This is a genomic window from Oscillibacter sp. PC13 (assembly GCF_900115635.1).
GTDB lineage: Bacteria > Bacillota > Clostridia > Oscillospirales > Oscillospiraceae > Oscillibacter.
The window spans coordinates 1-113,487 of the sequence record NZ_FOXE01000003.1 but is presented as its reverse complement, the minus strand read 5'-3'; the positions used below and the strand labels follow the sequence as shown (position 1 = coordinate 113,487).

Here is a 113,487-nt window from a genome sequence, read left to right as displayed (position 1 = left end):
AAGGCCGTGGCAATCATATGAACCGAGGCATCCAGTGTCTGAGCAAATTCGTGCCGGGCGGGGAGCGTCCATTCGCCTCCGTCCAGCCCGTAGCGCAGTGCCACGGGGTTATAGTTTCCGGATGCGGCGTCTTTCATCAAATCATCTGCTGCATCCACCAAATATACCCACCGTCCGAGGTGATAAAGCATCTGGGACAATACCCTCCGGCGGATCGGATCCGTCATTTCGTCCGCCGCACTGCGCAGAAGTATCGCAAAGGCATCCGCCGCCAAATCCATGGAGGGGCTGTTCTCCGCCTCCAGGGCAGCAAGTGCCTGCAGCTGGATCTGCGTGTTTTGATCAAATGCCGGCCGGCTTGCAGCCGCTTTTCTGTAGGCGGGTTCCAAAACACGGGAGAGACCCCGGTATTTTAATCCGTGAAGCCAATCGTGATCCGCCACGCCGTCCCGTAACTGCCAGTAAGCCAGAATCACGCTCTCATCCGCCGCCAGCTCCATTGCTGCCGTTGTATTCTGAAAAGGACGCTTTTTCAGCGGGCTGACCAGACAGCGTGCCTCTCCGACGGAAAACTGGTCCGGCTCTGAGAGCAGAATGGCCAGAAAGGTAAAATCATAGTTCAGAATAAATCGGGCCGCCGCTCCGTACCTCCGGCCCAAGGTATGGCACAGGCCGCAGTAAGCTTGGCGGAATCGCTCGGTTTCCTCCGGAGGCAGCCCCTCCAGAGAAGGCCTGACATATCCAAACATACGCGTTTAAAACAGCTTGACGATGGTAAATGACAGCCCGCCCCGCTCCCGCAGGCGGCGATCATAAAAGATGGCAAAGAGAATACCAACAACAAAGCCCAGGCCCGCCAGGGTATACTGCACGCCAACACTGGTTCCCAGCAGTGCCGGAATCAGATAACCCGCCAGGAACAACACGACGGGTATTAAATACACCAGTACCACAATGCGCAGCATCTTTCTGGTGCTGCTCTCCACCACAACCTTCTGTCCGGGTATGGCCCCGATGGGGTTGCTGGCCCTTGCGTGGACGGATGCGCCGGAGACGCCGCATCCGGCACATTCCTCGCAGTCGTGGCCGCAGGCGGATTTCCGCGGTACGGAGATCTCCACATGGCTGTTGTCAATGATTCGTTCTACTGTTGCAATTTGTGTCATAATGCCTCTCCTATTGTGGTGATTCCTCCGGCGCAGGATCTGTCTCCGGCGCAGGATCCGGTGTCTCTGGCTCCTCCTGGTTTTCTCGGATGGTAAGCCGCACCTGATAGCTTCCGGAAATTCCAACACTGCTTCCGGGAATCTCAATTTTGGCAGGAACGGTATAGCTGCCGGCTGCCGCGCTGAGATCCGCCAAGTCCACCCGGATAACAACATTGTCCGCTGTGACGGCGTTGATCGCTGCCTCCGGGCCGAAAACAGTCACAGCCAGCTCTTGGGTCAGGATATCAATGTTCTTCCCTGCCGGAATATTTTCAAGCTGGAAATTGGTGGCTGTCACGGTGGAAGCGGCCATGTCCCGGAAGGCGATATTCAACGTGGCCCGGGTAACACCGCTCAGGTTTTCACAGCCCTCCGGTACGGTGATGGCATACGTGTGGTGATATTGGGTGGTAGAGGTTCCCATGGACAGCAGATTGAAGTCATCCAGTACAATCGTATCGATGTCCTTCAAAAGTGCCGCGTCACCGGAGACTGTGATCGTGGACGGAACAATCTCATAATCCACATTCTGCAGGCGGGCGCCGGCTGACTCAATGAAGTTCATTGTCAGCTGTACCTCTTTCGTGACGTTGACCGGCAACGTCACCTGAATTTGATCCGCTGTGGCATGAATGCCTGTTTTCCCCAGCAACTGGTCATTTTCATCGTAGAACTCATACTCCAGCAGTTCCGAAACCGTTGCCTCAGCATTGTCCAGATTCAAAACCACCTTCGCATAACTGACCGGATCAATCGTCTCTTGCTGTCCGCGGATTTCCAGCGTAGTCGGTGACATCTTCAGCTCACCTGCGGTGTAGCCATCGGCGACCTTTCCTTGGATCTCACAGCGGACATCAACGGTCCGGTTGTACAGCTCTCCGACATTGATAGTGGCCGTAATTGGATCCTGATCCGTAATCGTATACATGTTGTTGAAATTCCGATCCGGATAGATAATTCTATAGGTGACATACTGCTTTCCCACAGACGTCACATTGGCAAGATCTGCTTGGATGCGGATGGTGGACTTGTCCAGCAGCGCAATATTCCAACGGGTGCCAGTCAACTCCAAATCCACAGTGGTGTCTGTTCCTTCTTCCAGAAGCATCAGCCCGCGATCCGCCAGAACGCCATCCTCACCGATATACTCAATGGGAATGTCCCGGACAGTGACTGACGTCGTGCGGCCGTTGCTGACATCCACAAAAATCCAGATGGAAACCGACACTAAAATGGACAGGGCGATAAAAAATGCCTTCCGCTTGCTGATTTTACTCTGCATCGTCCCCGCCTCCGTTCTTCTTAGGCTGCAGAAAACCCGCCAGGGAGAATTTCTGCTTGTCCGATTCAGAGTCCTCCTGCGGAATCAGCTCGTTCCGCAGGAGATTCTCCAAGGTCTCCGGTTTCAAATGGCGCTTCAGCATCCCACCGATGGCCACGGAAATCGATCCGGTTTCCTCCGACACGATGACCACCACGGCATCAGAGTTTTCGCTCATTCCAATACCGGCCCGGTGGCGCATACCCAAATCCCGGGAGAGATTCACGTTTTTGCTCAGTGGCAGCATACAGCCCGCCCCAAGAATTCGGCCGTGACGGACGATGACGGCGCCGTCGTGCATGGGTGCCTTTACAAAAAAGATGTTCTTCAAAAGCTCACTGGAAACAGCCGCATCCAGCACGGTACCGCTACGCACCATGTCATCCAGCAGAATTTCCCTCTCAAATACAATCAGCGCGCCGGTACGGCTCTGGGACATCTCTGTGCAGGCCAAAACGGTCTGCCCGATGGTCTGCTCCATGGTGTTGCCAGCCTCACTGTGGGTGAAGAAGGCAATAAACCGCCTGGAGCCCATCTGCTCCAGAATGCGGCGGATCTCTGGCTGAAACAGAATGATGAGCGCCAGAACGCCCCATTCCACCATTTTGCTCAGAAGATAATAGATGCCGTTAAGATGGAACAAGTAAGACAGCATCAGCGCCGCCAGGAACACAAAAAGTCCCTTCAGCAGGCTTGCCGCCTTTGTACTCTGCACCAAAGTCAGAACCTTGTACAGGACAAAGGCCATGATCGCGATATCCAGAACGTCCGTCAGCTGGACTGTCAGCACATACCGCATGACAACCGCCGGCAGATCCGTGAATGCGAATGTTGCACCCATATTGCCCCCATCATCCCCTTCAGGCCATGAATAGTTTTATTATATTAAATATACCTGTAGAATGCAAGGTGAACGGGGTGAAAATTCACGGTCTGTTCAGAAAATCAGCGTAAAAGCTCTCGCAGAATGGTCAGGAACTGATAGACCTCCTCCCTGGTGTTGAAATCAGAAAAGCTCAGACGTACCGTTCCGCTTTCCAGGGTACCGGCAGTGCGGTGGGCTAAAGGCGCGCAGTGAAGTCCTGCCCGGATGGCCACTCCCCGCTCTCCGAGCGCAGCGGCCAGCGCCTCCACGTCGTGCCCCGCCGCCGTAAAAGAAACCACGCCTGCCTGGGCTGTCAGATCCGGCCTGGCATAGACTTGGATCCCCGGCATGGTCCGCAGACTTTCCGCTGCAAATTGTGCCAGGCGCCGCTCCCGCCCGCAGATGGCTGCCGGATCATGCTGGCGCACGTACCGAATGCCTGCCAGCAAACCGGCAATTCCAGGCATATTGTGGGTGCCGGCCTCTAACCGGTCCGGCAAAAAGTCCGGCATCTCCTGCTGAATGGAAAGGCTGCCGGTTCCGCCCTCCAGCAGCGTTCTCACCGGCGTATCCTGGCCGCATAGCAAAACACCGGTTCCCTGAGGGCCATAGAGACCCTTATGGCCCGGCATGGCAATGAATGCAGCACCCAGCCGCGTCAAATCCAAATTCAGCAGTCCGGCTGATTGCGATGCGTCAATAATCAAGGGGACATTCCTGGTCTGACAAATCTGTGCAATCTCCTCCACCGGCTGGACAAAGCCAAAAACATTGGAAACATGGCAGCAAATTACTGCATCCGTGTCTGGCGTAACCAGATGATCAAATGCCTCTGTGACAGCGGCGCTTTCAAAAAGCGGAGCGGATGCTATGGCAGTTTTCGCTCCCAGTGCGGCCAGGGGCCGGGTCACAGCATTGTGCTCGTATCCGGAGATCACCGCCTTGCCGCCGGGCGGAACCAGACTTTTCACAGCGATGTTCAGTCCGTGTGTGGCGCTGCTGGTGAAAACCACTTGTTCCGGGCTTTGCGCATGGTATAAATCCGCCAGCTCGCTGCGGCAGTCAAAGGCCGTGTCTGCAGCATGCATGGCGGCCGGGTATCCTCCCCGTCCAGGCGAGCTCATGGTGGCCATGGCATCCTGCATTGCAGCGGCAACGGATCGCGGCTTTTGAAACGTGGTTGCCGCGCTGTCGAAGTAAATCACAGATCCACCTCCCGGTAAAACCCTCTCTGGGAAACAAATATCTGAACAGGGTTTAAAGATTCCCTGTAAAGTGACTGCAATGCCGCTGTCAGGTCCATAGACTGGATCCGCACGGCGTAGGCGCATCCCGTTTCGGTCAATTCCCTGGGTGCGCGGAAGATCTGACAGCGGATGCCCGCCCGGTCCAGGGCCCTTTGCATGCGCTGGGCATAGGTCACCGAACGGGCAATGATTAAATAATGCTCCACAGACATTCCTCCTCTCTACACATCCTATGGGCATTGCGGAAAAACGTGCAAAAAAGACGTGCCTGCAGCACGTCTTTTTCAGCTTGTTTTCTTTTCCAGCAGTACCACTGCGTGGGCAGCCATACCGGATCCATCTCCTGTAAAGCCCAGATGCTCCTCCGTGGTGGCCTTTATATTTACCCGATCTGTATCGGCGGACAGGGCGGCGGCAAGATTTTCCGTCATCTGCTGCCGATAGGGTGCCACCTTTGGATCCTGCACGATGATTGTTGCGTCCAGATTCACCAGGAAATAACCGTGTGCCTCCAGAAGATCCGCCACTTTCCGCAGAAGCTTCAGACTGGAAATACCGGCGTAGGCCGGATCCGTGTCCGGAAAAAGCTTTCCGATATCTCCCAGCTTCGCCGCGCCTGCCAGCGCGTCCATCACGGCGTGGGTCAGCACATCGGCGTCGGAGTGTCCCAGCAGTCCCAGGCGGTACGGAATCTCCACTCCGCCCAAAACCAATTTCCGTCCCACCGTCAACCGGTGCACATCGTATCCGTGTCCAATCCGCAAGCTTGTCATCCTTCGATCTCCTCCGCATGGAGCAGCGCCTCTGCCAGAATCAAATCACCCGGCGTGGTAATTTTCAGGTTGGATTCCGCACCCTCCGTCAAATAGACTTCCTTTCCAAGCCGTTCCACTGCGGCGCAGTCATCCGTCACCTCAATCCGTTCCTCCAGCACCGCCTGCAGCGCCGCCTTCAGCAGATCTGCCGTAAACACCTGGGGTGTCTGGACAGCCATCAGGGTGCTGCGGTCCAGAGTCCGATCCACGGTGCCATCTGGCCGAACCACTTTCACCGTATCCTTCACCGGTACAGCTGGAGCCGCCGCACCACAGCGGGCCGCCGCCGCAATCACATCGTCAATCAGTTCCGGTGTTACCAAGGGCCTGGCGCCGTCCTGCACCGCCAGCAGCTCTGTTCCCGCATCCGACTCCAACGCTGCCAGCAACACGGAATGGGTGCGGCTCTCGCCGCCCCGGACCACTTTGGCGCACTTTGTGATACCATATGTATGGCACAGCTGTGAAATGGGAATTAAATCCTCCTCCCGGGTGGCAATAATAATCGCATCCACCCGCTGTGCCCGCTGGAGAGCATCCAGCGTCCGCACCAGTACCGGAATGCCGTCCAGCGGCTCCAGCAGCTTATTCACGCCCCCCATTCGGGAGGAGCTTCCTGCAGCTGCCACAAGGGCTGTGCACCGGGGGCGCTGAGCCTCCCGGAACCTTTTTAAAAAAGGAATCATATTCTGCAAAATCCTCTCGCTGATTTCAGACGGCGGGCGAGCACAGCATCGCTGCATCCACCCGGTCCTCCATATCCTGGTAGGATGTTTTTTGGGACAACACCAATTCAGAGAGCAAAATCTGCTTGGCGCTGTGGAGCATCTTCCGTTCCCCCGTGGAAAGTCCACGAACCTGCTCCCGAAGCATCAGCGCCTTGATTACCCTGGCCACTTCGTACAGGTTCCCGCTTTTCAGCCGATCCATATTTTCACGGTACCGCTTATTCCAGTTGGATGTCTGTTCCAATTCCAAAGAGGGAATGGCGTTCAGCAGCCGTTCTGCCTCCGCGGGTGCAATGATAGTCCGCAGACCGATCGAGTGACTGTTTGCAGTGGGTATCTTCAGCAGCAGCCCTCCTACCGGCATCTTGAAAACATAGTAGTCCTGGGTACTGCCAGCCACTTTTTCCTCTACAATAGCGTTGATTATGCCGGCACCGTGCATAGGATGAACGACCAGATCCCCAACACTGAACATAACAAGTCCTTTCCCTTTCCTCATCCCGCGGGATTCCGCTTCTTTTGTCCCGTTTTCCTCCATCTATATCAATATAAATTTTATTATACGCTGTTTTCCAGTGAAATACAAGTAATTTACCAAAATTTTGCAATTTACGTAAATAAGCGGGCAGCAATCGCTGCCCGCCTGTCCTGATTTCAAATCCTTATTTCTTGTTGGAACGGCGCCAAATATGCATCTTTTCAGCCTCTGCAATCAACTGCTCCCGGAACTGGGGATGGGCAATATTGATCAGTCCCTCGGCCCGTTCCCAAGTGGTCAGACCCTTCACGTTCAGCTTGCCGTACTCCGTTACCAGCCAGTGCAGGTTCGTGCGGGTGGCTGTCACCACAGATCCCTCCACCAGTGTTGGACGAATCCGGGACTTCAGCTCACCGGTCTTCTTGTCCTTTACAGTGGAGGAGACACAGATAAAGCTCTTGCCGCCCTTGGAGAGGTATGCACCCAAAACGAAATCCTGCTGTCCGCCGGCGCCGGAGATATGGTTGATGCCGGAGGACTCGGAGGACACCTGGCCATACAAATCGATGTCCACCGCTCCGTTGATGGAAACAAAGTTGTCAATCTGGGAAATGCGGGCCACATCGTTGGCATAATCAACCGGCACGCATGCACACTCGGGGTTGTTGTTCAGGAAGTCATACAGCTTCTGGCTTCCGGCTGCAAAAGCATAGACCTGGCGGCCACGGTCAAAGGGCTTGCGGGCGCCAGTGATGCGGCCAGCCTCGGACATCTCCACAAAGGCATCTACATACATCTCTGTATGGACACCCAGATCCTTCAGGTCGGACTCTGCGATCATCTTGCCGATGGCACCGGGCATAGAGCCGATACCCAACTGCAGGCAGGCCCCATTGGGAATCTCCGGAACCACCAGGTTTGCAACAGCCAGATCGACTTCGGAAGGCTCTCCTGCCCCGCCCATCAGGCCCATGGGAGGATTTTCACCCTCGACCACCATATCCACATCGTCAATATGGACGCAGTTATCATAACCGCCCCAGCAAATGGGCATGTTCCGGTTCACTTCCACAATCAGCTTCTTGGTATGCTCACAAATCATCTTGATGTGGGAACCGTTGGGGCCAAAGTTAAACCAGCCATGCTCATCCATGGGGGCAACCTGGATCATGGCGACGTCCGGCGCTATATTTCCGCAGCGGTAATAGCTGGGCAGCTCGGAATAGCGGATGGGCAGATAGAAGGCTAAGCCCTCCTTAATCATCTTCCGCTCAATTCCGCTCATATGGACAGAGTTCCAGCTGAAATGCTTAGCAGCGTCCGGTACGTCCGCAATGGCCGGTCGGCGAACCAAAATACCACCGTAGACATTTACGTCCGTCAGCTCCTCTGCCCGCCGGGCCAGCGCCTCATCCAGCGCGACAGGAGTACCGGTACAAAAACCATAGTCCACCCACATGCCAGACTGCACGCATTTCACTGCCTCGTCGGCAGTGGTCAATTTCTGCTTGTATTCTTCCTGAAAACTCATATTGATTCCTCCTATGATCATCTTCCTGTTTTGCAGCCAGTAAAACCCAAATTGCTAAAATTATACCATATTTCAGGTATCATTGCAACAAAAAGCCTTTTTTGTTAAAAAAATAACAACATTCTGTCAAAAAGAAGCAGACCTGCGGGGGCCTGCTTCTTTGCAGTTGGAAATTACTCCTCCACAGGAGCCTCGTCTGCAGTGTCTTCCTCATCGGAAGGGGCCAGCAGAGCGCGGATAGACAGGGAGATCTTCTTCTTCTCTTCGTCAACAGCGGTGATTTTGGCGTCCACAACCTGGCCTTCGGACAACACGTCCTCCGGCTTTTCAATGCGGTGATCCGCAATCTGGGAAATGTGGATCAGGCCGTCCACACCGGGAACAACCTCAGCAAAGGCACCAAAAGTCATCAGCTTCACAATGCGGACAGAGGCCACATCGCCCACGCTGTACTTATCCATGAACACTTCCCAGGGATCAACGCTGCGGTCCTTAACGCCCAAGGAGATCTTGTGCTTTTCAGGATCAAAGGAGATGACATACACATCCATGGTGTCGCCAACCTTGCAGACCTCGGAGGGGGTCTTAATACGGCTCCAGCTCAGCTCGGAGATATGTACCATACCATCCACGCCGCCAATATCCACAAACACACCGTAGGAAGTCATAGACTTCACGGTGCCGGTGTAGTGCTTACCAACCTCAATATTGGCCCAGACCTGTTCCTGTGCAGCCTTGCGCGCTTCATCGCTGACAGAACGGATGGAGCCCACGACACGGCGGCGGGCGCGGTTCACCTCAGTGATACGCAGCTGTACCTTTTGCTTAATCATGGCGGAGAGATCAGCGCCGCGGGGCTGGCCGCTCTGGGATGCGGGCACAAACACGCGCACACCCTTGACAGACACAACAATGCCGCCCTTGTTCTCCTCAGTGACGGTGCCCTCCAGAACTGTCTTGTCCTCTACGGCCTGTTCAATATTCTCCCAGACCTTGACGGCGTCCAGGCGCTTCTTGGACAGCTCTGCATATCCTTCGATGTCATTAACACGGACAATATAAGTCTCGATCTCATCGCCAACCTTGACGATATCCTCAGGCTTGGCAGAGGGATCATCGGTCAACTCGCTCAGTTTGATATAGGCAGCCTGCTTTGCGCCCACGTCAACCTGAATCTCGGTGGGTGTAATGGCCGTGACAATTCCGGTGACCTTCTCGCCGGTATTTAAAGTTTTAAAAGACTGATTCAGTAATTCCTCGAAGGACTCTTCCTTGCCCCCGGCCGCTTTGATTTCTTCGCTCATCGTTGCATATACCTCCTTAATGATGCCCGCAGGCGTGGAAGCACCGGCCGTAAGACCCGCAACAGAGCAACCATTGAAAGAATCCGGCGAGAGCTCGTCCGCATTCTCGATCTGGAAAACGCGGGGACATCTCTTCTTACAAATTTCTGTCAGATGTTTGGTGTTTGCGCTTTTACGGTCTCCAACCACCACCATCACGTCTACCTTGGCGGCAATTTCCTCCGCCTCTGTTTGACGCTTATGCGTAGCATTGCATATTGTATCAAATATTTTTGCGTTTGTACACTCTTTTTTTAGGATTTTCCAAGAACTTTCAAAAAGACTTCGAATACAGGTGGTCTGCGCTACCACTGTGACGGGTGTTTCACGATTTTGGGGATCCGCGTCCAGCCACTTCTGCACTTCGTCCGGTCCCTCGAAGACCAAAGGATGGCGGCACCAACTGGCGATACCGGCCACCTCTGGGTGGTGGGCTTCGCCGATAATCACTGGACGGCGCCCCTCCTGCTCGGCCTGGGCAACCAGCTTTTGAATCCGCACAACATTGGGACAGGTGGCGTTGACACATCGGACGCCCTTTGCTTCCAGCTCATCCAGAACGCTCCTCAGCTCCCCGTGGGAGCGAATCACCACGGTGTCCTCTTTCGTTAGGCCATCGATTTTCTCCGCCTTCCGGATGCCCCGGTGCGCCAGTTCCTCTACCACATGGGCATTATGGATCAAATCCCCCAGCATCCAGCAGCCGCCTGTCTCGTCCGCGGTTTTCCCGGCCAACTCCACGGCGCGCTCCACACCATAGCAAAAGCCGGCGCTCTCTGCCAGAATCACGTTTCGCACAGCGGCTTCCCTCCTACTGCCTGCCCGCCCAGCGCATAGGCGGCGGTCAGAATATCGTCGGCGATTTTCTGCATCTCCTCCGAGGTTCCATGACGGCCGCTGTATACTGGTTCGTATGGATCTCCAAAGACGATACGGCTGCGGCGGAAAGGCTTTTTGGGACCGTCCACAAACACCGGTACCATCACGGCGCCGGTCCGCACACCAATAACTGCCACGCCGCCTTTGGCGTGGGCGGGCAGGCCGTCGTGATATCCAATTCCGTTCCGGATCACAGTTCCCTCTGGAAAAATCAGCAGGTTGTCACCGGATTTAATGGCCTGCATCGCGGTTTTGACGGACTGAATGTCCGAATTTCCCCTGCTGACAGGAAACGCCCCCAAGTGCTGCAAAATCCATGCCAAAATTGGATTTTTAAAGAGATCCGCCTTTGCCATAATATGCAGACGGTAATTGACGGGCAGCCGCAGCGCCACCAGAATCGGATCCCAGTTGCTGGCATGGTTGGGGCACAACAGTACGCCGCTTTTGGGCAGCTTCTCCATTCCCTCCACAGTTGTGGGGTACAAGATGGCCGTCAAAATGCGTCCAATGTAGTAAACAATTGTAAAGAAACGAGTGATTGGCTTCATGCTCCAGTCTTCTCCTTGATAATGGTCAGCAGCGCCTCTTCGCTTTGCTGGAAGTTCAAATCCGTGGTATCCACCAGGACGGCGTCCTCTGCCTGGCGGAGCGGAGCGGCTGTCCGGTGGGAGTCGTTCCAGTCCCGCTCCTGGATTTCCTTTAAAATCTTTTCATACGGCTCCGGCGTCCCCCGCTGTTCCAGCTCCAGCATCCGCCGCTTTGTCCGCGCCTCTGCCGAGGCCGTCAGAAAAATCTTCACATCCGCGTCCGGCAGCACCACGGTTCCGATGTCCCGGCCATCCATAATGACGTGATGGCTCCGGGCCAGCTGGCGCTGCATGTCCAGCAGAAAGGACCGCACGCCGGGGTGGGCGGAAACTGCGGAGGCGTACAGTGAGATCTCAGGCAGGCGGATCTCCCGCGTCACATCCTCCCCGTTCAGCAGCATATGCTGCAGCCCGTCCTCTCCATAGGTCAGCTCGACCTGCACCTTCGGCAGCAGCGCCAGAACCGCAGCCTCCTCCTTTGGGTCCACCCCCTGCTTCCAGGCGTAATAGCCGATGGTGCGATAGATGGCGCCGGTATCCACATATAAATATCCAAGCTTTTTGGCCAGGCTCCGGGCCAAGGTGCTCTTTCCTGCGCCGGAGGGGCCGTCGATTGCAATACTGAAACAGTTCAAATCAGTTCTCGTCTCCTTGGTTACATTCTGCCGCGGCCTGGCCGGCAGCATGGCCGGTAGCCCAGGCGATCTGCAGGTTGAATCCGCCGGTGTAGGCATCCACATCAATCAGTTCACCCGCAAAGTACAATCCCTTTACAATCTTTGATTCCATTGTTGTTGGGTTAATTTCAGACACCTTTACGCCCCCAGAGGTCACAATGGCATCTGTGACAGGGCAGGGACCGGCGATGACAACAGGAAAATGCTTGAGAATCCGTATCAGACCCTGCCGCTGCTCCCGGGTGAGGTCATGGACCTTCTGATGTGGCGGAATTTCAGACCAGGCCACCACCGTTGGAATCAGCTTCTGTGGCAGCAAATCGTTCAGCGCGTTGGCGAAGTCGTGGTTGGCGTACTTGGCAAAGTCCGACAGCAGCCGCTTGTCCAGCTGTCCTTCGTCCAGTGCCGGCTTCAGGTCAATCTCCAGGCGGTACGCCTTTTTGTCGAAGTGGCGCATATGGGCAGAGGCCGACAACACCAGCGGCCCGCTGACGCCAAAGTGCGTAAACAGCAGCTCTCCAAAATCCATATAGATTTTTTTATCGTTTTCAAAAACGGTGAGCGCCACGTTGCGCAGGCTCAGTCCCTGCAAATCCCGGCCTACGCCGAAGTCCCGCAGCGGCACCAAAGATCCTTGCAGCGGTGTCACCGTGTGCCCGGCCTCCCGGGCCAAACGGTGCCCCTCGCCTGTGGATCCGGTGGCTGGATAGGAGACGCCGCCGGTGGCCAGAACAACCGCTCCGGCGGGGTAGCTTCCCTGCTCTCCCCTTACCCCGGTCACCATTCCATCCGCTATGTCCAGCGAGAGGGCCCGGTCCCGCAGCAAGCGGACTTTGAGAGTTTTCAGCCGCCGCTCCAGTGCGGCGCTGACATCAAACGAGCGGTCGCTGACCGGAAACACCCGATTTCCCCGTTCTGTTTTCAGCGGAACGCCCAGCCGCTCAAAAAAAGCCATGGCGTCCCTGCCGTCAAACCGGGAAAACGCACTGTACAAAAACTTTCCATTCTTTGGCACGTTGGCCAGGAGCGTCTGCAAATCTGCGTTGTTGGTGACATTGCACCGGCCCTTGCCGGTAATATTCAGCTTTTTTCCAAGCCGTTCATTTGGCTCCAGCAATGTCACTGCAGCACTCTTTTCCGCAGCAGAGATGGCAGCCATCATGCCTGCGGCCCCGCCGCCCACTATTACAATTTTCTTACTCATCATCCATCTTTCCAAAAACACCGTATTCGTTCCAAATATCCTCCAGCTCCCCAAAAGTTTTGGAAACGTCTGTACCCATCCGGTATCCGACAGCCACCAACAGGGCATTGATCAAAGACAGCGGAGCCACCATGGAGTCCACAAAAGAGAACATCTCGCTGGGGGCCAGCAGTGCAGAGTCCGCCATCTGGTAGACCGGTGAAAGCTCGTTGTCCGTAATGGCAACGATGGTGGCCCCCCGATCCCGGGCGAATTTCACCGTATTCACCGTCACCCGGGAATAGCGCGGAAAGCTGACAGCAATCATCACATCCCCTGGGCCGATGCGGAACAGCTGCTCAAAAATCTCCCCGGCGGCGTTGGACTGAACCAAGGTAACCTTTTCAAACAGCAAATGCATGTAAAAATTCAGATATCCCGCCACAAAGGAAGAAGAGCGCACACCCAGAATATAGAGGTGCCGGGCGCTCATAATCTGATTGACCACCTTGTCAAATTCCAGACGGTCTCCCTCGTCCACCACCATCCGCAGCTTGTCAATATCCGACTGCATGACTGTGGCCAGCACATCCTGTCCGGAGAGCAAATCCCCTGCCTGCTGAATCCGCTGGGTGGAAGTCAGGCGGCTGCGGATCATCTCCTGCAGGGCACGCTGCATACTTGGGTAGCCGTCGTACCCCAACTCCGAGGCAAAGCGCACCACCGTGGATTCGCTGACGCCTACCTTTTTTCCAAGCTTGCTGGCTGTCATAAAGGCAGCCTTGTCATAGTTTTGCAGAATATAATTTCCAATCAGCTTCTGCCCTTTTGAAAAGCCGCTCATACTGCTCTCAATCATATGTAAAATGCTCTTGGCCACGGTTGATTCCTCCGCCTTTCAGCACATGGTTTGTAGATTCTGAACTTGTTTCCTGCGGTATTGTACCACAAATCAGATGCCATTCAAACATATTTTGCAGGAATTTTATGCAAACTTGCAAAAAATTCCGCAAAATTTCAGGCTTTTTCAAAAAAACAGCCGCCTGCGGCGGCCATTCTCCCTGCGCTGCAGGAATATCATGCATTTTTCAAATCTGCAATCTCCCGGCCTGTCAATTGCCTCCATTTGCCTGCAGGCAGATCTCCCAGCTCCAGCGTGTGCTCCCGCACCCGCCGCAGCCGCTTCACCGTCAGTCCGCACTGGGCACACATCCGGCGGATTTGGCGGTTTTTCCCTTCGTGGATGGTGACAGCCAGTTCCGCAGTCTCGCATGTTTGGCGCAGCATTTCCACCCGGGCCGGGCGGATAGCCTCCCCATCCAAATCGGTCACGGCGGACAGCCGTTCCGCAGCCCCGTCAATGTCTCCGTACACAAAGACGTGATAGGTTTTGGAAATCTGATGACTCGGGTGCAGAAGGTGCTGCATGAGCCCCCCGTCGTTGGTCATCAGAAGCAGTCCCTCCGAGTTCAGATCCAGCCGTCCCACCGGATAGACTCTCGCGCCACAGTCCGCCACCAGTTGAGCAACCGTCTTCCGTCCCTTCTCGTCAGACAGCGTGGTTACGTATCCACGTGGCTTATTTAAAAGAATGTAGACCTTCTCCTCCCTCCCTGGCAGCGGCATGCCGTCTACCCGGATGTCATCCCGTTCTGGATCCGCTCGCCGGCCAAGCTCCGCTTTCTCCCCATTGACGATCACCCGGCCTGCCATAATATAGTCTTCCGCCGCCCGGCGGGAGCAAATTCCCGCTGCCGACAGCAGTTTTTGTAATCTTTCTTCCATCACTTTCCTCATTCTCTCCGCTGCTTTTACCCCGGAAGCCCAAGCTTCAGGAGGTGAATGGCAGGCTCTACCCGCGGCATCACATCGGCGCCGCACAGCAGGGCAATCCGCCCTACTTCCTTTCCGTTCACGGAAAAGACCGCCTCTCCCGCCGGCGTCCCGGCGGACACGGGGGCTGTCAAAGGGCCGGAGCGCTCTACCACACAGGTCAGCTTCTCTCCCTCTGCCAGAGGCCATGAAAAACTATCTGCCGCCACCAGTGGCACCGTGCTCTTAACTCCGTCCAGAACATCAGCGCGTTCGACCATCTGTCCGATGGTTGCGCCCCGTTGTGCGGGATAGGCAGAAAAGCCGTACTCATACAGGCTTTGATGATCCGCCCAGTCATTGCCGTCCTGCAGCGTCACAGCTACCAGACGCTGTCCATCCTGCTCTGCACAGCTGACAAGCGTGCGGCCCGCCGCCTTGGTATAACCGGTCTTTAATCCAATGCACCCATCCATATAATGCAGCAGCTTATTATGGTTGCTCATGGTACGCCCGCCGATGGTTACCTGCCGGGTGGAAGCAATTCGTACCAGTGTCTCATTCTCCACCGCGGCGCAGGCGAGTTTTGCCATATCCCGGGCAGTGGAGTAGTGCTGTTCATCGTCCAGCCCATTTGGGTTGGCAAAAGAGGAGCCAGTCATTTCCAGCTCCCGGGCTTTGGCGTTCATCAGCTCCACAAAGCCCTCCTGACTGCCGCCCACTGCGTCCGCAATGGCCACAGCCGCGTCGTTTCCGGAGCACAGCAAAAGGCCATACAGCAGCGTCTCCAGTGTCAGGGTCTCTCCTTCTTTCAAATACATGGAGGATCCCTCGGTATAGGCCGCCTCCCGGCTGACCTTCACAGCGGCGTCCAGATCCCCTTGCTCAATGGCTACCAAGGCCGTCATAATCTTTGTGGTACTGGCAATCAACATTTTGGCGTCGGCATTTTGGGCATACAGCACCCGGCCGCTGTCCACGTCCATCAAAATGGCCGCAGCAGCAGAAGTGCTGATGGCAAAGGCCTGACAAGGAAATACACCAAACAGAAAAACAACCGTTAAGAAGCCGCTGATAAGCTTTTGTGCATACTTTGGCAACTACCATCACCTCGCAAATATGGTGATGGTAGTATACCCCTTTCAGATGGATTCTTTTTCTTCTTTCTTGTCGAAATATTTTTCCACTTTATCCATGATATCGGGAACCATTTCCACAACGCGGTCTACTGTGGACACCGGCGGAACCGCCACCGGAAGAACCCGGGTTGACCCATCCTTGATAATCAAAAACGCCACGGGATCAATTTTGACGCCCGCCGCGCTGCCGCCGCCGAAGTTTTCCTTTGGCGTGGTCTTGCCATAGTCTCCGCCGCCGCTGCCAAATCCAAAGCTGATCTTGGAGATCGGAATTAGCGTCACACCATCCGGCGTGGTAATTGGCTCTCCTACGATGGTATTGGTGTCCACCATCTCGTGGATCTTCTCCATTGTGGAGCGCATCAGGTCATTTAAGGGATGTTTTTTGTCCATCGAGTTGTCCATAAAAATCGTCCTTTCTTATGCAGCCGTATCTGCGGATTGTATCGTTTCCCGCTTTGGATCCGGATCCCGTTTCCGCCGCCTGTAAAAGCGGAGGAACCATCGCAGTGCCGGGAGGCCGATTCCAACCCCCACGGCAATCAGGGTTCCGAGGCGAATGGAAATGCCGAGTTCTCCGGTTACCCTCGTCTCTTCTGCGTCAAAATCAATTCCAATATGAATGTGCGGATCCGGCACCGCCAGCAGCTGCTCCAAAGCCGGCATCACCGTCCAGACTGCCGCATGGGCATATCCGTACAGTTCAGCCGCAGCGGCGGGATCCCTCCCGCCGGCAAGGCACACATCCACCTGGAGAGGATGCAGCCGGATACTCCGCCGTGTGCGCCAAAGTGCCCGTTTGCACTTTGGCGCCAAGGTGCGCCATGCGTCCTTGATATCCTCCAGCGTGGGCTTTGGAATCTTTTTCACCGCTGGAACTCCCGTTTTTTCCGACCTCTTCGGCTTTGCCTTTTTCACAGGGGCAGGCTGCTTTTCTTTTGCGGTCAGTGGAATGCGGAAGGGTCCAACCATCAATTCCGCATCGACGCGCTCCCCATGGGAGGAAAGCCGCAGGCCCAAGCGGATCCGCCAGATGAGCAGGCCAAGAAAAAGAAGAATGCCCAATATCCAACGCCAGAACAAGGCCTGTCATCTCCTTTTTTGCTGGGGCGGTATACCATCACAGCAGAATTCCTCAGAGCTCCGCGGATTTCCCCTCCGACGTGGGGCCGGTCTCTGGCGCGTCACTGCCGGTAAGCTCCGGCATCTGTATGGGATCCACGATCTCCCCATTTTCATTTAAGCGCATCTGTCCCTCACCGCCAAGATCCGGCATCTCCGGCAAATCATCCAGACTGGACAAATGGAAAGCCCGAAGGAACTGCTTTGTGGTGCGGTACAGATGCGGGCGTCCAGGCACCTGCAAACGCCCGCACTCCTCAATCAGCTTCCGCTCCAGAAGCAGTCCCACGGTATAGGCGCTGTCCACGCCGCGGATTTGATCCACATAGGCCCGGGTAGTGGGCTGGTAGTAGGCAATGATTGTTAAAACTTCCATAGCCGGCTGGCTCAGCTTGGCGGGCTTACGGATTTCAAAGGCCTTTCGGATCACATCCGCATAATCGGGAGCCGAGCAGAGCTGCCAGCTGTCCTCCATGTGCAGCAGCCGAATCCCCCTGCGCTCATAGGCATAATAGTCCATCAGCTTCTGCAGCACTTGTTCCGCCGCCGGACGGTCGATCTCCAGGGCCATGCAGATGCGATCCTCCTGTACCGGCTCGCCGGAGGCAAACAAAATGCCCTCAACGGCGGATTCAATCTCTTTCATCTCCATGGACAGCCTCTCCTTACAAGGTCAGATTCTCTGGCAGTTCCCGCTCCTGGCGAACCGTGCAGTCCGTTTCTGAGCCCGCCAAATGCAGAATACGGGCCCGGCACAGCTCCAGCACCGCCAGGAAGGTTGCCACAACCTCGCTGCGGCTGCGATTGCCCCGGAACAGCAGCCGGAAGCTGGTAATGCCATGCTGCTTCAGACGCTGGATAATCTCCCGCGCTTTGTTTTCTACCGGGTACGGCTCATGCTGCACAATGTCTTGAAACGCCGTTTTCGGCGGCGGAAGCGTCCGTTCCGCCCGGTTTTGAATTTCCGCCATGGCCAAAATCAAATCACCTGGGTCCTGAGAATACTCATAAATTTTTCCCCGCTCCACAGGTTCCGGATTTCGCGTCAGGATATTCCGGCCAAATTCCCCCATCGGACTCAGCTTCTCCGCCAGGGACTTCATCCGGGCATAGCTCTCATTCCGCCGTCGCTCCTCCAACGATTGAATTAAGGCGTCCATTTCGCTTTGGGCCTCCGCGTCCTCAATGGAAAGCAGCATGCGGGTTTTGATATAAACCAGATGGGATGCCATTGTCACAAACTCGCTGGCGACATCCAAATCCATTTTCTGCCGCTGTTCCAGCCAGATCATATACTGGTCGCAGATCAAAGAGATGGAGATATCCTGGATCTCCATCTTATTTTTGCCCAAAAGAAACAGAATCAAATCCAACGGCCCCTCAAAATCCTGCATCTCTTCCACAGACTTGGAACGGAGCACTTTTTCCAGCTTAAATACGGGGTTTTCCAATCCAATCACCTCAAATGAAAACCAAGCTGTAAAATCCCGACCACACAGTAAAAACAGCATGTCCAATCAAATTTCCGCCCACGTTCCAAAAAGACAGCAGCAACAGCAGAAAAATGCCGTACCGCTCATAGCGCATCAGCGTCATATACGCCCGGTCCGGCAGCAGCACCGCCAGCACCTTGCTTCCATCCAGCGGCGGAACCGGCAGCAGGTTAAACAAGCCCAATCCCACTGACAAAACCGATGTCTCCATGCAAAAATTGATTGCGGGAGAAGTCCAGGCGCCGTATGGCATATAATAGTAGACAAGCCGGGCAGCCATCAGCGCCAGCACTGCCAGCAGCAGATTGGACATGGGTCCAGCCAGAGCGGTCAGTGCCATTCCCTGCTTGGGCTTTTTGAAATAGCGGGGATCCACAGGAACCGGCTTTGCCCAGCCGAAGCCAGCCGCAAACATCATGAAAAGGCCAAACCAATCGATGTGGCGCAGTGGATTCATGGAAAGGCGGTGCATGGACTTTGCCGTTGGATCGCCCAAGGCCAGCGCCGCCAAACCATGACAGGTTTCATGAATTGTCAAGCATAAAAAGATGGCGGCCATCCGCAGCGCCGCGTCTCCAATCGAACCAAAATCCAACGCATGAACCAATTCTTGCAGATAATGCAGCATGGCACTCTCCAGTCAAAATACCCCAAAATATAGAAGTATTATACCATTCCACGCTACTAAATACAAGGAAAATCCGCCCCGCGGATCGGGGGCGGATTGGAAAGCGGGCCAACGAATGTTGTCAGATCGATAGCTGTCAGATATTTGGCATCTTGGCAGTCGGCATCATCAGCACTTTGCCTGTGCCGCGATAGACATTCACCAATCCCTCACCGGAGGCGGCGGATCCAATCAGGCTCTTGCCGGATCTCTCTACAGTAAAGTCCAGTGTGCCGCTCCAGGCAATTGCATAATTGCCATCAATCTTCAGCACATCGTTTTGCAGAGTAATCTCCACCAATTCCTCCTTTGGGCACTCGGACTCAATGCAGAAAATACCGCTGCCATTGAGGCTGAGATTAAATAAGCCCTCCCTACCGGCCACCGCGGACGAAAAGTTTTCCCGCATCACTGCCTTGTGCTTCAGCCTGGAATCACAGGCCAAAAACAGGCCGTCGTCCAACACAACGCTACCGCCCCAGTCAGCAGCATCCATCAAAATGAGGTGACGGTATGTCGGCTCCAGGACCAGAATGCCGTCGCCGGTATACTCCGGCTTGATAGCAGACTCCCCCGTGGCCTTTCCCCGGACCGCCTTTCCAAACAAATCTCCCACGCCCTTAATACCGGTGGTGGCATTGACATTGCCCAGCATCCACTGCATCGCGCCAGCCTGGATGGTAACCTGTGCATGGCTCAGGTCGCATACCAGCTGCCGCTTTTTCACGTTCATCTGGGAGCAGTAATAGGCTGTCACAGCAGAGCCAGGCGTAACGCTTAAATCACGCTGATATTCAATGACAGAAAAGGGTCCCATCTGAGACAGTGTCTTGACATCATCATTATCGGTAAAATTGGAAATCTGATACATATTTGTCCTCCTCAAAAAATGAATGTCCATCATAACAGGCAGCGACTTCTGTTCTCTATCATAACGCATTCTGCGCCACCCGACAACCAAAATATCTGTAAATCTCAACAGGCCGTTCTGCCAAAGAAATGCGGCGTCTTCTCATGAAGGGGCCAAAAAAGGCAGGCGCTTTCGCGCCTGCCCTTTCACAGCAGTAGTGAAATCAGCCCTTCACCATGGAGGCAATCTCCGCAGCAAAGTTTTCCTGCTTCTTTTCAATGCCCTCGCCCTTTTCAAAGCGGACGGCATCCTTGAAGGTAACCGTACCGCCCAGTGCCTTGGCAGCAGAAGCGATATACTTCTCAATGGACATTGTGTTGTCCTTCACAAACTCCTGCTGCAGCAGGCAGTTTTCCACATAGAACTTGTTCAGCTTACCCATGACAATTTTCTCGCGCACAGCCTCGGGCTTGGATGCCATCTTGGGATCGTTGGCCATCTGGACCATCATGATCTTCTTCTCTTCATCCAGAACGTCCTGGGTAACCTGGCTCTTGTCCCAGAAACGGGGATTCAGAGCGGCAATCTGCATGGCCACGTCCTTGCCAATCTCCTCAACCTTCTCAGCAGGCAGATCCGTATTCAGATTTACCAGAACGCCAATCTTGCCGCCGGCATGGACATAGGGTACAGACACACCGCCCTCAAAACGGGCAAAGCGGCGAACCTTGATGTTTTCGCCGATCACCAGAACCATCTCCTGCTGCTGCTGGGTGACGGTCAGATCCGTCCCATCGTACTTGCACTCCATCAGCGCATCCATGTCCGCAGGGTTTTCCTTGGCCACAGTAGCGGCCACACCTTTGACAAAGTTCACAAACTTCTCATTCTTGCCGACGAAGTCGGTCTCGGCATTCACCTCGACCACAACGCCCACGCCGTTCACGACAGTTGCAAGGGCCATGCCCTCGGCAGCAATACGGCCAGCCTTCTTGGCAGAAGCGGCCATGCCCTTCTCGCGCAGCCATTCGACAGCCTTGTCCATATCGCCGTCAGAAGCGGTCAGTGCCTTCTTGCAGTCCATCATGCCAACGCCGGTCATTTCGCGCAGATTCTTTACATCAGCAGCTGTAAAAGCCATTTTTGTATCCTCCAATATCAGTTGTATCAGAGCGCCTGAGCGCTCCCCATCGGATCTCTAACGATTACTCTGCATTCTCAGCCTTTTCAGCAGCAACGTCCTCCGTCTGCTCACCCTGCTTGCCCTCCAGCACGGCGTTGGCCATGATGGAAGAGATCAGCTTGATGGCGCGGATGGCGTCGTCGTTGCCAGGAATCACATAATCGATCTCATCGGGATCGCAGTTGGTATCAGCAATGGCCACCACGGGAATACCCAGCTTATGGGCCTCAGCGATGGCGTTGCGCTCCTTGCGGGTATCCACAATGAACAGGGCGCCGGGCAGCTTCTTCATGTCCTTCACGCCGCCCAAGTACTTCTCCAGCTTCTCAATCTCGCCCAGATGCTTCATGACTTCCTTCTTGGGCAGCATGTCAAACGTGCCGTCGGCCTGCATGGTTTTCAGCTGGTTCAAACGATCCACACGGGTGCGCATGGTCTTGAAATTGGTCATCATGCCGCCCAGCCACCGGGCGTTGACAAAGTACTGGCCGCAGCGGGTTGCCTCCTCGCGGATGGCCTCCTGCGCCTGCTTCTTGGTTCCCACGAACAGCAGGGATTGGCCGCTCTCGCTGAGCTGACGGACAAAATTATACGCCTCTTCCAGCTTGCGGACGGTCTTCTGCAGATCCACAATATAAATGCCGTTGCGCTCGGTGTAAATATAAGGAGCCATCTTAGGGTTCCAGCGGCGGGTCTGGTGACCGAAGTGGACGCCTGCCTCCAGCAGAGCTTTCATAGATACGACGTTAGAATTTGCCATTGTTTGAGTTCCTCCAAATCAAATTTAGTTTCTGCCTCTAGCTGGTTCATCCCCTCCTGCCAACCCGGTTTGGGCACAGACAGGAAAGTCCGCAGCTATGCGGAATGCTGAAATATAATATCATAGTAATCGCTTTGATGCAAGTATTTTTTCCGAAATATCCGAATATTTCCCCTTTTTATTTTCATATTTACAACACCGCAGACTTTCCTTATACTGGATACTGGAAAGCGATATATTCTTTCTGCACATTTGAAAAGAAGTGATTTTTTTGGATTTTTCCCGCACGGCCGCAGCCATGGAAAAAAAGGGATATACCGTCTCTTGCTTTGCCTGCAAGGAAGATGCTGCCCGCTATGTGGAGGGGCTTTTCTGCGGCGCTTGCATCGGATTCGGTGATTCTGAAACCATTTCTCAAATGCGGCTCTATGAAATTCTCTCCGTAAAGAACACCGTCATCGATCCCAAGCATTTATGCGTTGGAAAAACATTTTGGGAAACCGCCAGGGATGCGCTGACGGCCGAGTACTTTTTTACCTCTGTCAACGCTTTGACGGCGGATGGCATTTTGGTCAACCTGGACGGAACCGGAAACCGTGTGGCAGGATCTCTTTTTGGGCATCAAAAGGTCTTTTATCTGATTGGCCGGAACAAACTGGCTCCGACTCTGGAGCAGGCCGTCTGGCGCGTTAGAAATGTCGCCGCTCCCCAAAACGCCAACCGTTTGAAGCTGAAAACCCCTTGTGCCATGAAGGGGGACCGGTGCTACGATTGCTCCAGCCCGGACCGGATCTGCAACGGGCTCTTGATTCAGCTGCGGAAGATGAACCATATGGAAACGGAAATTCTTTTCATCGACGAGGATCTCGGGTTCTGATTTTTTTCATGAAACAGGCTCACAGCTTTGCTGTGAGCCTGTTTTTTTAGTACTTGCGCCGACGCTTTCTCTCCAGGTTTGGATCCCGGTGCTGGAATGGTTTGTCGATGAGGATGATGTCATCCCCGATTCGCTGAATACAGTCCCAGGGGATATAAAACTCCTCTCCCCTGCCAAACAGTCCAAAAAAGCGACAGGGGCCAAACACCACAATGGCAATCACCTGCCCTTCCGGCACCCGGACATCCACATCTCCCACATAGCCCAAACGGCAGCCGTCACAAATATTGATAACCTCTTTGCACCGCAAATCCTTTATCCTGCACTGCATAGCACTCACCCCTTATCAGCAGGCTATGCAAAAAGAGGGCTGTCCTATACTCCGTCCACCAGAAAAGCAGCGTCAGCATGCCGGAGAGCATCTTGGTATGGTGCTTTGAGCAAGATGGACAGAATGCCCCAGACTTTTCATCGTTTTTCCAATATGCCAGCTTTGGATTTGATGGGCTGGCCGCAAAAGGTTACATCACTGTCCACAAAGCGACAAAAGCTTCCAGTATAGGAAAAATCCCCTCAGGCAATACTGATTCCAGAAGCTACAAGTGGTTGAGGGGGCGGCTTTTATGCAGGGGAAAGTCGAGATCGCAGGAGTCAATACCGCAAAGCTCAAGGTGCTGAAAAATGACGAGACCATGGCTTTGCTGCGCCGCACAAAAGAAGGCGATCAAGAGGCACGCCGCCAACTGATTGAGGGAAATTTGCGGTTAGTACTGTCTGTCATTCAGCGGTTCGCCAGTCGCGGCGAAAATGTAGACGATTTGTTTCAGGTGGGCTGTGTTGGTCTTATCAAGGCCATTGACAATTTTGATATCAACCAGCCGGTCCGTTTTTCAACCTACGGAGTTCCGATGATCATCGGAGAGATCCGGCGCTACCTCCGTGACAACAGCGCTATTCGAGTATCACGCAGCATGCGGGATACAGCCTACCGGGTTCTGCAGGTCCGGGACCGTCTGATTGCAGAAAACCAGCGGGAACCAACTGTGGAGCAGATCGCTAAGGAATTGGACATCCCCCGGGAGGAGGTTGTGTTCGCCATGGACGCCATTGTGGATCCGGTGTCTTTGTACGAGCCGGTATACTCTGACGGCGGCGATGCCATCTGTGTCATGGATCAGGTCCGGGACACCAAGAATACGGATGAGGACTGGACGGACAGAATTGCGCTGAAGGAGGCGCTGAAGCGCTTGGATCCAAGGGAGCGGAAGATTTTATCTCTGCGGTTTTACGAGGGCAAAACGCAGATGGAGGTTTCTGCAGAGGTTGGAATCTCCCAGGCCCAGGTATCCCGGCTGGAAAAAGGCGCAATCAACACCATCAAGAAAAACATTTGAGGGAGCGGTCCTGCCTAAGGACCGCTCCCCTTGCCTGCGGCAGAGCACATATCATAATGGATCCACTCCGCTTCTTTTAGAAAGTCCGCTTCTATTCTCCGAAAAAATTGACGCCTTCTTATTTCTGTGCTACCATGGCTTGGAAACGCAACAAAAGGAGTCTTTTTTGATGGAATACAAAGAACTTACCCATACCCGCAATTCTCAAAACCCCTTCGGCAAGCGGCTTGGAATTCAGGTAGAGGAAATCCGTCCCGGATATGCGCGCGTCACAAAGGCACTTGGGCCGGAGGATCTCAATCCGGTGGGAGTCCCCCACGGCGGCGTGTACTTCTCCGTGGCGGATACGGCTGCTGGTTCTGCCATGGCCTCGCACGGCTACTATGCCGTGACGGTCAATTGCAGCTATAATTTTCTCCGCAGCGCCAAAACCGGTGATCTTCTTACCGCCGAGGCCCGGGAGGTCAAGCCCGGACGCACGCTGGCGGTTTTTGACGTGCGCATCACCAACCAGGAGGATATCCTGATTGGGACAGGAACCTTTACCCTTTATAATCTGGGCAAAAAAATCGAGCTGTAACAGCAGAGCACCAGGCGCGGCTTCCTGCGGATTCTGGCGGTGCAGCCCGATAAACGATGAATATGCGCTAAAAGCACGATGTGTTTCATGCGTAAGGTAAGTCTCCGCTTATTAGGGCGGCAGATGAACACATCAAAATGAAAACTCCCGACAGAGACTGTTTTTGTCTCTGTCGGGAGTTCCTTTTTTGACCAGTCGCAGCAAGCTGCCCTACTTTTTAAAGCTGTCCTTCAGGCTAACGCTGCGGTTGAACACCAGATGGCCGGGTTTTGAGTCTTTGCTGTCCAGGCAAAAGTAGCCTAGGCGCATGAACTGGAAACTGGAAGGCGCAACAGCATTCTGCAGGCCTGCCTCCACCTTGCAGCCGGTGAGTATCTCCAAAGAAGCCGGATTCAGGCAGTCTAAAAAGTTTTTATCAGCAGCGTCAGGTGCTGCGTCGGAGAACAGGTTATCATACAGGCGCACCTCGGCGTCTGCGGCTGTGGCCGCATCCACCCAGTGAATGGTAGCCCCTTTCACCTTCCGCCCGTCAGCGGGATCGCCGCCGCGACTGTCGGGATCGTACTCTGCCAAAATCTCCACCACATTACCGTCGTCATCCTTCGCACATCCCGTGCAGGTAATCAGATAAGCGCCCTTCAGACGGCACTCCGGTCCCCCCGGGTACAAGCGCTTATACTTGGGCACAGGTACCTCCATGAAATCGTCTGCCTCAATATAGAGATGGCGGGAGAACGTCACCTCCCGGATTCCAGCATCCGGATCCAAGGGATTATTTTCCACGCTGACGGTCTCGTGCTTGTCCTCCGGATAATTGGTGATAGTCAGCTTGACAGGCCGCAGAACCGCCATAACACGCTGGGCCGTCTCGTTCAAATCCTCCCGCAGGCAGTGCTCCAAAAAGCCGTACTCCACCACGTTGGTAGACTTTGCAACACCGATGCGGTCGCAGAAGTTGCGTATGGACTTCGGCGTATAGCCGCGCCGGCGCAGGCCGCAGAGCGTCGGCATCCGCGGATCGTCCCAGCCGGATACCTTCCCATCCTCCACCAAGGCCCGAAGCTTCCGCTTGCTCATTACCGTATGGTCAATGCCAAGGCGGGCAAACTCAATCTGTCTGGGCTTGCTGGGCAAATCGCAATGTTCAATCACCCAGTTGTACAGCGGGCGGTGTGCCTCGAACTCCAGAGAACAAAGGCTGTGGGTCACCCCCTCCAGCGCATCTTGGATGGGGTGGGCAAAGTCATACATCGGATAGATACACCACTTGTCCCCCTGGCGGTGATGACGCATGTGGTTGATGCGGTAGATAACCGGATCCCGCATGTTGAAGTTTCCGCTGGCGAGATCGATCTTCGCCCGAAGGGTCATGGCGCCATTCGGGAATTCCCCTGCGCGCATCCGGGCAAAGAGATCCAAACTCTCCTCCATCGGGCGGTCCCGATAAGGAGAGGTAGCCGGCACACCGATGTCGCCCCGGTGGGCCCGGAATTCCTCCGGAGAGAGTTGGCACACATAGGCCAGCCCCTTTTTGATGAGTCCAACCGCTTGGCGATAGTCCTCTTCAAAATAGTCGGAACCGTAGAAAAAGCGGTCGCCCCAGTCAAAGCCCAGCCAGTGGATGTCCTCTTTGATGGCCTCTACGTACTCCTCATCCTCTTTGGTGGGATTGGTGTCGTCCATCCGCAGGTTGCACAGGCCATGATACTTTTCGGCAGTACCAAAGTCAATGGTCAGCGCCTTGCAGTGGCCGATGTGCAGATATCCATTGGGCTCCGGCGGAAACCGGGTGTGAACTGTCATTCCCTCATACTGTCCGCCAGGCGCGATGTCCTCTTCAATAAAAGCATGGATGAAGTTCCGGCTCTCCGGTGCTTCCTCCTGCATCTGTTTCATATCCTCTGCCATGGCTGTCCGTTCCTCCTGTACAACGTATTTCAAAGCAGGCTATTATTATACAAAATCCGCTTCGGATTTGCAAGGGAGAATCCGAAAGTCTGTAGGATCATTCATTTTTTTGAATGGAAGAAACCACTGGAAATGTCTGGTTTTGCCCAGATAGGAATTCCGGAAATTACATCAAAAGCCAGTCCTCCACCACATCCCGCACCGCTATCGGTGTCACACCACCACTGGCCAGCAAAGAAAGCAGCGTTAAAACGGCGTTTTGAGATTCTGTAATTCTCAAAATGCTCTCTGCTTCTTCCCCGCATTCCACGCAAAGGCCGTACTGTCCGACGGAATCCTCCAGCTCCTCTGACAGCAGGTAATAATTTACCTCAGCCTCTTTGCACTTGCTTCTTCCTATGAAGACCTTTTGCAAGCTCATTTCCCCCTTTTCACCTTTTGGCAGTAAACACACATACAGAAGCGTAGCATGTGTATGGGAGAAAGTTTGTCGAATCATGTCGGAAGGCGCAAAATTAACAAAAACTATATGCCATTCCTTCGGTTTTTCTCTCGTTTTTAGTTAAATTGACAATTTATCTGCACATTTCTTGGCAGCTTTACGATTCCTGCCCCTTTTCCTTTCCCATCTCCAAAAAGCTGTTGCGGTCATAGAGCAAATTCAACGCCTCCAGCAGCCCATTTGGTGTCAAATGCTCCGGCAGGTCCAGTTGCCGCAGCAGCGCCCTGCGGCGGCTGGCGCTGTCGGCCGTTCCGGTTAGGCCCAACTCGAAAAGATCTGCCTTGGTAATGAGCTCCTTCTGTCTGTCTTCTGCCGTCTCGTCCTCAAAGGTGGCGCCTGCCCGCCGCAGGGCCTCCAATAGCACATCGGGCCGCATGCCCTCCACGCCCAGCTTTCCCTCCTTGCCCGGGGTACGCTTGCGGCGCTCCTTACCGTATATGTCCGGGATATAGGCCTGTTTCACACGCTCCTTCGGCAGCGCACCCTTGAGATAACTGCGGATGACAAAGCCCGCCCCATCGCTGTCCGTGAGGACAATGAGCCCCCTCTCCTGTGCCAGCCGCCGGAGAAAAGCCAGCTTCTCCTTGTTGTTGAACACGGCGAAGCCCCCCAGGGTAACCACTGTGGCATCCACCACCTGGGCGAGGGTATTCTTATCGTAGCGGCCCTCCACTACGATCACTTCCCGAATCTTTTTCACTTCCGACGCGCCCCCAGCCGTACTAGCAACAGCTTCAGCTCCCCGGCTGCATCAACGCCCTTTTCGCTTTTCATCCGCCGGTCAAGCACCTGACACATCTTCACCGCGTCGGCGCACCAGCCGGCGCTGGTCTGCTGTGCCGCAGAGATCAGGAGCTTGGCAGGATAGTCGGACTTCATATCCCACAGTTCCATCAGCCAGTACTTGTCCTTTCCACTGTCGATGGCCATGCGAGCCGTGTAAATTCTCCGCAGTTGGCTGCCCAGTGCCGCCAGAATCATAATCGGCTCCGTCTGCATCTTCAAAAGGTCTCCCAGAATCCGGGCGGCCTCGTCGTAATTGCCCTTCAGTACCGCGTCGCTGAGCTTGAATACCTCTGCCGAAAGCACCGGGTCTGCCACCGCGTCGATATCCTTCTGGGTAATGGTCTTCCCCTTGGCATAGGTGCCGATTTTGGTGATCTCCGGCACCAGGCCCGTCATCAGTCCCCCGCAGATGAAAATCAGATACTCCGCCGTCTGCCGGTCGATGTCCTTGCCCAAAGCCCGGAAGCGCCGGGCGATCCAGGTGACCAGGTCGCTGTTGTCCGCCGGGCGGAACTCCACCGCCTCCACATGGTCCGCAATCGCCTTACACAGCTTTTTCATGGTCTTGTTGGGTTTATACTCCACTGTGTCGTACACAAACACCACGCAGCAGTAGGGCGGGATGTCTCCCAGGAAAGCGATGAGCTTTTCCCGCTGCTCCTCATTCAGCTTGAAGAGGTCGAAATCCGTCACCACAATCAGCGTCCGCTCCGCCAGCATGGGCATGGCCTCCGCCATTTCAGAAAGGGTTTGAACCGTCAGCTCCTTTCCCTCCATCCGGTGGTAGTTGAATTCCTCAAATCCGGCCGGCACCAGCTTCTTTCGCAGCTCTCCCAGATAATATTCCCGGAGATAGCTCTCCTCTCCATAGAAGAGATAGCCGCACCCAATTGTACTGGCGGAGATATCGTTTTTCAGTTTTTGAAAGGCCTCGTTGGCCTTTGGTGCTTTTTTTGTATATGCCATGACTGTTTCCTCAATTTACGGTGATGGTAATCGTGCCCTGCTTGTCCGTGCGGCAGATAGCCGCCCCGGCCATGGCCAGCCGCCGCAGGGCCTCATCCGCGGGATGGCCGTAGGAATTGCTGCCTACGCTGATAATCGCCGTCTCCGGCTTCACCGCCTCCAGCAGCGCTTTGGAGGAAGAGCTTTTTGACCCATGGTGGCCAACCACCAGCGCCTCAATATCCGGCAGGGCAAATGTCTCCAGCAGCTTTTGTTCCGTAGCGGCGTTCATATCGCCGGTGATCAGCAGATCATAGTCCCCCCGGGTGCAAAGTACCGCCAGTCCCTCCTCATTGTCGCCGCCGCTGCCAAGCGGCGGATAGACCGTCAGGCTGCTTTCCCCTAACGCATAATGAGATTCAGCCCCGCCAATGTATTCCACCGCCGTTCCCCGGCGCTCCGCTGCATACAGTATGGCTTCTCGGATCCCAGCGTCATCCGCCGCTGCGGGGAGCAGCAGCTTTTTTACCGGCAGACGGGCCAGCAGTGTCTCCACGCCGCTGACATGGTCGCTGTCATAATGGGTCAATGCCAGATAGTCCAGGGAACGGCAGCCGCGGGTCAGAAGCTGGTCTGCCGCGGTGCCGCCAGGGTCCTGCCAGCTGTTGCCGCTGCCGCAGTCCACCAAGGCAAACTTGCCGCTGTCCTGCAGCAGTACACTCTCTCCCTGCCCCACGTCCAGAACAGCGATGTTCAGCCCAGCCGCATACCGCGCCTGTCCGAGATACACGGTGAGGGCCAGCGTCAGCGACGTCAGCACAACAGCAAGGCCGTATTTTCGGCGGGATTTTGGTTTCAGCAGATACGCCGCGGCGAACAGCAGATAAGCATAGGCCAGCCAGTACTTGAGATAGGGATTCGCAAAGTACAGCGCGTGGTATGGAAGTGCCGCCAGAATATGGGCCGTCTCCAGAATATATCCGGTCAAAACTCTGGGGACCAGGCCCAGAACCAGGCCCAAGGGCCTGAAGAGGAAGCTCAGCAAAACGGCTGGCAGTCCCAGCAGAAACACGAAGCTCGCCGCCCAAAGGCACAGCAGATTGCTGAGAGGCGATACCAGCACCAGGATGCCAAAGTAATATGCCGAGAGCGGCACTGTGAATACCAACGCACCCATAGTGGCGGAAAAACTGGCGGAAAGTATCCGGAATATCCTCCCCCGCCGCTTTCCGCCCGTCAGCAGACGCTGGAGCTTCGGTGTCAGCCAGAGAAGGCCCGCCACTGCCCCAAAGCTCAGCTGCAGGCTGATGGACGCCGCGGCAAATGGATTTTGCAGAAGGATGAAAAACAGAGCCGCTGCCATGGCGGTGGGCGGATCTCCATTCCGCCGGAACAACGGTGCGGCCAGCAGAAATGACAGCATCACGCAGGCCCGAACCACAGAGGGGCTGCACCCGGTGATCAGCGCGTAAAACCAGAGCAGCGGAATCGTCGTCCCCGCCAGCAGCCGGCGGCGGTGCTGCCCAGCCAGCAGCGTCACCAGCGTCAGAAAGAATCCGCAGTGCATGCCGGACACCGCCAAGACGTGGGACAATCCCGCCTCAGACAAATCTGAAGCTGCCCCGGCGGAGAGGCCGCTTTTGTCCCCGGTCAGAATGGCGGTGAGAAAAGCGGCGTCATCGCCGTCAAACAAGCTTTCAATCCGGATCCGCATGGCGCGGCCGAGACGGACCGGAAGCCACCGGAGCGAGGACGCCGTCCCTTCCCCCGTCTCCGGTTCTCCCCGGGAGTAGGCCAGCAGAAACACGCCCTTGGAGGTAAAGCTCGTAATGTCGTCATCCCGGATGTGGGCAGCGCTTTGAAACCGTACGTCATCCGTCACTGACTGCCCGGGCAAAAGCTCCAGCAGGTTGAAATCACCGTAGTAAACCGCCTTTCCAGCAGGAAAGTCTTTTAACTTTACAACAGCTTTTGCGCCATAATTTGTCGGAACTGCATAGTCACAAAGAATCATGACGACATCGCAGCGCTCTGTGTCCACCAGCGCCTCCATAGGAGCCGAAACCTGCCGGATATACAGCCAGTTCCACCCCAGTGCCAGGGACAGCCCTACCCCAGCCAGCAGTATCCGTTTGTGCCAGATTCCCGGCAGAAGCAACGCCAGGCAAGCCGCCAACAGGCACACTGCAGCGCCTGGCAGCAGCCAGGTGTCCGGCAGAAGATACTGGGCCAGAAAGACGCCGCAGGAGAAGGCGCCGGTAAAGACGGCTAGGACTCTCATTTTCCGCGAGCTGGTTTTGGCGGCGTGGAATCGTCTGTGCGGCCCAGCAGATAGTCGGTGCTGACTTGATAATAGTCCGCTAATTTAATAACGGCCCATGCGGGAATTTCCCGCACCCCTTTTTCATAACGCCAGTAGACATTGCGGTTCATATTCAAATATGACGCAATTTCAATCTGAGACTTGTCATGATCAACGCGTAAGTCTTCCAATCTCTGAAAATACATGGAATCACCTCAATTGGATGCTACCAATTGGGAACATTCCCTTGTGTATTTTCACCCGAACGGCTTCAATAATACATTATAGCAGTGATTTACGCAAAACGCCAGCTTGACGCATTGTGACAATTGTAATAAAATAATGAAACTAAAACAAGCGTCTGCTTGTTCAGAAAAGAGAGGAGCAATCACCATTATGAAACGCATTTTTACCATGCTGGCCGCGACATTGCTGCTGACCGCAGCCCTGGCCGTGACCGCCTCCGCCTCGGATTTCGACACTGTGGCCGAGGATTTGTCCGCCATCGGCATGTTCCGCGGCACCGCCGACGGAGACTTTGCACTGGACAGAGCCCCTACCCGCAGCGAGGCCGCCATCATGCTGGTACGCCTCTATGGAGCTGAGGAGACCGCCAAGACTGCCTATGATGCCGGCGAGCTTGCGCATCCCTTTACCGACGTCAGCGATACCGCAGCCCCTTATGTGGCCTATCTCTATACCAATGGCATTGCCAACGGCACCTCCGCCACCACCTTCGGATCTGCCAACGCCTGCAGTGCCCAGAACTATGTGGTGTTTCTGCTGCGTGCCCTGGGCTATCAGGACGGCACAGACTTTGCCTATGCCGATGCCTTGACCTTTGCCCAGAGCAAGGGCTTCTATGACCCCATGATGTTCTCCGGTGCCTTCCTTCGGGATGACCTCGCCGCCGTCACCTACCAGGCTCTGGGCACTGATTTGAAGGATGGCAGCACCTATCTGCTGGACAGCCTCATCCAGAGCGGGGCGATTGCAAAGGACAAGGCCGCCTCCATGACATCCAAGATCGAGGCTTATCGCGGTATGAACGCTGCTACTTCCAAAATGGATGGAACCGCTATGGATGCCGACCTCGTCATGAAGATGGACATGACCGCCACCGCCGACGGTGAGACAGAGACTACCACTTCCGATGTGACCGGCAATGTGAAGATGATTCTGGATGAAAACGACATCCAGATGGCCTATTCCATGAAGACCACCACGGACGGCGTTGCCATGGACATGGGCATGTGGATGAAGGACGGCTGGATGTATATGAGCATCGCAGACGGTGAAGAGACGATGACCTATAAGTACCAGGTGGCTGATGAACTGGCTGCGCTGGAAGGCTTGGCCGGCATGCAGACCTCCGACATGGGTGTGAACGGTCTTGCCATGATTGACTCCATCACCACAGAAAAGTCCGGCAGCGACACGGTGTATACCGTGGTCATCGGCAAGGGTATGGCCGGTATCCTGAACGGCGTCCAGGACATGATGGGTGATGCCGGTATGGACATGTCCATGACCTTCGGCGACATCACCGCTACCTATACCGTAGACCGCAGTGGAAACCTGAAGAACATGAAGATGGTCTTCTCTGCCGCCATGAAGATGGATCTTGGCGAGGATATCGGCGTGATGGACGTGGCCTATGATTACGATGTTGCCATGACCATCAAGGCCACCGGAAACAGCGTAAAAATCACCTATCCCGACTTCTCCGGCTATCAGGAAATTGACCCCAGCGCAATGCCCGAGCTGGCAGCCTGATAAACGAAAGCAATCATAAAAAAGCAGCGCCATGCGGCGCTGCTTTTTTATATAGCTGCGGCTGTTTGCCCTGCTTCCCTCCCCGGCAAACCAGCAAACGCGTTTACTGAGGAACGAAAGAAGTTCAGAAGCGCTGGCGCAGATTTTGCCGTCAGGCAACCATGAAGCCAAGCAGGCTTTTGCGGCAAGCTCAGCCCGGAGGCCACGTCATGTCCCGTCCGCTGAGCACATGGAAGTGCAGGTGGAACACACTCTGCCCCGCCTGCTCCCCGATGTTGGAGACCACACGGTAGCTCTCCATTCCCTGCTCTTTCGCCAGCTTGGCGATCACCTCAAAAATATGTGCCACCACGCCGCTGTTTTCGGGCGTCACCTCGGACACGGAACCGATATGGGCCTTTGGAATCACCAGGAAATGGGTCGGTGCCTGGGGCGCAATGTCGTTGAAGGCATAACACACATCGTCCTCATAGACCTTGCTGCTGGGGATCTCTCCCGCTGCGATTTTGCAAAACAGACAATCGTTCATAAGGCTGCTCCCTTCTTTAAGCCGGCAATTACCGGATGAAATTTGTGGGTGTCCAATCCTCCTGCTCCGGAAGCTTCACGCCCGCCGCCTCTCCGGCGGCCTTGCACTGGAGGAACCACGCCATGTTCCGGCCCAGTGTCCGCATAATCTGGACGCCTTCCCGATCCTGCAGCACTTCCTCCGGCGTGTTGCCGTGGACCATGTTCCAGTATCGGGAGGAGATGATCGGCATCTCCAGATAAAGAAAGTATTTATTCAGCTGATCCAAAGAGGCCGTGGTACCCGCCCGCCGGGCGGAGACAATGGCCGCCGCAGGCTTGAAGGCAAAGATCCTTCGGTTATTTCTGGCCGCGTAAAAGGCCCGGTCCAAAAAGGATGTAAGCTTTCCGGCAGCCGACGCGAAATGCACCGGAGATCCCACCACATAGCCGTCATACTCCCCGGCGATGTCCAAAAATTCATTCACACGGTCCTGGATGACACAGCGTCCGGTCTCCGCGCACTTGCGGCAGGCTGTACAGCCCGCCACCGGCTGGGCGCCCAGCCAGAAATTCTCCGTCTCAATTCCGGCGGCGTGCAGGCTCTCCCCCACCAGAGAAAGCGCCGTGTCCGTGCAGCCGTGCTGGTGCGGACTTCCGTTGATCAGCAATACCTTCATCTTCCCGCTTCCTTTCTTCCAACCCCTGCGTGCCGCTCCATCCGCGCAGCAGGTTTTTCCCATTTTATCAGCTGCCCGGCAGACCATCTCCGCCGGGCAGCTGGCCTTTTTTCATTTTACATCGGCAGCGGCGGGAAACGCAAGGCTTTTATAGGGCTGGTTTAAGCGTTTGCCTTCGGCGAAGCCTCTGTACGCTGCATCTGAGGCAGGTTATCCCAACTTCTCGGACACGAAATCGTCCACGCTGGCCAGTGCATCGTCCAGCTTCAAAAGATCCGTGCCGCCGCCCATGGCGCTGTCCGGCTTGCCGCCGCCCTTGCCGCCGCAGACTGCGCAGACGTTTTTCACCAAGTCGCCGGCCTTGACGCCCTTCTTTACCGCCTCTGGGCCGCAGATGGCCAAGAAAGTGATCTTTTCCCCATTGACGGAGGCCAGCACGGCCACCACGCCTGACTCCTTGTCCCGCAGGAAGTCGCCCATCTGGCGCAGGGCGGCCGCATCCATCCCGTTGCGGATAGCGGTCAAAACCTTCAGCCCCTTTACATCCTTGGCACTCGTCAGGAACTGCCGGGCCTCACCCAGAGACGCCTCCGCCTGGAACTTTTCCAGCTCGTGACGCATCTCCTTCATCTCTGTCAGCTGCTGGTCAATCTTGGCCTCCAACTCGCCGGGGTTGGTCTTCAGCATCTGAGCCGCATGGAACAGCATCTGCTGGTTGCGGTTGACCGTCTCCAGCGTCAGCTTACCCACAGTCGCCTCAATCCGGCGGACGCCGGAGGCGATGGAACTCTCGGACTTAATGCGGAAGGGGCCGGCCTTGGCAGTGTTGTCCAGGTGGGTGCCGCCGCAGAACTCCATGGAGAAGTCGCCCATCTCCACAACGCGGACAGTGTCGCCATACTTCTCGCCGAACATGGCCACGGCACCCTTTTTCTTGGCCTCTTCAATGGGCAGAACCTCGGTAACCACCGGATAGCCCTCCAGAATCGCGTCATTCACCAGCTTGTCAATCTGGGCCAGCTGCTCCGGCGTAATGGCCTCAAAGTGGGTGAAGTCAAACCGCAGACGGTCAGGCTCCACCAGAGAACCGGCCTGATGGACATGGTCGCCCAGCACCTTCTTCAGAGCTGCGTCCAGCAGATGGGTGGCGCTGTGTGCCCGGCGGATGGCCTTGCGGCGATCCACATCAATGGACACCTCCGCAGAATCGCCCACCTTCAGCTCACCGCTTTCCAGCACACCCGTATGGAGGAACTTGCCGCCCTTGTTCTTCTGGACATCCTTTACCCGGAACACGCTGCTGCCGCAGGTGATGGTGCCGTGGTCGGCCACCTGGCCGCCCATCTCGGCGTACAGGGTGGTCTGGTCCAGCACAACGGTAGCCTCGGCGCCGGCGACGATTTCATCCCGCAGCTCGCCCTCCACCACGATGGCCAGCACCTTGCCGTCCGTCACATCGTTTTCATAGCCCACAAATTCCGTGGCAGGCATATCGGAGCCGAACTCAATACCGGCCCAGCCCAGGTCACCCAGCGCCTCCCGGGCCTTCCGGGCACGGACGCGCTGCTCTTCCATCAGCTGGTCGAAGCCGTCCCGGTCCACGGTCATGCCCTCTTCCTCCACCATTTCAACAGTCAGGTCGATGGGGAATCCGTAGGTATCATACAGCTTAAAGGCATCGGCACCGGAGAACACAGTCTCGCCCTTCTCCTTGTGAGCTGCCAGCAGGTCGTTGTAGATCTTCATGCCGCCGTCGATGGTGCGGGCAAAGTTCTCCTCCTCCGTGCGGACCACTTTGGTGATATAGGCCTGCTTCTCCCGCAGGTCTGGATAGGCGCACTCGTTCTCGTGAATCACCGTCTCCACCACCTCATGCAGGAAGGGACGCTCCACTCCCAGAAGCTTTCCGTGGCGGGCAGCCCGGCGCAGCAGACGGCGCAGCACATACCCGCGGCCCTCGTTGGAGGGCAGGATTCCATCGCAGATCATCATCACGCCGGATCGGATGTGGTCGGTGATGACACGCAGGCTCACGTCGGTCTTCTGGCTTTCACCGTAATGGGCATTGGTGATCTCGCTGACCTTGTTGGTGATGTTCATCACGGTGTCCACATCGAACAGGGAGTTTACGTTCTGGCACACGCAGGCCAGCCGCTCCAGTCCCATGCCGGTGTCGATGTTCTTATGGGTCATCTCCGTATAGTGGTTTTCTCCATCATTGACAAACTGGGAGAATACGTTGTTCCAAACCTCGATATACCGGTCACACTCGCAGCCGACCGTACAGCCGGGCTTGCCGCAGCCATGCTCGGGGCCGCGGTCATAATACACCTCGGAGCAGGGACCGCAGGGACCTGCTCCGTGCTCCCAGAAATTGTCCTCCTTGCCGAAGCGGAAGATCTTTTCGGCAGGGATGCCGATGTCCTTGTTCCAAATCTCAAAGGCCTCTTCGTCATCCAGATAGATAGATGGATACAGTCGGTCGGCCTCCAGTCCTACTACTTCCGTCAAAAACTCCCAGCAGAAAGGAATGGCCTCCTTCTTGAAGTAGTCGCCGAAGGAGAAGTTGCCCAGCATCTCAAAATAGGTGCCGTGGCGGTCGGTATGGCCGATGTTCTCAATATCGCCGGTACGGATGCATTTCTGGCAGGTGGTGACACGGTTGCGGGGGGGCTCCTCCTCCCGGGTGAACCAGGTCTTCATGGGGGCCATGCCGGAGTTGATCAGCAGCAGGCTCTTGTCGCTGGCGGGGGGGATCAGGGAAAAGCTGGGCAGCCGCAGGTGGCCCTTGCTCTCAAAATAGCTGAGGAACATCTCCCGAAGTTCATTCAGCCCGTGGTAGGGATGTGCCATAATGTATTCTTCCTCCAATATTACAAATTTTCTGGAATTTAAATCAAAAGCGGCGGATTTTCCGCAGCCGGGCAGGTGGATCCAGCGCATGTAACACAAAAAGCCCCCGCCCCTCTGGTTAGGGGCGAAGGCCTCAGCTTCGCGGTACCACCCTAATTGTCCCCCTCAGCGGGGAAATCTTAAGCCATCCGGTAACAGGGATGAGTCGTTCCGCTCTTCGCGGACTGCTCCAAAGTGGCTGCTTCGCGGCGTAGGCAAGGGGTTTCCACCATGCTCCCCTCTCGCTGGGCCGGTTTCGCAAAGCTGGCTTTGTCATCGCATTTGCTTTTATAACCACAAATATTATATCCTTTTTGTTGGTATTGTCAACGCCAATTTCCGCAAATTCCGGACAAAATTAAGGTTTTTTCTCCTTCTGCCCGGATTGGTTTCCCTCCAGCAGAATGCATTTTCCCGTGGCGGCGCAGCAGCCGCATCCCATGCAGTGAACCGCTCCGCTTTTTCCGCCGTACAGCGCCCTCCAAACCAGCCAGATTCCTCCAGCGAGGATCCCAAGTGCCAGCCATCCGTACCAGGTCATTGAATCCCCTCCTTTTTTCTGAATTTACCATAGGAAGGGCGTCTCTGTCAGTGGCATCTGCAACAGACGCAGTCCCAGCAGCGGCAGCAGTTGCACCGCATTTCCGGGCAGCGGCGGCAATGGAAATTCCTGCGGCACCACTTCCCCGCCGTCCGGTCGCGGGAGCGCCCGCTGGACGCACAGCACAGGCTCTGTCAGGCTGGACAGCGTCAGGCTGTCTCTGGGGGACAGGCCGCAGGTAATCACGGTATCCGCCCGCACCCGTGTGAGCACAGAGGCCGCCCAGTCCCCCGGAACCAGCAAAACCCGGCAGCTTGCATCCACTATTTGTCGGCATCCCTGCTCGGTCAATGCCAGCAGACTCCAGTTTCCGTCTGCCAGCATATCTCTGCTTTTCAAAATCCGGATACCCTTCGGCAGCAGCTTCTCCCAATCTGCAGGACAGTCAAAAATTGCAGCCTCCATTTCAACACCTCCCGGTTAGTGTCTGCGGCCATGCGGATTCCATGCAAAATTTTGCTCGTTTTTTCTCCGCCGCCGTGCTATACTGGAAAACAGAATGTTGTTTTGAGGTGAGTTCCTTGCATTTCTGGGGTCATTTGAAAACTGTCCACCGCCACCGGGCGTTGGTTCGGAAATATTGCTTTCGCCTGGGGCTGTACTGGCAGGGCCTCACCCACGATTTGTCCAAGTACGCCCCGGTGGAGTTTTTTGCAGGTGTCAAGTACTTTCAGGGCGACCACAGTCCCAATGACGCCCAGCGAAAGGCGTTCGGGTACAGCGCCTCCTGGCTGCACCACAAGGGGCGCAATCGCCACCATTTTGAGTACTGGACGGATTACAGCCCCACCGGGGAAGGCATCGTCGGCGTGGAAATGCCGAAAAAATATGTGGCGGAGATGTTCTGTGACCGTCTGGCCGCCAGTAAGGTCTATCGTGGAGATGCCTTCAATCCCGGCGATCCCTATCGGTTTTTCCTTCGCGGCAAGCAGCGCCGCCTGCTGTTGCACCCCGCCACTGAGTCCCTGTTGGAGACAATTTTAATCAAACTGCGGGACGAGGGCGAGGACGCAGCCTTTGACTATATCAGACATGAGGTGCTTGGAAAATGAAGGATCTCACCCTTTTGACGGAGCGCGCCGTCTCTTGTCTGCGGGATCTTTTCCAGGGCGAGAGCAGCGGGCATGATCTGCACCATACGCTGCGGGTATACCGCACGGCCATGTCCATTGCGGAGAGTGAGGGCGGTGACCGGACGGTGATTGCTCTGGCCGCTCTGCTCCATGACGCGGATGACCAAAAGCTTTTTCATACGGAGAATCTGGCCAATGCCCGCGCCTTCCTGCAGGAAAACGGGATTTCTCCGGAGCTGGAGGAGCGGATCTGTGCTGTCATCCGTGAAATCTCCTATCGTGGAACGGACTCCGTAACACCCGCCACACCGGAGGGGAAAATTGTCCAGGACGCGGATCGTTTGGATGCCGTTGGAGCAATCGGAATCGCCAGGGCCTTTGCCTTCGGCGGCAGCCGGGGCCGCCCCATCCACGATCCGGAGGAGGCGCCGAAGCTGACGATGTCCGCCGCGGAATATGCCGCAAATCAGGGCACCAGCATCAATCATTTCTACGAAAAGCTGCTGAAGCTGAAGGATCTGATGAATACAGAGTACGGCAGGCAGCTGGCTGCGGAGCGCCATGCGTTTATGGAACAATTTCTGACGGAGTTTTATGCTGAGTGGAATGGCGAGCGATAACGGAAAGCAGGCTGCTTATGCAGCCTGCTTTTTTCTGTCGGAAACTGACTCCACTGCACAATTTTTATTAGCGAGTTTGCCGAAAGCGTCTGTTCGCAATTGCAATCAACGGCTATACGTGCCATAATGGCAAAGTTATCGACCATTTGGAAGAAGGGATCCCTGTTGAAATTTGTCAAACAATTTGGAATCATCCTGTTCATCTCTTTTATTGGAGAGGTTTTTCACGATTTGATTCCCCTGCCGGTTCCCGCAAGCATATACGGCGTAATTCTGATGTTTCTCTGTCTGGAGCTGAAGCTCATCCCCATCAGCGCCGTAAAAGAAACCGGTCATTTTTTGGTAGAGATCATGCCGCTGCTGTTTATTCCCGCGGCCGTGGGACTTCTGAACGCTTGGGACGTCATCCGTCCCACATGGATGCAATACATTGCCGCCACATTTCTCTCCACATTTGCGGTAATGGTTGTCTCCGGCCTTGTCACGCAGGCTGTCATTCGTCGTAAAGGGAAAAAGGAGGCAGAAAACCATGGGTGAATTCTTTGAAAACTCCGTCTTTTTCGGCGTATTTGTCAGTCTGTTCTCCTATGGCATCGGCGTACTTTTGAAGAAGAAGTGGAATCTGCCCATCTTCAATCCCCTTTTGATTTCCATTGTTCTGACCATGCTGGCGCTGCTGACATTTCATGTGGATTACGCAATCTATCAAGAGGGCGCCAGGTTCATCAGCTATCTCCTCACACCAGCCACCGTCTGCCTGGCCATCCCGCTCTATGAGCAGTTTGATCTGCTGAAGAAAAATTGCCGGGCTGTGCTTCTGGGCATTGCCTCCGGCGTTTTGACCAGCCTTTGCACCGTGCTCATTTTGTCCCTTTTGCTGCAGCTCGATCACAGCGCCTATGTGACGCTGCTGCCGAAGTCCATCACCACCGCTATCGGCATGGGTATTTCCGAGGAGCTGGGCGGCTATGTATCCATCACCGTCGCCGTCATCATTGTCACCGGCATGCTGGGCAATATTTTCGCTGAAACCGTCTGCCGTATTTTTAAAATTACGGATCCCATTGCCAAAGGTGTGGCCATTGGCACCGCCTCCCACGCGGTCGGCACCGCGAAAGCCATGGAGATGGGCGAAGTGGAGGGTGCCATGAGCAGTCTGTCCATCGTGGTGTCCGGGCTTCTGACCGTAGTAGGCGCCGGGCTGTTTGCACCACTTCTGTAGCTTTTGGGCGTATGGGATCGGCAGATAGAATTCCCCCGTGGATCCTAAAAATCCACGGGGGAATTCTAGTGAATATACGTGCCCCAAAAGCTCAGTATCCGCAGCAGCGGGTACCATAAATTCGGGTAGTGCTCCCGCAGAAATGCCTCTACCTGGGCACAGGTCAGGCCGTCACTCCACAGCAGAATATTCTGTCCGGAAGCATCCTGGCCAACGGCCGTCTCTCCCAAGGCCGCTATGCCTACCGCGATTTTCTGCCCGACAGCCGCCACGCCGCCGGCATAGACGCCGACGGCCGCAGATCCAAAAGCCAGAATTCCCACAGCAATTGCCCCCAAAGAAACCGTGCCCACTGCCAGCGCACCGATGGAGAGCACTCCCACGGAAAAAGCGCCCAGGCTGAATACCCCAACGCCGGCAGCGCCGATGGCGACCACGCCCACCGCAGCGTTGCCGATGGCAATGACGCCCTTGGCCACACCGTCCCGTCCCGGAAATCCGCGGCGGGTAAAGCGGACAGATACCAGCGGAAGACCGAAAAGCCGTGTCTCGCTGTCATAGGCATAGCCCCGGAAGTACTTCGCCAGATCATCTACTTTCTCCTCCAGGCGGGTTGTCTCTGTCAGACAACCCGTGACCTCCTCCAGCTCTTCCATCTGGTTCTTCACCAAATAATCTATGCTGACTCCAAAAAGCTCTGACATGGAAATTAGCTTTACAAGCTCCGGCATAGCTGCTCCGCTCTCCCATTTACTGACGGATTGGCGGGTCACACCCAGCCGGTCCGCCAGTTGCTCCTGTGAGAGGCCCTCCCTGCGCCGCAGAGCCATCAGCTTCTCTGAAAATTCCATCACCAGATCCTCTCCTTCTTTTTTTGATGGCAATATGCTAATCCACCCGCCGCGCAAACACAAGAACGCGGCGGGTGGAAATTTGTCAACCTGCGGTTGCAGCCCTGGCTGCAGAACGATTTATGCAAGAAGGAAAGGTTTTCCAAACCCGCTGCCGATGGATGGAGCGGTGCTTTTTCGATTAGCCCTCTTCCGCAATTCTGCGGCCCATCAGAACGCCCATGACGGACGCCATCATAAGGCCTCTGGTCCAGCCGGAGCTGTCGCCCAGGCAGTGGAGTCCCTTCAGGCTGGTATTGAAGTCCGTATCCATCTTTACCCGGTTGGAGTAGAACTTCAGCTCCGGAGAGTACAGCAGCGTCTCATAGGCGGCAAAGCCCGGCACCACATAGTCCATGGCCTGAATGAAGTTGATGATATTGGTCATGGCCCGGTAAGGCATGGCGGCAGTGATGTCGCCGGCCACCACATCCGGCAGGGTGGGCCGGATGTTGGACTGGGCCAGCTCCTTCTGCCAAGTGCGCTTGCCATCCAGAATATCGCCGAACCGCTGCACCAGGATCTGGCCGTTTGCCAGCATATTTGTCAGCTCGCCTACCTTCTGGGCATAGGCGATTGGCTGATTGAAAGGAACAGAAAAGTTATGGGAGCAGAGGATGGAGAGGTTCGTGTTGTCGCTCTTCATCTCCTTATAGGAGTGGCCGTTCACCACTGCCAGGTTGTTATCATAATTCTCCTGGCTGACAAAGCCGCCGGGGTTTTGGCAGAAGGTGCGGACCTTGTTCTTGAAGGGACGGGGATAGCCAACCAGTTTGGACTCATACAGCACCCGGTTGACGGTCTCCATCACCTCATTGCGGACCTCCACCCGGACACCAATGTCCACAGTGCCGGGATTATGGGCGATGTTATGCTCCGCGCACAGCCTCTCCAGCCAGTCGGCCCCCCGGCGCCCGGTGGCCACCACCGTATGTTTTGCATAAATTTCCAAATTGGTTTTGCCGTTGGAGATGGAGACGCCCTTGCAGATATCATTCTCCAGGACCAGATTCTGGCACTCATAACCAAAATACATTTCAACGCCGTTTTCCTGAAGATATTTCTCAATGGCCAGGTAAATGCCCTGGGCCTTCTCCGTGCCCATATGGCGGATGGGGCAGTCCACCAGCTTCAGTCCAGCCTGAATGGCGTGCTTACGAATCTCCTTCCGCTCCTCCTCATTGCCCAGGCCTTCAATATGCTCATCCGCACCAAAGTCCAAATAAATCTTATCCGTATAATGAATCGTCTCCTGGGCCACATCCGCTCCGATCAGCGTTGGGAGATCGCCGCCCACCTCATAGCTGAGGGACAGTTTGCCATCAGAGAATGCGCCTGCGCCGGAAAAGCCTGTGGTAATGTGGCAGTACGGCTTGCAGTTCATACATTTTTTTGTCTTGTCCTTCGGGCAGTGGCGGTTCTCCACGCTCTGCCCCTTTTCCACCATGACAATTTTCTGGCGGCTGCCCTTTTTGATCATCTCCAGGGCAGTGAAGATACCGGCGGGACCGGCGCCAACAATCACAAGGTCTGCATTCATATCTCTGTTCTCCTTACTTCGCTGATAATTCCACCGCATGACGCACCAGGGAAAACGGCGGCACCGCCTGCGGCAATTTCATATAAAAGGTCATCTGTGGGGTCTTTGGCTCTGTAAGCGGCTCCCCAGCCGTATCCGACATTTCCGGCACGCTCATGGCAAAGGGCCGCAAATCGGGTCCTACAAGCTCTACGGTGTCTCCGGTGCGGAATTTGTTCCGCAAAGACAGTGTCGCATTGCCCGCTTCGTCACATTCTTCGACAAGTGCAACCACTTGCCACTCTCTGATGTAGCGGGAATCCTGGTAATATTGTCCCGGCTGTCCGTAGTAAAATCCCGTGGCATAGTGCCGATGGCTGACATGTTCCACCTCATCCCGCCAAACTGGATCCGGTTTTCTTCCCTCTGCCGCAGCATCCAGGCAGTGGCGGTAGGCTCCAGTAACAATGGCTGCGTAATAGGCGGATTTGGCCCGTCCCTCAATTTTCAGGCTATCCAAACCAACGGCAAGCAGATCATCCAGATGGTCAATCATGCACATGTCCCGGGAATTCATGATGTACGTACCCTGTTCATCCTCAAACACCGGGAAATACTCTCCGGGCCGTTTTTCCTCCATCAGAGCGTACTGATAGCGGCAGGGCTGGGCACAGGCGCCGCGGCTGGAATCCCGTCCGGTCATGTAATTGGACAGGAGGCACCGGCCGGAATAGCTGACGCACATGGCGCCGTGGACAAATGCCTCCACCTCCAGCTCCGGGGGCGTTTTCTCCCGAATCGTCCGGATCTCCTCCAGGCTCAGTTCCCGGGCCAGAATTACCCGGGAAGCGCCCTGGTCATGCCAGGCCCGGGCGGTCTCGTAGTTACAGATGCTTGCCTGGGTGGAGATGTGGCGGGCACATCTGGGTGCGTAGCGTCCCGCCAGCGTAAAAGCGCCCAGATCCGCCACAATCAGCGCGTCCACACCTGCGTCATTCAGCAGTTCCAGATGCTGCGGCAGCCGTGCAATCTCATCATTCCGGGGCATGGTGTTGATGGTGCAGTGGACACGTACGCCATGGCGGTGGGCAAAGTCCACCGCCTGGCGCAGTTCATCCCCCTCAAAATTCCCGGCAAAAGCCCGCATACCAAAGCTGGTGCCCGCCAGGTACACGGCGTCGGCGCCGTACAGCACCGCCATCCGCAGCTTTTCCATATCCCCCGCCGGAGCCAGCAGCTCCGGCTTTTTTCTCTTAGTTTCCGGCATATTGATCACTGTTCAAAAATGCGTTGTGTTCTTTCAGGGTCGTGGAGAAGTGGTGCTTTCCGTCCTTCCCCAACGCATAGTAATAGTAGTCGGTGCTTTCCGGGTTCAGCGCCGCCTCAATGGCAGCAAGGCCCGGATTTGCGATAGGCGTGGGCGGCAGCCCCGCGTACTTATAGAGGTTGTATTTGGAATCCACCTGCTTGTCCGCATTGGTGATAGCTCCCTCATGGTCTGGAATGGCGTACAGCAGCGAGGCATCAATCTGCAGCAAACCGTATGTGCCGCCCTTATCGCCGGCTCCCTCCAGACGGTTGTAGATAACGGAGGCAATCTTCTTCTGGTCTGTTCCGTCGGTCTCCTTTTCAATCAGGGAGGCAATGGTGATCACGTCCTGCAGATCGTATCCCTTGGCCTCTGCCGCAGCCAGATCATCCTCATTTAATTTATTGTCAAAATTGCTGATGAGCTTTCCCAGTGCGTCCTTGGCATTGTGATTTATATAAAATTCATAAGTGTCCGGAAACAGATAACCCTCCAACCGGCTGATATCCTCCGAGCTGCTGTCAATATATTCGTAGCCGAAATCCCCAGTCTGGGCCGCTTCGGTCAGGGCCTCCTCCGTGTTGACGCCGTTTTTGGCCAGCAGGGCGATGGTCTGGGCCACCGTATACCCCTCCGGGATGGTAACACGGACCGTGTCCGCGCTCATATTGCCGGAGGAATTCCGCATTCCCATAATCAGCGCCCGGTAATCCATATCCGTGTTCAGTTCATAGGTGCCGATGCCGATTTTCTCATCGGCATTGGCAACGGAGGCAAAGAGTTTGAAGAACCACTTATACTCAATGAGATCCGCATTCTTCAGTTTTGTAGCAATCGTGCCCATCGTATCCTCGGAGGTAATCTGCACCGTAACGGTTTTCAGATCCTTATTGAACGCGCAGAGATCCGTGATCAACAGCCAGCCCACACCAGCCAGAATGGCCGAGGTGAGCAGTACAAACAGAATATACAGCATTGGATTGACGTGGCGCCGCCGCTTACGGCGTGTCTGGCCGCCGCTGTGATGGTGGCCAGGCTCTCCCGCCTGACTGCGGCGCACCTGTTCTGCGTCCCAGCTGGCAGTATCGCCCTTCCTGTAATCAGCCATAGAAACCTCCATTCCTTCTTGTCCCGGTGTACCTCCGCCGGAAACAGCCTATATTTTTTCATATTTTTTTCATACTCGCAGGAATTTTCCAATGGCCAGGCTCCAAATTCCGGCCGGGCGCATAGAATGTCTCAAAGCGAGGTGACAAGTATGTGCTTTAACAACGGAAACAACTCCTGCCTGTGGATCATCCTGATCATCATCGTGATCTGCTGTTGCTGCGGCGGTTCCTGGGGCAATTCCTGGGGTGGGAACAGCTGCGGATGCAGATGCGGCTGCGACGACGGATGCGGCAACACCTGCTGCTAAGACATCACACCTGGCGAAATGGGGCGTTCTGCGTCCCATTTCTGCCGCCCGGCAACAGGACAGGCCTTCTTTAAAGATACCGTTTCATCCTGCGCCAGACCTCTTCGTGAATATCTTCCACAGATCGGATCTCCGCTTCCCTGGCACAGTTGATAACGGTCCAGTCCAACTCCTTTGCAATTTGCCGCGCATTCATGCGGCAGCTGCGAAGATAGGTTTCGTCCTGTTCGTGAATATCTGCATGGGTGCCGGTGACATGTTCCCGCCGGCGGAGCATACGCTCCGAGAGCTCTGTCGGAAGATCCAGATAGAGCACCAAATCAGGCTCCGGCAGTCCAAGACGGTGATACTCCAGATCAAAGAGCCACTTCAAAAACTCTTCCCGCTCAGCAGGCGGCAGCTTGGACGCCTGATGCACCGCGTTAGAAGTCGTATAACGATTGGCCAAAATCAAAGTCCCAGCCTCATAAGCCGCTCCCCAGTCCTGCTTGTAGGACGCATACCGATCCACAGCATACAGTGTGGAGGCCGCATAGGCACTGACATCTCCGGGCCGCCTGCCTAAAGCACCGTCCAGATAAAGCTTGGCAGGCTCGGCAAAAGGATTTCCGTATCGGGGAAAGTCAATCTCCTGGAAAGGGATCCCCTCCTGTCGTAAATGTTCCCCCAGCATCTTTGCCTGGGTTGCCTTGCCGGATCCGTCGGTTCCTTCAAATACAATCAGTTTTCCGCTCATTTGCGTCGCCTCTCCTGTTTGACATGTATCAAAAACAGTGGCAGCTTCATCATGCGGCCAATGCGCCTTGGTTCTCTGCACAGGCGGTAGAACCACTCCAGCCCATGGTCAGACCAGAACTTCGGGGCCCGCTCTGCCACGCCGGCAAAAATATCCAGGCTGCCGCCCAAGCCGCACAGCAAATGTGCCCCGGTGTTTGGACCATTCCTCTGGATCCAAAGCTCCTGCTTCGGCGCGCCAAGACACACAAACACCACGTCGGCGCCGCTTTTGCGAATGGCCTCCACCACGTCGGCGTCCTCCTGAAAATAGCCGTCATGGGTGCCTGCAACCATAAGGCCCGGATACTGCTTTTTCAAGTTTTCGGCCGCCTGCTCCGCAACACCCGGCTTGGCACCCAGCAAATACAGGGATTTGCCCGTCCTTGCCATTCTCCCCATTAAGTGGGCGGCGAATTCAATTCCCGGTGTTCTTTCTTTCAGCGGCGTCCCCAGCATGGCCGCCCCCTTAATAATGCCGACGCCGTCGGGCAGCACCAGGTCTGCACCGTTGACCGCTGCCTTTGCCTCGCCGTTTTCCAGGCAGACCTCCACGATCTCCGGGTTTGGCGTCACCACATAGTGGCATCCCGGACGATCCAGCAGCGCGGCTGCAGCGTCCACAGCCTCCGTCATTGTCATGTTATCAAATCCAACGCCCAAAACATCGATGCGCACGGAATCACCTCGTAACATACTCATACAATTTTATATTATACCATAGGGCTGCACCTTTGTCCAATCCCAGATCAAGCGGGGACGCCGCTTGGCATCCCCGCTTGGTTCACTCATCCAAAGCCGCCTCTTCCTGCGGCTGTTCCTCCCGGGATGCCGGAAGCTGTGCCAGCACAACGGCCACCAGCATCAAAACACAACCCACATACTCTTTCCCGCTCATGCGGTCTCCCAGCACAATAGCGCCTGCAAGCGTGGCGAACACTGCCTCCAAGCTCAAAAGCAGCGCAACCACCGTTGGATTGGAGTCCTTCTGTGCCAGAATCTGCAGCGTATAAGCTACACCACTGGAGAAAATGCCCACGTAAAGAATAGGTCCCAGACACAGGCGCAGCCCCTCTAATGTAGGAGTTTCCGTCACCAGCATTCCCACAGCGGACAGCACCGCTGCCACCAAAAACTGCGCACAGGACAACTCCACACCGTCCACCTTCTGTGTGAAGTGATCAATGAGCAGAATGTGGGCAGAGAAGCAAAGTGCGCAAAGCAATATATAGAAATCCCCTGCAGAAACAGAGAGATCCTCCTTAATGCACAGGCAGTACAATCCGGCCACCGCCAGCGTGACGCTGACCCAGATTGTCCTCGGCGCCTTTTTTTTTAGAAAAACTCCCGCAATGGGAACAATCACAATATACAGCGCGGTGATGAAGCCGGCCTTGCCGGAGGAGGTGGTCTCCAATCCCTTTTGCTGCAGGTTGGCTGCTAAAGTCAGTGCCACACCACAGCACAGGCCGCCCAGCAGTAAATTCTTCTGGGCAGCGGGTACTGGTTTTACTTCTCCGCGAAAGTCCCGCTTCCGCCGCAGGCGCAGCAGGATGCACAGAACCAGCAGGAATAAAAAGGCCACAGCCGATCGGGCGGCGTTAAATGTAAAGGGCTCCACATAATCCGCGCCAACACTCTGGGCTACAAACGCCGTGCCCCAAATAGAAGCCGCCAGAACCGGAAATACATTTTGTCGAATGCGATTGACTTTCATATAGCTTGCTCCATTGTCTGTTCCATGATATACTGAATAAAAAATTATATACAAATTTAGACCTCCGGGGACAATGTCCACAGAGAGCTATATTCTAACACCGAGGTGAAAAAATGGCAAGGCTTTCCCGTAATTTCTACATGGGCAATACGGTGGAAATCGCCAAAAAGCTTTTGGGTACCTGTCTGGTCCGCATATTGGACGGGGAGGCCCTGGTATGCCGCATTACAGAGACAGAGGCCTATATCGGTCGCTGTGACAAAGCCTGTCATGCCTACAATTACCGAAAAACCCCCCGAACCTCCATCCTGTTCGGTTCGCCCGGACATGCTTATGTCTATTTCATTTATGGGATGTACCATTGCCTGAATTTTGTAACGGAACCGGAGGGCGAGCCTGCCGCCGTCCTTATCCGCGCCGTGGAACCCATTGCGGGAAATGAAACGATACGCCGTCTGCGGTTTGGCACCAACACAGAGCATTTGACTGCTTATCAGCGAAAAAATTTTATGAATGGTCCCGGAAAATTATGTAAAGGGTTATCACTTACCACTTTAGAAAACGGAATGGATTTAACAGGAGATACCCTGTTTGTCTGCGAATATCCGACGGATATAGGGCTTGCTTCCCCACTCCCCAGCAGGGAGCGCATTTGTGCGGGGCCCCGGATCGGTGTGGACTATGCAGAGGAGGCCAGGGACTTTCCCTGGCGCTTCTGGCTGGAAACGGAGGTTTAGATCATGTTTTTTTTTGATATGGACGGCACCCTGATTGACTCCAACCGCATTTGGAAGGATGTGGATCGGGAATTTTTAGCCAGGCGCGGCCTTCCCTATACCCACGCCTATTACGAGGGAGTTGCCCATACCATCTTCCCTCTGGCAGCCAAGTTCACTAAAGAATTTTGTCATCTGCCGGAAAGCTGTGAGGAGATTATGGCAGAGTGGATGGAACTGGCTGGTGACATGTATGCCCATGTGTCCATTAAGCCTGGCGTACGGGCATATCTGAAGCAATGCAAAGCAGAAGGCCGCCGGATGGCCGTTGTGACTTCCAGTGTGCCGGATCACTGCCGCACCGCCCTGGGGAAGCTGGATCTTCTGAAGTATTTTGAGGACATCTTCTTTGCCCACGATTTGGGTGTGGAAAAGCGGGAGCCGAACCTGTGGCGGGCAGCCGCTTCCAAATGCGGCGTACGTGCGGAGGACTGTACGGTTTTTGATGACAGCCTGGCCGCCTGTCAGGGTGCCCGAAAGGCACGGATGCGGGTAGTCGGCGTATATGACGGCTATTTTGCCCAGGATGAAAAAGAAATGCGGGGCTTCTGCGACGTGTATATCAAGAGCTTTGAGGAGCTGCTGTATCTGCCGGAGCAAAGGGAGCGGCGAAAAAAATAGAAGGGCTCTTTTTCAGCTCTTCTCTCTATAGAAAAATGCCCTGCGGACATGTATCCGCAGGGCATTTTTCTAAAAACGGATTTACTTCTTGGAAAGGACTTCGTCGATGGCCTTAGCCGCAGTCTTGCCTGCGCCCATGGCCAGGATGACGGTTGCAGCGCCAGTGACGGCGTCGCCGCCGGCATAGACGTTCTCCCTGGAAGTCAGGCCGTCCTCGTTTACCACGATGCCGCCCTTCTTGTTAATCTCCAAGCCTTTGGTGGTGGATTTGATCAGGGGGTTGGGGCTGGTGCCCAGTGCCATGATCACGCAGTCCACATCCAAGTCAAACTCGCTGCCTGCCACCTCAATGGGACGGCGGCGGCCGGAGGCGTCCGGCTCACCCAGCTCCATCTTGATGCAGCGAATTTTGCTGACATTGTCATCCTCGTCCGCCAGGATTTCCACCGGGTTATTGAGGGTCTTGAAGATGATGCCCTCTTCCTCGGCGTGCTCCACCTCTTCCTTACGGGCGGGGAGCTCCTCCATGCCGCGGCGGTAGACCACATAGACCTCGGCACCCAGCCGCTTGGCACAGCGTGCGGCGTCCATGGCCACGTTGCCGCCGCCCACCACGGCCACCTTCTTGGGGTGGATGATGGGGGTATCGGAGTCGGGCAGATAGGCTTTCATCAGGTTGATGCGGGTCAAAAACTCGTTGGCGGACAACACGCCCTTATAGTTGACACCGGGGATGTCCATAAACATGGGCAGGCCCGCGCCGGAACCAATAAAGACTGCCTCAAAGCCCATCTCGTCCTGCAGCTCATCGATGGAGACCGTACGGCCGATAACGGTATCAGTGGCAATGGTGACACCCAGTGCCTTCAGGCCGTCCACTTCCTTCTGGACGATGGACTTTGGCAGACGGAACTCTGGGATGCCGTAGACCAGCACGCCGCCGGCCAGGTGCAGCGCTTCAAACACCGTGACATCATATCCCTTGCGGGCCAGATCTCCGGCGCAGGTCAGGCCGGAGGGGCCGGATCCGACAACAGCCACCTTGTGGCCGTTGGACGCTGGCTTTTCCGGTGCGGCGGTGGAGTGTGCGTTGTGCCAATCGGCCACAAACCGCTCCAGCCGTCCGATGCCGACGGGATCGCCCTTCTTGCCCCGGACGCAGTACTTCTCGCACTGGCTCTCCTGGGGGCAGACGCGGCCGCAGACGGCAGGCAGGGCGCTGGTATTGGAAATAATCTGATAAGCGGCCTCAAAGTCGCCTTTGGCGACCTCAGCGATAAACTCCGGAATATGTACCATCACAGGGCATCCGGTCATGCAGGGCTTGTTCTTGCAGTTCAGGCAGCGCTGGGCTTCATCCAAAGCCTGGGCCTCCGTATAGCCGAGAGCCACTTCTTCAAAATTCTTATTGCGGACATTGGGATCCTGAGAGGGCATAGGATTCTTCGTCAAAGACATATTGGCCATGGTTATTCGGCCTCCTTCTTGAACAGGTTGCAGGTTTCCTCGTGCTTGTGCATTTCAAAGTCGCGGTACATCTGGTTGCGCTTGACTGCCAGATCCCAGTCGACCTTGTGGCCGTCAAAATCCGGGCCGTCCACGCAGGCGAATTTCATCTCGCCGCCGACGGACAGGCGGCAGCCGCCGCACATGCCAGTGCCATCCACCATGATGGGGCTCATGGACACCGTAGTGGGAATCCCGTATGGCTCCGTCGTCTTGGAGACAAACTTCATCATAATCATGGGGCCGATGGCGAAAACCTCGTCATACTGGTTGCCGGCGTCAATGAGCTCCTTAAGCGCATCGGTCACCAAGCCCTTCTGGCCGTATGAGCCATCGTCCGTACAGATCTTCAGAATATCGCTGGATTTGCGGAAGTCGTCCTCCAAAATGACCAAATCCTTGTTTTTAAAGCCTACAACCGCATGAACCTCCGCCCCGTCATCATGGAACTTTTTCAGAACGGGATAGGCAATGGCGCAGCCCACGCCGCCGCCGACCACGCAGACTTTTTTCTTGCCCTCAGTCTCGGTTGCCTTGCCCAAGGGGCCTACAAAATCCTGCAGGCAATCGCCCTCGTTGAGGTGCTTCAGTTTCTCCGTTGTGGCACCGACCGTCTGCACAATAATGGTGACAGTGCCCTTTTCAGGGTCATAGTTGTTGATCGTTATGGGGATCCGCTCGCCGTGCTCATCCACCCGCAGAATGATAAACTGGCCCGGCTGTGCCTTTTTGGCGATCAGGGGCGCTTCAATCTCATATAGGGTTACGGTGGGACGGAGAGCTTCTTTTCTCACGATACGATACATACTGTTCCTTCTTTCCCGAATGCTCGAATTTTAGGAGTTTTGCAGATCTGCATCTTTCGATACGACACATTGTTCATATTTTAACATATGCAAAAATACTCGTCAACGAGTTTCTCCCGCATTTCTGCCAATCTTTCCATTGGTTTTTTGGGTATTTTGCAGATTCTTCCTTTCAGGAGTACAATGTAAATGTCCGTCCATCTGACCGGAGTTCCCCGCTTTCCCGCAGGCGCTTCAGCTCCCGCATCATGGCACTGCGGTCAGTTGCGATGTAGTCCGCCAGCATACTGAGTGAAAACGGCAGTGTAAACGTATCGCTTCCTGTTTTGTCCGACAGCTGGTGGAAGTAGCAGAGAAGTTTTTCCCGGATAGAACGCCGCGAAAGCACATCCACCCGTTCAGAGAGGGCCTGCGCCTTGTCTGACAGCAAGCGCAGCATATTCTGTACCAGAAGGCTGTGATGGGTGCAGGCTCTCTCGCACCGCTTAAGAATATGAGGATAATCGATAAACAGCACATCACAGGGCGTACGGCAAACCACCTCCAGGCTGTCCCGACTGGAGGCGGAAAATGACAGCATCCGGCCAAATACACCGCCGGCCCCCATCTCCTCCAGCACTGTGGATATCCCATCTTCGTCAATCCGGATCAAGGAGGCCTTTCCCCGCTCAATGATTCCAACCGCATTGTTTCTTTCTGCAGTGAAATCACAGAGCAGATCTCCTGTGCGGAAGGACTTCTGAACTGCTTGGAAGCAATCCAGCATTAAAAGATAGTTTTCATAGCTGATATCTGCAAATAGCGGGCTTTTCTCCAGTTCCTCTCTTGTCAGCATCACACGATCCTCCATTTTGTTGCATATATCACAACATTTTTTATCATATCAGCAAAAACGACAAATGTAAAGAACCTTGTCATACAAATTTCATAGATTATTCATCAATTCTGCGATTGGATTTTTTATACTAAAGGCAAAGGCTGGAAGCAGCCAAATACGGGCGGATCCCCGCCCAGGAGAAATGGGGCAACAAAGTGAACATTGCTTATTTTCTAATCCCCAAGAACCGTGTCGCCTATCTGTATGAAGACTGCACTTTCCGTCAGGGACTGGAAAAAATGCGGCACCACAGCTACACTGCAATCCCCGTCATCTCACGGGACGGACAATACATAGGTACTGTCAGCGAAGGCGATTTTCTCTGGCGGCTTCTCGCAGACGGACGTGAATCCCAGCAGCCATTTTCTATGAAGGATATGGAGCACCTGAAAATTCGGGACATTCTCCGCGGGAACAACTATCCCTCCGTTCGCATCACCGTCAGTATGGAGGAACTGCTCACCAGTGCTATGAACCAAAACTTTATTCCGGTTGTGGATGATCTTGGTAATTTCACCGGTATTGTGACCCGTAAGGATATCATCCGATACTTTGCCGATCAGAAAGATGCCGCCGAGCCGCAGCTCCTCAGAAAAATTGTATAAGCATATCCATGCTGCCTTTGGCAGCTGAAAGCGGCGGGACAGTAGTCCCGCCGCTTTTTGGTGCGGAGCAGAACTATTCTGCCGCATCCCGGCAGATGGGCTTTTATTCCCAAATAACAGGCGCAGCAAAAATTCCGGATATGCTCCCGGGTAAGCCAGGTTCTGTTTTGAATCCGCGCCAGTCCCAGATACAGCACTTCCAGATCCGGCAGATCCGCCATGAAAGCGTCGCTGTCCATCCGGACACGCTTTAAATTGATGTCCACGGTGACATATACCATGAGACATCCCTTACATCATGCCATCCAACTCGTACTTCCGTACGCTTCCCGGCCGCTCGCTGCCGCGGGTGGCCACTCCGGCCACATATCCCGGAAAGGTCTCTATAAAATAAAAGTGTTCTCCGTGCTGCAGCGGCGTCTCCGACTCCAGCATCACGCCAATGCCCGTTCCCGCCCGTTTCGCCCGGGCCTCCCGGCGCACCCAGCTTTTGAAAAAGGCCCTCTCTGTGGCCACATCCGCCAAACGGCGCATGGTCCGCTGGCTCACAGGCCGAATGTGCTCAATGTCCACCCCCACCGGCTCATCAGACAGTCCCACAAGCACCGCACCGGCAGTGTGGCTCAGATTGAAATGGACCGTTGGGAAATCCGGAAAATAGGGCTTTCCCAAGGAGGAATACGCCATGGGTGGAATCCCCTTCCAATGGTATTGCTCCCACAGGGCATGGCGCAATAGAAAGTAGGCACACAATGGCTCCCGGCGTTTTTCCGGCTTCTGGAGCCGCAGCAGCCGTTCCCGCCGCTCTGCCGGGATCAGCGCCAGCATCGCCTCAGTCTCCCGATTTGTCAAAGGCCGCTCCATTCGGGCAGTCCAGAGTTCAATGGGCATATCGAAGTGTTCCTCCTTTCTGCAGATAAGACCCATTTTACGCATTCTATGCTCATCTGTAAAGATTCCACAAACTTTTTTCAAAAATTTTGAGAAAAAAAGAGGAAATTCAAAAGTAAACGGGTATATCTTAATTGCTACCTTTTAAAAGGACGCACATTTCGGTATGACGATCGGGAAATATGGCAAAACTGACCGAAAGGAGGGACTTTGCCACATGGCGTTCCCCCAGAGCTTTCTGGATGAATTGATTGCACGCAGTGACATTGTGGACGTGGTAGGCAGCTACGTACAGCTCACCCGCAAGGGCGCCAATCTGTTTGGCCTTTGTCCCTTCCACAGCGAAAAAACGGGCTCCTTCTCTGTCTCCCCGGATAAACAAATTTATTACTGTTTCGGCTGCAAACGGGGCGGCGGCGTGGTGAACTTCATCATGGAGGAGGAGAACCTCCCCTTTCCGGACGCGGTGCGCTTTTTGGCAAAGCGGGCCGGGCTGGAGGTTCCGGAGGAAGACGGTGATCGCGAAGCCGGGCGCCGCCGTCAGCGGCTGCTGGATCTGAACCGGGACGCAGCCAGATTTTACTACCAGCTGCTCCAGCAGCCAGAAGGACAGGCAGTGCAGGACTACTTGGCCCGCCGACGCATTACCCGCCGGACCGCGGTGAAATTCGGCATGGGCGCCTCTCTGGACGCCTGGGATGTTCTGCTGACTGCCATGACAAAAAAGGGCTATACAAAAACGGAACTTCTGGAAGCTGGCCTCGTTGTGCAAAACCGGAACGGTGGGTTGTATGACAAGTTCCGAAACCGCCTGATGCTTCCTGTGATCGACACACGTGGAGATGTGGTGGCCTTTGGCAGCCGCGTTCTGGACAAGTCCGAGCCCAAGTATATGAACTCTTCGGAAACCCCGGTCTACAGCAAGCGGCGGGTGCTCTACGGGCTGAATCTTGCCAAAAAATCCAAGCGTTCCAATATCATCCTGTGCGAGGGCAACCTGGATATCGTCACCCTCCATCAAGCGGGATTTGACAATGCGGTGGCCTCTATGGGCACGGCGCTGACCGTGGAGCAAACCCGGCTTCTCTCCCGTTTTACCAAGGAGCTGGTGCTTTGCTATGACAACGACAATGCCGGCAAAATTGCCACTGAGCGGGCCCTGCAGATTCTGAATAACTCAGAATTTTCCGTAAAAGTGCTTCAGCTTCCCAGACGGCTGGTGGATGGGGAATACGTCAAGCAGGACGCGGATGACTTTATTAAGTTCCAAGGCCCGGATGCCTTTGAGCGGCTGCTGAACGGCAGTGAAAACGGCACGGAGTTCCGTATGGCCCAGGTGGCCGGGAAATACGACCTGGCCAATGACGAATCCCGCATCGCATATTGCGAGGAAATCAGTGATTTTCTGGCCGGGCTTTCCAATGCAGTGGAGCGAGAGATTTATACAACCCGCGCTGCTGAGGCGGCAAAGATTACGCCGGAGGCCATGAAGCTGGAGGTCCAGCGCGCCTTCAAACGGCGGATATCACGGGAAAGACGGGCGGAGCTCCGCAAGGATTTAAATCCTGCAGCGCAGCGGCAGCCTAAGGAGCGGACCCTCCGCTACGAAAATGTGCGTTCTGCACGGGCAGAGGAGGGTATTTTAAGGCTTCTTCTTTTGGATGACAGCCTGTTCCCACCAGATCCGCCCATTCAGGAGGAACAGTTCTCCTCTCCCCTGCTGGGACGGGCTTTCGCCGCTTTGTGGCAGGCAAGGAGCTGTGGACGGCCAGTGGCCATTGCCACGCTCACAGGGCTCTTCTCTCCAGAGGAGATGAGCCATCTGACATCAGTCTGTCAGCAGCCGGAATCGGTACAGAATGCCAGACAGGCATTGACAGACTACATACGCATTATCCAAACGGAAGCTGCCAAACGGTCGGGTGGGGTAAATGCCGATCCCCTGCTGGCAGCGGCAGAAAAATATAAAGACAAAAAGGGTACTGGAGGAAAGCAGCATGGCTAAAAAAAAGGAATTGACTCCCGAGGAGCTGGAGCAGCAGGCGGATGCGCTTCTGGCTGCCGCGGATGCGGCGAAAGAGGACTTCGCTGAAGAGGAGGTCGGAAAGCCGGCTGTCAGGTCCAGCAAGAAGTCCTCAGCCAAACAGCAGGAAGCGGAACCGCCCCACATGATGACCGATGAGGAGGCCAAAAAGGCCGGCATTGTCCGTCTGGACGACAAGCAGGTTTCGGCTCTTCCCGCTGCTGCGTGGCTGATCAGCAACGAAAAGCTGCGGGAGCTGTTGGCCAAAGGAAAGAAAAAGGGAAAGCTGGAGTCTGCCGAGCTCATGGACGCGGTGGATGATTTGAATCTGGAAGGCGAGCAAATGGATCAGCTCTACGACTCGCTGGAAGCGCTGAATATCGATATCAGCGCCGATGAGATTCTGCTTTCCGATCTGCCGGATGACGAGCCCGCCGCTGAGGAAATTGCCGATGTAGAAGAAGAAGAGTTGGTTGATCCCAATTCCCTGGTGGGCAACTTCTCCATCGACGATCCGGTCCGTATGTATCTGAAAGAAATCGGCAAAGTTCCTCTGCTCTCTCCGGACGAGGAAATCAATCTGGCTCAGGACATGGCGGCAGGCAACAGGGCATCCGAGGCGCTGGAGGATCTGAAGCGTGCCCGGGCCGCAGGAGAGGAATGCGCGATCACCCCGGAAGAGGAGGCCGCACTAAAATCAGATTATAACAGAGGTGAGACCGCAAAGCAGAAGCTGGCGGAGGCGAATCTCCGTCTGGTGGTGTCCATTGCCAAGCGGTATGTGGGCCGCGGCATGCTGTTTCTGGATTTGATCCAGGAAGGCAATCTGGGTCTTATCAAGGCAGTGGAAAAATTCGACTATACCAAGGGATATAAGTTCTCCACCTATGCTACCTGGTGGATCCGCCAAGCCATCACCAGGGCCATTGCAGACCAGACCCGTACCATCCGTATTCCCGTCCACATGGTGGAAACCATTAATAAGGTCATCCGGGTCTCCCGTCAGCTCTTGCAGGAATTGGGCCACGATCCATCCCCAAACGAAATTGCCGCGGAGATGAATATGCCGGTGGAAAAGGTCCGTGAAATTTTGAAGATTGCACAGGAGCCCGTCTCTTTGGAAACCCCTATCGGTGAGGAGGAAGATTCCCATCTGGGTGATTTCATTCCCGATGAGGGTGCGTCCGAACCCAGCGAAGCCGCCTCCTTCACGCTTTTAAAGGAACAGCTGATGGATGTGCTTTCCACACTGACTCCCCGGGAAGAAAAGGTGCTGAAGCTGCGCTTCGGCATCGAGGATGGCCGTACCCGCACCCTGGAAGAGGTCGGGAAAGAATTTAATGTCACCAGAGAGCGGATCCGGCAGATTGAAGCCAAGGCTCTCCGCAAGCTGCGCCATCCAAGCCGCAGCAAGAAACTGAAGGATTTCCTGAATTGAATGTTTTATAAAAAGGGGGACGCGCGAAGTGCGTCCCCCCTTTTTATAAAACATTGCTGCTTTTTCAAATTTTCAGCAGTAAAATTTCATTTGCATCCGGCCTGATAATCCTCTATAATCAAACACCGGATTTGGTTGGAGGGATGCCGTGTGGTGGAGCTGGTTTTACTGTTTTTGTTTTCAGCGGGGCTTTTGACCTGTGTAGCTGCAGGCCTGTCTATTTTATATGCCATGCTATTTGGATATATCCTGTTTTTTCTCTATGGAAGATTGAAAAAGTATGCGGTCAGGCAAGTTCTTCACTTTTCTGTCGTTGGAATCCGCAGCGTGCAAAATGTCCTGCTGAATTTTGTTTTAATTGGTATGATCACCGCCGCCTGGCGTGCCAGCGGCACCATCGCGTGCATTGTCTATTATGCAGCCGGAATCTGTGTTCCGTCCGCAATCCTGCTTGTGACATTTTTGCTGTGCTGTCTGGTCTCCTTTCTGACAGGAACTTCTTTTGGAAGTGCCGCAACCATCGGTGTCATCTGTATGACGATTGCAACCGGGATGGGACTTCCCCCGCTTTATACAGGTGGTGCGATTCTCTCTGGAGTCTATTTTGGCGACCGCTGCTCCCCTATGTCCACCAGCGCCCTTTTGATCAGTGAGTTAACTGGAACCAATATTTTCCGAAACATTGCCGTTATGATGAGAACCGGCTGGGTTCCTCTTGTCTTGCCCTCAGCAGTTTACTGGATCCTCGGATATGTCTGCCCGGCTGAAGGAAATGCCGCAGAGATCCGCGGAATTTTTCCGGAACAATATACGCTCTCCCTGGTCACACTCCTTCCGGCAGCAGTTATCCTTTTGTTTTCCCTCTTGAAAATTCACGTGAAAATCACGCTCGGTATCAGCAGCATCTGTGCCTTTCTGATTGCCTGCCAGGTTCAGAAAATCAGTCTCCTTTCCATGCTGCAGATTTGTGTATTCGGCTTTCATCCGGAAAATCCTGCACTGGCTGCACTGATGAGCGGCGGAGGAATTTACTCGATGTCCAACGTTTTCCTTATTGTCTGCATCTCCTCCTGTTACGCAGGGATTTTCAAGGAAACCGGATTTTTGGACAGTATTCAGGCGCACCTTCTGAAGTTCAGCAAAATGGCGACTCCTTTTGGCGCCATTTTGCTGACCGCCGTTGTCACCAGCATTGTCTCCTGCAACCAGACACTTTCCATCATACTAACCCAGCAGCTTTGCCAGCCCACAATCCCGGATGCAGAGGAATTCGCGTCCCACTTGGAAAATACCGTCGTCGTCATTGCCGGGCTTGTCCCATGGTCAATTGCGTGTGCTGTACCGTTGGCTTCCATTGGCGCGCCAACTGCCAGCGTGCTCACAGCGTGCTACTTGTACCTGCTTCCCCTCTATCATCTGTGCCTCCATATCCGGTCGGATAAGCCGCCATTTAAATCGGCTGACAAGTCCTCTGCTCCCCAAAATGAAATTGAGATGTAATTCTTCAGCTTTTCTGTTATCCACTGAAAAACGCCAAATCCAGAAAACAAATTTTCAAGAGAGAAGCGCCATAACTGGGATATGGTGCTTCTCTCTGTCCTCTTTATTTCAGATAGCTCAGCAATCGGCCGGTTTCAATCGCCGCCAAGGCACGCACGCCTTCAAAATCCACATATGGGTTGTAAACGGCCTCCAACCTGTCATGGTTGCGTTTGGCCTCCTTCAGCGCTGTTACACCCTCCTCACGGAGCAGCGCTGCCATGCGGGTTTGGAACCGGAGACGCGCTTTGCCGGATGGTTCCGTCATCGCATCGAGCCGAATGCGGCGGAACGGCTTTTTTCCATAGTCCATCCCCGGCCTGGAGGTAACAAATGCCAGCCCAAGCCCCGGGACTAGCAAGTGCTCTAAGCGGCTTGGATCCTCCGGAGCCATGCACGCTATGGTGTTCCAACCGTTTTCAACAGCCGCTTCGTGGAACCGTGCAAGCATACCGCCAGCCAATTCCCAGCTGTCAGAAATTTCATAAACCTTTGGGCATAATGTCTCCACGCTGTCAAAACGCCAGAGGTAGCCCTTGTGGGTGATAGTCCCCAAAAAACGACGGGTTGTTTTCCCCTGCTGTCCGCCGGGGCGGCGTAGCTCTCTGTATAAAATTCCATCTGCACGCCGTTCCGCCCGTTCCCGATCAAAGGTTTTCTGTACCGCCGAAACTGTGTCCAGTTCTACCTGCCGCGCAGCCCTTAAATTCCGGTAGGCGCGAACATATGCTGCTTGATAGGCGTGGGTATGGGCCTTTGCCTCGTCCGCTGATGCCTTGGCAGCAGTCAGGTCATAAAACCGTCCGAGATCCACATACCGATCCACAGCCGCCGGATATCTCGGCTCTATAACATGAGGTGCTGTGCCATCCACCACGGCGCACCGCAGATCCGGAAGCACCACGCCATCCAGGGAATCCGGATCGCCGGAGCACCACAGATATTCTACAGGGGTGCCTGCCTGCTCCATGCTGCGTCCGACTTCCCGCATAAATGTGGCCTTTCCGACGCCAGGCCCTCCCTTCAGTATCATCAGGTCATATGTATCTTCCAAATCCACCATTTCCGGGAACAAATTTTGGAATCCTTCGCCGCTGTTTGCGCCGACAAAAAAGTTTGTTACCTGTGCCATGTAGTTCCCTCCAAGTTCTGTTCTTACAATAGGCTATGCGCAAACAGCTTGGCTGGTCAGCCGTTTGCAGCAAAATTCCGCAAAAACGCGAGGCTGTGCAGGCAAATTTCCCACTTTCCTAAAATAGGGGATGAAATATGCCGGATTTTCTGATATAATAAATTTAATATTTTGCAGGACAGGAGCCACCCCATGGAAGATTGTCACCCATCTGCCATCTCTGATGAAGAACGCGCCGCCCGCAGAGCGCAGCGGGCCAAATCCCGCAGGGAAAAGCTGCGTCTGCGCCGCCGCAGACAGCTGCTTCGGCTTTTTCCAATCCTGATCGTCTGCTTGGTCGGTGTTTTCTGGTCCTCCCGCAGCCGGGCGGAACCAGCCCGTGAAAAGGCCGGCAGAGCCGTTCTGTCCACCCGCCCTCTTCCGGAAGCAGCAGCCCCTCCCTATTCCGCTTCTGTGTCTGCAGACACCATTCACTTAGACGAAGCCTTTTCCAGTGAATACGCCGTGCTGATTGATTTAACCAATGGTACCATCCTGGCGGAAAAGGCTTTTGACACGGTCATCAGCCCGGCCTCCATGACAAAAATTTTGACGCTGCTGGTCGCAGCCGAGCAAGTTACAAATTTGGATGATACCTTTACGCTTACCCGGGAAATCACGGACTACTGCTATGTCAACGACTGCAGTGTGGTTGGGTTGGAGATAGGGGAAACCGTTTCTATCCGCGAACTGCTGTACGGCACCATCCTCTCCTCCGGCGCTGATGCTGCCCTGGGACTTGCCATGTATGTATCCGGTTCCCAAGAGGCCTTTGTTGAGCAGATGAACGCCAAATTAGACGAATTGGGGCTTGCTGAAACTTCCCATTTTACAAATTGTGTGGGGCTGTATGATAAAGACCATTTCTGTACGGTTTATGATATGGCGATGATTTTAAAGGCCGCTATGGATAACGAGCTGTGCCGTGAAATTTTAGGGGCCCGCACCTATGAGACAGCACCCACGCCATACCATCCGGAAGGGCAGGTACTCTCGAATTGGTTTTTACGTAAAATCGAGGATCATATTCCTGATGACTTTGCGGTGATCGGCGCCAAAACGGGCTATGTGGCCCAGTCCGGCAACTGCGCCGCAAGCTGCGGAGTAACTGCAAGCGGTGCAGAATACATTTGTGTCACTGGGAATGCCTATAGCTCCTGGCGGGCTATTTATGACCATGTTGAACTGTATAAATCCTACTGCAGTCCATAAGTCCGCCTTTTGAAGTACGTGAGCGTTCAAAAGCGCTTTTCCAGCTTCAGCAAGTGGTTTGAACACTGCGCTCCCTTTTTTGCAGCATCACAAAAGCCCGCTGCAGGCAAAATGCCTGCAGCGGGCTTTCAGCTTTTCAAGAAGCATAGGAAGGTAATCTGTCAAGTAACGGCAGCAGCGGCCTCATCTGAAAAGCCGCCCCCATTTCTCAGCACACCTTTACACACTGGTTATCCACTTATTACTGCCGCCACCAGAAGCCCCAGCAATGCGCCAAAACAGACCTGCATCGGGGTATGTCCCAAAAACTCTTTCAGCTTGACATCTGGCTCCGCCCGGCTGCTGAACAGCTCCAGCAGCTCATTAATTGCCTTGGCATGTTTGCCAGCCTCCAGCCGTACACCCATTGCATCGTGCATCACAATGATGGCCAAAATCGCCGAAATGGCAAAAGAGGCGGAGGCAAAGCCATGTTCCAGACCGGCGGTTACAGAAAGTGCCGTCACAGTAGCGGAGTGTCCGCTTGGCATTCCGCCATCTCCGAACAGGCGCCGAAAGTCCAGTTTCTTGTGCATGATGGCGTAGAGAATGGTCTTGATTAGCTGTGCCAGTGTCCATGCCAGCACCGAATTCGTCAACAGTCTGTTTCTCAGCATTTCTGCAAAAATCATCATGATTTTCTGTCCTATCTTCTCTGTTTTTTTTATGATAACACAGCCTTGTCGAAAAATCCACGAAAAATGCGATCCATCTTTTGCGGGGCTGGCCAAAATACGTCACCAGAACCGATCTCACCACACATATTTCCTATCATTGCTTTTCTGTATGTCGGTTTCATGAAAAACCACTTTTCTCCTAGGCAGTCTTATGAAGCAAAAAGCCGGGGGACAATCCCCCGGCTAGTTTATCTTGATTCGCCCCGAATGCTGGTCAGAATCGTTCCGTCCGGCAGTGTAAAGCTCTCCTGTTCCGGTGCGGTCAAGTCCACAAGCAGGCCGCTCATACGGTAAATCGTCTCATCCTCCAGCAACTTTTCCGCAGCTACCAGCAATCCGTTGTCCACACTGACCCAGTACCGCAGCGTATAGCCGTCTGCATCCTTTGCCGTCTCCACATAGATGCAGTTCACATCTTCAGCAATCATACGGTAATCCGCAGTAGAAATCTGATCTGGTGGAAGCTGCAAAATCTCTTCATAGGTCGGAATCACCTGCTCATTATCGGCAGAAATCGTACCTGCCGGACCGATGTATACGTTCTGGCTGCTGTTATACCAAATATACGTGGATTCGCCGTCCGTCAGGGCGTGCCTGGCCTGTCCGGACGGCAGAATCCGATCGGTCCTGGTCCAGCTGCCGCTGACAGCCACGCTGATGTCAAATTCTCCGTTTCCGCCATCCCAAAACTGCTGTATCCGCATGGTCCGGCAGTATACCTCCGGTCTTGCCAGTGTCGCGATGGCAGCCTGTACCGTATCCGGCGTTACCTCCACCACTGTCAGCGCATCCCCGCCCAAGTTCGTATCTCCGGTATTCTCCCCCGGGGTCTCTTGTTCTCCCGGCAGTACAATATGAGAGGCAGGCCGCATTCTGCCCGCCAGCATCAGCGACACCGTCAGCACCACCACTGCAATAAACGCAATGGTCAGTTGGTTCATTCTGCGTCTGTCCATGGCAAAACCGCCTCCTCTCCCCGCCGGACAAGCCTCAACGGCCTCCTCCATTTTTTATCTATCCCGTGAACCCAATTGCTGCAGGCAGCGCCTTTTACGCGCCGAACTCCTCTGGTCTTTCCTTCCGCAGGCCGAACTTCCACTCGATGGCGTCTGCAATCCGGCGGCAGGCGTGTCCATCACCGTATGGATTCACCGCGCGGGCCATCCTGCCATAGGCCTCACTGTCCCGAATCAGACGCTCCGCCATGGTGACAATATCATCCTGCACCACGCCGCAGAGCTTCACTGTACCGGCAGCCACCGCCTCCGGCCGCTCCGTCTCCCGGCGCATCACCAGGACGGGCTTTCCCAGAGCGGGAGCCTCCTCCTGCAGTCCGCCGGAGTCCGTCAGCACCAGGAAGCTGCGATCCATCAGGTTGTGCATCTCGTCGGCGGGCAGCGGGTCAATCAGATGCACCCTGGGCGCGCCCCGGAGATAGGTATCCACCGCCTCCCGCACTACCGGGCTGAGGTGAACGGGATACACCAGCTCCACATCTGGATTTTCCTCCGCAATCTGCCGCAGGGCCAGCATGATGTTCTTCATGGACTCGCCGTAGTTCTCCCGCCGGTGACAGGTCACCAGGATTACCTTTTTCTCCCCATAGGGCAGCTGGTTCAGCTCCTCGGTGGAAAAGCGGTAATTCTTCCGGACAGTGGTTTTCAGGGCGTCAATCACGGTGTTGCCTGTGACAAACAGCCCCTCGGTAATGCCTTCTTTCAAAAGGTTTTCTTTGTTGTTCCGCGTAGGGCAGAAATATAAATCCGCAATGGCGGATACCAGCTTGCGGTTCATCTCTTCCGGAAAGGGAGAATACTTGTCATAGGTTCTGAGGCCTGCCTCCACATGCCCAACCGGCACCTGGTGATAAAAGGCGGACAGCGCCCCGGCAAAGGTGGTGGACGTATCCCCGTGAACCAGAATCATATGGGGCTTCAAGGTATCGATGGCCTCGTCCATTCCCAAAAGGCACTTGCTGGTAATGGTGGAAAGGGTCTGGCGGGGCGTCATAATATCCAGGTCGTAATCCGGCTTCAGGTCAAAGACCTCCAGCACGGAGTCCAGCATCTGCCGGTGCTGGGCCGTGACACAGCAAAGACTCTCCACATTCTCCCGGCCCGCCAGCTCCTTCACCAGCGGTGCCATCTTAATAGCCTCCGGCCGGGTGCCAAACACGCTCATAACGCGCAGTTTTTCCATGTTATGCGTCCTCTTCTTTCTCGGAATCCCCAGGGGCCTCAGACGATCCGGACTCCGCCGTCTCCGAAGGAGCCGTTTCCGCTGCAGGCTTGTCCTCCGCAGTGTGGTGCCCGTGCTCCTTCAGTTCTTCCAGCTCTTCCTTCAGCTCCTCCTTGACCTCCTTGGGAAACACCACCCGGGCGGTCACCACGGCCACAATGCACAGCGCTGCGAAAAACAGCATGGCCTTCTGCTCTCCCCCGGTGGTCAGCACGACGGCGGAGAGGCCCAGGATGGCGGAGATGACGTACAGCGTCGCCACCGCCTGCTTCTGGTTCAGCCCCATGTCAATCAGCCGGTGGTGGATATGGCTCCGGTCGGCATGCATGGGGCTTTGACCGTGGGCAATACGGCGGATAAAGGCGAACGCCGTGTCGAAGATGGGCAGCCCCAGAATCAAAAACGGCACCACAAAGGAGATCACCGCGTAATACTTGAACAGGCCCTGAATGGACATGGTAGCCAGGATATAGCCCAGGAAGGTGGCGCCGGTATCCCCCATGAACATCTTGGCGGGATTCATGTTGTAGGGCATGAATCCCACACAGGCGCCCACCAGAGCCGCCAGAACGATGGACACCTGCCCCTGATCCCCCAGCAGGGCAATCACCAGCATGGTGGTGGCAGAGATAGCAGAGACACCATTGGCCAGGCCATCCAGGCCGTCAATCAGGTTCACGGAGTTGGTAATGGCCACAATCCACAGCACGGTAAAGGGAATGGACAGCCCGCCCAGTACCCAGTACAGGTTCTCAGAAAAAATATTGGGGTTGGAAAAGGCCTGGATCACCACCCCGTTGAGGGCGGGAATCAGTGCCGCCACAATCTGCACCACAAACTTGAACATGGCGGGCAGAGCCATGATATCGTCCACGACGCCCAATACCACAATGATCACAGCGCCCAGAAGAATGCTCTGCATCTGCTGGTTACCCCGGATAGGCACAAACAGCAGGATACTCACCATAAAGCCGATAAAAATCGCCAGACCGCCAAGCCGTGGGATGGGTACCTTGTGCATCCGGCGGGCGTCCTTTGGAACATCGATGGCCCCCACCTTATAGGCAAAGGTCTTCACAACGGGCGTCATCAGGAAGCTGACCACCAACGCCACCAGCAGCGCCAGAATCACGTAGGCAATCAGCCGCGTTTCAAATATCATACTCGTCCTCCGTCAGCGGGCCAGGAATCCGACTTTTTTGTAGACCTTGGAAAGTGTCCGGTTCGCCACGTAGGAGGCCTTCTCCGCGCCGGTACGGTATACGCTCTCCAGATATGCCTTGTCTGCCAGCAAGCGCTCCGTCTCCTCCCGGATGGGCCGCAGCAGCTCCACCACAGCCTCCCCCACAGCCTTCTTAAAGTCGCCGTAGCCCAGGCCGTCGAACTCCTGCTCAATCTCTCCATAGCTCCTTCCGGTGGCCACAGAGTAAATCTGCATCAAATTGGACACGCCGGGCTTTGCCGCAGGATCGTAGCGGACGCAGGCGTCCGAGTCGGTCACCGCCTTCTTGAACTTCCGAAGAATATCCTCCGGCTTTTCCAACATATAGACGCAACCATTTTGATCCTTGTCAGACTTGCTCATCTTATTCTCCGGAGTGGTCAGGCTCATCACCCGTGCGCCTACCTGTGGAATATACGGTTCCGGCAGCTTAAACACGTCCCCGTAAACTCCGTTGAACCGGGTGGCGATGTCCCGGCAGATTTCCACATGCTGCTTCTGGTCACCGCCCACCGGCACCAGATCTGCCTGATACAGCAGAATGTCAGCCGCCATCAGCGCCGGATACGTGAAGAGGCCGGCGTTGATGTTGTCGGCATTCTTTGCAGACTTGTCTTTAAACTGGGTCATGCGGGAGAGTTCTCCGAACATGGTATAGCAGTCCAGCACCCAGGCCAGCTGGGCATGAGCGGGCACATGAGATTGGACAAACAGCACATTTTTCTCTGGATCCAGACCGCAGGCAATATAGGCCGCCACCTGGGTCAGCGTCCTGCGGCGCAGATCAGCCGGGACCTGACGGACCGTGATGGTGTGCATATCGGCCAGCATATAATAGCAGTCATATTCATCAGCCAGAGCCGCCCAATTCTTGATGGCGCCCAGGTAAGATCCCAGCGTCAGATCGCCGGAGGGCTGAATGCCGCTGAGAATCCGCTTCTTTTGTACTTCGTTTTCCATGGTCGGAACACCTCAAATTCATGTATTGAAATCGCCCGCGCAAAAGGGCGTAATTTAACTTTTATAGTGTATCACAGCAAGCTGGAAAGTGCAACGGATAAAAAAGCTCCGCGCCTATGGCGCGGAGCTTTCGGCCTCTTCTCTATTCCCTGTTTATCAGTTCATCCACCAGGGATATCACGCAGATGGCACTGGCCGCCCAAAGAAGTCCGAACAGTCCCATGCCGGCGGAGTTGGAAATGGAGGGAATTGCCGCACTTACGCCCATTCTGGAGGCAAATACGCAGCGGAACAGGAAGTAAAATCCCCCCAGCATCAGCAGCACATGAGTCATCAGCTTTTTCCGTGCCCCTCTCCGCCCCCGCAGAAGCATCCAACCAGCCGCCGCTTCCAGTGCACTGATCAGCAGTACGCCGCCGATCATCAGCGGAAATACCTCTTCTTCAACTGCCATTCTCTCACGTTCCTTTCCTCTTTTCATGATTCTACCAGATCCACCGGAAAACAGCAACTCCAGCCTTGACATTCCAAGGGAGAAAAGGGATAATGTAATTTGTGATTTTATGAAAATTTCCTGCTTGGAGGTATATTCATGGCACTTGATCAAGTTTTTTTTGAGGAGATGGAGTCCCGCATTCCAAAAGGGACGGTCCGTACCCGTTTTGCCCCCTCCCCCACCGGCTATATGCATGTGGGCAACCTGCGCACAGCGCTGTATACCTGGCTGATCGCCCGCAAGGCCGGCGGCACCTTCATCTTCCGCCTGGAGGATACCGATCAAACCCGCCAGGTGGAGGGCGCCACCGAGCTGATCTACCGCACGATGGCAGAATGCGGCCTGACGCATGATGAGGGCCCAGATGTCGGCGGCCCGGTCGGTCCCTATATCCAGACAGAGCGCCGGGATTTATATGGCAAATACGCTAAGCTTCTTGTGGAAAAGGGCGCGGCTTATTACTGTTTTTGCGAAAAGACGGAGTCTGAAGAGGACACAGGTAATTTTGACCGGGCTGATGATCCTTGCCGCAGCCTGAGTGTTGAAGAGGTTCAGGCGAATTTGGCTGCCGGCAAACCCTATGTTATCCGTCAGCGGGTTCCCCATGAGGGGAGCACTACCTTCCACGATGTCTCCTTTGGGGATATCACGGTGGAGAACAAAACCCTGGACGACCAGGTACTGCTGAAGCGGGACGGACTGCCCACCTATAACTTTGCCAATGTGGTGGACGACCACCTGATGGGGATTACCCATGTGGTCCGCGGCAGTGAATACCTTTCTTCCGCCCCGAAATACAATCTGCTGTACGAGGCCTTCGGCTGGGAAATTCCCACCTATGTCCACTGCTCTCCCGTCATGCGGGATCAACAGCACAAGATGAGCAAGCGCCACGGCGATCCCTCCTATGAGGATTTGCGTTCCATGGGCTACTTGACAGAGGCTATTTTGAACTATGTGGCACTGCTGGGCTGGTCCCCAAAGGGCGAGATCGCCGAGCGGGAGTTTTTTACCCTCCCCGAGCTGGTGGAGGCTTTCGACATTGCCGGTATTTCCAAGTCCCCTGCGATTTTCGATCTTGCCAAACTGGACTATTTCAACGCCACCTATCTCCGCGCCCTGACACCCGAGGCGTTTGCAACGGCCGCAGAGCCCTATATCCGCCAGGCGGTCAAAAATCCCGCCTACGACACCTGCGAAATTGCCGCACTGCTGCAGGCCCGGTGCGAAAGGCTGACGGACATTCCGGAGAAAGTGGACTTCTTTGATGCGCTTCCGGACTACAGCGTGGAGTTCTATACCAACAAGAAATCCAAGACGGATGCCGCTATCTCCCTGGAGATGCTGCAAAAGGCACTTCCCGCCTTGGAAAACATTGCGCAGTGGACAATCGATGCCATCCATGATACGCTGATCGATCTGGCCGCCTCACTGGGGGTAAAAAATGCCACTTTGATGTGGCCGGTCCGCATCGCCGCGGCAGGCAAGCTGGTCACTCCCGGCGGTGCCGTGGAGATCTGCCACATCCTTGGGAAGGATGAAACGCTCCGCCGTCTGCGCCGCGGCATAGAGCTGCTGAAGGCATGAACGATCTGCTAATCCCACAGTACGGCCGGTTGCTGCAGTGTTGGAAAGACGGTGGATCCGGGGAGGCAAAACGATCCGCCATTGCATTTCTCATCCTGGCAGTGATCGCTTTTGCCGCCTGTATGCTGCTGCCGGATCTGCGGGAAATTTTATTTTCCTATGTTGGGAATGTATTTTTCTCTTTAAATGTTGTGGATGAAGTTGGCAATCTCTCCGCCGTTGCCCTGTTGTCCAATAACCTGCAGGCCTGCACCATGATCATGCTCTACGGCTTGATCCCCTTTGTTCACCTGACCGCCCTGGCCCTCGGAATGAACGCCATGCTGCTGGGTGTGCTTGCCGCTTACTATGTTACCAATGGCATTTCCATGCTGGTATATCTGGCGGCGTTGATCCCACACGGGATCTTTGAACTTCCAGCCTTGATTCTGGCTTTTGCCATGGGCTTGTACGTCTGCGGGCAGCTGAGCCGCCGCTGCCGTCAGGATGAAACAGCCGTGCCCCTGTCGGAGTGTATGCTGTTGATCCTGCGACTGCTGGCTCTGGTGTTGCTGCCCCTGCTGGCTGTGGCTGCCCTGATAGAGGCGTATGTCACCCCATTTGTCGCTTCCCTGCTCTTTTAATTAATTTTATATCATGATAAAAGGAATGATTGGATCCGATGAGTAAACTTGTAATCCCTGCCGGGTATCAGATGCCGCTGACCAACAACGAACTGCAGCGTGCCATCGAACTGATTCACCGGGAATTTCAGCACAGCCTTACCGTCCGGCTGAATTTACACCGGGTCTCCGCTCCCCTGTTTGTGGACGGAAAAACCGGCCTCAATGACGATTTGAACGGTGTGGAACGCCCGGTTGCCTTCGACATCCCCGACGTAGGCACTGACGGCCAGGTCGTACACTCCTTGGCAAAGTGGAAACGGCTGGCTTTGAAACGGTATGAATTCAAGCTGGGCACCGGGCTTTACACCGATATGAACGCCATCCGCCGCGATGAGGAAGTGGACAACCTCCATTCCGTGTATGTGGATCAGTGGGACTGGGAAAAGCACATCGATCCCAAGAACCGGAATCTCCCGTATTTGAAAGACACGGTACAGGATATCGTGGGCGCCATCTGTGATACCTCTGCTGCCCTGCGCAACGCTTTTCCCGCCCTGAGCTTCAAGCCGGACCGGGATGTGTTCTTTATTACCACGCAGGAGCTGGAGGATCGGTTCCCGGATTTGACTCCCAACCAGCGGGAATATGAGATTTGCCGGGAGCACCATACAGTATTCCTGATGCAGATCGGCAAAACCCTGAAGTCCGGTACCAAGCATGATGGCCGGGCTCCAGACTATGACGACTGGGAGCTCAACGGCGATATTCTCATGTGGAACCCCGTACTGGAACGAAACTTTGAAGTCTCCTCCATGGGCATCCGCGTGGATGAGGAGGCGCTGGACCGCCAGCTGAAGGAAGCGGGCTGCGAGCAGCGCCGGCAGCTTCCCTTCCACCAAATGCTGCTCAAAGGCGAACTTCCTCAATCCATTGGCGGCGGCATCGGCCAGTCCCGTCTGTGCATGCTGTTAATCGGAACTTGCCACATTGGCGAGGTGCAGGCCAGCCTTTGGGACCCGGCAACGCAAGCCGCCTGTGAACAGGCCGGCATCATCCTGCTGTAGCTTTCCTTAGGCGCCCCTCTGGCAAATCAGTTTCTTTTGGAATACGCCGATAAAAAAGAGCCGCTTGACGGCGGAGCCTCATAGGGACATCAATAAATCAACCGATTGAGGATAGCAAGAGCCAGGAGTTATCGAATGATGACTCCTGGCTCTTTTTCGCTTTCTCGGATTATTGAATAGACTTTCCCCATCAAAGCTGGTATGTTGTGTTGCTTGAAGGGAGGGACATTCATGAGAACGCAGAGAAGCAAAATAAGTGCGAGCGGACAGATGCCTGTTATTGGCACTGTCCGCTCTTTCTGTCTCTGCCTTAAATAATAAAATATGTTGACCATCGGCTCCTCTAAAATTAAGCCATACTAACAATAGGAGGAGCAGAACATGAAAACTTATGGCTATATCCGTGTTTCAACCAAGGAACAAAACGAAGATCGTCAGCTAATTGCTATGAGGGAGTTTGGCGTACCCAATGAAAATGTCATTATGGACAAGCAGTCTGGAAAAGATTTTGACCGCCCGGGCTACAAACGCCTGATGAGAAAATTGAAAACCGGGGACACCCTTGTCATCAAGAGCATCGACCGGCTGGGACGAAATTATGATGAGATTCTTGAGCAGTGGCGGGTTATTACGAAAGAAAAACAGGTCGCCATCGTGGTGCTGGATATGCCCTTGTTGGACACTCGACAGGGGCGGGATCTGACCGGTGTTCTCATTGCTGACATCGTCCTACAGCTTCTTAGCTATGTCGCCCAGACCGAGCGTGAGTTCAACAGGCAGCGGCAGGCCGAAGGGATTGCGGCGGCGAAAGCGAAAGGTATCCACTTCGGACCGAACTTCAAGGATCGTGGGGAGAACTACGGCGCTATCAAAGCGGCATGGGAGCGCGGTGAAATATCCGGCCGTGAAGCGGCCCGACGGCTGGGTGTTGCACATGGCACCTTTCAGCGCTGGTGCAGAGAATAAATAAAATGGCCTGCAAACCGTGGGTTACAATCCATACATAAAGAGCCGAGGTCAAGAGCTGATTTCACTGTGGTTTTGGACACAGTGAGCCTTGCTCTTGACTTTTTCGCATAATATCATACCATTCTTTGCCCACAAAAACAAGATAGAATGTCAATTTTTATGCGGCTCATAACCCACACGTTATGAGCCATTCTTCTTTTCCGCCATCGTTTTAGTTTTTGAAAAAAGATGCAGAGCGATGAAAAATGCGACGTTCGCAAATAGACAGAGGGGAGTGTATGAGGACAGGCAGGCGTGCTTTGCCGCCTAGTTGGATAACAGAGATCGAACGCGGGATAAGCCGCATTTGATAAAATGAGTTTAAGGAGGACAAACATGAAGAAGAAACTTCTATCGTGGCTGGTCACATGCGCTATGCTATTCAGTATGTTCCCGGCCACAGCACTCGCCGTTGAAAATGACGGCGTGATAGGACAAGAAGATCTGGAAAGCAGTGACTACTACGAGTTTGACGATGTTCTTGGCTCTGGCGGAGCACCTGTACTGCTTTCCACTGAAACAGAAGTGAGCGGAACTATCACTCCCGTTTACACCAGCACCGATCGCTTCTGGGGCGAGGGTGGCGGAAACGCTTCCGCGAGCCTGGTCGTCGAACTGTACGAGGGCAATACCAAGATTGCAACCTCTACTCTTAACGACATCGACAACATCATTGATGGTGATGTCTATGTTACCTGGTCCATCCCCTTTGATGGCGAAGATAGCGACTACTGGGATGTCGAGTGGGCCGAGGGCTATCCCAAGTATGACATGAACCCTACCAAGGGCGTTATGGTTATCGATGAGGAAGTTGTTGCCGAAAGCGCGGTTCAGTTCAACGCGCCTGACGATCTGAACAAGGTCGTTGCTCTGGCTGAGGGCAACACAGGCGGTGTGGTGGCTTACACCAGCTTGGTTGATGCCATGGGAGATTTCAATGGCCGTAAGGTCAATGTTCTGCGTGACGTGAATGAGAAAATTGAAGCGATGAAAGGCTGCACTCTGACCACCAATGTGGAGGGCGGCGTGACTGTCACCAGCACCTATGACAGTTGGATTTATTGCAACGACCTGTTCATTGGCGAGGACGTGACCATGAAGGGCGGCAATGTCTTCTATGAAACTGACGGCGTGAATACCGTTGAGGGTACGCTGGTTGTCGATGAAACCTTCTACCATGGTTACGATGCCAAGACCACTGTTCAGAACGGCGGCAGCATCGCGGTTGGCGGCGCCACCCAGTTGCGCTATAACACCGATCCGGCAGCTGGTTTGTATATCTACGGCGACGGTAATGATAGTACCGTGGAATACAAATGCAGCTACTATATTGCTCCCTATTCTGGCACTTTCTACGCTGAGGATGCCAACATCGAGGCTGGATACGTCTTGCTGAAGAATTCCTACGACAACGCAGACTATGCCGATGTTGCCATGAAGCTGGATAACTCTACGCTCAAGGTCATCGGCACCAATGACGGACAGAACTCCTTCATCATTGACGATCAGGCATCCCTGACCCTGAAGAACGGCTCCGCTATCGCGGATGTTCGCGATTTCAGTATCCTGGAGGGTACCAACCTGAGTCTGTCTGTGGACTCCACCAGTTCTATCAGTGCCACGAATGTCAGTATTGCTGACGATGTGCCACTGGGATTTGAAAAGAACAAGGACGGTACCGTGAGTTTTTCGTACAAGCTCAGTGGAGAAGGAACTGTCGAGAACCCCTATGTCATCAAGACTTTGGATGATTTGAAGGGTTTCCGCGATGCTGTCAATTCCGGCAACACCTATCAGGGAAAAACGGTCAAGCTGGCTGACGACATTGATTTTATTGATTTAACTGGTGAGGAATGGACGCCTATCGGCACAAGTGGTTCCGCATTTAAGGGTGTCTTCGATGGTAATGAAAAGACCATCAGAAACCTGGTCATTACCGGCAATAATCGCAATGTTGGTCTGTTTGGTTACACCACCAACGGCGAGATCAAGAATCTGACCGTTGAAAACGCTAAGGTTTCCGGTTATCTGAATGTCGGCGTCGTGGCTGGTACTCCCTACACCTCCAAGTACACCAACATCAAGGTGATCGGCCATGTGGAAGTCAACGGCATGGCTTATGTCGGCGGCGTTGGCGGTAAGAATGCTTACGCTGACTGGACTGACATCACCGTGGATGTTGATGATACATCTTACGTCAAGGCTGTTTCCACCGAAGACGGAACCGCCTACCGCACCTATGTAGGCGGCGTGATTGGCTTCATGGGCGAAGGCTCTCACACCTTCAAGAACATTAAATCCAATATCGATGTTATCGGCGATGTCTGCGATGTTGGCGGCATCACCGGCATTGCCCATTATGGCAACAACTTCGAAAATATCACCTGCACGGGTGATGTGACCAACACCAACAGCGATCCTGACGATGTTTTGGAGACTGGCCTGATCGCTGGTGTGTGGCATAACCAGGCTGGTTATGACGTTGAGTTTACCAACATCAATGCAACCGGAACCATTTCTGCCCCCAATGTCACCGATGTTGAGTTTGAGAATGGTAGTTTGATCGGCGCCGCATACAGCACCTCCAAAGATAGTCAAAGTACCAGCGGCACTCTGATTGTTGATAGTGTGAGGAAGTGGCCTCTGGTTGCACGGGTTGAAGATGAGAAATATGCCGACCTCCAGTCTGCTATCGCGGCTGCCGCAGACGGTGAAACTGTCACCCTGCTGGGTGATGTGACCTGCAGCGAAACCATCAATATTCCTGCAGCTGCTGTAGTCACGATTGACCTGAACGGCAAGACCCTGAACGGCAGCATTCTGGCACCCAATGCAGAACTGACCGTTCAGAATGGATCTATTGTCAACGGAAGCTTTGCTGTCAGCGCCCTCGAGATCAACGCCGGCAAGCTGACCCTGACCGACGTCAACATCACCTCTGCCCGTCACGCTGTCCGTATTGATGGCGCTGTCACTGCGACCATCGATGGAGGCGAATATAAGACGGTCGGTACCGCTAACATGACCACCCATGCGGTCAATGTCTCCGGTGCAGCAAATGTCACCATCGAGAATGGTACCTTTGTTGGCCCCAAGGGCACCAGCGCAGATAGTGGTGCCGCGGTCAAAGTGCAGAGCGGCGCAACCGTGACCATTTCCAACGGCGAATTCTCCGGCGGCTTGAACGATACTTTGTCCAGTGCTGGAACCCTAAAGATTTCCGGCGGCACCTATGATCAGGCTGTCAAGAGTGATTACTGCGCTGATGGCTACGTCTGCAAGGATAATGGCGGCGGCACATATAAAGTTGTCTCGCAGTATGTTGCGCAGATCGGCACTAACAAGTATATGACCTTCAAAGCTGCTTTGGAGGCCGTTGAGGAAGGCGAAACGATCGTCCTCCTGAATGCAGAAGGTGATGAGTCCAATACCGAGATCGCCTTCGATAAGGCTTTCAGCTTCACCATCACGGGCAATGCTCCCAATTATGCGTTGCCTGTGGTGACCTTCCAGAACGCGACTGTGAACATCAAGGATGCCACCATCCTGATTCCTGAGCTGGATGCCCGTCAGAATGCGACCATCAATGTGATCGACTCCACCGTGTATGACGCTGGTGAAAACTCCATCGTCAAGTCCTACTACAACGGCGCGATCAACATCAGCGGCGACTCCACGGTCTATACCATGCAGTTGACCACCATAGGTTACATCACCCTGTCTGATTCCGCCGAACTGACTGCCACATGGCAGACCAACGTCTACGGAAACGGCCTGATCACTGTCAACGAGAGCGCGACCCTGAACACCGCCGCACTGCACTTGACCGGCCAGGACTACTCCGACCGTGACAACACCGATGCAGACCGTGTTGGCAAGCCTGCCGCCATCGTGGTGGACGGCGGTACCCTGAACGTCGGCACCAACTGCTATTCCTCCTCCGGTGCGGACTACAACTATAATTCCAGCCACGGTATCAATATCGGCACTGAGGCCGGCAAGAATGCTCTGATGGATATTAAGAACGGTGCAACCGTTACCATTATGCAAGCGGCCGACAAGACCGTTGCCGTTGGCGCAGGTGGTACTGTCAACGTTGGCGCTGATATGAGTGTGACCTGCCGCGGCGAGGGCGACGTGATCCTGACTAACGACGGTGTGATTACTCTGACCGATGCGACCGCGGCACTGACTACGGCGAACGGGAACTTGGATGTTAAATCCGGCGTGGATAAGTACATTACCCAGTATGCTGATGGCAAGTACAGCTTGACTGGTGTTTCTGTTACTGGTGTGACGCTGGACAAAACAACTGCTTCTGTCAATGAGGGGAATACGACGCCCCTGTCTGCAACGGTGGTGCCCGACAACGCTGCCAACATCAGTGTGTCTTGGTCCTCCAGCGATGCGAGTGTGGCAACCGTTGACGAAAACGGCGTTGTGACTGGTGTTTCTGCCGGTACCGCTACGATTACAGCCACCACCGTTGACGGCGGTTTCACAGCTGAATGTGTTGTGACGGTTAAGTCTGCTCCCTCTGGCGGCAGCAGCGGCGGCGGTGGCGGTGGCTCCTCCACTTACTCTGTCACCGTTGAGGACTCCAAGAATGGCGATATCAAGGTCTCTCCCTCCCGCGCATCCTCCGGCAGCACCGTGACCATCACTGTCGATCCCGACAATGGCTACGAGCTGGATGAGCTGACTGTTCTGGACAAGAACGGCAAGGAAGTGAAGCTCACTAAGAAGAGCGACACCAAGTACACCTTCAAGATGCCCAGCGGCAAGGTTACCATCGAGGCAACCTTCGCAGAGATCGCAGACTTTGAAAATCCCTTCGTCGACGTTGCCGAGAACGCCTACTACTATGACGCCGTGCTGTGGGCCGCTGAGAACGGCATCACCGGCGGCACTTCCGCCACAACGTTCTCCCCCGCCAACGTCTGCACCCGCGCGCAGACCGTGACCTTCCTGTGGCGTGCTGCAGGTTCTCCCGAACCCGCAACCACCAATATGCCCTTCACCGATGTTGCGGAAGGCAGCTACTACTACGACGCCGTACTGTGGGCCGTAGAGAACGGGATCACCTCCGGCACTTCTGCCACTACCTTCAGCCCCAATGCTACTGTGACCCGTGCGCAGAACGTCACCTTCCTGTGGCGCTGGGCGGAGTCTCCCGCAGCGGAGGAAGCCAGCAGCTTTGCTGACGTTGGCGCGGATGCCTACTACAACGGCGCAGTTGCATGGGCTGCCGAGGAGGGTATCACCTCCGGCACCTCTGCCACCACCTTCAGCCCCAACGATCCCTGCCTGCGCAGCCAGATCGTGACCTTCCTGTACCGTTATATGGTCGGATAACAAAAGTGAACGGAGGAGCTTCGGCTCCTCCGTTTCGGTAAAATGAACGGGGCTCTGTGATAATGCCCCGGACATATGGTATGTCTGCTGGGGCAGCCATTTGCTGCAATAGCTCACTCGACATATAGGCCGAGAAAAACAAAAGAAAACCGCGAGGTACGATGATATGCAGACACAGCGTGATTTGTTTGAGGATCTGAGAGTTCAACTCTTATGCGAATACATATCAGACATGAGGTTTGAGCCGACCAAAAGTTCCGCAAAAGCTGAATTAGCGAGAATGGACCTTTCTTCCTATTCTCTTCGGGCGTTAGCTGACGCGGCTGAATACTTCTATGGAGTCAATTTGGAATTCCAAAGCTATTCCCAGGCGGCAGAATTCTTCAGAGGGTGAGGTGTGTCCATGAGTGAACAATGCATTGTGGTGGGGGACGAGTTCCTGACACCAAAATACATTTCGGAGGACGATATCCCCCGCGATGGTGGCCGATGGCCGGAATATTGCAATACCATGATCATCAGCATCGATTCCTTCGAAAACAGGCTTGCTTCCGGCTGCCTGTATAACTTCTACTTTGAGGATGCCACGCCTTTTTCCAGTCTGGATCGTCTGCTCATTTTAGTGGAATCCGTTATGGAAAGAGCAAAGATGCCTCAGTCGTATGTTGAACTGAGCAAGGCTGTTCCGATCCAAAAGAAACGAAAGCGCGCAAAAAAGGCATTGGAAAAGGCTGTGGATGATGCGCCGCTTTCAAGGCAACCTCCATTTTACTCCATGGAGACGCTGCGAGCGCCTAAAGGAAAACTGGCCAATTTTTATATCCGCGTTTACTCCCGACAGCACGCAAGTGTGCAGGGTGTTCTGGTCAACGCAAAGAATAATGACACCTATGCGTTCCGAAGCGGATTAGAGCTGATCCGCATTCTCTGTGAACTTCTGGGCGAGGGCACATAATTCCGTATCCTGAAGACCCAAATCTCGCAGTTTTCCATTGCTGCATCTATGCGGAGTTCGCCTCAGCACCCGTGCTCCATACGGCTACCGTAAAAATGAGATCAAGGACGGTCCTCTTGTGGTGGATGACGAAGCCGTACAGATCGTCAGGCGGATCTTTGCCATGTGTGCAAGCGGCCTTGGCCCCTCACAGATCGCACGGCAGCTCAAAGGGGAACAGATCCTTTCTCCCTCTATGTATGCTTACACAAAATATGGCATCTCCCACTCCGGTCTGAATACCGAGCGACCTTATAACTGGACCAGCGATATGGTGGCTGATTTGCTGGAGAACATGGTGTACCTGGGCCATACGGTCAACATGCGCTACAGCACGAAGTCCTACAAGGACAAAAAGAAGCGTGAGCGTCCAAAATCTGAATGGCTCATCTTCGAGAACACACATGAGGCGCTGGTAGATCAGGAGACATGGGACATCGTGCAGGAAGTGCGTTCCCACAAACGCCGCCGCACGAATATGGACGAGCAGAATATGTTCTCTGGATTGGTGTACTGCGCAGACTGCGGCAAACCCATGGTGCTGCACCGGGCGCACACGATGAAGCCTGAACAGACCAACTTTACTTGCCGAACCTACAAAAAGGAAGGCTCGGCTGTCTGCACGGCCCACTACATCCGGGAGGTGGCGATCAAGGAGATCGTGCTGGAGACCATTCGCAGAACAGCGGAGTTCGCCAGAAATTATCCTGAAAAGTTCGCGGAATACATCCAGCAAAAGCAGTCCACAGAAGTAGCGAAGGAGATTAAGATGGTGGAGCGTGAACTGTCCGCCATGCGCAAGTGCGACGCTGAATTGGACACGGTATTCAAGCGTATGTATGAGGACAGCGCTCTCGGACGGGTAAGCAATGAGCAGTTCCGATTACTGTCTGAAGCGTATTCCAAGGAGAAGGCGCAGCTGGCGGAAGCCATTCCTGCAGCAATCGAGAGGCTGGAAAAGCTGCGGAGCAGCGTAGCGAATGCCAGGAACTTCATCGCCAAGGCCAGAAAGTACACAGACATGACCGAACTGACTCCCGAGCTACTGCGGGTATTTGTGTCCAAAATCATCGTCTACGAAAAAGAAGTTAAATATTCCAGGCATGCGCCGCAAATGGTACGCATCCGGTTCAGAGGTTTTGACCTGAATGAAGCAGAAGATCCATTCTTTGCGAAAACAACTGAAAAGGTAGACAGCGCTGACGCGCTGTCCGCCTAATTCCGAGGACGCACCCGAAGATACCCCTATCAGGAGTACCCGAAGCGGCTCTTTTTTTATCCTGCGCAGATGGGACTCATCCTAAAATATCGGCGGCCAGCTGATCTGCCAAAGCTTCCAGTGCCGCGCGCTGCTCCTCCTTGACAGAGGACTTCAGGGTGATGGCATTCTCCAGCAGCGTTATATTCTTCATGTTCTCCAGAATCTCCCGCATCAGCTTTCCAGACTGTGGAGCCCAAGATCCGTTTTCCACTATGGCCACTGTGCGGTTTTGCAGATTGTGCGCTTTCAAATCCAGCAGCAGGTTTTCCATGGGAGTGAAAATCCCATTGTTGTATGTAGCAGATGCAAACACCAGATGGCTGCATCGGAAGGCTTCACTCACCAGCTCGGAGACATGGGTAACGGACACATCGAACAGCCGGATGTTCTTTACGCCTTTCTCTGCCAAGCAGGCAGCCAGAATTTCGGCGGCGTTCTCTGTGTGGCCATAGACGCTGCCGCAAAAAATAGCAACGCCCCTATCCTCCGGTGTATAGGTGCTCCACTTTTGATACTTGTCCACAAACCAGTTGACATCCTTCCGCCACACAGGACCGTGCAGGGGGCAGAGGCAGGCAATCTCCAGTCCGGAAGCTTTTTTCAGCAAAGACTGCACCTGCATTCCATATTTGCCCACAATGTTGCTGTAGTACCGGCGGGCGTCATCCAGCCACTCCCGTTCAAAGCACACCTCATCAGCAAACAAATTGCCGTTAATGGCACCGAAGGTTCCAAATGCATCGGCAGAGAAAAGGATCTTATCCGTAGTGTCATAGGTTACCATGGCCTCTGGCCAATGTACCATGGGGGCCATTACAAAGGTCAGGGTGTGGTGCCCGGTGACCAGGGTGTCGCCCTCCTTCACAGTCATGGCCCGATCGGTTAGATCACAGGTAAAAAACTGGCCAATCATGGTGAGCGTTTTGGCATTGCCTACCACCTTTGCCTGAGGATAGCGGCGCAGGGTCTCCGTCAAAGTGGCGCAGTGATCCGGCTCCATATGGTTCACCACAATATAGTCCAGCTCCCGGCCGTTCAAAACGTGCTCCAGATTTTCGAAAAACACCTCTCCAACGGCCTTGTCCACTGTATCCAGCAGAACGGTCTGCTCGTCCATCAGCAGATAGGCATTGTAACTGACGCCGCGGGAGATAGGAAAGGCATTTTCAAACTGGGCCAAGCGCCGGTCAGAGGCCCCCACCCAGAATAGATCCGGCAAAATGGGATGTACACAATACATTGGTAATTCTCTCCTTTTTCAACTATGAAATCAAAAAAGCGGTACAGTTCGGAAAAACTGTACCGCTTCTTGTTTCTCTTGTCAAGACTCTTGTTCCTGAAATCGTACCATGGCCGCGGCATCCCTGGCACGCTGCTCCTCAATGGCCTCTTTCAGCAGCATATCTTTCACCTTCATCAGGCGGGTCGTAGTGGATCTGTCATTTTCATCCAGCTTCATCGTAATGTAGCGGATGGCCTCCTGTGTGTTGGGAATCATCACATACTCCAGCGCGTTGACACGGCGGCGGGTCTTTTCAATTTCCTCCGCCATCAGCTGTGCGGACTTTTCGATCTCCGCCAGCTTCAGCATTTTCTGGAATACCTTTCCCAGTGCGTCCACGGCGGTGTCCAACTCGCCGGAAGTTGCCGCAAAGCCATAGGGATAGATGTCGGAGTCGGACTTCGTCTTTGTCTGGAAATCATAGACCGGAACATTGACGGACATGATATTCTTCATGTTCATCGTCAGCTCCACACTCTGCTTCGGATACAGCAATGCCTGCTCCATGGCCTCGGAGCTCATGAGGGCCGAAGCCACGGTAAAGGACTTGTGGACTGTCATCAGATCCGCCTCTACTTCAGCGCGGAGGGATTTTACCTCCCGCACGGTATCCAGGAACTGCTTCATCAGCTCGTCCCGCTTGTCCTTGAGAAGCTTGTGGCCCCGCTGGGCAGTTTTCAGCTTTCCCTTCAGGCGGGTCAGCTCCATACGGGTGGGGTTTACCGTAATATTTGCCATTGGGTACCCCCTCCTTTACTGCGCTTCGTTTTTCTTGGGCCAGTATTTTTCAATATACTCGGGCTTAATGCGCTTCAGTTCTGCCTTGGGCAGAATGGAAAGCAGCTCCCAGCCAAGATCCAGCGTCTCCTCAATGGAGCGGTTTTCCTCATAGCCCTGGTTGACATACCGTTTCTCAAACTCATCGGCAAACTTGGCGTACAGCAGATCGGTAGGTGTCAAGGCGGCCTCACCCAGAATGCTCATCAGCTCCTTGTTATCCTTGCCGGTGGAGTAGGCCGCAAACAGCTGGTTCATGGTGTTGGCGTGATCCTCCCGGGTCTTGCCCTCGCCAATGCCCTTATCCTTCAGACGGCTCAGGCTGGGCAGCACATCCACCGGAGGATGGATGCCCTTGCGGTACAGCTCCCGGCTCAGAATAATCTGCCCCTCCGTGATATAGCCGGTCAGGTCGGGAATGGGATGGGTCTTGTCATCCTCCGGCATGGTCAGGATGGGGATCAGGGTGATAGAGCCAGGGCAGCCCAGCCGACGACCGGCCCGTTCATACAGCGTGGCCAGGTCCGTGTACAGGTAGCCTGGGAAACCGCGGCGGCCGGGAACTTCCTTCTTGGCTGCAGAAACCTCCCGGAGGGCCTCTGCATAGTTGGTGATGTCGGTCATGATGACCAATACATGCATACCCTTTTCAAAGGCCAGATACTCAGCGGCAGTCAGGGCCATACGGGGCGTGCTGATACGTTCAACGGCCGGGTCGTTTGCAAGGTTTGAGAACAGCACCGTCCGGTCAATGGCCCCGGTGCGGCGGAATTCGCTGACGAAGAATTCGGATTCCTCGAAGGTGATGCCGATGGCGGCAAACACCACGGCGAAGTTGCTGGCTTCATCCCCCCGCACCTTGGCCTGACGGGCAATCTGGGCCGCCAGATTGGCATGGGGCAGGCCGGATCCGGAGAAAATCGGCAGCTTTTGGCCGCGGACCAGGGTGTTCAGACCGTCGATGGTGGAAATGCCAGTCTGAATAAATTCATTGGGATAGTCCCGGGCCGCCGGATTCATGGGCAGACCGTTGATATCCCGGTATTCCTCCGGAATGATCTCCGGACCGCCGTCGATGGGTTCACCCATACCGTTAAACACGCGGCCCAGCATGTCGGCGGACACACCCAGCTGCAGCGGATGGCCCAGGAATCGAACCTTGGCGTCCGCCAGATTGATGCCGGCAGCGGACTCAAACAGCTGTACCACGGCGGTGTCACCGTTGACCTCCAATACCTTGCCCCGGCGGATGGATCCATCGTGCAGCTGAACTTCTACCAGTTCATCATACGTGACGCCCTCCACCTGGCGGACCATCATCAGAGGACTGACAATCTCCTCAACCGTTCTGTATTCCCGGATCATGCGTCCTCACCTCCCTCAGCGGCCACAGCCGCGATCTCCGCAGACATTTCCGTCTCAATCTGCTGATAGACCTTCTCATATTCTTCAGCCGGCACACTCTTGGCACGGCCAATCTTTTCCCGGGCCGGAATGTCAAACAGCTTCATGACGCCGGCACCTTTTTCAATGGCGCCGCGGCACAAATCCTCATAATTGAGGATCATAGCCAGCAACTTTTCCTGCCGATCGTAGCTGGAGAAGCCGTCCACATCCATGAAGGCATTCTGCTGCAGGAAGTCCTCACGCACCATTCTGGCCACCTCCAGCGTCAGCTGATCGGTGGGAGACAGCGCGTCCTTACCCACCAGCTGCACAATCTCATTCAAGCTGGCCTCGCTCTGCAGAATACTCATGGCACGGCCGCGGTTCTCCATGAAATCCGCACCCAGATTCTCATCAAACCAGGGCTTCAGGGAATCCAGATACAAAGAATAAGAATTCAGCCAGTTGATGGCCGGGAAATGCCGCTTATAGGCCAGAGAGGCGTCCAGCGCCCAGAATACCTTGACAATCCGCATCGTGGCCTGGCTGACAGGCTCGGAGAGGTCGCCGCCGGGAGGCGATACGGCGCCGACGGCGGTCAGGCTGCCCCGTCGCTCGTCGGATCCGATGCACTCCACGGAGCCAGCCCGCTCGTAGAACTGGGCCAGACGGGAAGCCAGATAGGCGGGATAGCCTTCCTCACCGGGCATCTCCTCCAGACGGCCGGACATCTCACGCAGCGCCTCGGCCCAGCGGGAGGTGGAGTCGGCAATGACGGCCACGTCGTAGCCCATGTCCCGGAAATACTCGGCGATGGTAATGCCGGTATAAACAGACGCCTCACGGGCAGCCACGGGCATGTCGGAAGTGTTGGCAATCAGCACTGTCCGCTTCATCAGGGATTCACCGGTACGTGGATCCTTCAGCTCCGGGAATTCCCGGAGTACGTCGGTCATCTCGTTGCCGCGCTCGCCGCAGCCGATGTAAACCACAATGTCCACATCGGACCACTTGGCCAGCTGGTGCTGTACCACGGTCTTGCCGGATCCGAAGGGGCCGGGCACAGCCGCCGTACCGCCCTTGGCAATGGGGAACATGGTATCGATAACCCGCTGGCCGGAGCACAAGGGGCGCTTGGGGGGATACTTATGCTGATAGGGCCGTCCAATTCGGACAGGCCACTTCTGGGCCATGGCCAGCTCCACTTCCCTGCCGTCGTCGGTCTTCAGGGTGGCGATGGTGTCCAGCACCGTATACTCCCCTGCCGGGGCAATCTTCGTGATGGTGCCCTTCAGATTCGGCGGCACCATAATCTTATGGAGCACGACCTCTGTCTCCGGCACGGTGCCGATGATATCGCCGCCAATCACCTGGGCGCCGACAGCCGCAATGGGCGTAAAGGCCCACTTTTTCTCATGGTCGATGGCGGGAACCTCTACGCCGCGGGTAATGCAGGGGCCAACCTTCTCCACAATTTTTTCCAGCGGGCGCTGAATTCCGTCGTAGATGCCCTCAATCATGCCGGGGCCAAGCTCCACACTCATGGGAGCGCCGGTGGTGATCACCTCGGCGCCGGGGCCAAGGCCGGAGGTCTCTTCATAGACCTGGATAGAGGCGGAGTCGCCCTTCATTGTCAAAATTTCGCCAATCAGATGCTGGGGGCCGACACGGACCACGTCGGACATATTGGCGTCCTTCAGGCCCGTTGCCACAACCAGCGGTCCGGATACTTTCACAACTTTACCGCTCAAAATAGAATACCTTCTTCCTTGGAAAATTCTCTTCCGAGGCTGTTTCTCACAGGGAGCAAGTCCATATCCTTTACAGAATATCGGCTCCGACTGCCCGCTCAATGGCCTTTTGAATATGGTCCTTTCCAATGCCCAGAGATCCCTCCCGGCCTGGGATAAGAATGATGGCCGGCCGCAGCTCGTCCTTGTACCGGGAGAGCACGTCCTCCATGTCCTTTGCCAGCTGTTCCGTAAGGTAAATCACTGCGCAGTTGGTCTTTGCCAGCTCATGAACCGTCTTCCGCGCCTCCTCCACAGAGGTGACAGGATAGGTGTCCAGCCCCAAAGCCCGGAAGCCCATCACAGACTCCCAATCGCCCACAACGGCGATCTGATACATGACTGCCATGCCTGCACCGCCTTATACATAGCTTTGCCGCAGACGGGAGCGGATCACCTCCGGCGCAAGGCCGGCACCGCGTCCCATCAGCAGAATCCGCAGATTGGTGTACTCGGTCTCCCGTGCCGCCAGATAGCCCACCAGCGGCGCCTCGCCGAAGGGCACCATCTGCGCTCCAGCGAGGTATTCACTCACCGCATCGTCGCAGAGTTTCTCAAACTCTGTCAATGCGCCGCCCTTCAGCGCCGCTGTCCCGGCCTCGGCCGCCGCCTGAAAACGCGTCGGCCCATACAGGTCGTTCAGCCCGCTGCCGCGGTTGGCACAGACCGTCAAAATGGATGCGGCGGCGACACTGCCGCCCTCCAGCAAAACGCCGCGGAGGAACTCCTCGCTCTTTCCCATCCGGATGGCCCGCACCAGCGTCCGCAGGTTCAGCGCATCCACAACCGTCTGCACATATCCCTTCAGGAATTCGCTTCCCGTCTGCTCTGCCAGATCCGCCATATCCCGGTAACACCAGCGATCCAGAACAGTGTCAGAGAGTTGGGGATCCCGGGTGGTGTTCAATACTTCCCGGGCCTCTTCGGCCGCCCGGGCCAGCAGCGGCGGCAGGCTGTCCAGCTCACCGGATCTGACGGCTGCCTGCAGCTCCTTCACCGGAACCCGGCCCATATCCATCAGCATGCCGTCCGGTGCGGTGCCCATCGCCTCTGCCTTTAGAAGCGCCTTGACATTGTGGTAGTCATATTTCAGTTTGAATAGCTCGATATACCTGGTATCCGGCGCACCATCCGATAAGTCGGCCAGCATCTCCTCCCGGTCCGCGGACAGCGCCGCATCCAGCGCCTCCGGATCCCGGGCATCCAGCGCCGGGTAGCCGCACTCCTGAAGAATTTTTGCCGCTTCCTCATCACTGCGGGCCTCCAGAATCTGCTCCATCCGCTCCCGGGTCAAAAGGCCGGTTTCCATGGCCTTGATCCGAGCGGAGATGACCAGGTAATCGGTGTCTTTGATTGTTTTCGACAAGACACTTCCTCCTTGTTAGCCTTTCGGGAACAGTCTTTCTGCCACTGCTCCCGCAGTCTCCGCCTTCTGCAGGCGCACCAGCGTTTCGAAGGTACAGTTGACTTCGATATTGCCCTCCTTGAGGATAAAGCCGCCTGTGATACCACGGGTCTCCTCAGAGAGTGTCAAGCGACCGCCCTGCAGCAGCTCATTGGCCCGTTTGACGGCAGCTTCGCCCACCTGCTCCCGGTCCTTCTTGGAAAAGACCGCTTCCTCATGGCCGGTGGAGGATGCCTGCACCATCAGCGCAGCCAGCACCTCTACGTACTGCGCATCCGCCATAGCGCAGAGCTTTTCCAGCGCCAGGGCGTAGGACTTCTCCACCATCTCCTGCTTGGCAGCCAAAAGCACCTTCCGGGACTCCATCTGTGCCACGCTTACCAGACGTTCCTCTCGCTCTGCGGCGGATTTTTCGTTTCGGGCAGCCAGAGCAGCTGCCTCCTCATCCGCCTGAGCCTGATACTTGGCGGCAATTTCGTCGGCCCTGGCCCTGGCATCCGTCAGGATGCGGTCAATCTCCGCCTGGGCCTCCTCATCGATGCGCGCTGTAATTTTCTCGATTCCGTTCATGTTGTGTCCCCTTTCTCTGGGGTCAGGCGATATTGATGATCATCAGCATGGAAGCCAACAGGGACAAAATGGCGTAAAACTCCACGGTGATGCACAGCACCATGCCCTTGGACCAGTCATCGGGCTTCTTGGCCAGAATGTTGATGGATCCTGCTGCCACGCGGCCCTGTGCAATTGCGGAGAACAGGCCGCCCAATGCCATAGGCAGGCAGGCCGCGAAATACTGCAGCCCCTGCTGGATTGTCAAATCGGGCAGTGCGCCGCCCAAAAGGCCCATAGAATAAATGGCAAAGAACCACACCACCAGGCCATACAGGCCCTGGGTGCCGGGAATAACCTGCAGGATCATGACCTTGCCGAATTTGCTGGGGTCTTGGCACAGAAGGCCCGTGCCTGCCTCGCCGGCGATGCCGGTACCCTTTGCGGAACCAATACCGGGGAGAACTGCTGCAAGACCGGCGCCCAGCAGCGCCAGGGCCAGACCACCGAATGCTTCAAAGAATCCCATGATAAATTTCCTCCTTAGTTATTTTCAACATCCACGTATTTTGTATTGATTGCCAGTGGGCGGAATGGCTTACCGCCGTCCTCATAAAATTTGCCGAAATACTCCAGGCACTGCAGACGCAGGTCATGGACATAGCAGCCCAGCAGGTTCAGGGCAAAGTTCAGTGCATTTCCCACCAGGGAAATGATAATGAAAATGATAAGATTGCCGGGAATGGCGCCCAGTGTATTAAACACTTGGGCAATGACGCTGCCTGCCAGCATCAGCGCCATCAGACGGGAGTACGAAAGGATATCTCCAAAGTAGCCCGTCACATGGTTGTACAGGGATCCGAAGATTGCGGTGATCTTGCCAAATCCCTTGGCATTCCATCCCGAACCCACCAAAACCATGACAATGCCCACATATAGTACGATGTTGGTCACACCCAGCGCCATGCAGCCGATTCCGGCGAAGACCACCCACCAGGTAACCTCCTCCCAAATGGCGTCCATCACTTGACCCCGCTTGATTTTACGGACAAAGCTGATAGCCATGCCGGTGATGATCTGCACCAGGCCCAGAGCCATGGCGCCTATCAAAATCATCAGGGTGTCATTCAGCGGCGTAAACAGGGCAGGAAGGGCAAAATCTCCGCCGGTGGTCAGCTTGACCACCTGGGTCAGGAAGTCTCCAAAAAAGCCGCCGGTCAGCGCACCCATGATAAAGGTGCTGATTCCGCACAACCCCGCCAGGCGGAACATATTCCCCATGGTGCCCTTGGGATGGTACTTCCTGGTCACCAGGAACCCGGCCAGCATCATCAGCAGGCCATAGCCCATATCTGCCATCATGATGCCGTAAAACAGAATGAAAAATGGCGCCATCAAGGGATTGGGGTCCACATTGTCATAGGTTGGGAGCGAGTACATCTCCGTCACCATATTCAGCGGCTTTGTCAGCCAATTGTTTTTCAGCTTCACCGGCACATCGGGGATTTCCTCTTCCGTCGGATCTCTTGCCTCCCAGGCGCAGCCCAGTTCTTTCATCAGGGCTTCCACCCTGTTCATGCTCTCCTCCGGAGCCCATCCCTCAAAAAAGACAATGGTTCCATCGGTCAAAAGCCGTTCTGCTGAGCTCTCCTTAGAAGCCTCCGCATTCAGGCGATCTGCATATACCCGCAGTGCATCCCGGGCACCGGCACAGGCGGTAATATCCGCCGCAGCCGTTTCCTGCTGTTTTCGGTTTTCTGCCAGTTGCTGTTCTATCTGCTGCAAATTCTCCGCCGCGGTACCACTGGCATTCTGAAAGGAGGTCACACTGAATCCACGTGGGCGGAGAACCTCCAGCGCACACTCCTCATCCGCACGGTGACAGATCAGCAACGCATACCGCTGCTGTTTATCCCCGCTGATCTCCAGCAGCTCTGCCGCCGCGCCTGAGGCAGCAAGCTCCGTTTTCACGCTGCCAATATCCGTTGTGCCCGGGCAAACCATCAGTCGGAGCAAAACGTGCTCTGTTCCCTCCATCTCCAGCGGCATATCTAACGACTGCCACGGAGAGAGACTGGCCTGACGGGCCTGAAGGCGGCTCTCCTCACTTTGCAGGTGTGTCAGCGCCTGCAGCCGGAGGTTGATTTGGCTGCTGACCTCTTTGGCCTCCTCCGTGGTACTGGCACTTAAAAACTCCTGTTCGGTAATCGGATGCCGTTTGATAAACAATCCGTCCTTTAGCTGCGCATACTTTCGAATCGCCGACAGTGCCGTATCAACACCGGCAATTTCGTTTTTGGTAGACACCAGCTTGGAACGGTCCCGCTCCAGCAATGCCGACCAGTCAGGATCTGCAAGCCTGTCGTCCGGTTCGCTGATCTCCACGCAGCCCAAACGCAGCAGTTCTCTCAGCAGTTCTTCCCGCTGATCGGCCATCGCCATCACATGGAGTTTTTTCATTTTTACAATGGCCATCTCAAGTGTTCACTACCCTTCCGACGATAAACTCCGCAGCTTCTTCCAGGTGTTTCCCGGCAGTTTCCCGCAGAATGCAGCCTTCCTGTTCAGCTGAACGGGCGATCTCCGCCGCACGCTGCTCCGCTCTTGCCTCTGCCTGAGCCAGCAGATTTTTCCCATTCTCCGCTGCCTCTGCGCGCACTTTTTGTAAAAGCGCAAGACCATCCCGCTCTGCATTGGCAATGATTTGCTTTGCCTCAGCTTCTGCGGCAGCCTTGCGCTCCCGGTTTTTTGACTCGACTTGCGAGACTTTCTCAATTGCCTCCAGTGACATCTGTTCTCACCTTCTCTCTTCCACTGCAGTCCCAGATCCCTGATGCTCTTTCTTCCCTCTATGCATAATAGAATGCCACCTTCTCTATACTCGATCAATAGACAGTCTCTGTCAGATGTTACAAATCCGGACAAAAGCATCTTTTTGTATAAAGGCAGCGGCCTTATGCTGAAATTTAGTATTAGTATAAGATAGAGTTTCAAACTTTGCAAGCAAATCTTTCCAAAAAATATAGTCCAAAATGTCGCAGTTCTCATACATCTTGTCATTTCTCACGAAGAAGGCAGAAAGTATGTTTTTTTTTAGATAATATCCTCTTAAAAATCCACACAGATCTGACAATTTATATGAATATATTTGCAAAGCGCCTGAAACATACGCTTGTGTCACCATTCCGTCTTATTTTAGGCGAAACAGCTTTTCTTCATACCGATTTCCAAAACTTTTTAAAGCAGGGCCGGAGATTGGACAGCCGTCCAATCTCCAACCCTTTCAAATGAGATCTTATTTTTCCTGTTTTTTCGTTTGTTCCAGAACGGCAGACAACTCATTCAGTTCCACGCCAGCCTGATCCATCGCCCTGGGAAGCTGGGCAAGATTGACCTCAACCTTCCGCAGTTCTCCCGTCACATGTGTAGCAGTGGAATCGAAAGTTGTCACCAGCTCTTGGTACTGTTTCTGGAAGGAACTGATCATTCCTTCCAGCCGCGCAACTGTAGATGCCTCCAGATCGGCGGCCCGTTTTCTGGCCTCACATTCAATGGCGCCAATCCGCTCCCGGAATTGGGCATAGGCCTCGGCATCCGGGCGCAGCCTCTCCAATTCTGCCGCCAAACGCTCTGCCTCTGGCTTTGCGGGCTCCAGAGCCTGTCTGGCAGTCTGCTCGCGAGACAGAGCGTCCTGGAGTTGACCGTGCTCCCTCTGAAGCTCCGTTAACTGCGTGCGTAATCTCTCTAGCTGAGCCGATGTGGTTTGAAGCTCCGCCCGCAGGCCGTCATTCTCCTGCTGTAGCCGCTCCTGCACTGCAGCCGCCTCCTTGGCAGTCTGCTCAATATAACGAATCACGTCCTGCTTGTCAAAACCACCAAACGCAACGCTTTTAAAGGTGTTGTTTTCCATCAGCCCACCACTTTCTTTTTCTATATTGTGTTTACTTTAGCACAGAAATCTTCTGTTTACAAGTATACCTGAAAAAGCTCCTTTTCAAATTCGTTGTTTCAAGTAAAACACCGGTATTTCTGCACGTTCGTTTTCCCGTTTGTTTTCTTATGAAGCACCTCTTTTTTAAAAAAATGCAAAATTTCAAAAAAACTCTTGCATTTCAGAAAAAGCCGTGCTAATATAATAAAGCTGTCTGAAAGACACGCGCCCTTAGCTCAGCTGGATAGAGCGTCTGGCTACGGACCAGAAGGCCGGGGGTTCGAATCCCTCAGGGCGTACCAAAAGCCACTCAATGCCGCAAGGTTTTGAGTGGCCTTTTGTTTTGCCATACAAAGATGTGTGCTTCCTTCTGATGCACCGTTTTGATATCTTTTTCATAGTCTGATCATACCTCCTTATCTTTTATAGGAGAGACCAATTGTCATTTTTCAAAAGGAGGTATGGGTATGAATCAATACTATCCATTTGAAGTGGTTCCGCTTCCCTATTCCTATCTCTCCATGATACCCTGCTGTGACGCAAATACACTGTACTTTCACCACAACCAATACTACCAGAGTGCGGTCGACCGCTTGAACCAGTTGGTGGTACAGCACCGCCTGACCCATTTGAGTCTGGAAGAGCTTTTGACAGCGGACATCAATTTGCCCGTTGCGCAGGTTGAGCAGATACAGGACGCCGCAGGAGCTGTTTATAATCATCAACTCTATTTCGACAGCATAACGCCCGCTCCTGTGTTCTCTCCACACAGCCCGCTGGCAGAAAAATTAACCTCCACATATGGATCCATTCATCATTTTTTTCAGCTTTTAACGGAGGCCGCAGCCAGCATCCATGGTTCCGGCTGGTTATGGCTGGTATCTGAGGGAACCGGTGATCTCCATCTTGTCACAACCAAGGATAATCAGACAGTTCCCCTCTCTTCTGTCCATCCAATTTTTCTTATCGATCTCTGGGAGCACGCCTATTCCGTTCATCACCATTTTGACTTAAATGCCTATCTTCTCGCCTGGCTCTCCAATCTCGACTGGCAAAAAGCAAACCAACGCTTTTTGTCCGCACATGCCTTGCGTCCACCACCTGCTCCACTCCGGTAGAAGCGATCTTCCGGTTTTTCATTTCTGCCGTGGATGCCGCTTTACAGATGCATATTTTTCTTCGGCAGCTCTCTTATCTCATTCTCATATTGACTTTTTATCAGAAGAAATGTATTCTAATCTCAGATGGCCTGTTAATTTTATAGTTTCCGAGCCTCTTGACCTAATGGGACAACTGTTCCGATGGTCACTGGGCCAAGCGCTGCCTTTGCGGCGCATAAGAGCTCTGCTGGAAACGGCACAGCTTTCCGTGTTTGAGAAGGAGACAGTGTGCTTCAGGGGGATTCCCCCTGTTTTCTGCGTTGTGCAGCAGCCTGTTTTTTTCCAACAGGCTGCTGTTTTTTTGTTGTATTTTGATGTGAATCATAAAAGGAGTGCCTCATCATGAAGCATCGTCTTTCCGCTGATAACGGCATGCAGCTGCTTTTAGATGTATCTGAAACATGTAAAACACATACCCTTCCCCTGTTTTCCACCTATGGCTGCGTTCTGGCCGAGGATGTAACCGCCAGGCTGCCCGTCCCGCCGTTTGCCAGAAGCCCCTATGACGGCTATGCCTTCCGCAGTGCCGACACAGTCTCTGCTTCACCGGAGCATCCGGTGGTTCTCCGTATTTTGGAGGAGTTGCCCGCCGGTACAGTCCCCACAATGCCCGTAACAGCCGGATCGGCTTCCAAAATTTTAACCGGCGCACCGGTTCCCTCCGGTGCTGATACCATTGTCAAATATGAGGAAACTGTCTTTACGGCTGAGACGGTCTCGCTTTCTTCCCCGTACAATCCCGGCAACATCGTGGCGATGGGGGAAGATGTGTCGGTTGGAACCCTTTTGGCCCAAAAAGGAACGTTGATTACCGGCCCATTGATGGGTGTGCTGGCCGGACAGGGATTTTCATCCGTGCAGGTCTATCGGCGTCCTGTGGTCTCGGTGATCAGCACCGGATCAGAACTGGTGCAGGTAGGCAGCCCCTTGCCCGGCGGAAAAATATACAGCACAAACCTTTACACGCTCGGCGGCCTTCTCCGGGATTTGGGCGTCGAGGTACTGGACGGCGGCACGGTAGCGGACAACCCTGACGCCATCTCCGCCCGGATTGCCCGGGAGTTGGATACGGCGGATATGGTCATCACCACCGGCGGAGCCTCCGTTGGAGATTACGACTACACGAAAGTTGCCTCTGTACGGGCCGGTGCGGAGATTCTCTTTAAAAAGCTGGCCTTTAAGCCGGGTGGATCTATGATGGCCGGTGTGAAGAACGGCAAGGTAATCCTGGGGCTCTCCGGTAACCCCGGCGCCGCTGCCATCGGACTTCTGCGGGTTGCCAGCCCGTATATCCGAAAGCTGTGCGGACGGAGTGATCTTCAATATGAGACAATCCAGGTACAGTTGAAAAAACCGCTGAAAAAAGCAAGCCCCCAGATGCGTTTTCTGCGGGGCCACCTGTCTGTGGAAGGCGGCACGGCCTTTTTCCTGGAAAACCGCAGCCAGGGAAATGGATCGGTCTCCTCGCTTCTGCAGTGTGATTTACTGGCGGAAATTCCCGCCGGTTCTCCCCCGCTGGACGCGGGTACTATGGTAAAGGCTTACAGGATTACGATATGAACGACGCTTTTGGCAGAGAAATTACATATCTCCGACTTTCTGTCACAGACCGCTGCAACCTGCGCTGCCGCTATTGCATGCCGGAAGGTGGCGTGGAGAAACGGCAGCATCAGGAGATCGCCTCCTTTGAGGAGCTTGAGGAAATGGTACAGGCCTGTGTGGCCTGTGGAATCCGCAAGGTACGCGTGACCGGCGGTGAGCCTCTGGTCCGCTTGGGAGTTGTGGACTTTTGCCGCCGGATTCGCCGGATTTCCGGTGTGGAAGAGCTGTGCATCACCACCAACGGCTTGCTGCTGGCCAAATATGCCCGTGACCTGAAAGCAGCCGGCGTTGATCGGCTGAACATTAGTTTGGACACCCTGTGTTCCGGAAAATATGACTCCATTACCCGGGGTGGTTCCCTGCAACAGGCACTGGACGGTTTGCAGGCCGCCCGGGATGCGGGCTTCCGGCACACCAAGCTCAATACCGTCCTCATCGGCGGTTTTAATGATGATGAGATACCATCTCTGGTAGAGTTGACAAGGGATGAGGCCATTTCCCTTCGATTCATTGAGCTGATGCCCATCGGTGAGTGTGCCGGCTGGGACAAAAGCCATTTTCTTCCCAGTCAAACGGTACTGGAACGGGTTCCCGACTTGAAACCTGTTGGCAGCGATGGCGTTTCCTTCATTTATCAAATTCCGGGCTACCAGGGCACAGTCGGCCTGATTAGCCCCATCAGCCAGCATTTTTGTCCCAGCTGCAACCGCATCCGCATCACAGCGGACGGAAAGCTGAAGCCCTGCCTTCACTCTCCAAGCGAAATTCCTCTGCGCGGCCTTCATGGAGCTGCGCTGCAGGCCGCGGTGGCAGCGGCTATCCGCGGCAAACCCATGCGTCATCAGCTGGAGGGCGGCAATGCCAGCGGAAGTCTTCGCAATATGAACGCAATTGGAGGTTGAACCATGGAATTGACACACTTTAACGACGAGGGCCGTGCCCGGATGGTAGACGTCTCTGCAAAAGATGTCACACTGCGTACCGCCACCGCCATGGGCCGTGTGGTTTTGAATTCGGAGACCTTCGCTCTGGTGGAGAGCGGAAAAATGAAAAAGGGCGATGTGTTGGCAGTGGCCCAGGTAGCCGGCATCATGGCAGCGAAAAAGACGTGGGAACTCATTCCGATGTGTCATCCCATTGCACTGACGGGTGTGGATATCTCCTTCCGGCTTGATCGGGAGCAGAGTACCATCGAAATTCAGGCCACCACCCGGTGTAAGGGAGAGACCGGTGTGGAGATGGAGGCTTTGACGGCGGCCTCTGCAGCGGCGCTGACGATCTACGATATGTGTAAAGCCGTTCAGCGGGACATCACAATTGAGCAGATTTGCCTGCTGCAAAAATCGGGTGGAAAGTCCGGAACATTTATCAGGGAGGCAATGTAACATGGCAAAGGTCCTGGCAGTGTGTATCAGTGAACAAAAGGGGGTGCAGAAGCACCCTGTCACTCAAATTCAGGTAAAGTCCAACCACGGCATTGTGGGAGACGCCCATGCCGGGAACTGGCACCGGCAGATCAGTCTGCTTGGAAACGAAAGCGTGGATAAAGTCCGCCATATTCTGCCCGATATCCAGCCCGGCGCCTTTGCGGAAAACATTCTTACGGAGGGAATTACCCTTTACACCCTTCCCGTTGGAACGCTCCTGCGAGTGGGTGAAACGGAGCTGGAGGTCACTCAAATCGGCAAGGAATGCCATCAAGGCTGTGCCATCCGGAAACTCACCGGTGACTGCGTCATGCCCCGGGAAGGGATCTTTGTCATCGTAAGGAAAGAAGGTACTATCCGCCCGGGAGATATCATCGAGGTGATTGCATGAGAAAAATCCGTGTGGAGGATGCCGTTGGTCAGACCCTCTGTCACGATATGACCGCGATTTTGTCAGACGGCTTTAAGGGCGTGAAATTTCCCCGTGGCCATGTGATTACAGAGGCGGATATTCCGGAGCTTCTGAACATCGGCAAAGCCCACATCTACGTCTGGGAGCCGGAGGCCGATGAGGTACACGAGGATGACGCCGCAATCGCGGTATCAAAGGTTCTCTGTGACGAAAGCATTCAAATCTCCGGCCCCCACGAGGGAAAGATGCAGCTGACCGCCGCCGCAGACGGTCTCTTCTGCGTAAATGGGGGTGCCCTGCGGGCCATCAACCAGGTCCCGGATTACACGATTGCCTGCCGCAGCAACTTCACGCCGGTTCACACGGGGGACAAGCTGGCAGGCGCCCGCATCGTCCCTCTGGTAACCAAGCGTTCCAATGTCGAGCGCGCGGTGGCGCTTGCTGTATCGAATGCCCCCGTCCTCTCTGTCCGGCCCTTCCGTCCGCTTCGGTGCGGCCTGGTGATTACCGGCGGCGAGATTTACCACGGGCGCATTCCAGACAAAATGGAACCAATTATCGTCCCAAAAATCAAACATCTTGGCGGGCAATACCTTCATGCCGTTTTCTGCGACGATGATATCGGCATGATCCTGGGCGCAATTCATCAGCTGCGGGAAGAGGGCGCGGAACTGATTCTGCTGACCGGCGGAATGAGCGTGGACCCGGATGATGTGACGCCGACTGCCATCCGCAGCACCGGTGCCCGTGTGGTGACCCAAGGCGTCCCAATGCAGCCCGGCAACATGCTGACGATTGCTTACTGTGAGGATGCCGTCACGCTGATTGGCGTCCCCGGCGCGTCCATGCACTCCCCCATTACCAGTTTGGACGTATTTTTGCCCCGGGTGTTTGCCGGAGTTGAAATCACTGCAGAGGAAATCGCAGACTTCGGTCTTGGCGGGTTCTGTTTGAACTGCCCGGTCTGCCACTTCCCCAACTGCAATTTTGGACATCATTAAAGGAGGAGTCTCTCATGTATACTGCCGCTGTCATTACCGTCAGCGATAAGGGATTTGCGGGCGAGCGCGTGGATACCGGCGGGCCGCTGGTGGCGGAGCTTTTGGAAGCGGCGGGTTACGCTGTCTGTCACAAGGAGCTGGTTCCGGACGAGCAGCCCCTGATTGCCCAGGCCCTCATGCACGCCGCCGATGATTTGGATATTGCCCTGTGCGTCACCACCGGCGGCACAGGCCTCTCCCCTAGAGATGTGACGCCGGAGGCCACGCTTTCCGTCTGTCAGCGGATGACACCCGGGATTCCGGAGGCCATGCGGGCCGAGAGTATGAAAATCACGCCCAGGGGCTGCCTGTCCCGCGCACAGGCCGGTATCCGCGGCCGCACCTTAATTGTAAACCTCCCCGGCAGCCCCAAGGCCATCCGGGAAAACCTGAACGCCGTCCTCCCCGCTCTGGAGCACGGCCTGGAAATGCTGCGCGGTCCCAAGCATGACTGCGCGGTGGAGGGCTGAGCATCATGACGGCTCCCATCATCTCTTTTATCGGCTGGTCCGGCGTTGGAAAGACCACCTTTCTGGAGCGTCTGATCCCTGCCCTGAAGGCCCGCGGCATCCGGCTGGCCCTTTTAAAACAGGACGGCCATGAGTTTGACATGGACAAAGAGGGCAAGGACAGCTGGCGCTTTACCCAGTCCGGTGCAGATGTGGTAACCATTGCAAACCAGGCGCATGCCGCGGTCCTGCTGAACCGTCCAACAGACTTTTCAGAGATCCTGGCTCATGTGCGGGATGTGGATCTGATTCTCACTGAAGGATACCATAATCTTCACTATCCGCAGATAGAAATCCACCGGAAGGGGTTTGAAACGCTCCGCTGCCTGTATCCAGATCAGCTGATTGCCCTGGTTACGGATGAGCCGTTGGCGGCAGATGCGCCTCAGTTCGGATTTGAAGATCTGGAGCCTGTCTGCCGGCTTCTGCTGGATCAGCTCCCCGCCTCTCCCTGTTAAAAAAAAGCCCCCCTGGATGATCAAAGATCATCCAGGGGGGTCTTTTCAATGGGGGGTTCTCACTTCGCCTGCTTCCGCAGCTGCTTGATATAAGAAGCCAAAGACAGCTGCATGGCCGCATATTTGCCGGAGTCCTCCCGCTGCAGCAATTCCAGATCCACCGGTGCTTCTTTCTGCACCTGATCCAAAAGCTCATTTACACCGTCAAAGGTATTCACCAGTTGTGCGCCCATGACCTTGCCGTCCTGCAGCAGCACCCTTCGGTACCAGCCGTGGCTGCGGTCCTCCAAAACCTGATAGCTGGTTCCCTCCAGATCCTTTTCCGTCTTGCCGAAGGCCACCACAGAGGTTTCGCCGATGTAGGTCAGGAACAACGCGATGGAGCCGTTGAACTCCTTCTCCACGCCGGCACAATTGGCGCCGGCCACCATACCGCCGCGGGCGGCAGGCTCCCAAAAGAGATTCAGCGCCTTTTTCCCGCTCAGCCGGTCTGTGGATTCGGTGCAGTCGCCGCAGGCATAGATGTCCGGGAGATTCGTGCGCATAAAGTCGTCCACCTGGATGCCGCCCAACTCGCCCAGGGCGATGCCGGTTTTCTGCGCCAGATCCACCCGGGGACGGACGCCAATGCCCCACAAAATCAAATCGCAGGGGATGATCCGCTTGGAAGTACGGACGGCCCGCACCTTGTCGGTGCCTTCCACGCCCATGACGGCCTCACCGCTGTATACCTCCAGGCCATTCTCGTTCAGAGATTTCACCACTTCATCGGCGGTCTCCTTGTCAAAGGACTTCATGCTGATCCAGTCCAGCGCCTCGACCACGGTGACCTTTTCATAGCCCCGCTCCTTCAGGGCAAGACCGCCCTCCAGGCCGATGGCGCCGGATCCAACGATGACCGCCTGTTTGCCCGGATAAGCAACCATGGCGTCCACATCATCGATGGTCTTCAGCACAAAGTTGCCGGGCAGATTCGTCCCTTTCATCCGGCGCAGCTGAATGGGAAAGCTGCCGGTGGCCACAATCAGCTTGCCGTATTCAAATTCCGCGCCGCTGGCAGTGATAACCAGCTTTTCCGCCGGATCAATCTCCACCACCTCGTCGTTCAGGTGCACCTGAATGCCGTGCTTAGCGTAGGATTCAAAGGTGTTGACCAAAATCTTCTCTTTGGTCAGCTCGCCGGAAAGATAGTCCGGCAGCGCGGGAGCCGCATACTCCGTATGGCTTTCCTTGCCCAGGATCATAATGGACATGTCCGGGTTGATCCTGCGTGCGGTCAGGGCGGCATTGTTTCCGGCAACGCCATTGCCGATGATCAGCAAATCCAGCTTCTGCGCCATTACACCGCGCCCCCTTCCACTTTTTTCTGCTGTAGCTCTGCCAAATGGGCGAAGAGCACATCCAGATCCGCCTCACAGCAGGGCGTTCCCAGGCAGGCGCTGATCAATTCCGCCGTATAGCGCTTTTGATCGCACCGTTCAAGTGCCTTGCTCCAGATGATTCCCAGGGCGGCATACACTGCATTCTCCGCTTCCACCGGGTTTTCATAGGATACCGGACCCTCAAGGTCCGCCGCGCTGTCCAGAGACAGGAAGCGCACCGGATGCTTTCTGCTGCTTCCCACAGCCGCGCCGGAGGCAATGCCCGCCTGATACAGCTCTGTGCAGATCGCTGCCAGCCGGCTGGCGTCCGCAACCTGCAGGGCGCCGGTTGCCTCCGCCACAATGGCGGCCACCCCCTTGTCCAGCAGGCGCTTGGCAACCGCGCCATCCGAGATTGCAAAGTATTTGTCCTCCGTCACTGCTTTGCGGCTGACGGTGGTAATCACGGCATCCTCATTTTTCCGGTTTGCCAGCAGGGACGCATAATCCGCCGCCTGTTCCGTCAAAGCCAGTTCTCCATCGTCTATGGTCAGGCAAAGGGGTGTCTCACTCTTTCCATAGAGCACCAGGACATCAACGCCGGCATAGCGCATGGCGGCGCCCAGCCGCCCCTCTGCCGCCACATTCTGCAGCTTTCCATTTTTCAGGTAGCTCCAGATAAACGCACCGGTACCGGGTGCGCCGGTTCCCGTCAGCACACCGGTGGTGAGCGCCATGGTAGAGGCGTCGGCCTCCCACCAAAAGCCCATTTCCTCCAGGTGCATACTCCAGGTTCCAAAAGACTCCGCCTGGATCTCTTTGATGTCCGCCGTCCGGTTGGTGAGATCCACCGCTGCATATCGCACAACTCTCTTGAGCATCATTCCGCCTCCTTTGCTCCCAGAATGCTCTGGGCATATTTGTTGCGGAAATCGGCGCTGGCCGCACCGGGCTCCTCAAAGCGCAGCGCTCCTGTCGGGCAGACCTTGACGCAGGCGGGGTCGCCGCCGCAAAGATCGCAGGTGACAAAGGCATCCATATCGCTGTCATATACCACTGCACCGGCTGGGCACATCACCTTGCAGGCGGCACAGGTGAAGCAGTCCTCTGTCCTGCGGCTCACAACACCGGTGACCGGATCCTTGTCAATGATGCCCCGCATACAGGCGGAGACGCAAACCGGCTCTGCGCAGTGCTGGCACACCGATACATACTGTGTGTCCGTGCCGCCTACACGGCGGACACGGATACGGGACTCGGAAGGACGTACCTCGCCCTTCTTCACCAAAGAGCAGATGGTCTGGCAGGCACCGCAGCCATTGCATTTTGCTCTGTCGATAGATAGAATCTTCATACGCTTCCCTTTCCTATCGCTGCTGCCAAACCGGTCAGACACCGGGCTTCTTGAAGTTGCCGTCTGCATAGCGGCTGCGCAGAGTTGCGGAGATCTCCTCCACTGTACCACAGAGGATTGCCTCTGCGGGGCAGTTGCGGACGCAGGCGGGCTTATCGCCCTCGTCAATGCGGTTATAGCACATGGTGCACTTCTGCATCAGGCCGTTGGCGCCAAACTGCGGGACGCCGAACGGGCAGGCCCACAGGCACTCATGGCAGCCAATGCATTTTTTTGCATTGCCAAGAACAATGCCGTCCTTGCGCTTGTGAAGGGCGCCGGTGGGGCATGCCTTTACGCAGGGAGCATCCCCGCAGTGCTGGCAGGGCATCGGCAGGAAGTTCAGGCGCTCATCCTCTCCGCAGCCGGTTTCCACCTCGGTCACCATGGTAAACCGGGGGCCGGCGGGCAGGTTGTTTTCCAGCTTGCACACCGTTTCACAGGCACGACAGCCCATGCATCGTTTAGTATCCACGTAAAGAATCAACTGTTTATCCGTCATGACTGTTCCCTCCCTCACATTTTCTGTATGTCAACCAGCGTATTGAAATAGGAGCCGGTATTACCGTCCATCAAAGGATGGTATTCCTTCATAATGCCGCCCTCGCACAAAATATCCCGGGGGCCGGCGGGGTACATGCCGGTCAGCTTGTTGACGCTGCCGCCCAGCTTGACCCACATGCCGCTGCTCAGCTCAATCACGCCCGGCTTCACACGGATGCCGACCTTGGCGATGATATTCTTCAGTTCCCCGCGGTCGTTGAAAATCCGGACCATATCGCCGTCCTTAATTCCGCGCTCCGCCGCATCATCCTTGCTCATGAAAACCTTGGCGGGTCCCTCAATCTCCTTGATCCAAGGCAGATTATAGTACTGGGAGTGGGTCCGGAACGCCGGGTGCTGGGAGATGACGTTCAGCGGGTATTTCTTTGCCAGCTCCGGTGTGGCGCGGATACTCTCCGCCGGCTCAAAGAACTTGGGCACCGGGCAGAACTCACCCTGGAACTTTTTACCACGCTCCTCCATGACGGAGGAATACAGCTCCACCTTGCCGGACGGTGTATCAAACTGCCCATCCTTATAAGGAACCTCTGGGCACCACTTCTCCGGATTCCGTACCGGACCGTTGGGAGAAACCGCGGCGTCCACGTCGCACTCCTCTCCGATCAGCATGCGGATATAGTCCAGACCGGTCCGCTCTCTGGGGAAGTACTTCTCATAGCCCAGGCGGCGGCCCAGCTCCTCAAAGATCTCAATGTCCGGTACGCACTCATACGGCGGCTGGCAAACCGGCACCAGCACCTGGTTGTAGTTATGCCAGTAAGAAGGATGCAGGCCGTATTGTTCCAGATAGTGGCAGGCAGGCAGCACCAGATCCGCATAGTCGGTGTCATCGGTCATGAACTGCTCGATGGTCACGAACATATCCAAAGACTTCACCGCTTCAATGGTGTAATCCACATTGGGCTGCTGGGAGATCAATCCGCCGCGGAAGGAGATGATGCCCTTGATGGGGGGCTCCTTGGCCTCGTGGATGGCGGTGGCGATGGCGGCGATGTTGATCAGGCGGGTCTGCTTGATCTCGGCGCCCTCGGGGCTGGTCACATTGCTCCAGTGGGCAAAGCCCGTGACATTGGGGAAGCCCATGCCGGAGATGCAGTTATAGTTGCCGCTCTCCTTGCCGAAGCTGCCGCAGACAGCGGCCAGGCAGGCAAGAGCACGCTGAACCTGATGGCCGTTGCTGTAGCGCTGCTGGCCATAGCCGGTCTCAAAATGGGACTTCGTCGTCGCCAGCAGCTCTGCGGCCTCGATGATCTGCTCCTTGGGAATGGTGGTGATCTCCTCTGTATGCTCGGGAGTCCACTCCTCCACCAGCTTAGCAAGCTCGTCAAAGCCGACGGTGTGCTTCTCAATGAATTCCTTGTCCTGCAGATTGTTCTTGATGATCCAGTGGATCATGCCCAGGGCCATGGCGCCGTCAGTGCCGGGCCGGGGACGCAGGTGCAGATCCGCCTTGGAGGCGACGCCCGTGGCGTACGGATCCACCACAATCAGCTTTGCTCCCCGCTCCTTGGCGCGATACAGGAAGGGATAGATATGCGGATTGGTAGCAGAACAGTTGCGGCCCACCAGGAATACCGTGTCGCAATGCTCCGACCAGATGGCGGGATCCATCGTGTACTGGCTTCCGACACTGCAGAAAGAGCCGGTAGCGCCGGAAAGCAGGCAGAAGCTGCCCACCAGCTTGCTGGCTCCCATCAGGTTCCACAGGCGGGCGCTGACAGCCTTGGCCATGTGCTCGCGGTTTCCGGAGTAGCAGTACTCCATCACAGCCTCGCTGCCGTATTTCTCCTGGATAGCGGTGATTTTCTCCACCATCCAATCCATGGCCTCGTCCCAGGTGATGCGCTTGAACTTGCCCTCGCCCCGCTCGCCGACACGCAGCATGGGGTACTTCACACGATCCGGGCTGTTGATCTTCTCCACATTGGCAAAGCCCTTCAGGCACAGATGGCCCTTCGTAATGGGATGATCGGGGTTGCCCTCAATCTTGATGACCTTTTCGTCCTTGATGTACACCAGCTCGCCGCAGGTATCGTAGCAGTTATGGGGGCAGCAGGTCTTCACCACGCGGTCCGCAATCACCTTTTTTCCGCCCAGCCAAACAGGAACGTTGGTAGCAACGGCATACTTATTCAGATCCTCGCACTTTCTCCATGGAATGGGATGATATTTCTCCATCATAACTTCCCTCACTTTGTATATTCTCTAAGTTGCGTTCTCTCTTTATTCGGTGCCCGTTTTTCCCACAGGCGGAATTACTTAAAGTGGATGGCGCGGCCCTCTACTGCCAGAGCCGCCTCCTTCATGGCTTCCGCCACCGTTGGATGGGCATGGATGGTATCGATGATGTCCTTCACTGTGGCATTCATCTGCATCGCCATTGCGGCTTCTGCAATGATGTCAGTCGCCCGGGCACCCAGAATATGTACGCCCAGCACCTTACCGGTCTTGGCATCCGCCAGAATCTTGATCCAGCCGCCGGTTTCCTCCATAATAACAGACTTTCCGTTGGCAGCCAAGGGGAACTTCCCGACCTTGTATGCAATGTTTTTGGCCTTTGCCTCTTCCTCATTCAAACCCACATAGGCAAATTCGGGAACCATATATACGCAGGACGGGCACACGCGCTCATTGTATTTTCCATTCTCTCCCAGCGCATTCTCCGCCGCAATTTCGCCCATCGTGGAAGCGGTATGTGCCAGCATGATCTTGCCAGCGCAGTCACCGATGGCATAGACGCCAGGCACATTGGTCTCCAGCTTGTCGTTTGCGATGATGTGGCCGCGCTCCGTGGCGATCCCCGCAGCCTCCAGATTCAGCGTCGCGATATTGCTCCGGCGGCCGACGGCCACCAGCACCTTCTCCGCGTCGAAGGATTTCTCCTCGCCGCTCCTGAGCTTCGTCAGGACCTTTGCGCCTGCCTCGCTCTTTTCAAAGCCCAGGACCTGGGTCTCCAGGCAGAACTCAATCCCCATGTCCTCCATCATCTTCTGGGCTACCAGGGTCAGCTCATAGTCCATCACCGGCATAATGCGGTTCATCATCTCCACGATGGTCACTTTCGTGCCGAACAGCGCATATGTACATGCCAGCTCAATACCGATGACACCGCCGCCGATGATGATCATGGACTTCGGAAGTTTTTCCAGTGTCAGCGCGCCAGTGGAGTCAATGCAGTTTTCATTCTCCGCCAAGCCCGGGATAGGCGGCATAGAAGGAATCGAACCGGTGGCAATGATGATGCGGTCCGCCGTCATCTCCTCGGTCTCGCCGTTCTTCTTCGTCACACGGAGGGTCTTCGGGCCGGTGAACTCCGCCTTGCCCTCCACAACCTCGGCACCGTTGGCAGCCAGCAGTCCCTGCACACCCGTCGAGAGCTGGGTGGAAACCGCCACGCGGTTTGCCTGAACCTGCGGCCAGTTGATCTCAATATCGTTGACAATGATGCCGGCGTCCGCTCCGTTTTTCGCGGCAGCGTACAGCTCCGCGCTGTGAAGCAGTGCCTTTGTCGGGATGCAGCCCACGTTCAGGCAGGTGCCGCCCATTTTATTCATCTCCACCAGCGTCACATCTGCGCCCAGCTGTGCCGCGCGGATAGCTGCCACATAGCCGCCGGGGCCGCCGCCGATGACAATGACTTTCTGCTTCTTGGCGCTCTTGGCGGATCCGCCGGTGCCGTCGGACTCCACATAGGCAAGGACGTCATCCAGCTTGGCTGTACCGTTGGCTGCGACGACAATTTTCGTCAGCTTGCCGCCGTACTCGCTCACGACGTCGGTATTCATCTTTCCGGCGGCGACGGACACCAGCGGCTCACCCTGCTTCACGGTGTCGCCCTCCGCCTTGTACCATTTCTTCACGGTAGCGACATTGGCGCCCACCTTCGGCAGTTTTACGGCAATTTCCTCGCCGGCAGCTGCTCCGCCTGCCGCAGCACCGGCGGCCTGCACAAAGCCAAGCGTATCACCCGCCGCAGCGGCCTGCCCCTCCGGAACCAGAATCTCCTCCAGAGTGCCGCTGTACTCGCTGCTCACGTCCCGGTTCATCTTACCGGCACTGACGGATACCAGGGGCTCGCCCTGCTCCACGGGATCACCAACAGCCTTGTACCATTTCTTTACCGTGGAACTGTCGCTGCCGGTCTTCGGCATCAGGACAGCCACCTTCTCGCCGGCCGCCGCGCTGGCAGCGGGTGCCGCCTCCACAGGAGCCTCTTCCGCAGCATCAAGATAGCAGACGACTGTGCCGGCGGGAACCTCTCCGCCCTCGGCAACAGCGATTTCCAGAACCTTGCCGTCATATTTACTGGTGACCTCACGGTTCATCGCTCCCACAATTACCGTGCAGAGCAAATCCCCCTTCTGAACAGCATCTCCCACCTGGACTTCCCACTTTTTCATGGTGCAGTCCACTTTTTTCATTACTACAACTGCTTGTTTCATAAACTCCTCCATCATGATTCAGAACCCATTCATTTTTGTATTTTCGAGTGTCTTTCGCTATATTCTCTGCCGGCGCAGGTCTGCGCCGGCAAGTTCTTTTCTTGTTTATCGTTTTCTTGCATTTCAGCGGGTATCTGTCAAACTCCCTCAGCCGGGGCCCACTTCATCAAAATCATCAGAGGATCCATCCATGACAATGGTCCGCCGCAGGGCAGCGGACCAGATTCAACGGCGAAAAACCATGCCGGTAACAGGTGCTATCGGCATGGTTTTTTCCGTTTTCTGGTTAGTCGAAGTCGTGCTCGAACTCGTCCAGGGCAGCATTCAGGACAGCAGCACTGTATGCAACGCTGGGACCGCCGCCGAAAGCGATTGCAACCTCTGCAGCCGCCATGATCTCCTGTCTGGTGGCACCGGCCTGGTAAGCACCGTGAGTATGAACGCAGATGCAGTACTGGCAGCGGTTGTAGCAACCAATCGCAACGCCGATCAGTTCCTTCACCTTGGAAGAGAGCACATCGCCGCCGGCTCCGCCGTCGACAGCGAAAAATTTGTTCATGAACTCGCTGTCCATTTCAACCAGCTTGCCTACACCATTTGTAAAGTCGTTCAGGATTTCTCTTGCATTAACAGCCATCTTTGTTACCTCCAATGATTTTTGATATATGCCGGGTTTTGGATGCATTCATCATATCACTTAGCATACTAATTTGTCAATTCTATGTGATTATGTTTTTTTCTGCAGCCATTATTTTTTACAAATTTTGCTCTCTTTACTATCCAGTAGTTTCCATGTATAAGTCCAAATTTTTGTGCTATTTATAAAATTTTTGCATAATTTTTCTACAAAAAATAAAATTTCCCTTGTACAGAATCCGTTTGGCATATATAATGTTTTCAGAATATCAGATCTCGTATTTATCTTTCGGATGACTGGCCCAACCGGTTCTCCAATTCTCGAAAGTGGCGGAAAAGCTGATGGAAACATTTTGTGTACTGCTGCTGGCCGGTGGAAAAAGCAGCCGTATGGGCTGTGACAAGGCCCGTCTTCTCTGGGAGGGATCTTCCTTTCTCTCTCGCATCGCCTCTCAGCTGGATGATTTTTCAGAAAAATATATTTCTCTGGCCCGGGCAGAGGAGCTGCTCCCCCCCTCCTGGAAGATTGTGGAGGATGTCTATCCAGGCTGCGGCCCTGTCGGCGGCCTGCATGCAGCGCTGTCCGTATGCCGTGCCCCGTGGCTCTTTGCAGTTTCCTGCGACCTTCCCCGTCTGGAAAGGTCTTTGGTTACATATTTGATGGACTTTGCCGATGAGACATCTGATGTGGTGCTCCCTGTCACGCCAGACGGACGGATGCATCCTCTGTGTGCCGCCTATCGCAAGTCTCTGGCCGGCGCTTTTGAGGTGCAGCTCTTATCCGGTGATTATAGGCTGCAAAATGCGCTTTCCCCATTCCGTGTCCGCCGCATTCCAATCGGTGCAGAACATGGATACGCTGGGATGCTGGCCAATATCAATACGCCGGAGGATTACCAGTCCCTCCTGCGTGGAAAAATTTGAAAAATATCTTGCTATTTTTAAGGGAAAACTTTACAATGAAAGAAAAGCGTATTCCTCAATAGAGATAGCGCATGTTGTGTTTTTTCTCACTGATTTTTATGAAATACAGAAAGAGTGGCGAACCCTGTTATGTTTGACGTGCATGATTGCATTGGTTTTATTACCAACCGCGGCGCAAAGGTGGTCTGTGAGGCCATGAACGAGCAATTTAAAAAGAAGGACATCACGCGCGTGCAGTGGATGGCCCTTTACTATATTTCCCACCAAAATGGCAGCATGACTCAGAAGGAACTGGCCAGCGCGATGATGATCAGCGAGCCGACCACCGTGCATCTGGTGGAGCGAATGGAGCAGGAGGGCTTCATCACCCGCACCAGCAGCACAGATAACTACCGTGCCAAATTCCTGGGCCTGACGAAAAAAGGGGAACAGATTCTCAAAGATCTGTTTCCGCTTGTGGTGGAATTCAATCGCGAGGGCATTGATGGTATTTCGGAAGAGGAACTGGACGTATTTAAGCGTGTCATGCACAAAATGATCGAAAACGTGCAGACAATTGATTTGTAAGGACAAACCACGAATGTGCTTCGGCGCGTCTCCATCTGTCTTTGTCCCGTTTTGATAAGTTCGCCTGTCCAAATGCGGACACTCCAGAAGAGTGTCCGCATTTTTTGCGTTTCGGAAGAAGCGCAGCCCCCTTCTGGTGCCACCCCCATTCTTGTAACAAAAAGTCAGGCCAGGGCATGCAGCCCGGGCCTGACCTTTATTTTCAAAAGCGCCCTGCCTGTTCAAACGGCAGACCATTTTCTATTTTGCGCTCTCCCGTGGGCCGGGCAGGAACTCTTCTCCCGCCGCCGCCATCTCCAGCTGCCCGGCAGAAAGCTCTGTCAGCCGGGGCGCAAACTGCTCCGCACCGCCTGCCGGAAATGCCACCCGAAGGGTAATGTCCGCGCCGTAAACCGCGTCCCGCACCACACCGCCGCAGGCGGCTATCTCCAGCTTCATCCGTTCAAACAGCGGATAGGTACAAGGCACGTCCCAGAGCGTCCACAGGCTCATACGGCAGGTGCCCGCAGCGTCCAGAGCATCCTTGGCTCCCTTGGTATAGGCCCGGGTCAGTCCACCCGCCCCCAGCAAAATGCCGCCGAAATAACGGGTCACCACACAGCAGGCGTTGACAATTCCCTCCCGCTGGAACACATTCAGCATGGGCTGCCCCGCCGTGCCCTGGGGTTCTCCGTCGTCGGCGTAGCGAACCACGCCGCCCTCTTGCAGCAAATAGCACCAGCAGTTGTGGCGGGCGTCGTGATATTTCTTTTTCGTCTCCTCGATGCGGCCGCGGGCCTCCTCCTCGCTCTCCACCCGCCAGAGATGGCTGATGAAGCGGGAGCGCTTTTCCACGAACTCGCTCTCCACATCCTCAAAGGGCACCCAATACTCGCTCACGCCATTCCTCCATCGTCTGCATGTAAAAGTAGGTCTGCCGGATCTCCCCCATCTCCTCCACGACCTCCGGACGGGAGAACTGATAGCGGAACCCGCACTTGGAAATCACCCGCCTGCTACGCCAATTTCCAGCATAGTGCCCACACCAAATTCGTTTGTATCCAAGAACTGTAAAGCCATATTGCAGTACGGCTTCTACCGCCTCTGGCATCAATCCACGGCCCCAGTAGGCGGGATTCAGACCGTAGCCGATTTCATTATCCGTGCAGCCGGGCAGCTCCCCGGCAGGATGACGGCCCACAAAGCCAACCGATCCGGCCGCATGGCCGTCCGCCTTCACCTCCATGGCAAATACGCCGGGCATGGAAAATACCGTGCGGATGATCTCCCGGCTCTCTCCCACGCTCCTGTGGGGTGGCCAGCCGGCGATGGGGCCCACCCGCGGGTCCTTCGCGTATTCGTATACATCTGCGGCATCCGTCTCCCGGAAAGGCCGCAGCAGCAGGCGGGGCGTCTCAATCACAGGGGTCACTCCGCCACCTCCCGCCGCTCGGTGCGCCCCGCCAGATAGTCCATAGAGACGCCGAAATGGTCTGCCAGAGCGCAGAGATTATGAAAGCTCGGCAAATTGCTGCCTGCTTCAAATTTCTGATAATGCCGATCTGCAATCCCAATTGACGCAGCCACTTCTGCCTGTGTTTCTCCGTGCTCTTTCCGCAATTCCCGCAATCGTTCCTGAAACGTCATATTTGACCCCCCCTTGACACGCCAATTGTTATGTGGTACTCTGTATTTAGAAATACGCCATATTTTATGTTATTTGAAAGGTGGTATCTGCATGTCCGACTTCATGAAATGGCTCTATCCCCACTATATCCGCCCCTATCTGGATTCCGTCCCCCAGGGGGAGTATGAGATGTGGCTCTCCCTTATGGACGGTGATCTGGAATACCAGTTCCGGGAGGAATACGAAAAAACGCTGGAGTTTACCGCCATTCACGCCTTTCTTCTGGGGCTGCGCACCGGAGCGGGGCTGGAAGCCGTCACTCCCCGTCCATAAAGGGTGCCACCTGGCCCAGCACCCGGGGATTGCACACCGCCACAATGTCGATGGTCTCCCCGTAGTCCACGGATTCCACCTTGGCCTCCCGGTACAGCATGTCCAGAAGCCCCCCCTTGTCATAGGGGACATGGAGCGTTACCCGCCGGGTGCCCTTGTCCAGCCGCTGGTCAATCATCTCCAAAAGCTGCCCTACCCCCTCGCCGGTTCTGGCGGAGAGGGAGACAATATCCTCACCGTGGGGCATGATCTCCCCGGCAGGCAAGCAGTCGGACTTGTTGAACACATTAATACGGGGCAGGTCTCCTGCCCCCAGCTCCAGAATCAGGCTCTCCACCACCTGGGCCTGCAGCTGCCACTCCGGATTGGACACATCAATGACATGAATCAGCAGGTCTGCATACTCCAGCTCCTCCAGCGTGGCCTTGAACGCCTCCACCAGCTGGTGGGGGAGCTTGCGGATAAAGCCAACCGTGTCGGAAATCACCACATCCAGCGTATCGGACACCGTCAGCAGGCGGCTGGTGGTGTCCAGCGTGTCAAACAAACGGTTGTTGGCGGGAATGGCTGCGCCGGTCAGCTGATTCAGCAGTGTGGATTTGCCCGCGTTGGTGTAACCCACAATGGCCACCACCGGAATTTCGTTCTTCCGGCGGCGCTCCCGCTGGGTGCCCCGCACCCGGCGCACCTCATCCAAATCCTCCCGCAGCTTATCAATTTTCCGGTGGATGTGCCGCCGGTCCGTCTCCAGCTGGGTTTCGCCGGGTCCCTTGGAGCCGATAGGCCCCTGGCCGCTGGTGCCCGCCTGCCGCTCCAGATGGGTCCACATGCCGGTCAGTCTCGGCAGCAGATACTGGTATTGGGCCAACTCTACTTGGAGCCGGCCCTCCTTCGTCTTGGCCCGCTGGGCGAAGATGTCCAGAATCAGCCCCGTCCGGTCCAGCACCTGGATGCCCAGCAGCTCCGTCAGCACCCGCATCTGGGAGGGGGAAAGGTCATTGTCAAAAATCACCATGGTGGCACCGGTATTTTCGCAGTATAGCTGCACTTCCGCCACCTTGCCCTCCCCAATAAAGGTGCGGGGATCGGGGGACGGCCGGTTCTGCAGAACGATGCCCACCGTCTCGCCGCCGGCTGTTTCCACCAGGGCGGACAGCTCCTCCATGGTGTCCTCGTCGGCATTTTCCTCTTTTTTCAGCACTGGGGAGTTCAGCCCCACCAGCACTACTCTGTCACGTACTTCTTCTGTTTCTCGCATTGATTCTCCGCCGCAAAGGCCCTTGCCCTGCGGACGCCCCTTTTCTTTTTTCTCAGATCGCAAAGTGTACCCGGCGGGTTCCATTCCGTATCAAGCGCCTGTCTTTGCGGAAATCTCCCGGTCTATCGTGCTGCGTATGCCTCCAGCACAATGCCCGTATAGGCACGGTGCCATCCGCCCTCCTGATAGAAGGGCAGCGCGGTGTCCTTTTCCAGCACGCATGCGGGATCCAGGTCCTGAACATAGGCCTTTTTGCACACCAGCACCCACTCCGCCTCGTCAAAAAACGGCGCATCTCCGGCGCCGCGGCGCAGCGTCAGGCCGCACTCTTTGATTTTGTCTGTATCCCGCCCGCTTTTGCTGCCGCAGTAGCCCATGATTTTCTTCTGGTCAGCCGGCAGGACGGACACCGTGAAATAATCACAGGACTCCATCAATTGATAGGTATACCTCTCCGGGCGCACATATACCGTGCAGACGGGCTTGCCCCACAAGGTTCCCAACTGGCACCAGCCAATGGTCATGGTGTTGCAGTTATCAGATCCCCCGGCAGACAGCAGGGCGTTTTGTGTACCGAATACTCGAAAAATCTCCGGCGCCATGATTTTCAAATCCACAGGGTGCAGCTTCATCACGATCAGTTCCCTCCATACTCCAATACTTCAAATCCACTTGCTACCAGTATATGCGTTTTGTGCGGAAAAGTAAACAAAAAAGGGCCCGCCGCGATTGCAGCAGACCCTCTTGTGACGTGTCAGACTTATTTCTCCAGACCGAACTTCTTGTTGAACTTGGCAACGCGTCCGCCGGTATCCACCAGCTTCTGCTTACCTGTAAAGAAGGGGTGACACTTAGAGCAGACTTCCACCTTGATATCCTGCTTGGTAGAACCTGTCTCAATCACATTACCGCAGGCGCATGTAATCGTAGTCTGCTGATAATTGGGATGGATTCCTTCCTTCATTGCCCTCGTTCACCTCTTTCTTAGCCAGTTTTCCTTTCACAAGGCGTTGTTTAGTATACCACGCATTTTTTCTCTTTGCAAGCCCTTTTCCCGAAAATTACATATTTTTTTATATTTTGCGTTTTCCTATTGTACTTGTTTTTTATTTCACTATAATAATAGTGTTGTAGTTTTTTGATGAAAGAAGGGATTTCATTGATTCGGTGGTCGTTGATCGCAGAATTTTTCTCCCTCCTCATCATCACTATCATCTTTTTGCGCTATTATGGTTATGAGCGGCATGTTGCCTTTACGGAGAACCGAAAGCTCTTCCTGCTCTGTCTGGTGTCCTCTTTCATCTCCATCCTGCTGGATATCTGCGGTGTGTTTACCACCACTTATCCCAGTTGCGTCCCCTTATGGCTGAACCTTCTGATTAACAGCAGCTATTTTCTGGCAATGGTCTTTACCTGTTCCCTGTTTGCCTATTTCATATTTCGGTTGATCCTGGAACACGTATATGACAAGCACTGTCTGCACCAGGCAGTCAGAACTCTGGCCTGCTTGACAGCGGTTTATACGCTTTTTGTTCTGGTCAATCTGTTTACCGGCGTTCTCTTCTTTTTCGACGAAAATGGCCTGTACTGCCGCGGACCGCTAAACCAGCTGGGTTTTGCTCTGCCAGTGATAGAGTTGGGGCTGCTTACCGCCTGCTATCTCCGCAACCGTGCCAGTGTCAGCAAGCCTGTCATTGCCGTCATGCAAAGCTTGCCTCCCATTGTGTTGGTCGTGGTATTGTTTCAGGTATTTTATCCGGAGGTCCTGCTGAACGGAGCGCTTTGTTCCCTTACCAGTCTTTTGCTCTTTATCAGCTTTCAAACCCACATCAATGACCGCGATGCGCTTACCGGCCTGCGAAATCGCAGCAATTTCTTAACAGAACTCTCCTTGCGGATCACCAGCCGCCAGCCGCTTCATATCATTGCCGTCTCCCTTCACTCCCTTTCCGATATCAATATGCAGTACGGACACACGGTAGGAGATGCACTTCTCTATGAAATTGCCCAGGAATTGGATCGGCTTTTTCCACAGGGGAGGGCCTTTCGAATCAGCAGTTTAACATTTGCTTTGACGCTGCCCTGGGAGTCTCAGGATCAGTCAGACGCATGCTTGGACATCGTCCGGCGCCGTCTCCGGGATCCCTGGATTCTCGGTGAAATCCGCTGCCAGCTCTCCTGCTGCATGGCAGATCTCCGCTGTGACGAGGAGGAAACGGCCGATCGAATTATGGAATATCTGGAATATACGCTGGGCCTTGCCAAACAGGAGCACACCCTTGTCCGCTTTGACGCGGAGATCAGACACCGTCTGGAGCAAAAGCACGCCATGATTGCCATCATGCGCAAATCCATTCAGGAGCGCCGTTTCCGGGTGTGGTATCAGCCGCTCTACTGCTGTCAGGCGGGCACCTTCCACTCTGCTGAGGCACTGCTCCGCTTATCGGACTATGATGGAAATTCCATCTCCCCCAATGTGTTCATTCCTCTGGCCGAAGAAACCGGTATGATTGGTGATCTCACCTGGATTGTTTTGGAGGAGGTATGCCGCCTGCTGCGCAGCGGAGCGGTTCCGGGGCTTCAAAGTGTATCGCTGAACCTCTCCATGCAGCAGCTGCTGGATCCTCATCTCACGGAGCGCATCCAGCAATACCTGACCCAATACCAGTTGAGGCCGGAACAGCTGAAGATTGAAATTACGGAACGATTCCTGCTTCATGATGCGGAATACGCCCGCAGCCAGCTGGAATCTCTGACAGGTGCCGGGCTGGAAATCTATATGGATGATTTTGGCACCGGTTATTCTAATCTCTCCAGCGTGCTGAATTTCCCCTTCTCCTGCATCAAATTTGACCGCAGCCTGATGCTGCACGTGCCGGAAGATCCCCAGGCTGTCAGGATGCTGCAAACGCTGACAGCACTCTTCCACGACATGGACAAGCGGTTGGTAGCAGAAGGTGTGGAGGATGCGGAGCAGGCCGCCTATATCAAGGATGCCGGTGTGGACATCATCCAGGGCTTTTATTACGCAAAGCCAATGCCACAGGATCAGCTTGCCGCCTTTTTTGCAGAGCAGCAGGAAGCTCAAACCTGACTTTTCAAAAATGTCCTTCCGCGCAGTTAGTCAGGTGATCGTAAGGCATTCAAACATACCTTCTCAATATGAAAAGCCACAGCTATTGCTCTTTATGCGTTTCAGCTGTGGCTTTTTTATGTGACAAATCTTGCTAATGTAAAAGTCAAGGGTAAAATAAAAAAGTTTAGGCTCCAACAGCCTAAAAAGGGTGCAAAAACCAAACCCACAGTGGTTGTGGATTTGAAAATAACCTGTATAATGAGATCTAGATTTACTGTTGCTTTAGTGTTTCCATTGCTCTGGCATAGTAGATCCGGAGAAACTTATTAACGCCGGCCATCTTGGCTACGTTATAAGGTTTTCCTTCCTGCTCCTTCTTTAGGACGAATTGAAGGACAGGGTCGTCTTGAGGTCGTGTAAGTTTGAGCGCCTGCATGACCTCAAAA

General features: G+C 55.0%; 116 protein-coding genes, 1 tRNA gene, 2 pseudogenes and 1 riboswitch (1 of these 120 only partly in view). Of the genes and pseudogenes, 36 read left to right on the top strand and 83 right to left on the bottom strand.

What is annotated here, in order from left to right:
- The 26 genes from BMZ81_RS02470 to rpsB form a co-directional block, all read right to left on the bottom strand.
- Positions 1-749, bottom strand: partial view of a DUF5685 family protein gene (locus BMZ81_RS02470; RefSeq protein WP_091128231.1) — the 5' portion only. It extends 157 nt beyond the left edge of the window; only the first 749 of its 906 coding nucleotides appear in the window; the start codon lies at positions 747-749; its stop codon lies off the left edge, out of view.
- Positions 750-755: 6 nt separating this feature from the next.
- Complete coding sequence (locus BMZ81_RS02465) at positions 756-1,166, bottom strand: SoxR reducing system RseC family protein (RefSeq protein WP_091128228.1); 411 nt, start codon at positions 1,164-1,166, stop codon at positions 756-758.
- A 10-nt stretch (positions 1,167-1,176) separates the two neighbouring features.
- Positions 1,177-2,490 (bottom strand): CdaR family protein, encoded by a 1,314-nt coding sequence (locus BMZ81_RS02460; RefSeq protein ID WP_091128226.1) that lies wholly within the window; start codon positions 2,488-2,490, stop codon positions 1,177-1,179.
- Complete coding sequence (gene cdaA, locus BMZ81_RS02455; protein ID WP_091128223.1) at positions 2,480-3,370, bottom strand: diadenylate cyclase CdaA; 891 nt, start codon at positions 3,368-3,370, stop codon at positions 2,480-2,482. Before cdaA ends, BMZ81_RS02460 begins: the two co-directional genes overlap by 11 nt.
- Before the next feature lie 104 nt (positions 3,371-3,474).
- Positions 3,475-4,599: an aminotransferase class V-fold PLP-dependent enzyme gene (locus tag BMZ81_RS02450; RefSeq protein ID WP_091128222.1), complete on the bottom strand. Its 1,125-nt coding sequence runs from the start codon at positions 4,597-4,599 to the stop codon at positions 3,475-3,477.
- The gene (locus BMZ81_RS02445) at positions 4,596-4,847 is read right to left on the bottom strand and encodes a putative Se/S carrier protein (RefSeq protein ID WP_177187166.1); all 252 of its coding nucleotides are present in this window, start codon (positions 4,845-4,847) and stop codon (positions 4,596-4,598) included. The genes BMZ81_RS02450 and BMZ81_RS02445 overlap by 4 nt, the downstream gene beginning before the upstream one ends.
- Before the next feature lie 78 nt (positions 4,848-4,925).
- Complete coding sequence (gene ispF, locus BMZ81_RS02440) at positions 4,926-5,405, bottom strand: 2-C-methyl-D-erythritol 2,4-cyclodiphosphate synthase (protein ID WP_091128398.1); 480 nt, start codon at positions 5,403-5,405, stop codon at positions 4,926-4,928.
- A 5-nt stretch (positions 5,406-5,410) separates the two neighbouring features.
- The gene (gene ispD, locus BMZ81_RS02435) at positions 5,411-6,058 is read right to left on the bottom strand and encodes a 2-C-methyl-D-erythritol 4-phosphate cytidylyltransferase (RefSeq protein ID WP_242942542.1); all 648 of its coding nucleotides are present in this window, start codon (positions 6,056-6,058) and stop codon (positions 5,411-5,413) included.
- 109 nt (positions 6,059-6,167) lie between these two features.
- Positions 6,168-6,659, bottom strand: coding sequence for a CarD family transcriptional regulator (locus BMZ81_RS02430; RefSeq protein ID WP_091128395.1), 492 nt, complete (start codon positions 6,657-6,659; stop codon positions 6,168-6,170).
- A 187-nt stretch (positions 6,660-6,846) separates the two neighbouring features.
- Complete coding sequence (locus BMZ81_RS02425; RefSeq protein WP_091128217.1) at positions 6,847-8,193, bottom strand: butyryl-CoA:acetate CoA-transferase; 1,347 nt, start codon at positions 8,191-8,193, stop codon at positions 6,847-6,849.
- A 173-nt stretch (positions 8,194-8,366) separates the two neighbouring features.
- Positions 8,367-10,334, bottom strand: coding sequence for a bifunctional 4-hydroxy-3-methylbut-2-enyl diphosphate reductase/30S ribosomal protein S1 (locus tag BMZ81_RS02420; protein WP_091128215.1), 1,968 nt, complete (start codon positions 10,332-10,334; stop codon positions 8,367-8,369).
- On the bottom strand, positions 10,322-10,966 hold the full coding sequence (locus BMZ81_RS02415) for a lysophospholipid acyltransferase family protein (protein ID WP_091128214.1): 645 nt from the start codon (positions 10,964-10,966) through the stop codon (positions 10,322-10,324). The genes BMZ81_RS02420 and BMZ81_RS02415 overlap by 13 nt, the downstream gene beginning before the upstream one ends.
- A complete protein-coding gene (gene cmk / locus BMZ81_RS02410) occupies positions 10,963-11,640 on the bottom strand; it encodes a (d)CMP kinase (protein ID WP_242942541.1) in 678 nt (225 codons plus the stop codon). The genes BMZ81_RS02415 and cmk overlap by 4 nt, the downstream gene beginning before the upstream one ends.
- A 1-nt stretch (position 11,641) precedes the next feature.
- The gene (locus tag BMZ81_RS02405) at positions 11,642-12,886 is read right to left on the bottom strand and encodes a BaiN/RdsA family NAD(P)/FAD-dependent oxidoreductase (RefSeq protein ID WP_091128210.1); all 1,245 of its coding nucleotides are present in this window, start codon (positions 12,884-12,886) and stop codon (positions 11,642-11,644) included.
- Complete coding sequence (locus tag BMZ81_RS02400) at positions 12,879-13,745, bottom strand: MurR/RpiR family transcriptional regulator (protein WP_091128207.1); 867 nt, start codon at positions 13,743-13,745, stop codon at positions 12,879-12,881. Before BMZ81_RS02400 ends, BMZ81_RS02405 begins: the two co-directional genes overlap by 8 nt.
- Positions 13,717-13,950 (bottom strand): hypothetical protein, encoded by a 234-nt coding sequence (locus BMZ81_RS13855; protein ID WP_143072723.1) that lies wholly within the window; start codon positions 13,948-13,950, stop codon positions 13,717-13,719. Before BMZ81_RS13855 ends, BMZ81_RS02400 begins: the two co-directional genes overlap by 29 nt.
- Positions 13,943-14,650, bottom strand: a complete 708-nt coding sequence (locus tag BMZ81_RS02395; protein WP_091128205.1) for a pseudouridine synthase — start codon at positions 14,648-14,650, stop codon at positions 13,943-13,945. Before BMZ81_RS02395 ends, BMZ81_RS13855 begins: the two co-directional genes overlap by 8 nt.
- A 26-nt stretch (positions 14,651-14,676) precedes the next feature.
- Positions 14,677-15,777 carry a D-alanyl-D-alanine carboxypeptidase family protein gene (locus tag BMZ81_RS02390; RefSeq protein WP_242942540.1) on the bottom strand — a complete coding sequence of 367 codons (1,101 nt, stop codon included), beginning with the start codon at positions 15,775-15,777 and terminating at the stop codon, positions 14,677-14,679.
- A gap of 42 nt (positions 15,778-15,819) precedes the next feature.
- Positions 15,820-16,221, bottom strand: a complete 402-nt coding sequence (ytfJ, locus tag BMZ81_RS02385; RefSeq protein WP_091128203.1) for a GerW family sporulation protein — start codon at positions 16,219-16,221, stop codon at positions 15,820-15,822.
- Between the two features lie 15 nt (positions 16,222-16,236).
- Entirely contained in the window at positions 16,237-16,899 is a 663-nt protein-coding gene (locus tag BMZ81_RS02380) for a DUF2953 domain-containing protein (protein WP_091128200.1), read from the bottom strand.
- A gap of 52 nt (positions 16,900-16,951) precedes the next feature.
- Positions 16,952-17,590 carry an SMC-Scp complex subunit ScpB gene (gene scpB, locus BMZ81_RS02375; RefSeq protein ID WP_091128199.1) on the bottom strand — a complete coding sequence of 213 codons (639 nt, stop codon included), beginning with the start codon at positions 17,588-17,590 and terminating at the stop codon, positions 16,952-16,954.
- Between the two features lie 13 nt (positions 17,591-17,603).
- Positions 17,604-18,449: a segregation and condensation protein A gene (locus tag BMZ81_RS02370; protein WP_242942539.1), complete on the bottom strand. Its 846-nt coding sequence runs from the start codon at positions 18,447-18,449 to the stop codon at positions 17,604-17,606.
- Positions 18,400-19,059: a site-2 protease family protein gene (locus BMZ81_RS02365; RefSeq protein ID WP_091128195.1), complete on the bottom strand. Its 660-nt coding sequence runs from the start codon at positions 19,057-19,059 to the stop codon at positions 18,400-18,402. Before BMZ81_RS02365 ends, BMZ81_RS02370 begins: the two co-directional genes overlap by 50 nt.
- 136 nt (positions 19,060-19,195) lie before the next feature.
- Entirely contained in the window at positions 19,196-19,969 is a 774-nt protein-coding gene (locus tag BMZ81_RS02360; RefSeq protein ID WP_091128192.1) for an AIM24 family protein, read from the bottom strand.
- A 202-nt stretch (positions 19,970-20,171) separates the two neighbouring features.
- Positions 20,172-21,089 (bottom strand): translation elongation factor Ts, encoded by a 918-nt coding sequence (gene tsf / locus BMZ81_RS02355; protein ID WP_091128190.1) that lies wholly within the window; start codon positions 21,087-21,089, stop codon positions 20,172-20,174.
- Between the two features lie 64 nt (positions 21,090-21,153).
- Entirely contained in the window at positions 21,154-21,891 is a 738-nt protein-coding gene (rpsB, locus tag BMZ81_RS02350) for a 30S ribosomal protein S2 (protein ID WP_091128187.1), read from the bottom strand.
- A gap of 271 nt (positions 21,892-22,162) precedes the next feature.
- Here rpsB and BMZ81_RS02345 point away from each other — a divergent pair, with 271 nt between their 5' ends.
- Positions 22,163-22,768, top strand: coding sequence for a lactate utilization protein (locus tag BMZ81_RS02345; protein ID WP_242942538.1), 606 nt, complete (start codon positions 22,163-22,165; stop codon positions 22,766-22,768).
- 46 nt (positions 22,769-22,814) lie between these two features.
- Here the strand turns inward: BMZ81_RS02345 and BMZ81_RS02340 are convergent, their stop codons facing one another.
- Complete coding sequence (locus BMZ81_RS02340) at positions 22,815-23,099, bottom strand: YlmC/YmxH family sporulation protein (RefSeq protein ID WP_091128184.1); 285 nt, start codon at positions 23,097-23,099, stop codon at positions 22,815-22,817.
- A gap of 292 nt (positions 23,100-23,391) precedes the next feature.
- Between BMZ81_RS02340 and sigG the strand changes: the two genes are divergently transcribed.
- Both sigG and BMZ81_RS02330 read left to right on the top strand, forming a co-directional pair.
- The gene (gene sigG / locus BMZ81_RS02335; protein ID WP_091128182.1) at positions 23,392-24,162 is read left to right on the top strand and encodes an RNA polymerase sporulation sigma factor SigG; all 771 of its coding nucleotides are present in this window, start codon (positions 23,392-23,394) and stop codon (positions 24,160-24,162) included.
- Between the two features lie 169 nt (positions 24,163-24,331).
- Positions 24,332-24,742, top strand: coding sequence for a PaaI family thioesterase (locus BMZ81_RS02330; RefSeq protein ID WP_091128180.1), 411 nt, complete (start codon positions 24,332-24,334; stop codon positions 24,740-24,742).
- A 210-nt stretch (positions 24,743-24,952) separates the two neighbouring features.
- Here the strand turns inward: BMZ81_RS02330 and BMZ81_RS02325 are convergent, their stop codons facing one another.
- The 6 genes from BMZ81_RS02325 to BMZ81_RS02300 form a co-directional block, all read right to left on the bottom strand.
- Complete coding sequence (locus tag BMZ81_RS02325) at positions 24,953-26,650, bottom strand: glutamine--tRNA ligase/YqeY domain fusion protein (RefSeq protein ID WP_091128177.1); 1,698 nt, start codon at positions 26,648-26,650, stop codon at positions 24,953-24,955.
- A gap of 166 nt (positions 26,651-26,816) precedes the next feature.
- Positions 26,817-27,071: a DUF6514 family protein gene (locus tag BMZ81_RS02320; protein ID WP_091128174.1), complete on the bottom strand. Its 255-nt coding sequence runs from the start codon at positions 27,069-27,071 to the stop codon at positions 26,817-26,819.
- A 178-nt stretch (positions 27,072-27,249) separates the two neighbouring features.
- Positions 27,250-27,852, bottom strand: coding sequence for a toprim domain-containing protein (locus tag BMZ81_RS02315; protein WP_091128173.1), 603 nt, complete (start codon positions 27,850-27,852; stop codon positions 27,250-27,252).
- Positions 27,849-28,904 (bottom strand): DNA polymerase III subunit delta, encoded by a 1,056-nt coding sequence (gene holA, locus BMZ81_RS02310; protein WP_091128170.1) that lies wholly within the window; start codon positions 28,902-28,904, stop codon positions 27,849-27,851. The genes BMZ81_RS02315 and holA overlap by 4 nt, the downstream gene beginning before the upstream one ends.
- 10 nt (positions 28,905-28,914) lie before the next feature.
- Positions 28,915-31,164, bottom strand: coding sequence for a DNA internalization-related competence protein ComEC/Rec2 (locus tag BMZ81_RS02305; protein ID WP_091128168.1), 2,250 nt, complete (start codon positions 31,162-31,164; stop codon positions 28,915-28,917).
- Positions 31,161-31,391, bottom strand: a complete 231-nt coding sequence (locus tag BMZ81_RS02300; protein ID WP_091128165.1) for a helix-turn-helix domain-containing protein — start codon at positions 31,389-31,391, stop codon at positions 31,161-31,163. Before BMZ81_RS02300 ends, BMZ81_RS02305 begins: the two co-directional genes overlap by 4 nt.
- 190 nt (positions 31,392-31,581) lie before the next feature.
- On the opposite strand from BMZ81_RS02300, the gene BMZ81_RS02295 reads away from it, so the two are divergent.
- Positions 31,582-32,961: an S-layer homology domain-containing protein gene (locus tag BMZ81_RS02295; protein ID WP_177187164.1), complete on the top strand. Its 1,380-nt coding sequence runs from the start codon at positions 31,582-31,584 to the stop codon at positions 32,959-32,961.
- A gap of 190 nt (positions 32,962-33,151) precedes the next feature.
- Here the strand turns inward: BMZ81_RS02295 and BMZ81_RS02290 are convergent, their stop codons facing one another.
- From BMZ81_RS02290 to BMZ81_RS02270, 5 genes are all read right to left on the bottom strand, one after another.
- Positions 33,152-33,490, bottom strand: a complete 339-nt coding sequence (locus tag BMZ81_RS02290) for a histidine triad nucleotide-binding protein (protein ID WP_091128161.1) — start codon at positions 33,488-33,490, stop codon at positions 33,152-33,154.
- 28 nt (positions 33,491-33,518) lie between these two features.
- The gene (locus BMZ81_RS02285) at positions 33,519-34,148 is read right to left on the bottom strand and encodes a flavodoxin family protein (protein WP_091128158.1); all 630 of its coding nucleotides are present in this window, start codon (positions 34,146-34,148) and stop codon (positions 33,519-33,521) included.
- A 210-nt stretch (positions 34,149-34,358) separates the two neighbouring features.
- Positions 34,359-37,001 carry an alanine--tRNA ligase gene (gene alaS / locus BMZ81_RS02280; protein ID WP_091128157.1) on the bottom strand — a complete coding sequence of 881 codons (2,643 nt, stop codon included), beginning with the start codon at positions 36,999-37,001 and terminating at the stop codon, positions 34,359-34,361.
- A gap of 397 nt (positions 37,002-37,398) precedes the next feature.
- A complete protein-coding gene (locus tag BMZ81_RS02275; RefSeq protein WP_091128154.1) occupies positions 37,399-37,581 on the bottom strand; it encodes a hypothetical protein in 183 nt (60 codons plus the stop codon).
- A 24-nt stretch (positions 37,582-37,605) separates the two neighbouring features.
- The gene (locus tag BMZ81_RS02270; protein WP_091128153.1) at positions 37,606-38,046 is read right to left on the bottom strand and encodes a hypothetical protein; all 441 of its coding nucleotides are present in this window, start codon (positions 38,044-38,046) and stop codon (positions 37,606-37,608) included.
- 116 nt (positions 38,047-38,162) lie between these two features.
- Between BMZ81_RS02270 and BMZ81_RS02265 the strand changes: the two genes are divergently transcribed.
- From BMZ81_RS02265 to BMZ81_RS02250, 4 genes are all read left to right on the top strand, one after another.
- Positions 38,163-38,693: a DUF5662 family protein gene (locus BMZ81_RS02265; RefSeq protein ID WP_091128390.1), complete on the top strand. Its 531-nt coding sequence runs from the start codon at positions 38,163-38,165 to the stop codon at positions 38,691-38,693.
- Positions 38,690-39,334: an HD domain-containing protein gene (locus tag BMZ81_RS02260; protein WP_091128150.1), complete on the top strand. Its 645-nt coding sequence runs from the start codon at positions 38,690-38,692 to the stop codon at positions 39,332-39,334. The genes BMZ81_RS02265 and BMZ81_RS02260 overlap by 4 nt, the downstream gene beginning before the upstream one ends.
- Positions 39,335-39,499: 165 nt before the next feature.
- Positions 39,500-39,871 (top strand): CidA/LrgA family protein, encoded by a 372-nt coding sequence (locus tag BMZ81_RS02255; protein ID WP_091128147.1) that lies wholly within the window; start codon positions 39,500-39,502, stop codon positions 39,869-39,871.
- On the top strand, positions 39,864-40,556 hold the full coding sequence (locus BMZ81_RS02250) for an LrgB family protein (protein ID WP_091128145.1): 693 nt from the start codon (positions 39,864-39,866) through the stop codon (positions 40,554-40,556). Before BMZ81_RS02255 ends, BMZ81_RS02250 begins: the two co-directional genes overlap by 8 nt.
- Positions 40,557-40,621: 65 nt before the next feature.
- Here the strand turns inward: BMZ81_RS02250 and BMZ81_RS02245 are convergent, their stop codons facing one another.
- The 4 genes from BMZ81_RS02245 to mltG form a co-directional block, all read right to left on the bottom strand.
- A complete protein-coding gene (locus tag BMZ81_RS02245; RefSeq protein WP_091128141.1) occupies positions 40,622-41,407 on the bottom strand; it encodes a helix-turn-helix domain-containing protein in 786 nt (261 codons plus the stop codon).
- A 181-nt stretch (positions 41,408-41,588) separates the two neighbouring features.
- The gene (locus BMZ81_RS02240; RefSeq protein WP_091128140.1) at positions 41,589-42,986 is read right to left on the bottom strand and encodes an NAD(P)/FAD-dependent oxidoreductase; all 1,398 of its coding nucleotides are present in this window, start codon (positions 42,984-42,986) and stop codon (positions 41,589-41,591) included.
- 13 nt (positions 42,987-42,999) lie between these two features.
- Entirely contained in the window at positions 43,000-44,232 is a 1,233-nt protein-coding gene (locus BMZ81_RS02235; RefSeq protein ID WP_091128138.1) for a peptidase U32 family protein, read from the bottom strand.
- Positions 44,219-45,382, bottom strand: coding sequence for an endolytic transglycosylase MltG (gene mltG, locus BMZ81_RS02230; protein ID WP_091128135.1), 1,164 nt, complete (start codon positions 45,380-45,382; stop codon positions 44,219-44,221). Before mltG ends, BMZ81_RS02235 begins: the two co-directional genes overlap by 14 nt.
- A gap of 150 nt (positions 45,383-45,532) precedes the next feature.
- On the opposite strand from mltG, the gene BMZ81_RS13985 reads away from it, so the two are divergent.
- Positions 45,533-45,691, top strand: coding sequence for a hypothetical protein (locus BMZ81_RS13985; RefSeq protein ID WP_177187163.1), 159 nt, complete (start codon positions 45,533-45,535; stop codon positions 45,689-45,691).
- 70 nt (positions 45,692-45,761) lie between these two features.
- On the opposite strand, the gene BMZ81_RS02225 is transcribed toward BMZ81_RS13985, so the two are convergent.
- The 3 genes from BMZ81_RS02225 to BMZ81_RS02215 all read right to left on the bottom strand — a co-directional run bounded on the left by BMZ81_RS02225 (position 45,762) and on the right by BMZ81_RS02215 (position 48,182).
- Positions 45,762-46,427, bottom strand: a complete 666-nt coding sequence (locus BMZ81_RS02225; RefSeq protein WP_091128133.1) for a dTMP kinase — start codon at positions 46,425-46,427, stop codon at positions 45,762-45,764.
- Complete coding sequence (locus BMZ81_RS02220; RefSeq protein WP_091128131.1) at positions 46,424-47,143, bottom strand: WecB/TagA/CpsF family glycosyltransferase; 720 nt, start codon at positions 47,141-47,143, stop codon at positions 46,424-46,426. Before BMZ81_RS02220 ends, BMZ81_RS02225 begins: the two co-directional genes overlap by 4 nt.
- A 106-nt stretch (positions 47,144-47,249) precedes the next feature.
- Positions 47,250-48,182 (bottom strand): DMT family transporter, encoded by a 933-nt coding sequence (locus BMZ81_RS02215; protein WP_091128388.1) that lies wholly within the window; start codon positions 48,180-48,182, stop codon positions 47,250-47,252.
- A 113-nt stretch (positions 48,183-48,295) separates the two neighbouring features.
- Between BMZ81_RS02215 and BMZ81_RS02210 the strand changes: the two genes are divergently transcribed.
- Positions 48,296-48,919, top strand: coding sequence for a DNA-3-methyladenine glycosylase (locus BMZ81_RS02210; protein WP_091128128.1), 624 nt, complete (start codon positions 48,296-48,298; stop codon positions 48,917-48,919).
- A gap of 3 nt (positions 48,920-48,922) precedes the next feature.
- A complete protein-coding gene (locus BMZ81_RS02205) occupies positions 48,923-49,579 on the top strand; it encodes an HAD family hydrolase (RefSeq protein WP_091128126.1) in 657 nt (218 codons plus the stop codon).
- An 81-nt stretch (positions 49,580-49,660) separates the two neighbouring features.
- Here BMZ81_RS02205 and gltA read toward each other — a convergent pair whose 3' ends face one another.
- The 3 genes from gltA to BMZ81_RS02190 all read right to left on the bottom strand — a co-directional run bounded on the left by gltA (position 49,661) and on the right by BMZ81_RS02190 (position 52,726).
- Positions 49,661-51,046 (bottom strand): NADPH-dependent glutamate synthase, encoded by a 1,386-nt coding sequence (gene gltA, locus BMZ81_RS02200; protein WP_091128124.1) that lies wholly within the window; start codon positions 51,044-51,046, stop codon positions 49,661-49,663.
- A gap of 2 nt (positions 51,047-51,048) precedes the next feature.
- Positions 51,049-51,891: a sulfide/dihydroorotate dehydrogenase-like FAD/NAD-binding protein gene (locus BMZ81_RS02195; RefSeq protein WP_091128122.1), complete on the bottom strand. Its 843-nt coding sequence runs from the start codon at positions 51,889-51,891 to the stop codon at positions 51,049-51,051.
- A 172-nt stretch (positions 51,892-52,063) separates the two neighbouring features.
- Positions 52,064-52,726, bottom strand: coding sequence for a Crp/Fnr family transcriptional regulator (locus tag BMZ81_RS02190; RefSeq protein WP_091128120.1), 663 nt, complete (start codon positions 52,724-52,726; stop codon positions 52,064-52,066).
- A gap of 197 nt (positions 52,727-52,923) precedes the next feature.
- On the opposite strand from BMZ81_RS02190, the gene BMZ81_RS02185 reads away from it, so the two are divergent.
- Positions 52,924-53,373: a CBS domain-containing protein gene (locus BMZ81_RS02185; protein ID WP_091128118.1), complete on the top strand. Its 450-nt coding sequence runs from the start codon at positions 52,924-52,926 to the stop codon at positions 53,371-53,373.
- Here BMZ81_RS02185 and BMZ81_RS02180 read toward each other — a convergent pair.
- Together BMZ81_RS02180 and BMZ81_RS02175 are read right to left on the bottom strand one after the other, a co-directional pair.
- Positions 53,328-53,654: a hypothetical protein gene (locus tag BMZ81_RS02180; RefSeq protein WP_091128114.1), complete on the bottom strand. Its 327-nt coding sequence runs from the start codon at positions 53,652-53,654 to the stop codon at positions 53,328-53,330. The two genes, BMZ81_RS02185 and BMZ81_RS02180, sit on opposite strands and share 46 nt — an antisense overlap.
- 10 nt (positions 53,655-53,664) lie before the next feature.
- Complete coding sequence (locus tag BMZ81_RS02175) at positions 53,665-54,264, bottom strand: 4'-phosphopantetheinyl transferase family protein (protein ID WP_091128112.1); 600 nt, start codon at positions 54,262-54,264, stop codon at positions 53,665-53,667.
- Positions 54,265-54,430: 166 nt separating this feature from the next.
- Here BMZ81_RS02175 and dnaG point away from each other — a divergent pair, with 166 nt between their 5' ends.
- The 3 genes from dnaG (at position 54,431) to BMZ81_RS02160 (ending at position 59,225) form a co-directional block, all read left to right on the top strand.
- Positions 54,431-56,269, top strand: coding sequence for a DNA primase (gene dnaG / locus BMZ81_RS02170; RefSeq protein ID WP_242942537.1), 1,839 nt, complete (start codon positions 54,431-54,433; stop codon positions 56,267-56,269).
- A complete protein-coding gene (rpoD, locus tag BMZ81_RS02165; RefSeq protein ID WP_242942536.1) occupies positions 56,262-57,725 on the top strand; it encodes an RNA polymerase sigma factor RpoD in 1,464 nt (487 codons plus the stop codon). The genes dnaG and rpoD overlap by 8 nt, the downstream gene beginning before the upstream one ends.
- A gap of 150 nt (positions 57,726-57,875) precedes the next feature.
- Positions 57,876-59,225, top strand: a complete 1,350-nt coding sequence (locus BMZ81_RS02160; RefSeq protein WP_091128108.1) for a Na+/H+ antiporter NhaC family protein — start codon at positions 57,876-57,878, stop codon at positions 59,223-59,225.
- 103 nt (positions 59,226-59,328) lie between these two features.
- On the opposite strand, the gene BMZ81_RS02155 is transcribed toward BMZ81_RS02160, so the two are convergent.
- Positions 59,329-60,396, bottom strand: coding sequence for a hypothetical protein (locus BMZ81_RS02155; RefSeq protein ID WP_091128106.1), 1,068 nt, complete (start codon positions 60,394-60,396; stop codon positions 59,329-59,331).
- Between the two features lie 192 nt (positions 60,397-60,588).
- Here BMZ81_RS02155 and BMZ81_RS02150 point away from each other — a divergent pair, with 192 nt between their 5' ends.
- Positions 60,589-61,647: a D-alanyl-D-alanine carboxypeptidase family protein gene (locus tag BMZ81_RS02150; protein WP_091128104.1), complete on the top strand. Its 1,059-nt coding sequence runs from the start codon at positions 60,589-60,591 to the stop codon at positions 61,645-61,647.
- A gap of 230 nt (positions 61,648-61,877) precedes the next feature.
- On the opposite strand, the gene BMZ81_RS02145 is transcribed toward BMZ81_RS02150, so the two are convergent.
- The 6 genes from BMZ81_RS02145 to BMZ81_RS02120 form a co-directional block, all read right to left on the bottom strand.
- Positions 61,878-62,321, bottom strand: coding sequence for a divergent PAP2 family protein (locus tag BMZ81_RS02145; RefSeq protein WP_091128101.1), 444 nt, complete (start codon positions 62,319-62,321; stop codon positions 61,878-61,880).
- 230 nt (positions 62,322-62,551) lie between these two features.
- A complete protein-coding gene (locus BMZ81_RS02140) occupies positions 62,552-63,319 on the bottom strand; it encodes a hypothetical protein (protein ID WP_091128098.1) in 768 nt (255 codons plus the stop codon).
- A gap of 94 nt (positions 63,320-63,413) precedes the next feature.
- Positions 63,414-64,562, bottom strand: coding sequence for a non-hydrolyzing UDP-N-acetylglucosamine 2-epimerase (gene wecB / locus BMZ81_RS02135; protein WP_091128097.1), 1,149 nt, complete (start codon positions 64,560-64,562; stop codon positions 63,414-63,416).
- A gap of 1 nt (position 64,563) precedes the next feature.
- A complete protein-coding gene (locus BMZ81_RS02130; protein ID WP_091128094.1) occupies positions 64,564-65,763 on the bottom strand; it encodes an MraY family glycosyltransferase in 1,200 nt (399 codons plus the stop codon).
- Between the two features lie 12 nt (positions 65,764-65,775).
- Entirely contained in the window at positions 65,776-66,783 is a 1,008-nt protein-coding gene (gene trpS, locus BMZ81_RS02125) for a tryptophan--tRNA ligase (protein WP_091128091.1), read from the bottom strand.
- Between the two features lie 142 nt (positions 66,784-66,925).
- On the bottom strand, positions 66,926-67,237 hold the full coding sequence (locus BMZ81_RS02120) for a hypothetical protein (protein ID WP_091128089.1): 312 nt from the start codon (positions 67,235-67,237) through the stop codon (positions 66,926-66,928).
- 138 nt (positions 67,238-67,375) lie between these two features.
- Here BMZ81_RS02120 and gltX point away from each other — a divergent pair, with 138 nt between their 5' ends.
- The 7 genes from gltX (at position 67,376) to BMZ81_RS02075 (ending at position 79,111) form a co-directional block, all read left to right on the top strand.
- Positions 67,376-68,866: a glutamate--tRNA ligase gene (gltX, locus tag BMZ81_RS02115; RefSeq protein WP_091128087.1), complete on the top strand. Its 1,491-nt coding sequence runs from the start codon at positions 67,376-67,378 to the stop codon at positions 68,864-68,866.
- Positions 68,863-69,489 carry a stage II sporulation protein M gene (locus BMZ81_RS02110; protein ID WP_091128085.1) on the top strand — a complete coding sequence of 209 codons (627 nt, stop codon included), beginning with the start codon at positions 68,863-68,865 and terminating at the stop codon, positions 69,487-69,489. The genes gltX and BMZ81_RS02110 overlap by 4 nt, the downstream gene beginning before the upstream one ends.
- 38 nt (positions 69,490-69,527) lie before the next feature.
- Positions 69,528-70,535, top strand: a complete 1,008-nt coding sequence (gene asnA, locus BMZ81_RS02105) for an aspartate--ammonia ligase (protein ID WP_091128082.1) — start codon at positions 69,528-69,530, stop codon at positions 70,533-70,535.
- A gap of 381 nt (positions 70,536-70,916) precedes the next feature.
- Positions 70,917-71,501, top strand: coding sequence for a recombinase family protein (locus tag BMZ81_RS02095; RefSeq protein WP_091128077.1), 585 nt, complete (start codon positions 70,917-70,919; stop codon positions 71,499-71,501).
- A 378-nt stretch (positions 71,502-71,879) separates the two neighbouring features.
- Complete coding sequence (locus BMZ81_RS02090) at positions 71,880-76,898, top strand: S-layer homology domain-containing protein (RefSeq protein WP_177187162.1); 5,019 nt, start codon at positions 71,880-71,882, stop codon at positions 76,896-76,898.
- Positions 76,899-77,301: 403 nt separating this feature from the next.
- Entirely contained in the window at positions 77,302-77,853 is a 552-nt protein-coding gene (locus BMZ81_RS02080; protein WP_091128072.1) for a hypothetical protein, read from the top strand.
- A gap of 118 nt (positions 77,854-77,971) precedes the next feature.
- Positions 77,972-79,111, top strand: a complete 1,140-nt coding sequence (locus BMZ81_RS02075) for a recombinase family protein (protein ID WP_091128069.1) — start codon at positions 77,972-77,974, stop codon at positions 79,109-79,111.
- A 76-nt stretch (positions 79,112-79,187) separates the two neighbouring features.
- Here BMZ81_RS02075 and BMZ81_RS02070 read toward each other — a convergent pair whose 3' ends face one another.
- The 11 genes from BMZ81_RS02070 to BMZ81_RS02020 all read right to left on the bottom strand — a co-directional run bounded on the left by BMZ81_RS02070 (position 79,188) and on the right by BMZ81_RS02020 (position 90,252).
- The gene (locus tag BMZ81_RS02070) at positions 79,188-80,393 is read right to left on the bottom strand and encodes an FprA family A-type flavoprotein (RefSeq protein WP_091128067.1); all 1,206 of its coding nucleotides are present in this window, start codon (positions 80,391-80,393) and stop codon (positions 79,188-79,190) included.
- Positions 80,394-80,474: 81 nt separating this feature from the next.
- Positions 80,475-81,173, bottom strand: coding sequence for a V-type ATP synthase subunit D (locus BMZ81_RS02065; protein WP_091128066.1), 699 nt, complete (start codon positions 81,171-81,173; stop codon positions 80,475-80,477).
- Between the two features lie 15 nt (positions 81,174-81,188).
- Positions 81,189-82,577, bottom strand: coding sequence for a V-type ATP synthase subunit B (locus tag BMZ81_RS02060; protein WP_091128063.1), 1,389 nt, complete (start codon positions 82,575-82,577; stop codon positions 81,189-81,191).
- The gene (locus BMZ81_RS02055) at positions 82,574-84,352 is read right to left on the bottom strand and encodes a V-type ATP synthase subunit A (RefSeq protein ID WP_091128383.1); all 1,779 of its coding nucleotides are present in this window, start codon (positions 84,350-84,352) and stop codon (positions 82,574-82,576) included. The genes BMZ81_RS02060 and BMZ81_RS02055 overlap by 4 nt, the downstream gene beginning before the upstream one ends.
- 67 nt (positions 84,353-84,419) lie before the next feature.
- On the bottom strand, positions 84,420-84,737 hold the full coding sequence (locus BMZ81_RS02050; RefSeq protein ID WP_177187161.1) for a V-type ATP synthase subunit F: 318 nt from the start codon (positions 84,735-84,737) through the stop codon (positions 84,420-84,422).
- 12 nt (positions 84,738-84,749) lie between these two features.
- Entirely contained in the window at positions 84,750-85,754 is a 1,005-nt protein-coding gene (locus BMZ81_RS02045) for a V-type ATPase subunit (protein ID WP_091128062.1), read from the bottom strand.
- Positions 85,755-85,769: 15 nt separating this feature from the next.
- Positions 85,770-86,363, bottom strand: coding sequence for a V-type ATP synthase subunit E (locus BMZ81_RS02040; protein WP_091128059.1), 594 nt, complete (start codon positions 86,361-86,363; stop codon positions 85,770-85,772).
- 22 nt (positions 86,364-86,385) lie between these two features.
- On the bottom strand, positions 86,386-86,871 hold the full coding sequence (locus tag BMZ81_RS02035) for a V-type ATP synthase subunit K (protein WP_091128057.1): 486 nt from the start codon (positions 86,869-86,871) through the stop codon (positions 86,386-86,388).
- A gap of 14 nt (positions 86,872-86,885) precedes the next feature.
- Positions 86,886-88,817: a V-type ATP synthase subunit I gene (locus tag BMZ81_RS02030; RefSeq protein ID WP_091128055.1), complete on the bottom strand. Its 1,932-nt coding sequence runs from the start codon at positions 88,815-88,817 to the stop codon at positions 86,886-86,888.
- A 1-nt stretch (position 88,818) separates the two neighbouring features.
- Positions 88,819-89,133, bottom strand: coding sequence for a hypothetical protein (locus BMZ81_RS02025; RefSeq protein WP_091128053.1), 315 nt, complete (start codon positions 89,131-89,133; stop codon positions 88,819-88,821).
- A gap of 504 nt (positions 89,134-89,637) precedes the next feature.
- A complete protein-coding gene (locus BMZ81_RS02020) occupies positions 89,638-90,252 on the bottom strand; it encodes a hypothetical protein (RefSeq protein ID WP_091128051.1) in 615 nt (204 codons plus the stop codon).
- A 246-nt stretch (positions 90,253-90,498) separates the two neighbouring features.
- Between BMZ81_RS02020 and BMZ81_RS02015 the strand changes: the two genes are divergently transcribed.
- From BMZ81_RS02015 to mobB, 9 genes are all read left to right on the top strand, one after another.
- A tRNA-Arg gene (locus BMZ81_RS02015) sits at positions 90,499-90,575 on the top strand.
- A 165-nt stretch (positions 90,576-90,740) separates the two neighbouring features.
- Positions 90,741-91,391 (top strand): superoxide dismutase, encoded by a 651-nt coding sequence (locus tag BMZ81_RS02010; RefSeq protein WP_177187160.1) that lies wholly within the window; start codon positions 90,741-90,743, stop codon positions 91,389-91,391.
- 135 nt (positions 91,392-91,526) lie between these two features.
- A riboswitch (molybdenum cofactor riboswitch) is annotated at positions 91,527-91,672 on the top strand.
- Between the two features lie 103 nt (positions 91,673-91,775).
- Positions 91,776-92,993, top strand: coding sequence for a molybdopterin molybdotransferase MoeA (gene glp, locus BMZ81_RS02005; protein WP_091128045.1), 1,218 nt, complete (start codon positions 91,776-91,778; stop codon positions 92,991-92,993).
- Positions 92,990-93,937 (top strand): GTP 3',8-cyclase MoaA, encoded by a 948-nt coding sequence (moaA, locus tag BMZ81_RS02000; RefSeq protein ID WP_091128043.1) that lies wholly within the window; start codon positions 92,990-92,992, stop codon positions 93,935-93,937. Before glp ends, moaA begins: the two co-directional genes overlap by 4 nt.
- A 3-nt stretch (positions 93,938-93,940) precedes the next feature.
- A complete protein-coding gene (gene moaC / locus BMZ81_RS01995) occupies positions 93,941-94,420 on the top strand; it encodes a cyclic pyranopterin monophosphate synthase MoaC (protein WP_091128040.1) in 480 nt (159 codons plus the stop codon).
- Position 94,421: 1 nt separating this feature from the next.
- Positions 94,422-94,853 (top strand): MOSC domain-containing protein, encoded by a 432-nt coding sequence (locus tag BMZ81_RS01990; RefSeq protein WP_091128039.1) that lies wholly within the window; start codon positions 94,422-94,424, stop codon positions 94,851-94,853.
- Positions 94,850-95,875 (top strand): molybdopterin-binding protein, encoded by a 1,026-nt coding sequence (locus tag BMZ81_RS01985; RefSeq protein WP_091128037.1) that lies wholly within the window; start codon positions 94,850-94,852, stop codon positions 95,873-95,875. The genes BMZ81_RS01990 and BMZ81_RS01985 overlap by 4 nt, the downstream gene beginning before the upstream one ends.
- A 14-nt stretch (positions 95,876-95,889) precedes the next feature.
- Positions 95,890-96,384, top strand: coding sequence for a MogA/MoaB family molybdenum cofactor biosynthesis protein (locus BMZ81_RS01980; RefSeq protein WP_091128035.1), 495 nt, complete (start codon positions 95,890-95,892; stop codon positions 96,382-96,384).
- 5 nt (positions 96,385-96,389) lie between these two features.
- Complete coding sequence (gene mobB / locus BMZ81_RS01975) at positions 96,390-96,881, top strand: molybdopterin-guanine dinucleotide biosynthesis protein B (protein WP_091128032.1); 492 nt, start codon at positions 96,390-96,392, stop codon at positions 96,879-96,881.
- 59 nt (positions 96,882-96,940) lie between these two features.
- On the opposite strand, the gene BMZ81_RS01970 is transcribed toward mobB, so the two are convergent.
- The 8 genes and pseudogenes from BMZ81_RS01970 to BMZ81_RS01940 all read right to left on the bottom strand — a co-directional run bounded on the left by BMZ81_RS01970 (position 96,941) and on the right by BMZ81_RS01940 (position 105,278).
- The gene (locus BMZ81_RS01970) at positions 96,941-98,221 is read right to left on the bottom strand and encodes an NAD(P)/FAD-dependent oxidoreductase (protein WP_091128031.1); all 1,281 of its coding nucleotides are present in this window, start codon (positions 98,219-98,221) and stop codon (positions 96,941-96,943) included.
- Complete coding sequence (locus tag BMZ81_RS01965) at positions 98,221-99,126, bottom strand: aldehyde ferredoxin oxidoreductase N-terminal domain-containing protein (RefSeq protein WP_091128028.1); 906 nt, start codon at positions 99,124-99,126, stop codon at positions 98,221-98,223. The genes BMZ81_RS01970 and BMZ81_RS01965 overlap by 1 nt, the downstream gene beginning before the upstream one ends.
- Positions 99,123-99,596, bottom strand: a complete 474-nt coding sequence (locus BMZ81_RS01960) for a 4Fe-4S dicluster domain-containing protein (protein ID WP_177187159.1) — start codon at positions 99,594-99,596, stop codon at positions 99,123-99,125. Before BMZ81_RS01960 ends, BMZ81_RS01965 begins: the two co-directional genes overlap by 4 nt.
- Positions 99,597-99,630: 34 nt before the next feature.
- The gene (locus BMZ81_RS01955; protein WP_091128025.1) at positions 99,631-100,137 is read right to left on the bottom strand and encodes a 4Fe-4S dicluster domain-containing protein; all 507 of its coding nucleotides are present in this window, start codon (positions 100,135-100,137) and stop codon (positions 99,631-99,633) included.
- A 14-nt stretch (positions 100,138-100,151) separates the two neighbouring features.
- On the bottom strand, positions 100,152-102,380 hold the full coding sequence (locus tag BMZ81_RS01950) for a molybdopterin-containing oxidoreductase family protein (protein WP_091128023.1): 2,229 nt from the start codon (positions 102,378-102,380) through the stop codon (positions 100,152-100,154).
- A gap of 74 nt (positions 102,381-102,454) precedes the next feature.
- Positions 102,455-104,149, bottom strand: coding sequence for a dihydrolipoyl dehydrogenase (lpdA, locus tag BMZ81_RS01945; protein ID WP_242942547.1), 1,695 nt, complete (start codon positions 104,147-104,149; stop codon positions 102,455-102,457).
- An 18-nt stretch (positions 104,150-104,167) separates the two neighbouring features.
- Positions 104,168-104,599: pseudogene (locus BMZ81_RS14205) on the bottom strand (biotin/lipoyl-containing protein); the annotation flags it as partial.
- Between the two features lie 328 nt (positions 104,600-104,927).
- Positions 104,928-105,278, bottom strand: a complete 351-nt coding sequence (locus BMZ81_RS01940; RefSeq protein ID WP_091128018.1) for a carboxymuconolactone decarboxylase family protein — start codon at positions 105,276-105,278, stop codon at positions 104,928-104,930.
- Positions 105,279-105,619: 341 nt separating this feature from the next.
- Here BMZ81_RS01940 and BMZ81_RS01935 point away from each other — a divergent pair, with 341 nt between their 5' ends.
- Complete coding sequence (locus BMZ81_RS01935) at positions 105,620-106,201, top strand: molybdenum cofactor guanylyltransferase (protein WP_091128015.1); 582 nt, start codon at positions 105,620-105,622, stop codon at positions 106,199-106,201.
- 129 nt (positions 106,202-106,330) lie between these two features.
- Complete coding sequence (locus BMZ81_RS01930; protein WP_091128013.1) at positions 106,331-106,768, top strand: MarR family winged helix-turn-helix transcriptional regulator; 438 nt, start codon at positions 106,331-106,333, stop codon at positions 106,766-106,768.
- Between the two features lie 240 nt (positions 106,769-107,008).
- Here BMZ81_RS01930 and BMZ81_RS01925 read toward each other — a convergent pair whose 3' ends face one another.
- The 3 genes from BMZ81_RS01925 to BMZ81_RS01915 are packed head-to-tail and all read right to left on the bottom strand — an operon-like array spanning position 107,009 to position 108,394.
- A complete protein-coding gene (locus tag BMZ81_RS01925) occupies positions 107,009-107,647 on the bottom strand; it encodes a YigZ family protein (protein WP_091128011.1) in 639 nt (212 codons plus the stop codon).
- On the bottom strand, positions 107,622-108,179 hold the full coding sequence (locus BMZ81_RS01920) for a GNAT family N-acetyltransferase (protein WP_242942535.1): 558 nt from the start codon (positions 108,177-108,179) through the stop codon (positions 107,622-107,624). The genes BMZ81_RS01925 and BMZ81_RS01920 overlap by 26 nt, the downstream gene beginning before the upstream one ends.
- The gene (locus tag BMZ81_RS01915) at positions 108,176-108,394 is read right to left on the bottom strand and encodes a helix-turn-helix domain-containing protein (RefSeq protein WP_091128009.1); all 219 of its coding nucleotides are present in this window, start codon (positions 108,392-108,394) and stop codon (positions 108,176-108,178) included. The genes BMZ81_RS01920 and BMZ81_RS01915 overlap by 4 nt, the downstream gene beginning before the upstream one ends.
- Before the next feature lie 91 nt (positions 108,395-108,485).
- Here BMZ81_RS01915 and BMZ81_RS01910 point away from each other — a divergent pair, with 91 nt between their 5' ends.
- Positions 108,486-108,707, top strand: a complete 222-nt coding sequence (locus BMZ81_RS01910) for a hypothetical protein (RefSeq protein ID WP_091128007.1) — start codon at positions 108,486-108,488, stop codon at positions 108,705-108,707.
- Here the strand turns inward: BMZ81_RS01910 and hflX are convergent.
- The 3 genes from hflX to rpmE all read right to left on the bottom strand — a co-directional run bounded on the left by hflX (position 108,691) and on the right by rpmE (position 110,929).
- On the bottom strand, positions 108,691-109,965 hold the full coding sequence (gene hflX, locus BMZ81_RS01905) for a GTPase HflX (RefSeq protein ID WP_091128378.1): 1,275 nt from the start codon (positions 109,963-109,965) through the stop codon (positions 108,691-108,693). The genes BMZ81_RS01910 and hflX overlap by 17 nt on opposite strands.
- A 122-nt stretch (positions 109,966-110,087) precedes the next feature.
- The gene (locus BMZ81_RS01900; RefSeq protein ID WP_091128005.1) at positions 110,088-110,597 is read right to left on the bottom strand and encodes a flavin reductase family protein; all 510 of its coding nucleotides are present in this window, start codon (positions 110,595-110,597) and stop codon (positions 110,088-110,090) included.
- A gap of 128 nt (positions 110,598-110,725) precedes the next feature.
- A complete protein-coding gene (gene rpmE / locus BMZ81_RS01895; RefSeq protein WP_091128003.1) occupies positions 110,726-110,929 on the bottom strand; it encodes a 50S ribosomal protein L31 in 204 nt (67 codons plus the stop codon).
- 195 nt (positions 110,930-111,124) lie between these two features.
- Between rpmE and BMZ81_RS01890 the strand changes: the two genes are divergently transcribed.
- Positions 111,125-113,059: a putative bifunctional diguanylate cyclase/phosphodiesterase gene (locus tag BMZ81_RS01890; protein ID WP_177187157.1), complete on the top strand. Its 1,935-nt coding sequence runs from the start codon at positions 111,125-111,127 to the stop codon at positions 113,057-113,059.
- A 253-nt stretch (positions 113,060-113,312) separates the two neighbouring features.
- Here BMZ81_RS01890 and BMZ81_RS14200 read toward each other — a convergent pair.
- Positions 113,313-113,487 (bottom strand): annotated as a pseudogene (locus BMZ81_RS14200) (IS110 family transposase); the annotation flags it as partial.

Bases quoted from the DNA above. Each gene is read 5' to 3' on its own strand.
- BMZ81_RS02465 (WP_091128228.1), bottom strand. From the start codon at position 1,166: ATGACACAAATTGCAACAGTAGAACGAATCATTGACAACAGCCATGTG.
- BMZ81_RS02460 (WP_091128226.1), bottom strand. From the start codon at position 2,490: ATGCAGAGTAAAATCAGCAAGCGGAAGGCATTTTTTATCGCCCTGTCC.
- cdaA (WP_091128223.1), bottom strand. From the start codon at position 3,370: ATGGGTGCAACATTCGCATTCACGGATCTGCCGGCGGTTGTCATGCGG.
- ispD (WP_242942542.1), bottom strand. From the start codon at position 6,058: ATGGGGGGCGTGAATAAGCTGCTGGAGCCGCTGGACGGCATTCCGGTA.
- BMZ81_RS02430 (WP_091128395.1), bottom strand. From the start codon at position 6,659: ATGTTCAGTGTTGGGGATCTGGTCGTTCATCCTATGCACGGTGCCGGC.
- BMZ81_RS02425 (WP_091128217.1), bottom strand. From the start codon at position 8,193: ATGAGTTTTCAGGAAGAATACAAGCAGAAATTGACCACTGCCGACGAG.
- BMZ81_RS02415 (WP_091128214.1), bottom strand. From the start codon at position 10,966: ATGAAGCCAATCACTCGTTTCTTTACAATTGTTTACTACATTGGACGC.
- BMZ81_RS02405 (WP_091128210.1), bottom strand. From the start codon at position 12,886: ATGAGTAAGAAAATTGTAATAGTGGGCGGCGGGGCCGCAGGCATGATG.
- BMZ81_RS13855 (WP_143072723.1), bottom strand. From the start codon at position 13,950: ATGCATGATATTCCTGCAGCGCAGGGAGAATGGCCGCCGCAGGCGGCT.
- BMZ81_RS02395 (WP_091128205.1), bottom strand. From the start codon at position 14,650: ATGGAAGAAAGATTACAAAAACTGCTGTCGGCAGCGGGAATTTGCTCC.
- ytfJ (WP_091128203.1), bottom strand. From the start codon at position 16,221: ATGGACAACTCGATGGACAAAAAACATCCCTTAAATGACCTGATGCGC.
- scpB (WP_091128199.1), bottom strand. From the start codon at position 17,590: ATGGAGATGAAAGAGATTGAATCCGCCGTTGAGGGCATTTTGTTTGCC.
- BMZ81_RS02370 (WP_242942539.1), bottom strand. From the start codon at position 18,449: ATGCTGTTTTTACTGTGTGGTCGGGATTTTACAGCTTGGTTTTCATTT.
- BMZ81_RS02365 (WP_091128195.1), bottom strand. From the start codon at position 19,059: ATGCTGCATTATCTGCAAGAATTGGTTCATGCGTTGGATTTTGGTTCG.
- BMZ81_RS02360 (WP_091128192.1), bottom strand. From the start codon at position 19,969: ATGTATCAGATTTCCAATTTTACCGATAATGATGATGTCAAGACACTG.
- tsf (WP_091128190.1), bottom strand. From the start codon at position 21,089: ATGGCTTTTACAGCTGCTGATGTAAAGAATCTGCGCGAAATGACCGGC.
- rpsB (WP_091128187.1), bottom strand. From the start codon at position 21,891: ATGGCAAATTCTAACGTCGTATCTATGAAAGCTCTGCTGGAGGCAGGC.
- BMZ81_RS02340 (WP_091128184.1), bottom strand. From the start codon at position 23,099: ATGCAGTGCAGGATAAAGGATTTGCGGTGCAAAGAGGTTATCAATATT.
- sigG (WP_091128182.1), top strand. From the start codon at position 23,392: ATGCAGGGGAAAGTCGAGATCGCAGGAGTCAATACCGCAAAGCTCAAG.
- BMZ81_RS02330 (WP_091128180.1), top strand. From the start codon at position 24,332: ATGGAATACAAAGAACTTACCCATACCCGCAATTCTCAAAACCCCTTC.
- BMZ81_RS02325 (WP_091128177.1), bottom strand. From the start codon at position 26,650: ATGGCAGAGGATATGAAACAGATGCAGGAGGAAGCACCGGAGAGCCGG.
- BMZ81_RS02320 (WP_091128174.1), bottom strand. From the start codon at position 27,071: ATGAGCTTGCAAAAGGTCTTCATAGGAAGAAGCAAGTGCAAAGAGGCT.
- holA (WP_091128170.1), bottom strand. From the start codon at position 28,904: ATGGCATATACAAAAAAAGCACCAAAGGCCAACGAGGCCTTTCAAAAA.
- BMZ81_RS02305 (WP_091128168.1), bottom strand. From the start codon at position 31,164: ATGAGAGTCCTAGCCGTCTTTACCGGCGCCTTCTCCTGCGGCGTCTTT.
- BMZ81_RS02300 (WP_091128165.1), bottom strand. From the start codon at position 31,391: ATGTATTTTCAGAGATTGGAAGACTTACGCGTTGATCATGACAAGTCT.
- BMZ81_RS02295 (WP_177187164.1), top strand. From the start codon at position 31,582: ATGAAACGCATTTTTACCATGCTGGCCGCGACATTGCTGCTGACCGCA.
- BMZ81_RS02290 (WP_091128161.1), bottom strand. From the start codon at position 33,490: ATGAACGATTGTCTGTTTTGCAAAATCGCAGCGGGAGAGATCCCCAGC.
- BMZ81_RS02285 (WP_091128158.1), bottom strand. From the start codon at position 34,148: ATGAAGGTATTGCTGATCAACGGAAGTCCGCACCAGCACGGCTGCACG.
- alaS (WP_091128157.1), bottom strand. From the start codon at position 37,001: ATGGCACATCCCTACCACGGGCTGAATGAACTTCGGGAGATGTTCCTC.
- BMZ81_RS02275 (WP_091128154.1), bottom strand. From the start codon at position 37,581: ATGACCTGGTACGGATGGCTGGCACTTGGGATCCTCGCTGGAGGAATC.
- BMZ81_RS02270 (WP_091128153.1), bottom strand. From the start codon at position 38,046: ATGGAGGCTGCAATTTTTGACTGTCCTGCAGATTGGGAGAAGCTGCTG.
- BMZ81_RS02260 (WP_091128150.1), top strand. From the start codon at position 38,690: ATGAAGGATCTCACCCTTTTGACGGAGCGCGCCGTCTCTTGTCTGCGG.
- BMZ81_RS02250 (WP_091128145.1), top strand. From the start codon at position 39,864: ATGGGTGAATTCTTTGAAAACTCCGTCTTTTTCGGCGTATTTGTCAGT.
- BMZ81_RS02245 (WP_091128141.1), bottom strand. From the start codon at position 41,407: ATGGAATTTTCAGAGAAGCTGATGGCTCTGCGGCGCAGGGAGGGCCTC.
- BMZ81_RS02240 (WP_091128140.1), bottom strand. From the start codon at position 42,986: ATGAATGCAGACCTTGTGATTGTTGGCGCCGGTCCCGCCGGTATCTTC.
- BMZ81_RS02235 (WP_091128138.1), bottom strand. From the start codon at position 44,232: ATGCCGGAAACTAAGAGAAAAAAGCCGGAGCTGCTGGCTCCGGCGGGG.
- mltG (WP_091128135.1), bottom strand. From the start codon at position 45,382: ATGGCTGATTACAGGAAGGGCGATACTGCCAGCTGGGACGCAGAACAG.
- BMZ81_RS13985 (WP_177187163.1), top strand. From the start codon at position 45,533: ATGTGCTTTAACAACGGAAACAACTCCTGCCTGTGGATCATCCTGATC.
- BMZ81_RS02225 (WP_091128133.1), bottom strand. From the start codon at position 46,427: ATGAGCGGAAAACTGATTGTATTTGAAGGAACCGACGGATCCGGCAAG.
- BMZ81_RS02215 (WP_091128388.1), bottom strand. From the start codon at position 48,182: ATGAAAGTCAATCGCATTCGACAAAATGTATTTCCGGTTCTGGCGGCT.
- BMZ81_RS02210 (WP_091128128.1), top strand. From the start codon at position 48,296: ATGGCAAGGCTTTCCCGTAATTTCTACATGGGCAATACGGTGGAAATC.
- BMZ81_RS02205 (WP_091128126.1), top strand. From the start codon at position 48,923: ATGTTTTTTTTTGATATGGACGGCACCCTGATTGACTCCAACCGCATT.
- gltA (WP_091128124.1), bottom strand. From the start codon at position 51,046: ATGGCCAATATGTCTTTGACGAAGAATCCTATGCCCTCTCAGGATCCC.
- BMZ81_RS02195 (WP_091128122.1), bottom strand. From the start codon at position 51,891: ATGTATCGTATCGTGAGAAAAGAAGCTCTCCGTCCCACCGTAACCCTA.
- BMZ81_RS02190 (WP_091128120.1), bottom strand. From the start codon at position 52,726: ATGCTGACAAGAGAGGAACTGGAGAAAAGCCCGCTATTTGCAGATATC.
- BMZ81_RS02180 (WP_091128114.1), bottom strand. From the start codon at position 53,654: ATGGTATATGTCACCGTGGACATCAATTTAAAGCGTGTCCGGATGGAC.
- BMZ81_RS02175 (WP_091128112.1), bottom strand. From the start codon at position 54,264: ATGCCCATTGAACTCTGGACTGCCCGAATGGAGCGGCCTTTGACAAAT.
- dnaG (WP_242942537.1), top strand. From the start codon at position 54,431: ATGACGATCGGGAAATATGGCAAAACTGACCGAAAGGAGGGACTTTGC.
- rpoD (WP_242942536.1), top strand. From the start codon at position 56,262: ATGGCTAAAAAAAAGGAATTGACTCCCGAGGAGCTGGAGCAGCAGGCG.
- BMZ81_RS02155 (WP_091128106.1), bottom strand. From the start codon at position 60,396: ATGGCACAGGTAACAAACTTTTTTGTCGGCGCAAACAGCGGCGAAGGA.
- BMZ81_RS02150 (WP_091128104.1), top strand. From the start codon at position 60,589: ATGGAAGATTGTCACCCATCTGCCATCTCTGATGAAGAACGCGCCGCC.
- BMZ81_RS02145 (WP_091128101.1), bottom strand. From the start codon at position 62,321: ATGATGATTTTTGCAGAAATGCTGAGAAACAGACTGTTGACGAATTCG.
- BMZ81_RS02140 (WP_091128098.1), bottom strand. From the start codon at position 63,319: ATGGACAGACGCAGAATGAACCAACTGACCATTGCGTTTATTGCAGTG.
- wecB (WP_091128097.1), bottom strand. From the start codon at position 64,562: ATGGAAAAACTGCGCGTTATGAGCGTGTTTGGCACCCGGCCGGAGGCT.
- BMZ81_RS02130 (WP_091128094.1), bottom strand. From the start codon at position 65,763: ATGATATTTGAAACGCGGCTGATTGCCTACGTGATTCTGGCGCTGCTG.
- trpS (WP_091128091.1), bottom strand. From the start codon at position 66,783: ATGGAAAACGAAGTACAAAAGAAGCGGATTCTCAGCGGCATTCAGCCC.
- BMZ81_RS02120 (WP_091128089.1), bottom strand. From the start codon at position 67,237: ATGGCAGTTGAAGAAGAGGTATTTCCGCTGATGATCGGCGGCGTACTG.
- gltX (WP_091128087.1), top strand. From the start codon at position 67,376: ATGGCACTTGATCAAGTTTTTTTTGAGGAGATGGAGTCCCGCATTCCA.
- BMZ81_RS02110 (WP_091128085.1), top strand. From the start codon at position 68,863: ATGAACGATCTGCTAATCCCACAGTACGGCCGGTTGCTGCAGTGTTGG.
- asnA (WP_091128082.1), top strand. From the start codon at position 69,528: ATGAGTAAACTTGTAATCCCTGCCGGGTATCAGATGCCGCTGACCAAC.
- BMZ81_RS02095 (WP_091128077.1), top strand. From the start codon at position 70,917: ATGAAAACTTATGGCTATATCCGTGTTTCAACCAAGGAACAAAACGAA.
- BMZ81_RS02090 (WP_177187162.1), top strand. From the start codon at position 71,880: ATGAAGAAGAAACTTCTATCGTGGCTGGTCACATGCGCTATGCTATTC.
- BMZ81_RS02080 (WP_091128072.1), top strand. From the start codon at position 77,302: ATGAGTGAACAATGCATTGTGGTGGGGGACGAGTTCCTGACACCAAAA.
- BMZ81_RS02070 (WP_091128067.1), bottom strand. From the start codon at position 80,393: ATGTATTGTGTACATCCCATTTTGCCGGATCTATTCTGGGTGGGGGCC.
- BMZ81_RS02065 (WP_091128066.1), bottom strand. From the start codon at position 81,173: ATGGCAAATATTACGGTAAACCCCACCCGTATGGAGCTGACCCGCCTG.
- BMZ81_RS02060 (WP_091128063.1), bottom strand. From the start codon at position 82,577: ATGATCCGGGAATACAGAACGGTTGAGGAGATTGTCAGTCCTCTGATG.
- BMZ81_RS02050 (WP_177187161.1), bottom strand. From the start codon at position 84,737: ATGGCAGTCATGTATCAGATCGCCGTTGTGGGCGATTGGGAGTCTGTG.
- BMZ81_RS02040 (WP_091128059.1), bottom strand. From the start codon at position 86,363: ATGAACGGAATCGAGAAAATTACAGCGCGCATCGATGAGGAGGCCCAG.
- BMZ81_RS02035 (WP_091128057.1), bottom strand. From the start codon at position 86,871: ATGGGATTCTTTGAAGCATTCGGTGGTCTGGCCCTGGCGCTGCTGGGC.
- BMZ81_RS02030 (WP_091128055.1), bottom strand. From the start codon at position 88,817: ATGGCCATTGTAAAAATGAAAAAACTCCATGTGATGGCGATGGCCGAT.
- BMZ81_RS02025 (WP_091128053.1), bottom strand. From the start codon at position 89,133: ATGTCACTGGAGGCAATTGAGAAAGTCTCGCAAGTCGAGTCAAAAAAC.
- BMZ81_RS02020 (WP_091128051.1), bottom strand. From the start codon at position 90,252: ATGGAAAACAACACCTTTAAAAGCGTTGCGTTTGGTGGTTTTGACAAG.
- BMZ81_RS02010 (WP_177187160.1), top strand. From the start codon at position 90,741: ATGAATCAATACTATCCATTTGAAGTGGTTCCGCTTCCCTATTCCTAT.
- glp (WP_091128045.1), top strand. From the start codon at position 91,776: ATGAAGCATCGTCTTTCCGCTGATAACGGCATGCAGCTGCTTTTAGAT.
- moaA (WP_091128043.1), top strand. From the start codon at position 92,990: ATGAACGACGCTTTTGGCAGAGAAATTACATATCTCCGACTTTCTGTC.
- moaC (WP_091128040.1), top strand. From the start codon at position 93,941: ATGGAATTGACACACTTTAACGACGAGGGCCGTGCCCGGATGGTAGAC.
- BMZ81_RS01990 (WP_091128039.1), top strand. From the start codon at position 94,422: ATGGCAAAGGTCCTGGCAGTGTGTATCAGTGAACAAAAGGGGGTGCAG.
- BMZ81_RS01985 (WP_091128037.1), top strand. From the start codon at position 94,850: ATGAGAAAAATCCGTGTGGAGGATGCCGTTGGTCAGACCCTCTGTCAC.
- BMZ81_RS01980 (WP_091128035.1), top strand. From the start codon at position 95,890: ATGTATACTGCCGCTGTCATTACCGTCAGCGATAAGGGATTTGCGGGC.
- mobB (WP_091128032.1), top strand. From the start codon at position 96,390: ATGACGGCTCCCATCATCTCTTTTATCGGCTGGTCCGGCGTTGGAAAG.
- BMZ81_RS01970 (WP_091128031.1), bottom strand. From the start codon at position 98,221: ATGGCGCAGAAGCTGGATTTGCTGATCATCGGCAATGGCGTTGCCGGA.
- BMZ81_RS01965 (WP_091128028.1), bottom strand. From the start codon at position 99,126: ATGATGCTCAAGAGAGTTGTGCGATATGCAGCGGTGGATCTCACCAAC.
- BMZ81_RS01960 (WP_177187159.1), bottom strand. From the start codon at position 99,596: ATGAAGATTCTATCTATCGACAGAGCAAAATGCAATGGCTGCGGTGCC.
- BMZ81_RS01955 (WP_091128025.1), bottom strand. From the start codon at position 100,137: ATGACGGATAAACAGTTGATTCTTTACGTGGATACTAAACGATGCATG.
- BMZ81_RS01950 (WP_091128023.1), bottom strand. From the start codon at position 102,380: ATGATGGAGAAATATCATCCCATTCCATGGAGAAAGTGCGAGGATCTG.
- BMZ81_RS01940 (WP_091128018.1), bottom strand. From the start codon at position 105,278: ATGGCTGTTAATGCAAGAGAAATCCTGAACGACTTTACAAATGGTGTA.
- BMZ81_RS01935 (WP_091128015.1), top strand. From the start codon at position 105,620: ATGGAAACATTTTGTGTACTGCTGCTGGCCGGTGGAAAAAGCAGCCGT.
- BMZ81_RS01930 (WP_091128013.1), top strand. From the start codon at position 106,331: ATGTTTGACGTGCATGATTGCATTGGTTTTATTACCAACCGCGGCGCA.
- BMZ81_RS01915 (WP_091128009.1), bottom strand. From the start codon at position 108,394: ATGACGTTTCAGGAACGATTGCGGGAATTGCGGAAAGAGCACGGAGAA.
- BMZ81_RS01910 (WP_091128007.1), top strand. From the start codon at position 108,486: ATGTCCGACTTCATGAAATGGCTCTATCCCCACTATATCCGCCCCTAT.
- hflX (WP_091128378.1), bottom strand. From the start codon at position 109,965: ATGCGAGAAACAGAAGAAGTACGTGACAGAGTAGTGCTGGTGGGGCTG.
- BMZ81_RS01900 (WP_091128005.1), bottom strand. From the start codon at position 110,597: ATGAAGCTGCACCCTGTGGATTTGAAAATCATGGCGCCGGAGATTTTT.
- rpmE (WP_091128003.1), bottom strand. From the start codon at position 110,929: ATGAAGGAAGGAATCCATCCCAATTATCAGCAGACTACGATTACATGC.